The following is a 115343-nucleotide window of genomic DNA, read 5'->3' as shown; positions in this document are numbered from 1 at the left end:
GGATGATCGCGGATTACACGACCCTCGCGGTGCTGATGTCGCTGGATGCGCAGTCGCTCGCGCCGCTCTACGTGATCATCCTGTGGGTCACGATCGGCAACGGTTTGCGGTTTGGCCCGGCCTACCTGTACACGGCCTCGGCGCTAGCGGCGACCGCGTTTGCCATCGTCATCGGGGGCAACGCGTACTGGGGGCAGCAACCGTACCTTTCGATCGGTTTGTGGATCGGGTTGATCGCGATCCCGGCGTACCTGACGTCACTGCTTCGCAGCCTCCAGCGCGCCACCGACGAAGCGCGCCGCGCGAACGCGGCGAAGAGCCGGTTCCTGGCCAACATGAGCCACGAGCTGCGCTCGCCGCTCAACGGCATCATCGGCATGGCCGAGCTTCTGCATCAGACGCGGCTCGAAGCGGAGCAACGCGAGTTCGCAGACGTGATCCACACCTCTGCGCAGTCGCTGCTGTTGCTCGTCAACGACGTGCTCGACATCTCGGCGATCGAGGCCGGCAAGCTCCAGCGGCGCGATGCAGATTTCAACCTGCAGGATCTGGTGCAGCGCCTGAGGAAGATGCTCCAGCCGATTGCGACGCAGAAAGGCCTCGATCTGCGCATCGAGATCGCAGCGGATGTGCCGTTGCGCCTGCACGGCGACAGCGCCCACCTCACGCAGATCCTGCTCAACCTCGCGCATAACGCGATCAAGTTCACGGAGGAGGGCAGCGTGTCGCTGACGGTCGCGGCGGCCGAGCGCACCGACGACACGGTCCGGCTTCGCTTCTCCGTGCGCGACACGGGCATCGGCATCCCCGAGTCCGACCACGACCGCATCTTCGACGCGTTCGAGCAGGTGGATAACGGACCGACTCGACGGTTCGGCGGCACCGGTCTCGGCACCACGATCGCCAAGACCCTGTGCCAGTTGCTCGGCGGCTCGATCGGGCTGGAGGAGAACCCCGGCGGCGGCAGTCACTTTTGGGTCGAACTGCCGATGCGCGTGCAGCTGGGCCCGGCCGTCGTAGAGGCGCCTGCGCGCGCCGGTAACGTCATCTCCTTCGACGATCCGTTTGTCCGGCACCGCTCGCGCGTGCGCGGCCTGCAGGTGTTGATCGCCGACGACCTGGCAGCCAACCGCACGGTGCTGACCCGGATCCTCGAGCGCGCCGGGCACCGCGTCGTCGCGGTCGACGACGGCGAAGCCGCGCTCGATGCACTCGAGGACGGGCACTTCGATCTCGCGATCCTGGACATGCACATGCCGGGGCTGACCGGCTGCGACGTGATCCGGCAGCTGCGCTTCATGGAGGCCGGGCGTTCCCGGCTGACCCCGAGCATCATCCTCAGCGCCGATGCGACCGTCCAGGCGGCGGCAACCGCCGAGGATGCAGGCGCGAAGGCATTCCTGACGAAGCCCCTCGTTATCGCGCGCCTGCTGGAAACGGTCGCCGACATCATGAGCCCCCAGCCGCTGCCTGCGGTGCGGCCCGTCACCGATGTCGTCCGGCCGGCCACGAATCCGGCGGTGCTCGAGGAGCTGGCCGAGATGGGGCTGGGCGAGGCGTTCCTGCGCGACTTCGTCGAGCAATGCCTTCGCGACGCAACCGCGTGCCAGGCGGACCTCGCCAAGTGCGGCGAGGCGCGGGACTGGCACGAGTTCCGCGAAGTCGCCCATGCGTACAAGGGCATCGTCGAGAACCTCGGCGCGCACGCAATGGCCGATCGCTGCGCGCAGGCGATGCAGTCAGACGACGCCACGCTTGCTCGCGAGCAGTCGAGGCTAATCCGCGAGCTCGGCGGACAACTGGTGTCGGTGGCCGACGCCAGTCGCCAGGAAGTCACCCGGCTCAGCCGCCCCAGGCGCGACGACGCGGCGAACGTTCCGGACGTTTCGTGACGTTTGCGCCGGGCCGTCGACCCGGCGGCGATGCGTCGGGCCGATCGGTCGTCAGACAACCCTCAACGGGCCATCGCGACGGGCGGCGCGTGCTCGGCGCGTCGCTGCTGGGCGCGGATGAGGCGCTCCATTGTGCGCAGCCCGCGCTCGTTGAGGCGCATGGCGGCGTCCACCCATTCCGTCGTCACGGCGAGCAACTCGTCGAGCGTCACCGGGTTGCACGCGTGGCGCACGGTGTTCATCGCGCGCAACGCGTTGCCCATGCGCTGGTGGCGTTTCACCGTGTCGCGAGCGGCCCTCAGGCCTTCGCCCTTCGGGACCACAATGTCCACGATGCCCATCCGGTGCAGTTCCTCGACCGGATAGACGCGCGCGTCGAGCATCATGCGTTCCGCCTGGGCAGGCGTCACGCGTCGGGTCAGGAACGTGTAGGCGCCCATGCCGGGAAACAGGTCGAACAGCACCTCGGGAAAGCCCATCCCGCTGCCTTCCTCGGCAATGATCGTGTGGCAGCACAGCGCGGCTTCGAACCCGCCGCCCAGCGCTTCGCCCTGGATCACGGCAATGCTGTGGACGCGGTCGTCGATCAGCCGGTGGAAGTTGTAGGCCACCTCCACGCAGAGCCTCGCGTACTCGAGCAGTCGACCACGGTTTCCGGTGCGAATCAGCTGTGCGAACAGCGCGAGGTCACCGCCCAGGTTGAACACGTCCGCGTCGGACGCTAGCACGAGGTGGTGGATGCCGGCTTGAGGGTCGGAATCCGAAGCCAGTCGGCGACGCAACGCATCCTGTGCGCGCCGCGTCTCCTGCAGCAACCGCTCGGAGAAACAGGGGTGGTAACCCGGTCCGGCATTCGCGTGCATGTACAGCCAATCGCTGACGCCGGCGGCGTCGGTAACGTGGCGGACCAGCGCAGGCGCATTGTCGAGCGGAAGGCGTACGGGGAGGGACATGGGCGTTCTGCTCCGTGGCGGAAGCAGTCATCTGACTGCGTGCCGATCCTACACACGAGCATGAGCTACCGATGACAATGGACGTCGCGTCTTGCACGCGACGAAACGCACGGATTGCAGTAGACGTTCGCCGCGGTACGGCGCGTCCGGGAACGCCTGCGCAGGCGCCGGTTGTGCCGGCGCCTGCAGCGGTGGATCAGGCCGCTGTCGTGTCGCGAAGCTCGCGACGGAGGATCTTGCCGACGTTCGTCTTGGGCAGTTCCTTACGGAACTCGACGACGCGCGGCAGCTTGTAGTTCGTCAGGTGCTCCTTCGCATGCGCCTTGACCTGCTCCTCGGTGAGCGACGGGTCCTTACGCACGATGACGACCTTCACCGCCTCGCCCGACTTGTCATCCGGCACGCCGACAGCGGCGACTTCAAGCACGCCCGGCATCATCGCGATGACGTCCTCGACCTCGTTCGGGTACACGTTGAATCCGGACACCAAGATCATGTCCTTCTTACGATCGACGATGAAGAAGTACCCCTTCTCGTCCATGCGCGCCATGTCGCCGGTGTGGAGCCAGCCGTCCGAGTCGATGACGTCCGCCGTGTCCTGCGGACGCTGCCAGTAGCCCTTCATCACCTGCGGGCCGCGGATGCACAGCTCGCCAATCTCGCCCTGCGGCAGGACGTTGCCGTCGTCGTCCTTGATGCATGCGTCGGTCGACGGAATCGGGAGCCCGATCGCACCGTTGTAGTCAGGCAGATCCATCGGGTTAATGCACGCGGCCGGCGATGTCTCGGTGAGCCCGTACGCCTCGATCAGCGTGCAGCCGGTCGCCTGCTTCCAGCGATCGGCGACCGAGCGCTGCACCGCCATGCCACCGCCGAGCGTGAGGTGCAGCGACGAGAAATCGATTTTGTCGAAGCCCGGCGTGTTGAGCAGCCCATTGAACAGCGTGTTGACACCGGTGATCGCCGTGAACTTGATCTTGCTGAGCTCTTTGACGAAGTTCGGCATGTCACGCGGGTTCGTGATCATGTAGTTGTGGCCGCCGAACTTCATGAAGACCAGCCCGTTCGCCGTCAACGCGAAGATGTGGTACAGCGGCAGCGCGGTGACGATGAGCTCTTCGCCGTAACGCACGTTCTTGCCAATCCACGCCGACGCCTGCTGCATGTTCGCAACGAGGTTGCGGTGGGTGAGCATCGCGCCCTTCGCGACGCCGGTCGTGCCGCCCGTGTACTGAAGGAACGCGATCTCGTCCGCTGAGATGTCGATCTTCGGCAGCGTGTGGCGCGCGCCGCGTGCAAGCGCGTCGCTGAAGCGGACCGCGCCGGGAATCGAATACTCGGGCACCATCTTCTTGACGTGCTTGAGTACGAAATTGACGATCTTGCCCTTCGGGAACGCAAGCATGTCGCCGAGGCCGGTCGTGATGACCTGGCGGATCTTGGTGTCGGCGAGCACCTGCTGGACGGTCTGGCCGAAGTTGTCGAGCACGAGGATCGCCGTCGCGCCCGAGTCGACCAGCTGGTGACGCAGCTCGCGCGGCGTGTACATCGGGTTCGTGTTGACCACGGTCAGGCCCGCGCGCAGCACCCCGAATGTGGCGATCGGGTACTGCAGACAGTTCGGCATCATGACCGCGACGCGGTCGCCTTTCTTGAGCTTGAGCTCGCCCAGCAGGTATGCGGCGAACTGCGCGCTCAGGCGATCGATCTCGGCGTACGTCAGCGTCTTGCCGAGGTTCGTGAAGGCTGGCCGATCGCGATACTTCTCGATCGCGTTCTCGAGCACAGACACGACGGACGGGTATTCGTCGACGTCGATCTGCGCCGGAACTCCCGCCGGATACTGGTCAAGCCACGGGCGTTCAAGACTCATCACGATTTCCCCTGCGTCTGCGCTGCGCATCCGATACGCCGCGAATGCGCGGCCGTACGGTCCCGCCCGGATTGGAGCACAGGGTCTGCAAAGCTGACAAGGCAAACGCATCGCTGCGCCCGGTCCCGTCTTTCTTTTGTGCGCTGCGGCAGCATGCGAGCCCCGTGCGCTCGACCGCAGGGGCTCGCGACGCGCTGGTTACATCGCAAGCGCCGCGATCGCGGCAATCAGGACGACGGCAGCGGCAGCGGCGGCAGTCAGCGGGCGCGCATGCTTTGAGAGCCACTGCTGCCGGCTCGAGGCTTCGGCTCGGTCATCGAAGCGGCCGTGAGCCGCGAACGGGGCGTCGACGGTAGCGAAGAGATTGTCCGGGCGGCCGGCGCGCGCGGGCTCGTCAGTGTGCTGGCCTTCGAACGCCTGCTTCGCAACGACCCGGTCTGCGATCCACGGCGCGAGACGGTTGAAGAAGATCGTCTTGACCGCGGGCCAGCCGACCCAAAGCTCGCGATGCCGCTCGTGGGACGCCCGCACGATCGCGCGCGCGGCGATCTCGGGCTGGAAGATTGGCGGCACGGGCTGGAGGCGCTGCGAGGTGCGGTTGCGCGCCCAGTCGAACTGCGGCGTGTTGAACGCAGACAGATGCACCATCGTGACTCGGATCTTCGAGTCATCGTGGATGAGCTCGGCGCGCAGCGAATCGGTGAACCCGCGCGCGGCCGCTTTAGCCGCGCAATACGGCGCCTGCAGCGGGATCGATCGATAGGCGAGGGCGGAGCCAACCTGCACGATCGTGCCGCGGTTGCGTACGCGCATGCGGCGCAGTGCCGCGAGCGTCCCGTGCACGGTGCCGTGGTAGGTCACGTCGGTGACGCGGCGCACTTCGTCGGGCTTGAGGTCGTCGATGCGCGCGACGATGGTGACCATCGCGTTGTTGACCCAGACGTCGATCGGCCCGAGCTCGCGCTCGACGCGCTCGGCCGCCGCTTCCACGGCGTCCGCATCCGCCACGTCGGCGACGATGCCGATCGCCGTTCCGCCGGCCGCCCGGATCTCGTCGCAGGCCGCGTCGAGGCGGCCGCGATGTCGCGCAAGCAGGGCGACTGCCGCGCCGTCGTCGGCGAAGGCGCGGGCCGCCGCGCGGCCGACGCCGGCCGATGCGCCGGTGACGACGACGACACGCTTGCCACGTGGCGCACTCACGATGCGGGCCTTGGCGCAGGGCTCTGGGTGGCATGACGGTGCATGCAGGGGCTCCCGGTTGGACCGCGCACTACGTTCGGCGGGCCGCCGTGAACACGACGCGATCAGGACCGCGTTGACTGCACGCACTGTATTTCCCGGGGGCGAGCGGCACCGTGGGACAGCGCACTCCACTGCGTCCCGCTTTACAGGTGTCTCGTAGATAGACGGGTTAAAGGCGCCGTCCGCGCGTGCGCGTTCGTGCTGGTCCGGCTCGAGATAGATCGCACCCCGAAAAACGAATCAGGGGCACCCGAAGGCGCCCCTGATTTCCGACTCGACCCGCCTCGCGAAAGCTTCGCGAAGCGGGGCTAGGCGACCTGCTTACGCCGCCTGCTTGGATGCGAGCTGGCGGAGCACGTAGTGCAGGATGCCGCCGTGGCGGAAGTACTCGACTTCCTTCGGCGTCAGCAGCAGCACGCGGACTTCGAAGCGCTTGTCGCTGCCGTCGGCCTTGCGTGCGATGACGGTCGCGATCTTCGACGCGCCGTCCTCGAGACCCACGATATCGATCGCTTCCGAGCCGTCCAGGCCCAGCGAAGCGACGCTGTCGCCGTTCTGGAACTGCAGCGGCAGCACGCCCATGCCGACGAGGTTGGAGCGGTGGATACGCTCGAAGCTCTCCGCGACGACAGCCTTCACGCCGAGCAGGTTCGTGCCCTTGGCTGCCCAGTCGCGCGACGAGCCCGTGCCGTACTCCTTGCCCGCGAACACGACCAGCGGCACGCCGTCGGCCTTGTACTTCACGGCGGCGTCGTAGATCGCCATCTTCTGCGGCTCGGCGCCGTCCTGACCGTAGTACAGCGTGTTGCCGCCTTCCTCACCGCCGAGCATCAGGTTCTTGATGCGGATGTTCGCGAACGTGCCGCGCACCATCACGTCGTCGTTGCCACGGCGCGAGCCGTAGCTGTTGAAGTCCGCCGGCTGCACGCCGCGCTCCTGCAGGAAACGCCCGGCCGGCGAGTCCTTCTTGATGTTGCCGGCAGGCGAGATGTGGTCGGTCGTGATCGAATCACCGAACAGGCCCATAACGCGTGCACCGGTCACGTCGCGGATGTCGCCGACCGCCATCGTCATGCCGTCGAAGTACGGCGGGTTCTTGATGTACGTCGACTCGCCGCTCCACTCGAACGACTCGCCCTCGGGCGAATCGATCTGGGCCCAGCGCGTGTCGCCCTTGAACACGTCCGCGTAGTTCTTCGCGAACATCTCCGGGCCGATCGTCGCGGCGATCATGTCGCCGATTTCCTTGTTGCTCGGCCAGATGTCGCGCAGGTAGACCGGCTTGCCCTCATCGGTGTGCCCGAGCGGCTCGTTCGTCAGGTCGATGTCGACCGTACCCGCCAGCGCGTAGGCGACGACCAGCGGCGGCGACGCGAGGTAGTTCATCTTCACTTCGGAGTGCACGCGGCCTTCGAAGTTGCGGTTGCCCGACAGCACGGAGGCGACGACGAGGTCGTTCTCGGCGATGCCGCGCGAGACTTCCTCGGGAAGCGGACCCGAGTTGCCGATGCAGGTCGTGCAGCCGTAACCGACGACGAAGAAGCCTAGCTTCTCGAGGTCGTCCAGCACGCCGGCCTTCTTCAGGTAGTCGGTCACCACGAGCGAGCCCGGCCCGAGCGACGTCTTCACCCACGGCTTGGCCTTCAGGCCCAGCTTGGCCGCGTTGCGGGCCAGCAGGCCGGCGCCGAGCATGACGGCGGGGTTGGACGTGTTCGTGCACGAGGTGATCGCGGCAATCACGAGCGAGCCGTCGGTGATCTGACAGTCCTGCTCCTGCACCCGGATCTTCGAGACGGGCTTCGCTGCCAGCGTGTCTGCCTGCTCCTGCGCGCCGCCTTCCTGGTTGAAACGGTCAACGTCGCCGCGCGGCTTGCGATTGGTCGTCAGGCCACCGAGGTTCGATTCGAAGTTGCCTTTGACGTCCTCGAGCAGCACGCGGTCCTGCGGACGCTTCGGGCCGGCAAGCGACGGACGCACGTCCGCGAGGTTGAGCTCGAGCGTGGCCGAGTACGTCGCTTCCGGCTGGCCGGCCTCGTGCCACATGCCCTGGGCTTTCGCGTAAGCCTCGACCAGCGCGATCTGCTCTTCCGAGCGGCCCGAGAGGCGCAGGTAGTTCACCGCTTCGGCATCGATCGGGAAGATGCCGCAGGTCGCGCCGTACTCCGGCGCCATGTTGGCGATCGTCGCGCGGTCGGCGAGCGGCAGGGTCTGCAGGCCCTCGCCGAAGAACTCGACGAACTTGCCGACGACGCCGTGCTTGCGCAGCGTCTGGGTGACGGTCAGCACGAGGTCGGTTGCGGTCGTGCCTTCCGGCAGGCGGCCGGTGAGCTTGAAGCCGACGACCTGCGGAATCAGCATCGACGAGGGCTGGCCCAGCATCGCGGCCTCGGCCTCGATGCCGCCCACGCCCCAACCGAGCACGCCGATGCCGTTGATCATCGTCGTGTGCGAGTCGGTGCCGAACACGGTGTCCGGGAACGCCAGGAGCTCGCCGTCGACTTCGCGCTCGAACACCACGCGCGCGAGGTTCTCGAGATTGACCTGATGGACGATGCCGGTGTTCGGCGGGACGACCTTGAAGTTCTCGAACGCCTTCTGGCCCCAGCGCAGGAAGCTGTAACGCTCCATGTTGCGCTCGAACTCGATCTTGCCGTTGAGATCGAGCGCGTCGGCACGGCCGAACACGTCGACCTGCACCGAGTGGTCGATCACCAGTTCGGACGGGATCAGCGGGTTGATCTGCTTCGGCGAGCCGCCGAGCTTCGACACCGCATCGCGCATCGCCGCGAGGTCGACCACGCAGGGAACGCCGGTGAAGTCCTGCAGCACGACGCGCGCCGGCATGAACGCGATTTCCGTTTCCGGCTCGGCCTTCGCATCCCACTTCGCGACGGCTTCGATGTGGTCCTTGCCGACGGTGATGCCGCCGTCTTCGTGGCGGAGCAGGTTCTCGAGAAGGATCTTCATCGAGAACGGCAGCTTCGAGATATCGAACTGCTGGCCCAGCTTCGGCAGGCTGAAGTAGGTGTACGACTTCCCGTTGACGGAAAGTTGCGCGCGGGTGGCGAAGGAGTCGGCCATGTGGGCTCCGTGGCTGCAGCAAAGGGGATTCGCGGGCGGGCCGGCGTCAGGCGCGGGCGCACAGCACTGCGATAAAACAGCGCGATTATGCCGGATTCGGCTTGCCCGCGCCCGTGCGCAGGTCGTCCTTTCGGACGATGCCTACGCGCCCAGATGTGTGCGGATGGCCTCGGCCATCTCGCGCCGACGCAGCACGAAGTCCCACAGGCTGCCGCCGAGCTGTCGCCACAGCACTGCAGAACGCATCGCCGCGAGCAGTACGGCACGCACTTCAGCGACGACCGCAGGCTGGCCCAGATAGTGCGGGTTGCCTTGGACGAGCACGCGCGGACGCAGGTGACTGAGCGTGTCCGCATACAACCCGCCGAGGGCGGCGAGCACGTCCGGGTGCATGGTGCCAAGGCGTTCGGCTGTATCTGCGTGGCGCTCGATGCCCGTCCGCACACGCTCGACCATCGGGCCGTCGCCCGTGAATCGACGCTCCAGCTGGACGACGGCGAGCGCCAGTCGCGGCAGCTGGTCGTCGCGCGCGGAGCCGGAAAAATAATCCCGAAGGATCGACAGCCCGGGTCGCAGCCCGCCGGCCCCGCCGTACACGGCCTGCGTCGACGGTGCGTCCACCTTGAACACTGAGTCGAGGGCGACGGTCAGGACACGGCCGTCCGCCTCGCCGGTCTCGGCGATGCGACGAACCTGCGCCAGCGCCTGCATGAGCCCCGCCAGCGCCAGCACGCGATCGGACATCGCATTTCCCATTGTCGTGCTCATGCGGCGCGCTCCCGCAGCCGATGCTCGAGCGCCGCATCGGTGCCGTCGATGACCGCACCGCCCAGGCAGACGTCGCCGTCATAAAACACCACGGACTGGCCGGGGGTCACCGCGCGCTGCGGTCGGGCGAACCGCACGCTCAGGCGGCCGTCGTCGCCGACGTCGACCTCGCAGGGTTCGTCCTGTTGGCGGTACCGCGTCTGCGCCGAGCACGCGAAGCGACGGGCGGGCGGCGCGCCTTCGATCCAGTGGGCAATGCCCGACCGGAGTGTCTGCGATTGCAGCCAGGGCGAGTCGACGCCCTGATCGACGTACAGCACGTTCGTCGCGACGTCCTTGCCGACGACATACCACGGCGCCGCGTCGAAGCCGCGCACGCCGCCGATCTGCAGGCCTTCGCGCTGGCCGAGCGTGAAGAAATACACGCCGGGGTGTGTGCCCACGGCGCGGCCGTCGGGCGTGCGGATCTCGCCGGGTTGCGCGGGCAGGTAACGGCCCAGGAACTCGCGGAAGTCACGCTCGCCGATGAAACAGATGCCGGTCGAGTCTTTCTTCGCCGCTGTCGGCAGCGCTGCGTTCGCGGCGATGCGGCGCACGTCCACCTTCAGGGTGTGGCCCAGCGGAAAGACAGTCGCGGCCAGCTGTGCCTGGCCGAGCTGATGAAGGAAGTAGCTCTGGTCCTTGCTGCGGTCCGCGGCACGCAGCAGCCGGTGGCGGCCGCCGACGTGTGAGATGCGTGCGTAATGACCGGTCGCGATGCGCTCGGCTCCCAGATCCCGTGCGGCGTCGAGAAAGTGCTTGAACTTGATTTCGCGATTGCACAGCACGTCCGGATTCGGCGTGCGTCCGGCGGCGTATTCGTCCACGAAATGCTGGAACACGCCGTTCCAGTACTCGCCCGAAAAATCCCGGAAGTGGATCGGCACGCCGAGCCGGCCACAGACCGCGACCGCATCGCGCCGATCGTCCTCGGCGCGGCAATCACCGCTGCCGTCGTCAGCCCAGTTCTGCATGAACAGGCCCGCGAGCGGCTCGCCCGCGTCCCGCAGCAGCAGGGCTGCCACCGAGGAGTCGACACCGCCCGACACTCCGACAATCGTGCGCGGCGCCGTCATGCGACCTGCAGCATCAGTTCGAGCGGATGACGGCGCCCGGCGAGGTAATCCGAGGCTGCGCGCCACACGAGGGGACTGCGGTGGCGCGCATGGGCCGCCTGCAGCTCCGACGGCGTCATCCAGACCGCGCGCTCGATGCCGACGTCGAGTGGGCGGGCAGGGTCGTGCGAAACCGGTTCGGCAGCGAATGCGAAGCGCAGATAGTGCCGCCCCTCGCGCCCGTCCGGGTCGTCGGGGGCCTTCCACTGGTACGCGCCGACGAACGCCGTCAGGCGCACGTCCCAGCCGGTCTCTTCGCGCGTCTCACGCAGCGCGGCCTCGGTGAGGCTCTCGTCAGGCTCGAGGTGCCCGGCCGGCTGGTTGAGCACGAGCCGACCGCGCACGGTCTCCTCGACCATGAGCAGGCGGCCGCCGTCGACGACGATCGTCGCGACGGTGACATCGGGTTGCCAGAAACGTCCTTCGCGGTAACTCACGGGCTGAAGCCTCCTCATTCACCGCTAGAACGCAAAGCGCGGCATTTTGCAGCCGTCGGCTCGTGCGGTCCATCGCGTCTGCTCAGGGTGGGCCGCCTATAATCGGCGGATGGCCCGACAGACTGATCACGAACATCATCACGGCGCACTCGTCGAGACCGGCAAGCCGGAAATCGCGCGGCCGCCTCTGTATTCCGTACTGCTGCTGAACGACGACTACACCCCGATGGATTTCGTCATCGAGGTTTTAACGCGGTTTTTCCCGATGACAGCCGAAAAAGCGACGCAGGTCATGCTCCATGTGCACACGCGCGGTCGCGGCGTATGCGGTGTCTTCACCCGCGAAGTAGCCGAATCGAAGGTGGCGCAGGTCAACGAGTTTTCTAGGCTTAATCAGCATCCATTGCTTTGCACGATGGAGCGGGCCTGAAGCACGGAGTAACGCGTCCGGGACAGGAAGCCGGGGAGGGCGGGGAACTGCGTCCGTCCTGGCGGATCGAACGTATCGAGTGATGGGGCACGGCATGGAAAAGCACGCGCCCGACCCCATCTAGGACGCATCAGCTTTCGGAGGCTTCTGCCCCATGTTCAGTAAGGATCTCGAGTTCAGCATCGGCCAGTGCTACAAGCGCGCCCGCGAGGCCCGCCACGAGTACATGACGGTCGAACACCTGCTGCTCGCACTGCTCGACAACCCCTCCGCGGAGAGCGTGCTCAAGGCGTGTGGTGCGGATTTCCTCCGCCTGCGCACGGATCTTGAGCAGGCCATCCAGACCTCCGTTTCGGTGCTGCCCGACGATCTCGATCGGGACACGCAGCCCACGCTGGGTTTCCAGCGCGTGCTGCAGCGCGCCGTCTACCACGTGCAGTCCTCCGGCAAGAAGGAAGTCACGGGCGCGAACGTGCTCGTTGCGATCTTCGGTGAGAAGGACTCCCATGCCGTGTATTTCCTGAACCAGCAGGACATCGCGCGGCTCGACGTCGTCAACTACCTCTCGCACGGGATCGCCAAGCGCGGTTCAGACGAGCCGGGCCAGGGTCCGCAGGACGAAGAAGCCCGCCAGGGCGAGTCCGAGGGCGAAGGCAAGGGCGACGCGCTCGCGGAATTCGCCGTTAACCTCAATCATCTCGCACGTGAGGGGCGGATCGATCCGCTCGTCGGGCGTACTGATGAGGTGGAGCGCACGATCCAGGTGCTCTGCCGTCGTCGCAAGAACAACCCGCTGTATGTCGGTGAGGCCGGTGTCGGCAAGACCGCGATCGCCGAAGGCCTTGCGAAGCGCATTGTCGATGGCGACGTTCCCGAAGTGCTCTCGGGCGCGACGATCTTCTCGCTTGACCTCGGCGCGCTGGTCGCCGGAACGAAGTACCGAGGCGATTTCGAAAAGCGTCTCAAGTCGGTTCTGACGCAGTTGAAGAAGATTCCGGAGGCTGTGCTGTTCATTGACGAGATCCACACCATCATCGGTGCGGGCTCGGCGAGCGGCGGCACGATGGACGCCAGCAACCTCATCAAGCCGGCGCTGTCGTCGGGCGAGCTGCGCTGCATTGGCTCGACCACGTTCCAGGAGTACCGCGGCATCTTCGAGAAGGACCGTGCACTTGCACGGCGCTTCCAGAAGATTGACGTCGTCGAGCCGACAGTGGGCGAGGCGTTCGAAATCCTGCGCGGCCTGAAGGCAAAGTACGAAGCGCACCACGGCGTCACGTATGCCGACGACGCGCTTCAGGCGGCCGTCGACCTGTCGGTGAAGCACATCGGCGACCGTCTGCTGCCCGACAAGGCAATCGATGTCATCGACGAGGCCGGTGCACGCCAGCGCCTGCTACCGGTGGAGGAGCGCAAGGCGACGATCGACATCGAGGAGATCGAGACGATCGTCTCCAAGATGGCGCGTATCCCGACCAAGCAGGTCTCGGCGACCGACAAGGACGTGCTGAAGAACCTCGAGCGCAACCTCAAGATGGTGATCTTCGGGCAGGACCCGGCGATCGACTCGCTGACGGCGGCGATCAAGCTCGCGCGCTCGGGCCTCGGGAACCCCGACAAGCCGATCGGCAACTTCCTGTTCGCCGGCCCGACCGGCGTCGGTAAAACCGAGGTGACGAAGCAGCTTGCGTTGCAGCTCGGCATCGAGCTGGTCCGCTTCGACATGTCCGAGTACATGGAGCCGCATTCGGTGAGCCGCCTCATCGGCGCGCCTCCGGGTTACGTGGGCTTCGACCAGGGCGGTCTGCTGACGGAGAAAATCGTCAAGACGCCGCACTGCGTGCTGCTGCTCGACGAGGTCGAGAAGGCGCATCCGGACATCTTCAACATCCTGTTGCAGGTCATGGATCGCGGCATGCTCACCGACACGAACGGACGCGAGGCCAACTTCCGCAACGTCGTGCTCGTGATGACGACGAACGCGGGTGCCGCCCAGGCGTCACGCCGGTCGATCGGCTTCACCAAGCAGGACCACGCGTCGGATGCGATGGAAGTGATCCGCAAGAGCTTCACGCCGGAGTTCCGCAACCGCCTCGACGCGGTGGTGCAGTTCCAGCCGTTGGGCTTCGAGCACATCCTGCGCGTCGTGGACAAGTTCATGATCGAGCTGGAGTCGCAGCTGCACGAGAAGAACGTGGCGCTGTCGGCAACCCCGACCGCCCGCGACTGGCTCGCGCAGCACGGCTTCGACCCGCTGATGGGCGCCCGCCCGATGGCACGCGTGATCCAGGAGAAGATCAAGCGTCCGCTTGCCGACGAGCTGCTGTTCGGCAAGCTCGTCAACGGCGGCCGCGTTACGGTCGACGTTCGCGACAATGAACTCGTGGTCGAGGCCTATCCGGAGCCGGAGAAGCTGCTGCCCGCGACGGTGTAACACGCGTGCGGACCGGCTAGCCCGGCCCGCGCGCCCGAGGCGGAAACGAAAAAGGCGGCCAATGGCCGCCTTTCTCTTTCGTCGCAGCTGAAGCCGCCGCGCCGGGGGGACTTACTTCGCCCCTTACTTCATGCGGTAGGTGATGCGGCCCTTCGTCAGGTCATAAGGCGTCATCTCAACCTTGACCTTGTCGCCCGTCAGGATGCGGATGTAGTTCTTGCGCATCCGACCGGAGATATGGGCAATGATCTCGTGGCCGTTTTCGAGGCGCACACGGAACATGGTGTTAGGAAGCGTTTCCGCCACCGTTCCCTCGAATTCGATCACATCGTCTTTGGCCATGGGTGTCCTATGTCACAAAAATACGGACGTGTCCCGCCCGATAAGCCCAGCATTCTGCCACGTCCGCATCCGTGAACGCAAAATTCACGTTTCGAGCGCCGGTCGGGAGGCCGCGAGTTGGGCCGTATCGATCTCTCCGAACAGCGCGCTCCAGTTACCTGTGTTGCCGCTTTGCCGGACGAGCTCGCTGACCGTCTGGGAGAAATCCGTGCGCGGCATGCGTCGCGCGCCGAGTTGCATCAGATGCGGATTTTCGACCTGCGCGTCGAGCAGGGGCCAGCCCCACTCGCGCATCCGACTCATCAGCGCTCCAAGCGCCGCCTTCGACGCACCGGATTCAAGGCTGAACATGCTTTCGCCATAGAACATGCGCCCGATCGCGACGCCGTAGAGCCCACCCACAAGGCGGTCGCCGGACCACACTTCGATCGAGTGCGCGTGTCCGGCCTCGTGGAATTGCCGGTAGGCCTCGAGCATTTCCGGGACGATCCAGGTGCCGTCCTGGTGACGGCGCGGGACGCTCGCGCACGCGTTGATGACGGCGTCGAATGCCTGATCGGCTGTGACACGCCAGGGGAGCTGGCGCAAGGACCTGCGGAATCGCGAGGGCAGGGCGAAGCACCGCGTCTCGAACACCGCCCGCGGGTCGGGCGACCACCACAGGATCGGCTGGCCTTCGGAATACCACGGGAAAATCCCGTGCCGGTACGCGTTAAGCAGCCGCTCGATGGAAAGGTCGCCGCCGATCGCGAGCAGCCCGCAGGGCTCGCGCAGCGCCCACTCCACGGGCGGGAACGGTGTCTGGGGGTCAGCCGGCAGCAGGATCGGGCGCAGCGGCATCGTCGGCTCGCTTGAAAGGGGAGCGCTGCGCCAGCATTTGCGCGTGCTGCAGAACATGACGGCGTTCCTGTGCGCACCAGCCGCGGAGCGCGTCGCGAAAGGCCGGCTCCGCCAACCAGTGGCGACTGCGCACAATCGCCGGCAGGAAGCCGCGCGCGAGCTTGTGTTCGCCCTGGGCCCCAGGCTCGAACCGTGAAAGGCCGTGGGCGAGGGCGTATTCGATTCCCTGGTAGTAGCACGCCTCGAAATGCAGGCCGGGCACCCGCTCGCTCGCGCCCCAGTAGCGGCCGTAGAGCGTGTCATTCCCGCGCAGGCACAACGCGCCGGCGACGGGTGTTCCCGCGCGTTCCGCAAGGACGATCACGAGCGACTCGGGCATTTGAGACGCGAGATGCCGCAGAAACCCGAGCGTCAGCGCCGGGTGGTTGCCGTATTCCGCGAACGTACCGACGTAGAACTCGTGCATCGCGGCGAGCTCGGCCTCGGTCGCGTCCCGGCCCTCGACCACGCGCAGAACGACGCCCTCACGCGCGACTCGGGCCCGCTCCTGCCGGATGTTCTTGCGATGCTTGTGGTCGAGCGCCGTGAGGAAGTCGTCGAAGTCGCGCCAATCGCCGGCGTTGGTCCAGTGGTACTGCACGTCGAGTCTTTCGAGCCACTGCTCGTCGAACGCATCGCACTCCACGTCCGCATGGAAGTTCACGTGGGCCGACGAGTTGCCGGCGTCCTCGGCGGTCTGAACCAGTGCCCCGGCAAGCGCCGCGCGACCTGCGGCGTCCCGGGCGAGCAGCCTCGGCCCCGTTACGGGCGAATACGGCACTGCGCACAGCGTCTTGGGGAAGTAATCGAGGCCGTGCTGCGCGTAGGCCCGGGCCCACGCGTGATCAAAGACGAACTCCCCGTGTGAATTTTCCTTTTCGTATGCCGGTGCCGCGGCCACGAGGCGGTCCGCGTCCCACAGGGTGCAGTGGCGCGGCGTCCAGCCCCATTCGGGCCGGATGCAGCCGTGCCGCTCGAGACCGGCAAGGAACGCATGGTGCACGAACGGGTTCGCGCCGTCGTGCAGCGCGTCCCACTGCGCTGCCGGGATGTCGTCGAGGCGTTCGAACGTGCGCAGCTCCATGGCGGCGGCGTCAGTCCAGCACGTCGACGTGCGGATCCCGGCTGCGCACGGACGCCTCAGGCGTGCAGGTCGAGGAACTTCTCGGCATCGAGCGCCGCCATGCAGCCGAAGCCGGACGAGGTGATCGCCTGGCGGTACACCTGGTCGGCGACGTCGCCTGCCGCGAACACACCGGGCACCGAGGTTTGCGTCGCGTTGCCCTGCAGGCCGGTCTGGATCGTAATGTAGCCGTTGCGCATCTCGAGTTGGCCGTCGAACAGGGTCGTGTTCGGCGTGTGGCCGATGGCGACGAAGAGGCCGTGGATCGGGATCTCGCGCGTCGAGTCGTCCTGCACCGAGCGCACGCGCATCGCGGTCACGCCCGCGTCGTTGCCGAGCACTTCGTCGACGACGTTGTGCCATACCGGCTCGATCTTGCCGGCTGCTACCTTCGCAAACAGCTTGTCCTGCATGATCTTTTCGGCGCGCAGCGTGTCGCGACGGTGCACGAGGTAGACCTTGCGCGCGATGTTCGACAGGTACAGCGCTTCTTCGACCGCGGTGTTGCCACCGCCGATGACCGCCACGTCCTGGTCCTTGTAGAAGAAGCCGTCGCAGGTCGCGCAGGCCGACACGCCGCGACCCTTGTAGACCTCTTCCGACGGTAGCCCGAGATACTTGGCGGTCGCGCCGGTCGCGATGATGAGCGCGTCGCAGGTGTACTCGCCGCTGTCGCCGATCATCCGGAACGGGCGGCGTGCGAGATCAACGGTGTGGATATGGTCGAACACGACTTCGGTATCGAAGCGCTCGGCGTGCGCCTGCATGCGCGCCATCAGGTCCGGGCCCATAAGGCCGTGCGGGTCGCCCGGCCAGTTGTCGACCTCGGTCGTCGTCATGAGCTGGCCGCCCATCTGCAATCCCGTGATGACCACCGGCTTGAGGTTCGCGCGCGCGGCGTAGACCGCGGCGGTCCAGCCGGCCGGACCGGAGCCGAGGATGACGAGACGGGAGTGCTTCGGTGGGGTCATGGATATAATCGGCCGTTATGGAATGCGCCAGAAATGGCGCGGACGGAGCGCGCGGAAGCGGGCATGATGACCGCCCGCCGAGCTCCTGAGAGCCACATAGAGTGGCGGCGGCATTCCGGCAACACAAGGCGCATCGCGGGCGACAGCGTTCCACCCTCGCGATGCAATAGGCACAACCCGACCGGCCCGCCGCGATTGCGGCGTTTTTTCTGGCCGGCAACTGGAGGTAGCAATGCGCATCGGTGTACCCAAGGAAACCAAGACCCTCGAAGGCCGCGTCGCGCTCGTTCCTGAAGCGGCAGGCGACCTGGTCAGCCGCGGCCACGAGGTTTGGCTCGAAAAGGACGCCGGCATCAAGAGCGGCTTCAAGGACGAGGCGTACACGCGTCTCGGCGTGAAGATCGCCCCCGACGCCGTCGCCCTGTACGAGAAGGGCGAGCTCATCGTGAAGGTCAAGGAGCCGATCGCCGGCGACCTGCAGCACCTGCGCAAGGACCACCTGCTGTTCTGCTACCTGCATCTGGCCGCCGAGCCGGCGCTGACCCGTCAGTTGCTCGACATCGGCCTGACCGGCGTCGCGTTCGAGACCGTCGAGCTGCCGAACGGCGACCTGCCGCTGCTCGCGCCGATGTCGGTGATTGCGGGCAAGATCGCGGTCCAGGTCGGCACGACGCTGCTGCACATGCCGCAGAGCGGCAAGGGCAAGCTGCTCGGCGGCCTGCCGTCGACGCAGCGTGGCAAGGTGGTCGTGTTCGGCGCGGGTAAGGCCGGCGGTGCATCGGCGGCGCTCGCCGCGGCCGGCGGTGCGAACGTGACCGTGTTCGAGATGCGCCAGGACCGCATGGACGAGATGATGGCGCTCGGTCCCAACGTGACGACGCTGTACCCGTACCGTGACGTTGTGGCCCGCGAAGTGGCCTCGGCCGACCTCGTGATCGGAGCCGTGCTCGTGACCGGTGCGAAGGCGCCGCATGTGCTGACACGCGACATGCTGCAGGGAATGGAGGACGGCAGCGTCGTTGTCGACATTTCGATCGACCAGGGCGGCTGCTTCGAGACCTCGCGTCCGACCACCTGGAAGGAGCCGACGTACGTGGAAGAGGGCGTGACCCACTTCTGCGTGACGAACATGCCGGGCTCGGTCCCGCAGACGAGCTCGCAGGCGATCTGCGCGGCCATCCTGCCGTGGGTCAACAAGCTGGCCTCCGGGCAGTGGCGTGACAACGAGCCGCTCGTGCGCGGCATCAACGTCGACGGCGGGAAGCTGGTTCACCCGGCGCTGCAGGGCATGCAGCTCTGACGGTTTAAGCTTTGGTGGTGTGGCACTGGATCGCCGGCCCTGCGCCGGCGATTCGCTTTCACGGCTTTCGCACGGCTGGCCGATGACGTCGCGTCCGGTGAGACCGCGCTGCCCGCCCCCATGCGTCGGAGTCGGGGTCCGGCCTTTTCACGTATATTCAACGACTAACGTCGATCAGCTCAGGCAGCACATCACGGTGGCGCAGTCCCCTACCGCCCCTCGCAGGAAGTCCGCGCCCGCGGCCGCACGCACGCCGTCGCCCAAGCGGCAGCGGATCGTGCGCGACCTCGCGTTGATCGCGATTGCGCCTCTGCTTCTGTATCTGATGGCGAGCCTCGTGACGTACTCGCCGACGGACCCCGGCTGGTCGCACGCCGGCAGCGTGGCCGCGCCGCTCAATAACGTGGGCGGGGAAATAGGCGCATGGATCGCCGACGTGTTGCTGTACCTGTGCGGATACGTGGCGTTCTTATTGCCGGTGATGCTAGGCGCGATCGCGTGGATCGCGCTGTTCGGCATGGACAACGATCTTTCGCCCGGGGAAGGGCGCGCCGATCTGGGTCCCGCGCTGCGGCTGATCGGGATCGTCGGCTTCCTGGTCTCCGCGGCCGGCCTTCTCGAGCTGCGGCTCGGCGTCGCCGAGCATTTTTCGGCGGGCAGCGGCGGAATCCTGGGCCGACTGGTCGGTGAGTCGCTCTACCGCGGCTTCGGGCCGGTGGGCGGGAACCTGTTCCTGCTCGCGCTCCTGCTCGCCTCGGTCACGCTGGCGACGGGCCTCTCGTGGCTGGCCGTGATGGACAAGCTGGGGCAGTGGACGCTCTCGCTGGGGCCGACGCTGTCGAAGACGTTCCAGCGCTCGAGTAAGCAGGCCAGCGACTGGCAGCGCCAGCGGGCGATGCGCGAAGAACGCGAGGAAGTCCGCAAGGCCGACACCGAGAAACGTGAGAAGCGTGCGCCGGTCAGGATCGAACCGCCGCCCGCGCCGATGGTTGAAAAAAGCGAGCGCGCCAAGCGCGAGACGCAGATTCCGCTGTTCCACACGGACAACGGCACGGGCGTCCCGCCGCTTGCGCTGCTCGACGATCCCAAGCCGCAGGCGAAGGGCTACAGCGAGGAGACGCTCGAGACGCTGTCGCGGCAGATCGAGTTCAAACTCAAGGACTTCCGCATCGATGCTCAGGTCGTCGGTGCATACCCGGGACCGGTGATCACGCGGTTCGAGATCGAACCTGCGCCCGGAGTGAAGGTCAGCCAGATTTCAAGTCTGGACAAGGACATCGCACGCGGACTTTCGGTGAAGTCGGTGCGCGTCGTCGACGTGATTCCGGGCAAGTCGGTCATTGGCCTGGAGATCCCGAACGTCACGCGCGAGATGATCTTCCTGTCCGAGCTGCTGCGCTCGCGCGAGTACGACAAGTCGTCGAGCCCGCTGACGCTTGCGCTCGGCAAGGACATTGCGGGGCGGCCGACCGTCGCCGACCTGGCTCGCATGCCGCACCTACTCGTGGCCGGTACCACGGGCTCGGGCAAGTCCGTCGCCGTCAACGCGATGGTCCTGTCGCTGCTCTACAAGGCATCCGCGAAGGAACTGCGGATGCTCATGATTGACCCGAAGATGCTCGAGCTGAGCGTCTACCAGGGCATCCCGCATCTGCTCGCGCCCGTCGTGACTGACATGAAGGAGGCCGCCAACGGCCTGCGCTGGTGCGTGGCGGAGATGGAGCGCCGCTACAAGCTCATGAGCGCGGTCGGCGTGCGCAACCTCGCGGGCTTTAACAAGAAGGTGAAGGACGCAATCGACGCGGGTCAGCCGCTGATGGACCCGCTGTTCAAGCCGAACGCCGAGGCGGGCGAGGTGCCGCGCGAGCTGGAGACGCTGCCGTTCATCGTCATCTTCATCGACGAATTCGCCGACATGATGATGATCGTCGGCAAGAAGGTCGAAGAACTCATTGCGCGGCTTGCGCAAAAGGCCCGTGCGGCGGGCATCCACCTGATCTTGGCAACCCAGCGCCCATCGGTGGACGTGATCACCGGCCTGATCAAGGCGAACATCCCGACGCGTATCGCGTTCCAGGTCTCGAGCAAGATCGACTCGCGGACGATCCTCGACCAGTCCGGTGCGGAGACGCTGCTCGGCCACGGCGACATGCTCTACCTGCCGCCGGGGACGGCAATGCCGGAGCGCGTGCACGGCGCGTTCGTCTCGGACGAAGAGGTGCATCGCGTCGTCGAGCACCTCAAGCAGATCGGCGGCGGGCCGGACTACATCGAAGGTGTGCTCGAGGAAGTGCAGACGCTGGGCGACGGCACCGTCGTCGGCCCGACGGGGCTGCCGGAGTCGGGCGGTGGGGGCGGGGACGAGTCCGATCCGTTGTACGACGAAGCAGTGCGCATCGTCACCGAGACGCGGCGCGCGTCGATCTCGGGCGTGCAGCGCCGGCTGAAAATCGGCTACAACCGCGCCGCGCGCCTCATCGAGGCGATGGAAGCGGCCGGCATCGTGACGCCGCCCGAGCACAACGGCGATCGCAGCGTGCTGGCACCGCCGCCTCCGAAGTAGCCAGCGATCCGCGAGCGCTGAACGGCGTCCCGCGGCGCTTCGCAGCTACCAGCATTGTCGACCGCCTGTTCAGCTTCGTCGGACGACACTCCACCCATCTGTCCGGGAGACGTTCGATGCAGGCAATTCGTTCTTATGCGCTGGCCGCCGGCCTCGCCACCATGGCGTTCGCGGTGGATGTGTCCGCCGGCGCCCGCGACGACCTGAACACGTTCGCGAAGGGCCTGAAGGGGTTGGACGGCCGGTTCACCCAGCAGGTGTTCGACCCGAACGGCAAGCTGAAAGAGACCGCGACAGGCACGGTCGCACTGTCCACGCCTCGGCTGTTCCGATGGCAGTACGCAAAGCCCTATCCGCAGACGATCGTGGCCGATGGCCGCACCGTTTGGGTGTACGAGCCTGACCTCGAGCAGGTCACGCGCCGCCCGCAGGGCGTCGAGGAACAGAACAGCCCGCTGGCCGCCCTGATCGACCCCGCCAAGCTCGATGCACAGTTCAATGTGCAGGATGCCGGCAGTAAGGACGGCCTGAGCTGGCTGGCGCTGGCGCCAAAGAAGGAGGGTGACTCCGGCTTCCGGTCGGCAAAGCTCGGATTCGGCCCGACCGGACTCGTGCGAATGCACGTTGTCGATGCGCTGGGCCAGCGCACCGAGATCCGCTTTGACAACTGGCGCAAGAACCCCAAGTTCAAGCCGGCGACATTCCAGTTCAAACCGCCGGCGGGCGTCGACGTGATCGGCGGCTGACCCTGAGCAGGGACGTTGCATTAATGAGTCAGCGAAACGGCGGAGAAATCCGCCGTTTCGCATTTCATCGACAGGAAAATCACAGGTTATCCACACCCTCCGGTCGAGAGTGAATTTCCCACGTGAAGTGGGCTGTGGAGTCCTGTCATGCGTCGATCCGTTCTGACCATCGCCCTTGCATCCTTGTGCGGCCTTGCCGTGGCCTCGGCCGTAAGCCAGGTGCCTGACATCGGGCCGTCGCTGGTTGCGAAAGCGACTGAGGGCGCGCCGTCGACGCGGATGGAAGGCGATCAGGCGATGGACGACGCGGTCGCGACCGCGGTGATCGCGGCAATCGATCGGCAGTTCGGCGAGGACCGCGTGGCGGTGCGCCTTGACCGCCTGGCAGTGAAGCCCGCGAGCATCCGCGATCGCACGGTGGACGGCTTCGGGCGGATCCAGCTGGGCACCGACGCGGCGTGGATCCCGTTCCGCTTCGAGGCCCTATACGACACCGAGAACACGGCGGTGAGTTATCCGCGCCTGGTTCTCGGCGAGACGCAGCCGGGCAATGAACTGGGGACGGACTCCGACATCGCCCGCGCGCTCGCGACGCGCGTCGACCGGGCGCTCGGGGAGGAATTCGAGCAGCAGCCGTTCGAGCTGGTCATCGATCGTGTCGCCACGTCGCCGGCCGGCCAGCGCCTGGTCCAGGTGCGCGGCACTGGCACGGTCGACTTCGGTGCAGACGGCGCGACGGCCGCGCACATCGATGCGCTGTATGACCCGGTCGAAGCGCGCTGGCTGCGCGTCGAGTACGAACTCGGCCCGACGGCGAACTGGGACACGGCACCGCGCGCCACATTCGCAGGTCGCTGATCGCGTCACGCACCGCTTGTTATCGTGCGGGCCCGCTAGCGATTCCGAGCTCCGGTGTCCCGACGCACGACTGCACAACCTCCTGATACCGGCGACCTCCTGGGCGATTACGCGCCTTCGCGGCCGCTCGCCGAGCGCATGCGGCCCCGCGAGCTGGACGACATGGTTGGGCAGCGGCGCCTGCTCGCGCCCGGCAGCGCGCTGCGGCGCGCGGTCGAAGCCGGGCGCATCCACTCGATGGTGTTGTGGGGCCCGCCCGGCTGCGGCAAGACGACGCTCGCGCTGCTGTTCGCGAGGTATGCCGATGCGGAGTTCCGCTCGGTGTCCGCGGTCCTGTCCGGACTGCCCGACGTCCGACGCGAGCTGGCCGACGCGGCCGCGCGCTTCGCAAACGGGCGCCGCACTGTTCTGTTCGTCGATGAGGTCCACCGATTCAACAAGACGCAGCAGGATGCATTCCTGCCGCACATCGAGCGCGGGACGATCATTTTTGTCGGCGCCACGACGGAGAACCCTTCGTTCGAGCTGAACTCGGCGCTGCTCTCGCGCTGCCGCGTGCATGTGCTCGACGCGGTCTCGCCCGAAGACATCGCGGAAGCTCTGCGGCGTGCGCTTGCTGACGGGGAGCGCGGGCTCGGGGACATGGGGCTGGACGTGTCGGATGAGGCGCTGCATGAGATCGCGACCGCCGCAGACGGCGACGTGCGGCGCGGGCTCACCTTGCTCGAGATCGCTGCCGAACTCGCCCAGGACGAAGGCGGGGTGATCACCACGACGACGCTTGCGCAGGTGCTGGCCGACCGCTCGCGCCGGTTCGACAAGGGCGGCGAGCAGTTCTATGACCAGATCTCGGCGCTGCACAAATCGGTGCGAAGCTCGAACCCCGATGCCGCGCTGTACTGGCTCGCGCGCATGCTCGACGGCGGCTGCGACCGCAGCTATCTCGCGCGCCGCATGACGCGCATGGCCGTCGAGGACATCGGCCTGGCGGATCCGCGCGCGCTGCCGATGGCGCTGGACGCCTGGGACACGTTCGAGCGCCTTGGGAGCCCCGAAGGCGAGCTGGCACTCGCGCAGCTTGTGCTGTACCTAGCCAGCACCGCGAAATCGAATGCAGCGTACGTGGCATACAAAAAGGCGCAGGCGGACGTGCGCGAGCACGGCACGCAGGAGGTGCCTCTGCACCTGCGCAATGCCCCGACGAAGCTCATGAAGGATCTGGGCTACGCCCGCGGCTACCAGTACGACCACGACGCCGACGCGGGCATCGCGCTGGACCAGACCGCGTTCCCGGATGCGATGGGCGAGCGGGTGTACTACGAGCCGGTGCCGCGCGGCCTCGAGCTCAAGCTCAAGGACAAGCTCGATTCACTGCGCGCGGCACGTGCTGCCGCGCGCGACGACGGGCGAGCCGAGACCTAACGGGCCCCTGCTCGCCGCCAGCGCAATCCGTCTCAGCCGCCGTAATGCGCCGGCTCCTGCGGCCGGCCAAAAAGAAACCCCTGGCCGTACACGCAGCCCATTGCGACAAGCGCCTGGCGCTGCATCTCGGTTTCGATGCCTTCGGCAACAACTTCGATGCCCAGCGAATGCGCAAGTGCGAGGATCGCGCCGACGACCGCCGAGCTTCGCTGGGAGCGGTCGCCGCCCAGCGAGTCGACAAACGAGCGGTCGATCTTGATCATCTTCAGCGGGAAGCGGTGCACGTATCCCAGTGACGAATAACCGGTGCCGAAGTCGTCGAGCGCCGCCTCGACGCAGGCCACGCGCAGGCGATCGAGAATCCTCGCCACGGCCTCGGGGTCGCCGAGCAGCGTGCCCTCGGTGACCTCGATGCGCAGGTTCTTCGGGTCGAAGCCGGTCTCGGTCGTGACCTTCAACAAACGCTCGTCGAAGTCGTCGTGCTGGAAATGCAGCGGCGAGATGTTGAGCGTGATGAAGCCGCCGTCCTTGACCAGCGGGATGGCGGCCGCGCACGCGGCGCGGTACATCTGCCAGTCGATCGCCTCGATCAGGCCGCATTCCTCGGCCACCGAGAGGAACTTGTCCGGCGTGAGGATGCCGCGCTCCGGATGGCGCCAGCGGATCAGCGCCTCGTAACCGATCGCCCGCGTGTCGCCCAGCCGGACCAGCGGCTGGAAGTACGGCTCGAACTCCTCGTTCGCGAGCGCCGCGCGCAGCTCGTGCTCCAGAGCGAGCACGTCCGTAGCCTGCCGCTGCAGAGAGTCGTCGAACAAGACATGGCGCGCGCGGCCGGCGCCCTTGGCGCGATAGAGCGCGACGTCCGCGTCGTGGAGGATCGCATCGGTACTGCGGTAGCGCGTGTCGCCGAACGCGATGCCGATGCTGGCCGAGGTCTGCAGCTCACGGCCCGCGATCGACATCGGCCGCTGCATCGCCTGCTGCACGCGCTCGGCGACGCCGCACGCATCCTCGGGTTTCTCGATGTCGACCAGCAGGATCGCGAACTCGTCGCCGGACAGCCGCGCCACGACGTCGGGCTCGCGCACGCACTGCGACAGACGCTGCGACACCTCCTTCAGCACGTCGTCGCCCGCCAGATGGCCGAGGCTGTCGTTGAACAGCTTGAAGCGGTCGACGTCGAGATAGAGCAGGGCGAAGCGGCGGTCCGGTCGGCGACGCAGCAGCGCGATCTCGCGATCCAGGCGGTCCTGCAGGTAGAGCCGGTTCGGCAGGCGGGTGAGCGCGTCGTGCATCACCTGGTGCTTGAGCTGCGCCTCAATGCGCTCGCGCACGGCGATCTGTTCGCGCAGCTCCTGCGTGCGCTCGTGCACGCGTTGTTCGAGTTCGGCGTTCAAGCGCTTGAGCGCCTCAGCGGCCTTGCGACGCTGCAGCGAGCTTGCGATCTGGTACGACACGAACGTCATCAGTTCGCAGTCGGCCTGGTCGTAGTGGAAGTCCGCGCGGTAGCTCTGCATCGCGATCATGCCCATGACGCCGTTCTGGCCGCCGAGGGGCACTCCGAGCCAGGACACCGCGGGCACGCCAGCGCCCTTGCTCCACGCGAACTCGCCGCCGGCCTCCATGCGCAGCGCTTCGGGCTCGTCGAGCAAAAGCGGGCGGCCCGTGCGGATCACGTATTCGGTGAGGCCGTTGCCGAGTGGGCGTTGCGGCTGCGGGCTTTCGACGGTGTCGGCGAAGTAGGGGAATTCGAGGTGCCGGCGATCGTCGGTGAGCAGCGCGATGTAGAAATTTTCCGCGTTAAGCAGTTCGCCGACCACCTCGTGGATCTGCGCATAGAAGCGTTCACTGCTCTCGTCGACGTTCGCGAGCGCGGCGATGCGGTAGAGGGCGGCCTGTAGGTGCTCGGCGCGAAGGCGTTCGGTGATCTGCTTCTGGAGGTCCTCGTTCGCTTCGGCAAGCTGCCGGGTGCGTTCGGCGACGCGCTGCTCGAGGCTCTCCTTCGATCGCTTGCGTTCGACGGCGGTCAGGATGTGATCGGCGACGAAGCTGAGCAACGCGCGCTCGCGCTCTCCGAAGCGATTCGCCTGGTCGTAGCTCTGCACCACCACGCCGCCGAGCACTTCGCCGTTGCGGCGCATCGGCACGCCGAGCCAGTCGAGCGAGTCGGCGCCGTGGAAGCGGATCGGGCCCGACACCTGCGTCGCAAGGCTTTCCTGGCTGCCCATCAGCGGGCGGCCGCCGGTCACAAGGTGCCAGGTCAGGCCGCGCTCGATGTCGGCCAGCGCCATTTCCGAGCCCAGTTCCGGCCCGCTGGAGTCGATCGCGTCGACGAAGTACAGGAACTGCAGGGCCGCGCGCTCGCGATCAAACATGACGATGTAGAAGTTTTCGGCATACATCAGCCCCGCAACGATGCCGTGCAGCTCCCAGAGCATCTCGGACATGTCGAGATCGGAGCCGGCCATGTCGGCGATCGCGAACAGCGCGTGCTGCACCTGCTCGGCCTGCGAGAACTGCGCGACGGAGCGGCCGAGGCGCTCGAGGCTGAGCAGTTCGGTCATCCGCTGACGCGCTGCGTCGAGCACGGCGCGGTGTCTGGCGCCGTCCGGTAGCGCCGGCATGAGGAGAGCGACCGCGCCTTCCTCATCGTCGGCGAGCAGCGTGGCGCGCCCGTCGGGGCTGCCGCTGCGGAGCGCTAGAAGGGCGCCGTCGGCGTCGAAGACGTCGGTCGGCCCGCCTGTCTCGGGGACGGTGCGCACGGCCTGGGGCCAATCGCACGCGAACACGATGCGCAGCCCGTCGCCCCCGTCGCCGAGCGCGGCGAGCAGCGCGGCGGCCACGTTCTCCGGCGAGGTCGCCGTGAGGATCGATAGCACCTCGGGCGCTGCTGGGTCGGCTTCACGAATCGCGGGAGAGAGCGCCAGGTTCATTGTTCTGCTTCCAGCATGTCTGGCCGCGTCCGACGGCCGGCGGGACCGGCGGAAACCGCCGGATCGACACCGCGCAGTTGGATGAGCGGCGGCCCAGGACGACGCGGGGGCGGGTCGGGCAGAGGTGTTAACGGCCCCACGCCCGAGACCTGTAGCTGAGCGAGGCTGCAATTCCTCGTCGTCGGCTACCCGACCCTCTCCACCAATGCGCCCGCAGGGACCCGCGCGCGGGACACCCTGTCCCCGCAGAACGCATGCCCGAACGCGAGTAGGGCACCCACGTCGCGCGATTTCGAGCCTGTTTTTCGCATGGTTACCCGCTGGCGCCTGCGGCCTGCACGGCATTGACGGGCGCTGTGATACCTCTGGCCTGCCGCGCAAGTCACTGGCGTAAAGACAAATCCCGTAAAAACAGACGCTTGCGTACGGATGCGGAAGCTCGAACGCAAGACAAACCGCCGCCGCCCATGCAAGCTACGCCCCCCGCCACGTCCGGATCCCCGATGACCCGCCCCCAATCGTTCGACTACGAACAGCTGCTGGCCTGTGCCCGCGGCGAGATGTTTGGCCCCGGCAATGCACGCCTGCCGCTGCCGCCGATGCTGATGTTCGATCGCATCACGCACATCTCCGACGAGGGCGGGCACTACGGCAAGGGGCGCATCGAAGCCGAGCTCGACGTGCGGCCTGACCTTTGGTTCTTCGGGTGCCACTTCGAGAGCGATCCCGTCATGCCGGGCTGCCTCGGCGTGGACGCCATGTGGCAGCTCACCGGCTTCTTCATGCCGTGGCTCGGCGAGCCGGGCCGGGGCCGCGCGCTCGGCGTCGGGCAGGTGAAATTCACCGGCCAGGTGCTGCCGGAGGCAAAGCTCGTGCGCTACGAGATCGACATCCGCCGCGTGCTGCGCGGCAAGCTCGCGCTGGCGATCGCGGACGGCAAGACCTTCGTCGACGGCCGCGAGATCTACACCGCGAGTGATTTGCGCGTGGGCCTGTTCACCTCGACGGAGGGCTTCTGATGCGTCGCGTCGTCGTCACCGGTTTCGGCATCACCTCCTGCCTCGGCAACGACGCCGAGACCGTCACGCGCTCGCTGCGCGAACTGACGCCGGGCATCCGCCCGTGCCCCGAGTACGCCGAGCTCGGCATGCGCAGCCACGTTGCGGGCTGGCCGGAGATGGATCTCGAGGCGTTGATCGACCGCAAGCTCAAGCGGTTCATGGGCGACGCGGCGGCCTACGCGTACATCGCGATGCGCGATGCGATCGAGCACTCGGGCCTGACCGACGAGCAGGTGCGCAACGACCGCACCGGCTGCATCGCAGGCTCCGGCGGCGGCTCACCGCAGTGGCAGATCGAGACCGGCACGCTGCTCAAGGAAAAAGGCGTGCGCCGCATCGGCCCGTACATGGTGCCGCGCACGATGTGCTCGACGGTCTCGGCCGCGCTCGCCACGTCGTTCGGCATCCGCGGCCTCAGCTACTCGATCGGCGCCGCCTGCGCGACGAGCGCGCACTGCATCGGCGCCGCGGCCGACCTGATCCGCCACGGAGCACAGGACGTCGTGTTCGCCGGCGGCGGCGAGGAGCTGCACTGGGGCATGTCCTCGCAGTTCGACGCAATGGGCGCCCTGTCGACCAAGTACAACGACACGCCGGCCAAGGCCTCGCGTCCGTACGACGCGGACCGCGACGGCTTCGTCATCGCCTCCGGTGGCGGCATGCTCGTGCTGGAGTCGCTCGAACACGCGCAGACGCGCGGCGCGAACATCGTCGCCGAACTCGTCGGCTACGGCGTCACCAGCGACGGCGCCGACATGGTCGCGCCGTCGGGCGAGGGCGCGGTGCGCTGCATGAAGATGGCACTCGAGCGCGTCGACAAGAAGATCGACTACCTCAACACGCACGGCACCTCGACGCCGCTCGGCGACGTGACCGAACTCGGCGCCGTGCGCGAGGTGTTCGGCAACGACGTGCCGCCGCTGTCGTCGACGAAGGCGCTGTCGGGCCACTCGCTCGGCGCGGCCAGCGTGCACGAGGCGATCTACTCGCTGCTCATGCTGCGCGGCGGTTTCCTGTCGGGCTCGGCGAACATCGAGACGCTCGACCCGCGCTGCGAAGGCTTCCCGATCCTGCGCGAGACGCAGGAGGTGAAGGTCGACACCGTGATGTCGAACAGCTTCGGCTTCGGCGGCACGAACGCTACGCTCGTGTTCGCCCGCTTCAACGGCTGAGGCAACCGCCCGGGCCGCCGCGCTGCGGCGGCCGGCTGCGCGACATTGAGTCACCTCTTCTTCTGAGCGTCGGCCGCGGCGGTAGCCTGTCCGGTCGCACACCGGCAGGCCTGATCCGCAGGGCCTGCGCGCGCCAGCTGCCTATACTGTCGATGTCGGCACGGCCTCACTCGGCCTGCCGACACTCCGAAGTCGCAACGCCTTCGCCCCTCGTGGCATGGCGCGGCGACCGTGGCCCGCGACCCCGCGCGGCCACCCGGTCGCGGTGGAAACGCCGCGGCCTCCCGTGCTTGGAAAGGAGTCAATCGATGACGCCGCTCACCGACCGTTTCGGTCGGACGTTTCCCTATTTGCGCCTGTCGGTCATCGACGCGTGCAACTTCCGCTGCAGCTATTGCCTGCCCGACGGCTATCGCGCCGCGCATGGCCGCGCGAAGCACCTGGAGCTCGACGAGATCGCGCGCCTGCTGCGCGCGTTCGCGCGGGCCGGCATGCGCAAGGTCCGCATCACCGGCGGCGAGCCCTCGCTGCGCCGCGATCTCACCGCGATCATCGGCGTGGGGGCGACCACGCCAGGCGTCGAGACGGTGGCACTGACGACGAACGGCAGCGTGTTGCCGCAGCGGATCGACGAATGGATCGACGCCGGGCTGCGTGCGCTCAACGTCAGCGTCGATACGCTCGACGCGCACGCGTTTGCACGCATCACGGGGCATGACCGGCTTGGCGAGATCCTCCAGGGCGTCGAGCGCGCACGCGCACGCCGACTCCCGTCGATCAAGCTCAACGCCGTGCTGCTGCGCGGCCTCAACGACGACCAGCTGCCCACGTGGCTCGACTACCTGCGTGATCGCGACGTTGGCGTTCGCTTCATCGAGCTCATGCAGACAGGCGACAACCGGGCGTATTTCGAGAAGCACCACCTGCGCGCTGAAACGCTCGAAGCGCAGTTGGTCGACGCCGGCTGGTCGCTGCGTCCGCGCGCGCCCGATGCCGGTCCCGCACGCGAATACGTGCACCCCGAGTACGCCGGACGCATCGGCATCATTGCCCCGTACTCGCGTGATTTCTGCGCCGGTTGCAACCGCTTGCGGGTGACGTCGACGGGCGATCTGCGCCTGTGCCTGTTTGGGGACTTCGGCATTGCGCTGCGTCCGCTGCTGCAGCGCGACGACCAGGCCGAAGAGTTGCTGGCGGTGCTGGTCAGCCAGTTGGGTCTGAAGAAGGCCACGCACGGCTTGCACGAGGGCAACACCGGCATCACGCCACATCTTGCGTCGATCGGAGGTTGAAGAATGGATGCAGCTGACACCCCCGGCGCCGGGTTCCACATGGCCGATGTGCGCCGCAAGCGGCCCACGGCGCGCCGGGCCGTCGCGGTCGGCGAGCTGTACGCCGGGCCTGACGCGTTCGCGGCCATCGTCGAGCGCCGCCTTCCGAAGGGCGATGCGCTCTCGATGGCCGAGATCGCGGGGCTGCAGGGCGCAAAGCAGGCATCGAACCTCATGCCGCTGTGCCATCCGCTGCCGCTCGAGTTCGTCGAGCTGCGCTGCGTGCCGGTGCCCGAGCGCAATGCGATCCGCGTGTATTGCGAAGTCGCGACCGAGGCGCGCACCGGCGTCGAGATGGAGGCACTCGCCGGAGCAAATGCAGCGCTGCTCACAATCTATGACCTGACCAAGCCCGTCGACCCCGCGCTATCGATCGGCAATATCCGCCTGCTGTTCAAGGAAGGCGGCAAGAAGGGGCTGTGGCTGCACCCGGGCGGCATGACCGACGAGGAGCGCACGCGGTATCGCCCGCGTGCGACGCCGACGCTCGACGGCTGGCGCGCCTCGGTCGTGGTGCTCAGCGATCGCGCGAGTGCGGGCGACTACGAGGACCGGTCCGGTCCTGTCATCGTCGACGCGCTGCGCACCCTAGGTGCCGACGTCGGGACTGCGACCGTGCTGCCTGACGATCCGTTCGCGCTGGCCAGGCACCTCGAATCGCTGGCGGCCGACGGCACCGGCCTCGTGATCACCAGCGGCGGCACCGGTCTCGGCCCCCGTGATCTCACGCCCGAAGCGCTCGCGGGGATCGCCACTCGTCAGGTGCCGGGCCTGGCCGAAATGATCCGCAGCGAGAGCCGGCACCACACCTCGATGGCGTGGCTCAGTCGCGCCGAGGCGGTGCTCGTCGAATCGATGCTCGTCGTCGCACTGCCGGGCAGCCCGAAGGCCGCCGCGCAGGGCATGGCGATTCTCGCGCCGCTGCTCGCACATGCGCGCTCGATGATCGAAGGCGGGTCGCACGCGTGATCGCGTTCGAAGATGCGCTTGAGCACGTGCTTGTCGCCTGTACGCCGCTGCCGGCCGAGCGGGTCACTCTCGCTGAGGCGCTTGGCCGCGTGACGGCGGCGGAGATTCGCAGCCCCGTCGACCTTCCTGCATTCGACAACTCCGCGATGGACGGTTTCGCACTGTGCACGCAGGGCAGGCGCATCGATGCTGGCCGCGAGTTCGACGTGCACGGCGAGCAGGCCGCAGGCGACGGTCTGCAGCGCGCGGCGGGCGAGGGCGCGTGGTCGATCATGACGGGCGCGCGGCTGCCCGACGGGCTCGACGCCATCATCCCTGTCGAGCAGGTCGAAGTGCTCGATCGCGCCGACGATGGCCGCGTGACTCGCATGCGCCTCGCCGCGGCCGTCGAGCCCGGGCAGCACCGGCGTCGCGCAGGCGAGGACGTCGCCTGCGGCGCGCTCGCGTTGCCGGCCGGCCATTGGATCGGCGCGAACGAAGTCATGTTGCTTGCGGGGCTGGGCCTCGCCCAGGTCGACGTCGCCCGCCGGCCACGTGCGGCATTGCTGTCGACCGGTCGCGAGCTCGTCGACGACCCTGCAGTGCCCCTGCAGCCCGGTCAGATCCGTAACTCCAGCTCCCCATTCCTCGCGACGCGCATCCCCGCGGCCGGCGGCGAAATCGTGCTGCGCGAGACCGTGCCCGACGAGCCCGCGCAGTTCTCAGCCGCGCTCGAGCGCGCGATCGACGCGGGCGCGGAACTCGTGCTCAGCACGGGCGCCGTGTCGATGGGTCGTTTCGACTTCATTCCCGATGTGCTGCGCGAGCGCGGCGGCGAGATCGTGTTTCACAAGGTCGCGATGCGACCTGGGAAACCGCTGCTGTTCGCGCGGCTGCCCAGCGGTGCGCTGTGTTTCGGACTGCCCGGTAACCCGGTCTCGACGGCCGTGGGCCTGCGTCTGTTCGTCGAGCCCGCGATGCGCGTGATGCTCGGCCTGCCGCGCGAGCAGGCGTGGCGCATTCCGCTTGCGCACGATGTCGGCAAGAAGGCTGGCTTCCGCCTGCATCAAAAGGCGCGCCTGAAGCTCGACGCGCGCGCCGCGCTGTCGGTCGAACTGCTCGCCGGGCAGGAGTCGTTCCGCACGCGGCCGCTCGTCGAGTCGACGGTGTGGGCGGCGCTGCCGGCCGAGGTGGATGCGCTGCGCGCGGGCGATCCGGTCGACGTCTTTCCGCTCGCACACGAGGCCGGGGTGATGCTCGGTGCGCAGTCGAAGTGAACATGCCGCGTTGAACACACTGTCTTGATCCCGGAGCCCGTTGCATGAAGATCGACCTCGCCCTGTTCGGCGCATTCCGCGAATTCGAGCCGGCCGGCCGCGTGAGCTTTGACGTGCCCGAGGAGTCGGACATCGCGCGGCTTCGCGCCGCATTCGACGCCTATGCGCGGGCGCACTGGCCCACCTACGAGCCAAAGCTGCTGGCGGTCTCTGCGTTCGCAAGCGAGACGACCGTGCTGCGCGATGCCGACCCGGTGCCCGCGGACGGCCGCGTCGCGGTGCTGCCGCCGGTCAGCGGGGGCTGAGATGGACGACGCGAATGTCCACTGCGCGATCGTCGACGCCGCCCACGGCCGCATCGATGCCGCGGCGGCGCTGGAGTTCGTCAGCGATCCCGCATTCGGCGGCACCGCGCTGTTCCTCGGCCGCATCCGCGACTTCAATCGCGGGCGCGACGTGACCGGCATCAGCTACGACTTGTTCGACCCGCTCGCGCTCACGCTGTTCCGCGAGGCGGCACAAACGGCCGCTGCCGAAGTGGATGCACCGCTTAAGGTCTACGTGGCGCACGCAAAAGGAAGACTCGCCGTCGGCGACATCGCGGTCGTCGTCGCCGCCGGCACGCCGCACCGCGACGAAGCGTTCCGCGCCTGCCGATCGGTCATCGAAGCGGTCAAGCACCGCGCGCCCATCTGGAAGCAGGAACACTACGTCGACGGCGACAGCGTCTGGAGCGAAGGCTGCTCGCTGTGCACGCACGAGCACGACGGGGCTGCATGAAAGTGCAGCTTCAACCGGGGCGGTTGCGCCTGCGCATCGACGAGGCCGAGCTGGCCACGCTGCTCGGCGGCGAGTCCATCAGGCTCACCCTCGTGCACGGCCCCGGCATCCACTGGACATACACCCTCGCGCTCGCGGCTGCGCTCGACGCGGTCGATCTGGCGGCGCCCGCGCCTGCGCGCGTTTCGATCCGTCTTCCGCACGGCGCCGTGCAGGCCTACGCCGCGACGCTGCCGCGACGCGATGCGCTGACGTTTGAAATCGGCCGCGAAGGGCAGGGCGGCGACGCGCTCACGCGCATCGACTTCGAGGTCGACGTACGCGACAGCATCCGCACGCGCGGCGCGGCTCGTTCTTCCTGACGCCGACGTCCGCCGTGATGGGGTGGCTGGGCCGGGCGCGTCGCTCTCAGGTCCTGGTCTGCGTAGTGTGCGGCGTCGCGGCGTCGGTCACCCACCCGCTGCGGGGTCCGCAGCGTGCGTGAGTAAAGCGCAACCGGTATCGAGTCCTGTCGTCGCTTCCCCAGCAGTCTCGTCGAGGTCGGGCACGCCCGATCGCCTCAGCGCTCCTGCAACTCGAGCGCCGCCTCGACAATCGGCATGGCCCACGGCGGCGTCGCCGCCAAGTCGTCATGGCGCGTCGGAAAGCGCACGCGTCCCTGTTCGAGGTGCAGCACGAGCACCGGATCGGGGATCGTCCCGTCCATCGCATCCGCGCTGTTGTCGAACACCTTGAGTTCGGCGAGTTCCGGCATCAGCGAGATGAGATTCACCACCGCGCTCTCGTAGCGCGCGCGGATCTTCGCCTCGGGAATATCGTGTCCGCCGCGGGCCACGCGCTCCCGCACGCGTCGCAGGTGCCGCTCGGGCTTATCGAGGCCGCAAAACCACATGCGCACCGCATGCGTCCGGCAGGCCGCACGGACCAGCGCAGGAATCGTGTTGCCGCCGAGCGTCGTCTCGAATGCGTGCGGACGGCGGTCCGCGATCGCCGCCTCGATCAGGTCCTTGCCAATGTGCCAGGCCTCGGCGTTCGCTTCAGCGGGCGGCAGCCCGGCGTCAACGAGCATCCGCGCCGCCGCGTCCGGGTTGAACCACTCGTCCGGTCCGATGCCATGCCGCTCGAGGTGGAACCCGCCCAGTGAGCTCTTGCCTGCGCCGTTGACACCCGCAAGCACGAACAGGCGCGGCCGCTGCGGGCTCAATAGCGGTCGCCGGTCTTCAGCTCCCCGCCGAGGCGCACGGGCGCGGCCATTGCGGCATCCAGTCGGTCATCGAACGTGGCGGCGTCACGCGAGCGCAGGCGGTCCAGAAACCGCGCACGCAGCTCGTCGACCGGGTTACGCGTGGCGCTGCCCGCCTTGAGCGTCGCCAGCTCCCGCTCGGCCTGTTGCATCCGTTCGAACTCCTCGCGCGAGACGAGCACCGCCTCGGTGTCCGAGTGGTGGGTCACCGCGACCCGCCCGTGCTTCTGGACGAGCTTGAGCACGCCTTTCCAGGAGCGCTGCACCTGGGAGGAGGACGCCTTGATCGGCACGAGGTCGTGGTCGGACGCGGGCAGGGCGGTCATCGGGGCGCTCCAGTGGGACTGCGAATCTGAAATTACATCTTTTCCTGACATTGCGCATGAATGCGAAGCCGTCGCTTGCGTCCGGGAGAGGGCGAGTGCCGCTAAGCGACTGGAAAAGCCCCGCCGCGTAGGTGTCGCGTGAAATCAGTGCCCGGACGGGCTCGGAATATTTCTCGGTCAAGTCATCGAAGGACCGCCGTCCCAGTTCGACCGACTAGACTCCGCACCGCGCACACGGGGAGTGGTGCGTGCCGCCCGGGCGCCGTCGTGAGACGCGCCGGCCAATGAAATGCTGCGTTACCCGTTGGGATCCAAGTTGTCTACCTATCGTTCCTGCGCCGCGCTTGCGGCCGCTTTGCTGTTGTCTGCGTGTGCGAGCCGCGGCCCTGCCGTCGCGCCGGCGATCCTGCCGGACGCCGACCCCGCCACCGCGTTCGCCGACCGTGCCGAGTACCGCATCGGCCCGAGCGACCTGCTGTCGGTCACCGTCTTCCAGATCAAGGACCTCGACCGCGAGGTGCGCGTCGCCAACAACGGCCAGGTCACGCTGCCGCTGATCGGCGCCGTCGACGCCGGCGGCCGAACGGTCGCCGAGTTTGAATCCGACATCGCCAAGCGCTACGAAGCGCGCTACCTGCAGGACCCGCAGGTCACAGTCTCGGTGAAAGAATTCGCGAGCCAGCGCGTCACCGTGGGCGGCGCGGTCGAGAAGCCAGGCATCTATCCGATGACCTCGCGGCTCACGCTCCTGCAGGCCGTCGCACTGGCCGAAGGCGTCACCGAACGCGCGGCGCTCCGCAACGTCATCGTGTTCCGCAACGCCGGCGGTGAACGCCACTTCGCGCGCTTCGACCTGCTCGCGATCGAATCGGGCGAGCAGCCCGACCCCGAGCTGCTCGGCGAGGACGTCATCGTCGTCGACGAGTCCATGGGCAAGGTCGCCTGGCAGAACCTGATCAAGCTGGCACCGTTCATCGGCGTCTGGAGGTCTTACCGATGAGCGCAGTACTCACCCCGCCGCCCGCGCTCACTGCGCCGGCGCGCGACGACGACGAAATCAATTTGCTCGAGTACTGGCAGATTCTGCGCGAGCGCAAATGGCTCGTGGCGAGCATCGCGGGCGCGGTCTTCATGCTCGCACTTGTGTTCACGCTGCTCGCCACGCCGATCTTCCGCGCCTCGTCGACGCTGCAGATCGAGCGCGACACCATGAAGATCATGGACGTCGAAGGTCTTACGCCCGCCGAGTCGCCGATGGACCGCGACTTCTACCAGACGCAGTACGAGCTGCTTAAAAGCCGCTCGCTCGCGCTGCGCGTGATCCAGGACCAGCGCCTTGTCGAGCACGGGCAGTACAAGAAGACGATCGAAGCCGTCGACGAATCACTCGCTGAGAAGCCCAAGTCCGGCGCGGCGGTCCCGGCGGAGCCGAAGCAAGCGGTGCGCGAGCGCGCGCTCGTCGAGACCGTGCTCAAGGCGCTGACGATCGAGCCGATTCGCAACTCGCGGCTCGTGCGCATCAACTTCGACTCGGCCGACCCGCTGCTCGCCGCGCGCGTCGCCAATGCCTTTGCCGATGCGTTCATCGCCAGCAACCTCGAACGCAAGTTCGACGCGTCCGCCTATGCGCGCAAGTTCCTGGAAGAGCGCCTCGCCCAGCTCAAGGCGCGCCTCGAGGACTCCGAGACCGCGCTCGTGCAGTTCGCGACCACCGAGCAGATCGTCTCGATCGGCGAGAACATGCCGTCGCTCGATGCGCAGAACCTCGCCGAGCTCAATGCGTCGCTCGCGCAGGCGCAGGGCGACCGCATCCGCGCCGAAGCGAAGTGGGCGCAGGCCAGCCGCGGCGACGGCCTCGGCCTGCCCCAGGTCGTCGCCAGCCCGCTGATCCAGAAGCTGCGCGAAGCGCGTTCGCTGCTGGCCGGCGAGTACCAGGAGAAGCTGCGCACGTTCAAGCCGGACTACCCGGACATGCAGCGCCTCGCGGGCGAGATCGCCGAGATCGACCGGCAGGTCGCCGGCGAAGTGGCGCACATCCGCAACTCCGTGCGCGCCGAGTACGAGTCCGCGAGCAACCAGGAAGCGCTGCTCGAAGCGCGCCTGTCGGGCCTGAAGGCCGACGTGCTCGACCTGCAGTCGCGCAGCATCCAGTACAACATCCTCAAGCGCGAAGCCGAGACCAACCGCCAGCTCTACGACGGCCTGCTGCAGCGCTACAAGGAGATCGGCGTCGTCGGCAACGTAGGCGCGAACAACGTGTCGGTGATCGACCGTGCTGAAGTGCCCAATGGCCGCCACTCGCCGCGCGTGCCGCTGAATCTCGCAGTCGGCCTGCTGCTCGGCGTGTTCGCCGGCGTGCTCGGCGCGTTCGTGCTGCACCACCTCGACCGCTCGATCGCCACGCCGAAGGCGCTGTCCGAGGCCGCGCCGCTGCCCGTGCTCGGCGCTATCCCGAAGCTCGCCGACGGCATCACGCCGGAGCAGGCCTCGGCCGACGTGCGCTCCGCATTCGCGGAAAGCTATCGCTCCGTGCGCACGGCGCTGCAGTTCGCTACGCCAAACGGCATCCCGCGCTCGCTGTTGTTTACCAGCCCGTCCGCGGCCGAAGGCAAGAGCACCAGCGCGCTCGAACTCGCGCGCAACATCGCGCAGCTCGGCCGCCGCGTCGTGCTCGTCGATGCCGACCTGCGCAAGCCCACGCTGCATCGCATCGGTGGCGTGACAAACGGGCAGGGCCTGTCAAACGTGCTTGCCGGCGCGGCCGGTGTGCTCGAGGTCGTGCAGTCCACGAGCGATGCGCGCCTCAGCATCATCACCTCAGGCCCGCTGCCGCCGAGCCCGCCCGAGTTGTTCGCGGGCGAGCGCCTGCCGGCGCTGCTGCACGAGCTGTCGCAGCACTTCGAGGTGATCGTGCTCGACGGCCCGCCGGTACTCGGCCTGGCCGACGCGCCGCTGCTTGCCACACAGGCCGACGCGACGATCCTCGTGGCCGCGGCCGACGCAACGCGCACCGACTCGCTGCAGGCGGCACTGCATCGTCTGACATCCGTACGTGCCCGCGTGGTCGGCACGCTGCTCACGCAGTTCGACGTGCGTCGCAAGGGCGGAGCCCAGGGCTATGGCGGTTACAGCTATTACGAGTACGGCGGCGAACGCGGCTGACGCGTCGCGCGTGCGCAGCGGCATCACGCCGCTGCGCATCGCGCTCGCCACGCTGGGCACCGCGGCGTTCGCAGGGGCCGCGTGGCAGGTCGCACGGCACGACACCGCACTCGGCACGCCGCACGGCGCCGACCGCCTGATCGCACAGATCGACGCGGACCCGGCGCTCGCGCCCGATGAGCCCGCGCTCGCGCGCGAGATGCTGCGCACGCGTCCCATCGACGGGCGCGCGTATCGCGTGCTGGCACAACACGCGGATACCCCCGCACAGCGCGACGCACTGCTTGCAGCCGCCGTCGCCACCGCACCGCGCGACGCCCTTGCGCGCGGTCTCGCCGCCGAGCGTGCGCTGCTCCTCGAGGACTTCGACGCGGCACTCGAGCACGTCGATGCGCTCATGCGCACGGCGCCCGAGTCGCGTACTGCAGTGCTGGCCACGTTGCTGCCGCATCTTGCGGTGCCCGCCATCCGCGACGCCTTCCTCAAGCGGCTTGCATTCGACCCGCCGTGGCGCGACGCGCTGGCCCGCGCGCTACCGGACGCCGCCGTGCCCGCCGATGGCGCACTCGCATTGCTCGATGCGCAAGCCAAGCAACTCACCCCGAGCGACGCCGAGCTCCGGGCTCGCATCGCGGTGCTCGAACGCAGCGGCGATTACGCCGCCGCGCGCGCCGCATGGGTGGCCGCGCAGTCCACAAACCCGCAGGGATCGACCACCACCGCGCACGTCTACGACGGCGGTTTCGAAGCGCCGCACACCGAAGGCGGCTACGGCTGGCGACTCAACCCGCCGCCGGGCATCGGCGTTGCCATCACCGCACACGACGCACATGCAGGGCAGGGCGCGCTTGCGATCCGCTTCGACGGCCGGCCCGTCGCGCTTGGCGGTATCCAGCAAACGCTCGCATTGCCCGCAGGGCGCTACACGTTTGAAGCCGTCAGCACGAACAACGTCGACACCGCACGCCCATTCGAATGGCAGCTCGCGTGCTCGGCAGCCGACGGCGCCGCTGTTGCGGTCATGCGCGCAGCGCTGCCCGCGCAGGCCGAGTGGCAACGCTCGCAGGCCACGTTCGACATCGCGCCTGCATGCCCGCAGCAGACGCTTCGACTCGTGCACCGCACGCGCAACATCGCCGAGCGAGCAGTGCGTGGCACGCTCGTTGTGGACGGCATCAGAATTATTCCGATGCCCTGATCACAAACTCATCCATACTCTGCGCCCGCAGGCGTCATGTGAACGCCACGTCAAGGAAGTCTCGAATGAAGAACACCATCGTCGCCGCAGGCCTGGGCCTCTCGCTCGCATCGATCGGCGCTGTGTCCGCGCAGGCCGTGGACGCGGCTGGCCAGGTCTTCCAGCAGGGCGTGACCGCCTCGGCTGCGCAGGCGACCACGGGCCAGGCCGCAGGCGCCGAGGCCGCTGCTGCAGAGGGTGCAGCTGCTGCCGAAGGTACGGCCGCACAAGCCACCACCGCGCAGGCCGCAGGCGCTGAAGCCGCTGCCGCTGCAGAAGGCGCAGCCGCGGCCGAAGGTGCTGCTGCTGCCACCACGGCCACCGAAGCCGCTGCCGCGGGTGCAGCGGCAACGGGCACCACGGGTGTGGTCGGTGCAATCCCGGCCGTCGTCGCGAAGGCCGCGCTCAGCAAGGCCGCTATCGCCGGCATGGCCGCTGCCGCCGCCGGCGCTGCCGCCGCGGCTGCCGCGGCAGGTGGCGGTGATGACGACGCGTCCAGCCCGTAAGGCTGTAGCGCGGTTGCTGTAGATACCTCGGGGGAGGGACGCTCGGGCCGCCATGTGCGGCCCGATGCGTGTTTGGGGCTTTGTAATGTCTGAAGTCACGTCGCGCGCATCCGATCGCGCTGCGCAGTTCGCGCTTGTTGCGTTGATCGCGGTGGCGCTTGCCGCAGGCGGCGGCCCGCGCGGCACGGGCGATGCCATCGTGCAACTCGCCGCACTGCCCGTGCTCGCACTCGCATTGCTGCGCGCGCCGCTCGCACTGCACAGACGCTGGCATCGCGCATTCGCAACGCTGCTGATCGCCGCACTCGCGGTCACGCTGCTGCAGCTCGTGCCGCTGCCGTTCGAGCTGTGGCGCGCGCTCGGCCCGCGCGAGGCCATTGCGCAGCACCTCGCGCTCGCAGGCGAAGGCAGTGCGTGGCGCGCGCTCTCGCTCGATACCGCCGCCACGCTGCGCGCTGCCGTGTCGCTCACGGTGTCCGCCGCTGCATGGACGCTGGCCGCATCGCTGTCGCGCGATGCCATCGCCCGCGTGGTGCAACTCACGCTGCTCATCGCGTTGCCCATGGCGCTGCTGGGCTTCGCGCAGGCCGCGGCCGCCGCGCATGCCTGGCGCCCGTACGACTTCCATCACCCCATCGGCGCAATCGGCACGTTCGCCAACCGCAATCACTTCGCCGCGTTGATGGCCATGCTCGGCCCGCTCGCGTTCGCGTTCGGCGCGCAGAGCCAGCTCAGGCGTGACACGCCACGCGCATTGGCCTGGCACGCACTCGGCGCCATCTTCGTGCTCGCCTGCGCGCTGTCGTTCTCGCGCGCGGGCAGCGCACTCGCACTGCTCGCATTGCTATGCACCGGCATCGTGCTCATGCGCGGCGCGCGCATCGGCGCGGGCATCCGCACGGCCGTCGTCATCGCGCTCGGCCTCGGCGCAGCCACCGCCGTGTATGCGTGGGACGGCCTCGCGCAGCGCCTCACCCAGGACCCGGCTGACGACCTGCGCTGGCAATACCTGCGTAACGGGCTCGAAACAGCACAGGCCTACATGCCGTTCGGCAGCGGCGCAGGCAGCTTCCGTTGGGCGTATGTACCGTTCGAACCAGTGACCGACATGGTCAGTGTGCATGCCGATCGCGCACATAACGACGCATTGCAGACACTCATCGAGTTCGGCATCGCGGGCGCACTTTTGCTCGTTGCAGCACTCGCGCTGCTCGCATGGCAGAGCCTCAGAAGAATTCCAATAGGTGAAATCCATCACACCGATCACGATTCGCCCGCTCGCGTGATCGGGGTCATTGTTTGGGTGCCGGTGTTGCACTCGCTCGTTGACTATCCGCTTCGCACCCTGGGGATCGCCGTCGTGTTTGCCGTGCTGCTTGCATGGCCGCTCGCCGACGGCGCAAGGGCACGCGAGCACAGGGGCAGCGCAACGCGCTGAAGCGGTCGCAGGTCGAGGAGGGGACCCAATGCTATTGGCACCGATGCCGCAGACGCGGCCCGTCGGCACGGGCGCGTCTTCGAGTTCGTTTGGCGCGCTGTTCGGCTGGAGCCTTCGCATCGGCGACGTCGTCGCCGTCACCGTCGCCGGCGTGCTGGCGTACTACGTGCGCTTCGGCTCGCTCGACATCGCGCTCGAATACCAGCGCCACCTAGGCCGCGGGCTGCTGTTCGCCATCCTCGTGTTCACGCTTGCGCCGCTGTATCGCAGCTGGCGCGGTCGTGGTCTTGCCGGTGAGCTGTGGACCATGCTCGGCGCCTACAGCGTGATGTTCGGCCTGGCCATCATCTACGCGGCGGCACTCAAGCTCACGTCCGACATCTCGCGTCTGTGGTGGGCGTGGTGGTTCATCGGCGCCGTCGCATTCGGCACTTGCACGCGCGTCGGCGTGCGCGGCGCGGCCAAGTGGGCGCGCGTGCGCGGCATCGACGTGCGCACCGCCGTCGTCGTCGGCAGCCGCCGCGATGCCATGCGCGTGGTCGACCATCTAAAGCGCCAGCCGTGGGCGGGCATACACCTGCTCGGCTGGTTCGACACCGGCAACGAGTTCGACACCGGCCCCGTGCCCGAGGGCGCGCACCTCGGCAGCCTGCTGCGCCTGCGCGATTACGTCGAGCAGGTGCCTGTGCACCAGGTGTGGCTGGCCATGCCGATGGGCGCGCAGGACCACATCTGCCTCGCGCTCGAGCAGCTCGAACACAGCACCGCCGAAGTGAAGTTCGTGCCGGACCTCGTGGGCCTGCAACTGCTCAACCACTCGGTGGAGCACGTGGCCGGCCTGTCCGTCATCAACCTGCGCGGCACGCCGCTCACGGCCGATGCGCGCCTGCTCAAGGCGCTGGCGGACCGCGCCTTTGCTGCCCTCGCGCTCATCGCCCTCGCGCCGCTGCTCGCGCTGCTCGCACTCGGCGTCAAGCTGAGCTCGCCCGGCCCGGTGCTGTTCCGCCAGCCGCGCCACGGCCTGGACGGCAAGATCATCGAGGTCTGGAAGTTCCGCTCCATGCGCGTGCACCAGGAGCACGCGGGGCAGGTGACGCAGGCGAAGAAAGGCGACTCGCGCGTCACGCCGTTCGGCGCGTTCCTGCGCAGCACCAGCCTCGACGAGTTGCCGCAGTTCATCAACGTGCTGCAGGGCACGATGTCCGTGGTGGGCCCGCGGCCGCACGCCGTCGCGCACAACCACCATTACAAGGCCCAGGTGCAGCACTACATGCAGCGCCACCGGGTCAAGCCGGGCATCACCGGCTGGGCGCAGGTCAACGGCCTGCGCGGCGAAACCGACACGCTCGACAAGATGGCCGCACGCGTCGAGTACGACCTGTTCTACATGCAGAACTGGTCCCCGTTCCTCGACATGAAAATCATCGCGATGACCGTGCTCAAGGGCTTCATCGGTCGCAACGCGTACTAAGGGATTGCAATGAAAGTCACCATCTTCGGCACCGGCTACGTCGGTCTTGTCACCGGCACGTGTCTGGCCGACGTGGGGCATGACGTCGTCTGCGTCGACATCGACCCGTCCAAGGTCGATGGCCTCAACAACGGCATCGTGCCGATCTTCGAGCCGGGCCTCGCGCCGCTCGTGAAGGCGAACCACGAGGCCAAGCGCCTCGCGTTCACCACCGACGCCGCCAGCGCGATCGCACACGGCGAGGTCATCTTCATCGCCGTCGGCACGCCGTCGGACGAGGACGGTAGCGCCGACCTCACCCACGTGCTCAAGGTGGCGGCGACGATCGGCACGCACCTCGCGCGGCCCACGGTCATCGTCAACAAGTCCACCGTGCCCGTGGGCACGGCCGACCGTGTGCACGCCGCCGTTGCTGAGCAGCTCGTGCAGCGCGGTGTGGACGTGGAGTTCGTCGTCGCGTCCAACCCCGAGTTCCTCAAGGAAGGCGACGCCGTCAACGACTGCATGCGTCCGGACCGCATCGTGATCGGCACCGGCAGCGACTACGCCGTGCAGCAGCTGCGCCGCCTGTACGCACCGTTCAACCGCAACCACGAGCGCATCGTGGTGATGGACGTGCGCTCGGCCGAGCTCACCAAGTACGCGGCCAACGCGATGCTCGCCACCAAGATCTCCTTCATGAACGAGATCGCGCAGATCGCCGAGCGCGTGGGCGCCGACGTGGAGATGGTGCGCCAGGGCATCGGCTCGGATCCGCGCATCGGCTGGCACTTCATCTACCCCGGCGCCGGCTACGGCGGCTCGTGCTTTCCGAAGGATGTGCGCGCGCTTGCAAACACCGCCAAGCAGAACGGCTACCGTGCCGAGCTGCTCGAGTCGGTCGAAGCCGTGAACGAGCGCCAGAAGAGCCACCTGTTCGACCTGATCGTCCGCCACTACGGCAGCGCCGACGCGCTGCGCGGCAAGGCGTTCGCGGTGTGGGGGCTTGCGTTCAAGCCGAACACCGACGACATGCGCGAAGCGTCGAGCCGTCGCCTCCTGCAGCAATTGTGGGACGCAGGCGCCAAGGTGCGCGCGTACGACCCGGAAGCCATGGAAGAAGCCCGCCGCATCTTCGGCGACCGGTCGGACCTGATGCTGTGCGGCGATGCCTTGACGGCCGTGCGCGGTGCAGACGCCTTAATCGTGGTGACCGAGTGGAAGACCTTCCGCAGCCCGGACTTCCAAAAACTGAGCCTGACCCTAGGCGATGCGACGGTTTTTGATGGCCGAAACCTTTATTCTCCTAAGGACCTGGCCGTGCACGGTCTGGGCTACTACTCGATCGGGAGGCTCTCGCATTCTCCATCCGGCGCGCGTCCTTGCGGAAGCAGCTCGCACTCTCTGCACCTCGGACCGCAGGACGCAGACAAAGCGCACGCTTAAGGTGGAACAGGACGCAGGGACAGCGCCAGACAGAGTGTCTCACCCCCGAGATCTGGCCATGCATTGGCAGACTGCTATGCGGGCGCGAATGTAGCCCGACTTTGCCTGGCCTAGCCTCGCTTGCTCCTAGCATGAAGCGCTCAGTCACCTATGAGCTATCAAAAGCGAGCATGCGAGTTAGCAAATTTCTGCTGCAACTCGCGCCCTTGAAAGAATTATGACCGCTTCTCTGCTGTACGGCGCGATTGCGCGAAGCATGGCCAGCCGTTACGCAGTATACGCGGCGAATCTGCTGTCAATGATGATACTCGCGAGGACGTTTACGCCCGAAACGTTCGGTCTTGTCGCGTCTGTGTCCGTTATCTACCTGTTCTTCCAAGTGGTAGCCGAAGGGGGCTTTGGCCCTGCGATAATTAATTTGGGTTCGCTGTCCCACTCGGCGCGGGACGGAATCTTTGGATTTACTCTTGCCCTCGGGCTGCTGTTAGCGCTTACAGTGCAGCTTCTCTCCGGACCGGTCGCAGATTTTTACCAGACGGCCGAGGTCACGGCCATCTTCCCCTACGTAGCGCTTGCGGTTCTGCTGGTGTCTGCGAGTGTAATTCCCACTTCTTTTCTGTTACGCGATCAGCGATTTCGAAGTCTCGCTAAAGCCGGCGTTTCCGCAGAAATAGTCTCCACCGCGGCAGTCCTAGCTTCCAGTGCTTGGCTCGCGCCATTGCATGCCCTCGCGCTTAAACTCCCTGTGAGCGCTGCTGTCAATTTCGTACTGGCATACAAATTTAGCGCGGCCACTGAGTTTGGCAGGCCTAACGTTGGGTTTAATTTTTCTGCGGTCCGGCCTCTCTTCTCCTTTGCTTCCTACCAGCTAGGTGCAAACACCGTTAGTTTTGTCGGTCGAAATCTCGACAACGTACTGGTGGCACGAACGCTGGGGGCATCCGCGCTGGGGATCTACGACAAGGCGTACCAGCTGATGCGGTATCCATTACTGCTTTTGACGTTCGCAATGACCCCTGCCATCCAGCCGGTTGTTCGTCAACTGGCGCACGACCCGCGAAAGGTTGAGCAGATTCACCGTGAGTTCGCGTTCCGACTGTCGGTGGCTGGGGGCGCTGCGGCTCTCGGTGTCTTCTTATTAGCGCCGATAGGCGTGCAATTCGTACTTGGTGCTCAGTGGGGAGGCGCAGTGCCGATCTTGCAGATCCTAGCAATCGGCATACCAGCGCAGGTTGTCCACTCGACAAATGGGAGTTTCTTCCAAGCGATGAGCCGTCCACGCCTGCTCCTGGGGACGGGCGTTGCGTCGGGATTTGTAACAACCTTCGCGATTGTCCTGGGGCTGCGTCAGTCCGATCTGCCCGCGCTGTGCTGGGCCCTTGTAGCAGCCTTTCACGTCAACTTCCTTGTCGTATACACGTCAATGTACCTTGCGGTCTTCAAATGCTCCCCAGGCCGATTCTTTCTGCAAATGGTTCCTGCAGTTGTTATCGTCGTGGGGATGACTAGCGCGCTGTTGACCGGCTGGGCGGGCGAACTATGAGAATTCTCCTGGTTAACACGCTCTACTACCCGTGGAAAGTCGGTGGCGCGGAGGTGTCCACCCAGCTCCTGGCTGAATATTTCGCCAATAATGGCCATTCGGTGTGGATCCTATGCCTGCATAACGGATCTGGCGTTCAAACGGACGTTATTAATGGTGTCACGGTGGTGCGTCTGCCGGACCCAAACATCTATTGGCCGTTTGATAAGGGCACGCCGTCTTTGGTGCGTCGGCTTTTATGGCACGTCATCGATATGTTTAACCTGAGCGTCCTATGGGGTGCCCGCCGCCTCGTTAAGCGAATCGCCCCTGATGTAGTCCATACGAACAACCTAAGCGGCCTCTCGGTCAGTGTCTGGTTCGCAGCCAAGTTGGCTGGAGTTCCAATCGCACACACCTCGCGGGACTACTACCTGCTGCATCCTAATTGTCGCTTGTTTGCTGATGGCAAAATGCAGAACCCCCGAGACATTTCAGCGCGACTATGGTCATGGCCTAAGCGGATCTGCTCAGGGTGGGTGACAGAATATATCGGTATCAGCCGTTATATCGCCGATCTTCACGCTTCGGAGAATTTTTTCCCCAACGCCCAGCGCCGGGTAATCTATAACTCGGTAGCCCTACCGTCGATCGCCGGGCCGGTGAGTGGAAACGGAGTGCGCAGGTACGGGTTTATTGGAAGATTAGAGCCGGCGAAAGGTCTTGAAGAGCTCATCAAAGCGTTTGGCTCGATTGCTGATTTAGCGGAACTCTATATTGCGGGGGATGGAGACCCGTTATATGTGGAGGCGCTTAAGAAGCAGGCACGTGATCTGCCAATCGTCTTCGTGGGCCGAACTGACCCAAAGAGCTTTTATCCAAACCTCGACTGGCTGGTCGTTCCATCTCTATGGGCCGAACCGCTTGGGAGGGTAGTTCTCGAGGCGTACAGCTACGGTGCTCCAGTTATATGCTCGGCCATGGGCGGGTTGCCCGAGGTCGTAATGGAAGGCGAAACGGGTTTTATCTACCAGCCGCGCCATGATGGAAAGGATCTGGCGTTGGCCTTAACGAAAAGCCTCTCCGCTGATCGAGACCTGTTCTCAGCCCGGGCTCTCGAGTTTGTACGGTCTTTCGACGCCGCCTCCATTGGGGACGCGTATCTCGCGGCGTACCGCGATGCTGTTGGGGTGGCCCGTGCATAGCACGATCAGCACAGAGCCAACGGTTCCGCTGCGTTGGGTAGAAGCCGCCGTTATGGCGCTGTTCTTCCTCATGTCGCCATTCGAAGATCTGCCCTTCCAAACCGGACCGCTAGGGTACGCAGCGGCTAATCTGGCGATCATTCCGCTTATTGCCCTAGCCTTAACGTCGATTTGCCGGAACAGGTTGCCTCTCGAGTTTGTCGTACTACTCAGTTGGGGTGTCGCGGCTTCATTGATCGGATTCTTTCTCTATTATGAGTTGGCAACTAAGACGTTAGTGGTTCAAGCATTAAAGGCGTTTATTTTGTATTTTATGTGCGTCTTTGCATTCTTTTATTTCCGTTTCGCACGCAACGTGCCCCAGTTTGCCCTGTTGGCAGGGGCTGGCATTGTGGTGGCTGCGGTGATCGCCAATACACTGTGGCCGGACGCGTTTTCCTCATCTTCTTGGATGCACCCGTTCGACAACCGCAATGCGAGGCCACGAGGCCTGAGTCAGGAATCGAGCAATTTCGGCCTGATTGCCGGCTGCGCGGTCCTGTTGATTTGCTGGAAGAAAAAGGTGCGTCCGGGGATCAGTATCGCGCTCGTGGCAGTTGTGGCGCTTGCGATTGAGTCAAAGGGCACGATTTTCGCAATCTTTGGCGCCACTATTTTTACGGTTCTGTTAAGTCGCGGAGTCGGCAGTGCTAAGCGATTTATTCTAGTATTCGTTGCACTCGCCGGCGCAAGCATTCTGCTTCCCTTAGCGTCTGCCCTGCTACTGTCGGACATCGAAAACTACACCTCCGTGGCGACCCGGGCAACGATGTCGACGGTAGCAGCACTCTCAGTCGCGCAGTGGCCTTTAGGGCATGGGTTTTATGGTTATCTTCCTTTCGTAGTTCAAGCCGGTCCAGAGGCGGTACTGCTGATGCGAGAGTTGCTGCCTATGACGCTCGATTACTCTGAAGTTAACTCCTACTTTTATCACGGTGCTTATGAGAACGTGGGGGCGAAGAGCTTTCTTCTTGACACCACGATCTTTCTTGGTCTGCCAGGTATCTACCTGATTCTCAAACAAGGATTAAGCGGGTTTGCCTATGTTTCTACTGCAGCAGACATGAATAGGATGCTACTTGCAGGCTTCGCGGTAATCGGTTTCATGTTTTACGTGTCTGGGGTTGGGGCCTATTTCGCTGCCGCCTCGCTTGGGCTCGCTTTCAATAGGTATGAGCAGTGAAGGTATTAGTCGTTAGTCCCGACTTTCCCTTTCCGGCCGATCATGGCGGGAGAGTTGACGTCCTTTCGCGGATTGAGGCTCTCGTGTCGCTGGGGGTGTCGGTGGACCTATTGGCAACAGTCAGTGCCGATGTTCACCCGAGCCATTTGCAGCTTGCCCGCGCGAAGCTCGGCCGCGTGCGGTTGGTGCGCCGAAGGGCATCTCTGTTTTTTTGGATCACCGGGATGCCGTATCAGGCGGCGTCGCGCTCCGGTCTCGCGAAAGAGTACCTCGCAGATGATTATGATCTCGTTATTCTCGAGTCCGAAGCTGTTGCTCCGGTCCTAAAAGGATTGAGTGCCCGAGACAAGGTCGCGCTACGCGTGCACAACAATGAATCCGCATACTTTCACGCCCTCGCGCGAAGTGAAAAGCGGTTCGCGAAGAAAGCATACTATTTTCTGGAGAGCTTACTCTTCCGGCATTGGAGCCGGCGGGTCAAGAACCGATGCGACTATGTACTGCATATCTCGCATAGAGAGTTTTCGCGGGAAGGAGTAGGCGAGCCCTCTTCGCGCGTTCGATTTCTACCTCCTCACGTTGATGCAGCGGCAATGCAGGCGCCTAGGCCCAAGACGCGGGGCTCGGTTTTGTGTGTTGGAAATCTGTTCATGCCGAATAACCTCCAGGGCCTGCTGTGGTATTTGGAGAATGTGCACGAGCTCCTTCGCGCGCGGGTTCCTTTCTATAAGCTTGTTGTTGCGGGAAACACGAGGGGCGCTGGTGCTGGATTCCTTGATCGGTATCAATCAGTGGAGTTCCACGACTCGCCGACATGTTTGGCGAGCCTGTATGCGGATGCTTCTGTTTTCATCAACCCCATTCTTGAGGGCGCTGGCGTCAAAATGCGGAGCATTAACGCTATGCAACAGGGGGTGCCGCTTGTTTCAACGTCGGTGGGAGTTGAGGGCACCGGGCTGGCGCCAGGCGTGCACTATCTTGGTGGCGACACCCCCGAGGAGTTTGCATCTGCCGTGGAACGCTTATTGTCTGAAGCAGGGCTTCAGGAGTCCATCGCGTCAGAGGCACAGCGGTATCTGGCTGAGGTCTTCGACTCCCGAGCCCTTCTCTCGGAGTTGCTCGCATCATGAACAGGGTGTTGCATGTAGCGGAGACGGCACAAGGAGGTGTCGCCACGGTAATGCGTCAGTTGCTGAGGTGGCAGCTGAGTTCTGGGGTTGACGCGCGCGCACTGGTTCCTGAGGGACATCTCTTTGAGTTCGAAGGTCTATCCGATATCGAGACCTTTCGACGGAGTGGAAGGAATATAGCGTCCATCTGGTGTTTCGCTCTGGAGTTAGCTCTTGCTGTTTGGCGTCTCGAGCCGCAGGTGGTTCACCTCCACAGCTCGTTCGCTGGTGGGGTTGGCCGAATAGTCCTGATCTTGATGCGGCCGTTTCGTAGGCCGGCGGTCATATATTGCCCGCATGGCTGGGGCTTTCTAATGGACGTCAAACCATGGAAGAAAGCCGCGTTTGCCGCGGTCGAACGGCTTCTATCGAGGTGGTGCAATGGAATTGTGTGCGTCAGCGAGCACGAAAAATCGGAAGCAATGAGGTGGCGGTTGCCTGCTCACATCCTGCATGTTATTCGGAACTGCGTTGAAGCCCCGCTGCCGATCGAGAGACTTGCTGGACTGGATGACGGGAAAGTTAATCTCGTTTATGTCGGTCGTTTCGATCGAGCGAAGGGGCTGGATATCCTAATTGAGGCTATGGGGCAGCTCCAAGACGCGGATGTAGCGCTTACTGTTATTGGTGCTGGCGTCCACGAGGATCGCCAGGTCCGGCCATGTCGAAATATTGCGTATGTTGGATGGCGAGGTCGAGAAGACGTCGCAGGATATCTTGCTCGGGCGGACGTGCTCGTTATGCCGAGCCGCTGGGAGGCTTTCGGCCTAGCGGCGGTAGAGGCATTCAGCTATGGCCTCCCAGTTCTCGGTAGCGACATTGCGCCGCTTAGGGAAATTATAACGGCTGAGCTTGACGGCGCATTTTTCGCGGCAGGTCGATCCGATGACCTTGCGTCGCAATTGCGGCAGCGAAAGAGGTCCCATTGGAGGCGGATGCGGGAGCAAGCTTATTCCACGTATGTCGCGCGCTTTCGGTCGGAGCGAATGTGTGTAGAGATAGACGATTTGTATCGGGAAACTCAGCAACGTATTGAGCAACGCGGCTGTAAACCTACCGCATGATGTAAGTTCATTGCTTTGAATAAGGGGTCAGGTTCCTTTTTTTGGCAGGTTTCTGGACGCTCCGTTGCGTAGATGTGGGTCACCACGACGAAGCGCATCAAGTGGGCTTAGCGAACCTGCAGCGCTGATCAGCCTGCCGGGCTTTGCGTTTCGAATCGGCGCAGCGTTCGCACCGCGACGGGCGTGCTGGCGATAGCGCGGCCGTTGCGTAGCGATCACACCGGCCACGGCATACAGATCGCGAGCCCATCGATTCCCCCACCGATGCTGACCGCCTACCTCACGTTCTCCGGCTTCGTCTGCGCATTCGCGGTGACGCGCGGCCTGCTCATCGCCCGTCGACGGGCGGCGCGCCGCCGCATGCGGCTGAGCGCGTCTGAGCGTGTGCTCGCCTGAGCCGGGGTCGGCGCTAGACGGCCGGGGGCAGTTTTATTTCTGTCTGCAAACGGTGCCGTCGAACGAGCGTCCGGCTAGGAAGGCGCACAGGGATGCGCCGCAGAGACCCCGTGCTAGGCTCGATCGAGAAGGGGAGTAGCTCCCAGATGCTGGCGTCGTCACTACGAGCCTTGGCTCCGGCCCAGCAGCAGGCATCACGCCTGTGAGCGAGACCTTCGCCGATCTGCGGCGAAGGCGTGTCCTGGCGGCATGCGGTTGCATCGGCGTGTCACTGGGACGCGCGGCATGGTGCCGCGGGCCCGGGCTGTGACCGGAGAAACGCGCATGTTGTGCCCCGTCTGCAAGACCGTGAACCTGGCGATGATGGATCGACAGGGGATCGAGGTTGATTACTGCCCCAACTGCCGCGGCATTTGGCTCGATCGCGGCGAGCTCGACCGGCTCATCGAACGCGCCGAGCAGGCAATGCCTGCACGCGCACCGGCAGCGCCGCCGCCGCAGCCACCGCCGCATCCGGGGCACGCGTACCCGCCGGCCCACGAGCACCACGACGCGTACAAGCACGGCAAGAACCGCCATAAGTCGATGCTCGGCGAGCTGTTCGATTTCTGACCGTGCGGCTGTGTCCGCGTAGGTTCGCCTCGCGTGCGCCGTGGCCGGGATATGCGCAGCGCACCGGGGCCCATGCGCGTTCCATCTCGCGGGGCAGTGCGTCCTCGCACACCCCGGCCTTTGCAGGCCCGTGCAGGGGATGGAGGCGGTTAACTACGGGATTGCAGTCGACTGAACCGTCCGCGTAGTGCGCATGCGAAACGAGTGACGCGGCAGTAAAAAATCATCCCGCTACGCTGTGTGCGGCGCCATCTAGGAAGAATTCGCAGCCGTGGGCCCTCACGCCTAAGCGCTTGGTTTATCGGTGAAACACCGCGTGGAACATTGTCCACGCGACCTGTGGATAAGCGCAGGGATAACCGTTGTGCACAGCAGATCAAGGCCAGCGGTCATGCGGCGCTTCATCGGCCTGGCGAAAATTTGGTCAACGGCTCCACCGGTGACTGCAAAGGACCCCGCAGTGCGGGGCCTTGTGTCTGGGGTGAAGCCGCGCGTGCGTTGACCGCACGTCGGCGCGCGCCACGGTCGCGTGTCCGAACACGCTGTGCGCGCGCGTTGCGTCGGGGGTGAGCTGCCGGTGCAGCCACGCTCGACAGTGCCCCGGACATGCGGCATTGCCGTCCTTCCTCGTGCGGGGGCAGGGTCCGGCGCGCCTCCGCCTGCGGAGATCATCGACATGATCCGTTCCTGGCTCAGGCACTCAGCACTGGCTGTCGGCACTGCAGGGCTTTTGATCGCAACGGCCGCGGCTCCGGTCTACGCGCAGGGCGCGCCGCGCCTGCGACCGGAGCTGCGGCTGTGCGCACCGACCGGGCCGTGCTGGCTGTACCCGAAGCGTCTCGTGCTCCCGGCCAATGCGCTCGGCCGCACACCGAACCTCACGCCGACGATGCGCGGCCTCGACTGGCCGACCGCCAACGGCTACGCGCAGTTCGCGGTGCCGCGCCCGCTGGATTACACCGGCGGCAGGGTGCGTGTCGGGGTGTTCTATTACATCGGCGCAGGCGGCGACGGCACCGTGGGCGTGGGCATGACCCCGGTCGGTCTGCGTGCGGGCGGCCCGTTCGAAACCTACGGCGGCGGCGCCTCGTCACTGGCGGCCGTGCAGTCGGACACGCACTACGAGCAATGGGTGGTCCTGCCGACGGTCAACACCGGCTTCAGCGGCTCGGCGCCGTGGTGGCATGTCGAGATCAACCGGCTCGGCACCTACGACGCGCGCATCACCCTGCTGACGGTGGTGGTGGAGTACCGCTGAGGGCTGTCGCGTTGAGTCGCTGACGCGCCGCCGGTGCGAGAAGAGGTCCCGGGGCGGGCGAGGGTGGCCTGCCCGGGACGCTTCGCGGCTGATCCAGCGTAGGCGATCGAGCCGTCGCCGCCGTGTCGCGGTGCGGGGCTTCCGACCGCTTCCGGCGCGGAGATGCGCGGAAACGGGGTCAGGTTGATCTTTGTCTGACGCTAGGCGCGGTTTTCTGCCTCGGTGTGCGTAGATAGGTCATCCCAAACTCCTCGCGCTACGTGTTCGAGCCAAGCGGCTGCGCTGAGTCGACGGTGCCGTACGCGCGATTGCGCCCGTCGTGCTTGGCTCGGTAGAGCGCCGTATCGGCGCGGCGCAGCAGCGACGCGATCGATTCGCCGGGCTCGTACTGAGCCACGCCGGCCGAGAAGCTCGTGCCGAGCGGGCCGGCACTGGTCGCGATCGCGTGGGAGGCAACGCTTGCCCGCAGCCTCTCCACGCAGGCCAAGGCGCTCTCGTGCTCGGTGTGGGGCAGGATGAGTAGGAACTCCTCGCCCCCGTAGCGGCCAACGGTCGGTTCGTCCGCCAATATGCCCACCCGATCGAGTGCGCGGAGCTGGCCTTGGGCGAATGTGCTGAACCCCTGGAGAAGCTCATCGCCAACCTGGTGCCCATGGCGGTCGTTCACCTGTTTGAAGAAGTCCAGGTCGATCAGGGCCACCGAAAACGGCGCCTCGCATCGCGCAGCCCTGGCGAGCTCATTGCCGAGCAGCGACATCAGGTGCCGGCGGTTGTGCAGCCCTGTGAGCTCATCCCGCGCAGCGGACTCTTCCAGACGCGCCAGCGCGAGCTTCAGCTCCCACTTGCGACGGGCGAGCGCTCGTCGCATGCCCACGATCTGGCTGCAGACGAACGCCATCCACACCGTGATCATCGCGAGCGCCAGCAGCCGCAGCATCTCCTCGCGAAGCGCGCCTTCGCGCGGCCGAAGCCACCAGAACTCCAGGGCGACCAGGCCCGCGTAGCCGCTGATGATTGCCAACGCCAGCACTTTGAACTGGCGACGGCTCAATCCGAACAACCCGAACAGCTGCAGGGACACGAACAGCATCAGCATGACGCCACGCGCTTCGTCGGTTGCGTGGATCACGGCCAATGCCATGACGAGCGCGGTGTAGATCTGTGGCTGGAGCAGCGCCGGATCCTTGAGGCGCCGGGTCATGCCTGTCCGGATCAGCAGGAAGTACGTGACGTTGATCACGATGCCGACCGTGAACAGCGCAGCCACGCCTATTGCATCGGTGTGCAACCAGCCCCACCACAGCGCCGGCAGTACCGGGACCAGAAACATGAGGTACGTCAGGTGGCCCAGCAGCTGCCTGCGCAGCAGCATTCCCCGGACCGGGTCATCAGCGGGAATCAGGTGGGACAGCATCCACGGCTCGCTCGAAATGGGACGGCTTGGCACCGCCAGCGTCCGGGCAAGACCATTCGCCGCCGTACGTTAACGACCAGCGCCAACGGCTCTTGAGCGCGGGCCTGTGCCGACAGTCGCGGTTTTGCTGCGTATTCGCCACGCGGGCGGGCCGCTGGCACTTCAGGTGCAACCTCCACGGCCGTAAACGCTCCACGTGAGCAGCCGATCCGGGCGGGTGTGTCCCTTCGGGAACCATCGATCCGGCTTGCACGTTACGGACGCGTTGCCGCGTCCATCGCCCCGATGCACTGAACGTACGCGGTAATCGCCAAGATGCTGGATGACGCTGACCCCGCCGCCGCGCCCGTAGACGCCGACGAAGCCGCACGCCTGACCGCGCTCGAGCAGCTCGACGTGCTCGACACCGATCCCGAACCGGTCTTCGACGATCTGGCGTGGACGGCGGCCCGCCTGTGCGACACACCGATTGCGCTCGTGACGCTGGTGGATGCCGGTCGGCAGTGGTTCAAGGCGCGTTGCGGCGTAGACGTGAGCGAGACACCGCGCGAGGTGGCGTTCTGCGCCCAGGCGATCCTCGGGTGCGAACTCATGGAGGTTCCGGACACGCTTGAAGATCCGCGTTTCGCGAACAACCCGTTCGTGCTGGACGCGCCGGGGATCCGGTTCTACGCCGGGATGCCGTTGCTCAGCCCGGACGGGCACCGCTACGGCACGCTCTGCGTGATCGACACCCGGCCGCGCCGTCTGGACCAGCGCCAGCGCGAAGGCCTGATGCGCCTGGCCGCCCAGGTCTCGCTCCAGTTGCAGCAACGCCAGCAGCTTCTGCATTCGCTCAATCGCGAGCGGGCACTGACGCACATGCTGGAGACGATGCCCGACGGCGTCGTCTGTTGCGATGCGACCGGCGTCATCACCCGGTTCAACGAAGTCGCGCGCGATTGGTTTGGCATCGAGCCGGAAACGACGCCATTGAGCGAGTGGGGCCAGAACGTGGGCTGCTACGCGCCGGGCTCCGACACGCCGATGCGCGCCGACGAGCTGCCGCTGATCCGCGCCCTGCGGGGTGAGCGCATCCGCGAGGTGGAGGTCATCCTGAAGGCACCGCACCGTGCGCCACGGATCCTGTCGTGCAACGCACAGCCGCTGCTGACATACGGCGGCGAGCCCGGTGGGGCCGTCGTGGTGATGCACGACGTGACCGGGCTGAAGGAAGCGAACGCGCTGCTCGCGCAGTCGGGCGAGCGCTGGCGCGCGACGGTCGATTCGATCGGCGACGCGGTACTCACCACCGACACGCACGGCATCGTGACGTTTGCGAACCGGGCCGCGGCCCGCCTGCTGGGCTGCGACCTTGCGACTGCGACGGGGCGGCACGTCGACGCGCTGTTCCACAGCCCGGACGAAGGTCGCGTGCGTCTGGCCGATCTGGTGAGCCTGGTGCTGAGCGGCCGGCTGCCGCGGGTGGCAGCCGTCGGCAACGAGATCCATCGCGAGGACGGCTCACGCGTGCTGTTCGAAAGCAGCGGCGCCGTGATCCACGGTCCGGACGGCGTGGTGTCGGGCGCGGTGCTGGTGCTGCGCGATGTCACGCAGACGCACGAGTTGGCCGAACGCATTTCATGGCAGGAGTCGCGCGACCCGCTGACCGGGGTCGACAACCGCGCAGGATTCGAGCGAGGCCTCGTGCATGCGCTCGCCACGCGCGAAAGCCAGAAGGGCTGTGCACTCCTGCACGTCGATCTCGACCAGTTCAAGATCGTCAACGACACCTGCGGGCTCGCCGCAGGCGATGCGTTACTGAAGGACGTGGCCCAGGCGCTGAGAGCGCAGCTGCGCGAAAGCGATCTGGTCGGACGCTTCGGCAGCGACGAATTCGTGTGCCTGCTCATCGACTGCCCGTTCGATGCCGCCATGCGCATTGCGGAGCAGATGCGGCAGGCCATCACGCAGATCAGGCTGCGCTGGCAGGACCGCACGTTCGCGATCACCGCCAGCGTCGGGCTCGTGGCCGTCAACCCGCAGGACGCGATCGCGGACCTCCTGAGTTCGGCGGACTCGGCCTGCCAACTGGCCAAGGAGAAAGGCGGGAACCGCGTCCACAGCCACAATTCGACGAGCGTGGACGTCATCCAGCGCCGCACCGAGCTGGACTGGGTGCCGCGTCTGCAGGACGCGTTGGCGAACGACCGTTTCGAGTTGTACGGGCAGGAGATCGTACCTACGTCCCGCGACGCGCCGACGGAAAGGCATTTCGAGGTGTTGCTGCGTCTGCGTGGCGACAACGGTGAGCTCGTGCCGCCGATGACGTTTATCCCCGTTGCCGAGCGATACGGACTGATGCCGGCCGTCGATCGCTGGGTAGTCTGTAGGGCGCTCGCGGCGCTGAAGCGAGTGGACGCCAGCCGGGCCATCCGCCTGTCAATCAACCTGTCAGGTGGAACGCTCGGAGACGATGCATTCGCGCGCTACGTCGAAGACACCTTCAACGAACTGGCAGGCGACTACTCGAAGGTCTGTTTCGAGATCACTGAAACCGCTGTCATCGCGAACGTGGCGAATGCCGAAGCATTCATCAACTGGTTTCGCAGCCAGGGCGGGGAGTTCTCGCTCGACGACTTCGGGAGCGGCATGTCCTCGTTCGGCTATCTCAAGCGGCTCAAGGTCGACTATCTGAAAATCGACGGGGCGTTCGTCAAGAACCTCGTCCACGACAGCGTCGACGAAGCGATGGTCAAGGCAATCCACGGCGTCGGCCGTTTCATGGGCCTCCGAACGGTGGCCGAGTTCGTGGACAACGAGACGACCCTGCATCGTCTGCGCGAGATTGGCGTGGACTACGCACAGGGCTATGGGATCCACATGCCCCAGCCACTTGATGAGCTGCTCTGATTGGTGACGCGGCTGGCGGACAAACGTGCCCGGTGATGCAAGCTCGGTGTCGCGGACGAGTGTTCTTGTCCGTGCAAGCTCTTTGAGTTGAAGCTCGTTACCGGTTCGTGCGGCACGGGGTCAGCGGCGCTTGCCGTCGGTTACGAGCCGGCGTGGTCTGGCAACAGAAAGACTTGATTGGAAGCGCCTTCCAAGGCTACGGAGCGGTTGCTTGAACAAGGGATGCAGCAGGTGTGGGCTGGCGCTCTGTGGACGCGTGCCGTTTCAGGGTGGTGCGGAGCTCGACAGCCGACGCTTTGACGCCGGGGCGCGCTCGACCTGACGGGCGAGCCCGCAGCTTCGCGCCGCAGGCAACGGGTCAGTCGCGCACCGCGCCCGCCGCCATCGATCTCTGGCCGCCGCGTGCCGATGGCGCGCCACCGCGAGCTCCAACGCGCCATCGGCACGAGTCGGGCTCAGCAGGCTCGGTTCAACGCTGCGGCACCGCCATAAGCACCTCATGGAGCGCCTCGACGCTCGTAGGCTTGACCAGGTGGCGGTCAAACCCGGCCTCGAACGCACGCCGGCGGTCTTCCTCCTGTCCGTACCCGGTGAGCGCCACGAGGTAAGGCCGATAGCCCGGGATCGCGCGGATGTGGCGCGCGACGTGGTAGCCGTCCATGCCCGGCATCGCGATGTCCACGAATGCGACGTCCGGACGGAAGTCCTCGGCCATGCTCAAGGCCGAGGCCCCGTCGTACACGGCGCGCGATTCCTGGCCAAGGCTCGTGAGCATCAGGGCGAGCGTGTTCGCGGACGGCTCGACGTCGTCGACGACGAGCACGCGGTGGGCCGGCGCCGCAGGCATCGCGTGCAGCGGTGTCGATGGCGCGTCGATCGACGCGCCGTCTCCGACTGAGACGGGCAGGCGGACCGCAAACTCGCTGCCGCGTCCCCGTCCTTCGCTCCGGGCTTCGATCGTGCCGTCATGCAACTCGACGAGGCTTTTGACGAGCGTGAGCCCGATGCCGAGGCCCCCGTGCGTGCGGCCCAGCGACTGGTCCACTTGGGCAAACATCTCGAACACGTCCGTGAGCATCTCGGGCGGGATGCCGGCGCCGTTGTCGCGCACGGTGACCAGCGCGCAGTCGCCGTCGCGCATCGCGGTCAGCTGGATGCGGCCGCCGGGCGGCGTGTACTTCGCCGCGTTGTTGAGCAGGTTGCCGAACACCTGCACGAGCCGGCCCAGGTCGCCTTCGACGCACAGCGGGTCAGCGGGCAGGGCGACGGCGAGTTCATGCCCGTGGGCATCGACGAAGGGCTGCAGCGCTTCGATGGCGGCCTCGACGGCCAGTCGCAGGTCGAGCCGCTCTTTCCTCAGATCGATCTTGCCGCGGGTGATGCGCGAGACGTCCAACAGGTCATCAATCAGCCGGACCATCTGCGTCATCTGCCGCCGCATCATCTCGCGCAGCCGCTTGGCCTCCTCAGGCTTGTCCTCCACGAGCGGCCACACCTGCAGCGCATTCGAGATCGGGGCGAGAGGGTTTCTCAACTCATGGGCGAGGGTGGCGAGGAACTCATCCTTGCGCCGGCCGGCTTGCTCGAGCGCGTCCTTCGCGCGGTGCTGCTCGGTCACGTCCGCAACGGTGCCGACGAAGCTGGAGACCGTGCGCGTTGGGCCGTGCCCGTCAAATGAGGCGATCCCGCGGGCTTCGAGCCAGCGCGTCTCACCGTCCGGACGGTTGATGCGGTATTCGATCGCGTAGGGCTGCGGCTCGATTGGCTGGGTCGCGGCTTCGACCGCCGCCCACAGGCGCGGCATGTCCTCCGGGTGCAGGAGGCGACTGATCTCTTCGACGTGGCACGACCCGCGGCCCTTGAGGCCGTAGATCTCGGCGTAGCGTTCGTCGTGGGTGACGAATCCCGTCGCCGGGTCGTACTGCCACCAGCCGAGGCGGGCGGCGTCGAGCGCGAGTTGACGCTGGGCCGCGAGCGCCGTTTGTGTTTCGCGCGCGTCGCGCAGCGCGGTGATGTCCGCGACCATTGCTGTGATGTAGCGGACGCGGCCGCCGGGGCCGCGGATGCCGGACACCGCGTTCTGCACCCAGACCGCGGAGCCGTCGGGTCGGAGGTAGCGCTTCTCGATCGTGAAGTTCGGAATCAGGCCCTGCGACAGCTGCGCGAACAGCGACAGGTTGCCTGTCACGTCGTGTGAGTGCGTCAGGTCCTGCATGCGCAGCGTCAGCAGTTCCTCGCGGGAGCGCCCGACGATCTCGCAGTAGCGGTCGTTGACGAGTACGAACCGGCCGTTGAGATCCACCTGTGCGATGCCGCCGGTCGATTGCTCGAACAGCGCGCGGAAACGCTGCTCGCTCTCCATCAGCGCTTCGCGCGCTTTGCGGGACTCCGTGATGTCACGCCCGAGGCCGAGCCATTCGAGGATCTCGCCGCGGTCGTCGAGAATCGGCACCGCACGGGAGTGCACCCAGGCCGCGTCCCCGCCGGGCATCAGGACGCGGTGCTCGAGTTCGAAGAGCCCCTTCGTCGCGATGGCCCGGGCAATGGCTGCCCGGACGCGCGCGTGCTCGTCGGGCGGCAGGTTCCGCTCGATCCAGTCGCGGAGCGGCGCCTCGTTGCTCGCGACGAGGCCGCGGCCGTCCAGCGGCTGCATCTCGCTCCAGTCGGCGCTCATGCGGTAGACGACGTCTGAAGTCGCGGCGACGAGGGCGTCCAGCCTCGCCCGGGCGTGGGCGTGTTCGCCCTGGTTCGTGCCGGTGCCGTCCCCCGTGGGATCTTCTTGCCGGTACGAATCGCCGTTCATTACGTCAGTCTCTGCGCGGCCAGGCGTCTGTCGCCGGGCGGACGGGAACTATAACGAGCAGCGGGTGAGTGCGGTCGAGGTGCCGCGGCGCGGAGCCGGAATCACGACAGTCGTGCCCGCGCGGCGCAGGCCGCAGTGGCCGTGCCCGGAGACCTTCCGGAACGCGGGCGGCCTCACGAGGCCGCACCCTCCGCAGCGAGCAGTCGCCTAGGGCCGGGCCCCTCGGCCGCGTCGGCATCGTGCGGGTTGTACAGCCGGCATCGATCGATCGACAAACAGCCGCAGCCGATGCAGCCGTCGAGGGTGTCGCGCAGGCGCGTGAGCTGCGTGATTCTTTCTGTCAGGTCCGCGTGCCACCGCGTCGAGAGTTTCTTCCAGTCCGACCTTGTGGGCGTGCGGCTCGAAGGCAAGGTGCTCAGTGCATCGCCAATCGCTCTGAGCGGCACGCCCACTTGCTGGGCAACCTGGATCACGGCAAGCCGCCGCAGCGTGTCACGCTTGTATCGACGCTGGTTGCCGGCGGTGCGCTCGCTCGTGATCAGCCCTTGTGTCTCGTAGAAATGCAGCGCCGAGACCGCGATGCCGCTGCGTCGCGAAAGCTCGCCGACGCTCATCATCGGATTCGCCACGGCGCTTGACCTCAAGTTAGCTTGAGGTTCGATACTGGCCGCATGAGCGACGGATCTCAACCACTTCCAGCCGACGGACGAGTCGATGCGGCGGCGCACGCGTTCACGGGTCCGAGCACGCACGCAGACGCGGTGCCAGGGCCGGAACCCGGTCTCCTTTCGACTGAGCATCGCGCGGCAACGGTGGGCGTGGTCGGACTTGTCTCGGTTGTGGCACTGGAGGCGATGGGCAGCGCAGCGATCATGCCAGTCGCCGCCACTGCGCTCGACGGGCTGTTCTTGTACGGCTTCCTGTTCGGTGGACCGCTTGCTATTTCCCTGCTGGGGATGGTCGCGGCCGGGCAGTGGAGTGATCAACGCGGTCCGATGCGAGCGGTGTGGGTCGGCACGACCTGCTTTGTCGGCGGCCTGCTGGTCGCGTCAATCGCGGGCTCCGTGTGGTGGCTCCTGCTGGGTCGCCTTGCGACCGGCCTTGGCTCCGGGATGATCGGCGTGGCCCTGTACGCAACGGTCGGCCGCGTGTATCCGGCTTCGCTGCACTCGAGGGTGTTTGCAGCGTTTGCGGCCGCGTGGATGCTGCCTGCTCTTGTAGGGCCCGCGGTTGCTGGCCTCGTTTCCGGACTGCTCGGCTGGCGCTGGGCGATCCTCGTGCCCGCGGCGCTGGCGTTGCCCGCGTGCGCTGCGTTGGTGCGGGTTCCCTCTGCCGCAGTGGCCCTGCGGGAGACGGGCCGCAGCAAGCCGCCGTCGCGCCGCATGCTTTGGGCGCTTGGCGCCTCGGTTGGCGCGGTTGTGCTGCACTTGGTCGGGCAGGCAGGGCTGGGGGACGCGGCGGCAGCAGGTGTGTCGATCGGCCTGGCGTTGTGTGCGGCCGCCGCGATGGGCCTGCTGTACGTGTCCGCGCGTCGCTTGCTCCCTACCGGAAGCCTTGTGGCTAAGCGCGGCCTCCCGGCGGCCATTGCACTGAGCGGGCTCTCCCAGGGCGCGTTCTTCGCTGCGGAAGCGTTTCTGCCGCTGCTGCTGCACCGCGAGAAGGCTGCATCGGTCGGGGTGGCAGGCGTGCTTTTGTCAGCGGGCGCCGTCACGTGGTCAGCGGGCGCATTCGTCCGGGCGCGCATGCATTCGAAGGTGAGCGTGCCGCAGATGCTGCGGTGCGGATTCGCGCTGCTCGGTGCAGGGATCGCGCTGTCGTCGCTGGTGCTGATCCCGTCTGCTCCCGTCATGATCGCAGTGTTGGGATGGGCCATCGCGGGGGCAGGCATGGGCCTCGTTTCGCCAACGCTTTCAGTCGTCACCTTGGCACTGGCTCCGACGGGCACACAGGGGCACGTGGGCGCGTCGCTGAGGCTCAGCGCGGCACTTGCAACGACCTCGACCCTCGCATTCAGTGGCGCGACGTTCGCGTTGCTGCTGCACGTCAATGTGGCCGGTGCGTACGCGACAAGCCTTGGCCTCGCGGCGCTGCTAGCGTTAACGGGCGGCGTAGTTGCAGGTCGGGTGGAAGGCGCTGCTCGATGTTAGGTTGACCACGGGGCGTATTGCGCCAGCATCACGCGTCGAGAGCGGTCCCCGGTGCAGCGCCGTTCCGCGGCGAGGTGAGCGTCGGAAGCTCGGGCGAGACCCTGCGAACCAGTGGTTCGCGGGATTCAGAGCCAAGGCCGTCGCGTCACGCAGCTTGTTCGTGAGAGCCGGCGTTCCTCGCGACAAGCGCGCAGTCACCCGCGCAGTGCCCGAGCAAGTTGGCGCGCTGGCGGTCGGTACGGACGGACGGACGCAAGGTCACCACAGGGCTCGGTTGAGGCGGCGCCGCCCGGGGCTGCAAGCCACACTGACTTTTGGCACTACGAGCGATTTCATCCGCGGCTAGGCTAATCGGTCAAGCCAACCGGCGGACTGAAAGGACTCGTGACCATGCGACGCATTGCCTTGACCATTGCTCTAGCCGCAGCACTTGCGCCCGTTATCACGTCGGCCGGGGCGCCTCCCGCGCCGGCCGACTTCGCGCGGTTTGCGGACTCGGTACTCGCCGACGCCGTGCAACCGGATGCCCCGGGCGTCGCTGTACTGGTCATGCGCGGCGACGAGGTGCTGTATCGCGGCGCCCGGGGAGAGGCGGACGTGGATGCCAACGTCCCGCTCAAGCCGGGCGACCGATTCCGCATCGGTTCGGTCACTAAGCAGATCGCCGCGGCGGGGCTGCTGAAGCTCGTCGAGGCCGGCAAGGTCTCGCTCAACGATCCCTTGTCGAAGTATCTGCCGGACTATCCGGATGGTGCACGCATCACGATTGAGCAATTGCTCAACCACACGTCGGGCGTAAAGAGCTACACCGACATGCCGGGCGTGATGGAGGGCCCGATCCAGCGCGATCTCACCACCGCGCAGCTCGTCGATTACTTCAAGGGCGAAACTCCCGAGTTCGCGCCGGGCGAGGGGTGGAAGTACAACAATTCCGGGTACGTGCTCGTCGGCGCCGTCATCGAGGCGGCCAGCGGACGCCCGTGGCACGAGTATCTCGAGGAAGCGCTGTTCAAGCCCCTTGGCATGAACGACACCGGCTACGGGCATGACCCGGCGGTCGTCGCGCGTCAGGTCAAGGGGTATTCCACGGATGGAAAGGGCCCCGCGCCTGCGAAGCCGCTTAGCATGACCCAGCCCCACGCGGCCGGCGCGCTTGTGTCGAGCGTCGATGATCTTGCGCGTTGGAACCGTGCGCTGCATGAGGGCGAAGTACTCAAGAGCGATACCTACACCCGCATGATCACCCCGACGGGGAAGGCCACCGAGCCCGGCTATGGCTACGGCATCACGGCCGCTAAGGTGCGTGGCGCGCGGGTGCTCGAGCACGGCGGCGGCATCTTCGGCTTTACGTCGCACCTCGCGTACGTGCCGGGGCCAGACATCAGCGTCGCCGTGCTTCATAACAGCAATTCGCCAACGCCCGGGAAAGACCCGGGTTCGCTCGCGCGCCGCCTCACCGCGGCCGCGCTCGGAGAGCCTTATCCGGAGATCAAGCCAGTCGCGGTCGATGCAGCGCTGCTCAAGCAGTACGAAGGGGTGTATCAGGTCGACAAGGACGCGACGCGCACGCTGCGCCTCGTCAATGGAAAGCTGACCGGCCAACGCACTGGCGGGGCGCGTTCCGACCTCGTCCCGATCTCGGAGGACACCTTCGTGTACCCGGACGGGTTCAACCGGTTCCAGATCCAGCGGGACGCCGCGGGCAAGGTCACCGGCATGCGGTTTTGGGCGAACGGCGAAGGCGAGGGGGCTGTCGCGACGCGGACCGACGAGCCGCTCCCTGTTGAGCCCACCGCAATGCAGTTGCCGCGGGAAGCGCTCCAGCGGCTCACCGGGGTTTACGCAACGAAGGGCATGGAGTTCGACATCACGCTCGACGGCGAGACGCTCAAGGGCCAGATCAAAGGCCAGCCCTACGGCGTGCCGCTGGTCGCGACGTCGCCGACGCGTTTCACCGCCGAGTCCGTCGGGGCCGAACTGACGTTTGCACCGGAGTCGGGCCCGGCGCAGACGGTAACGTTGCGGCAGGGCGGCAACACGCTGGAGTTCGAGCGCGTTCCGGCTGCTAAGTAGCTCGTGGCTGTCCAGCTAACCGTGCGCCTCCAGGATCAGCACGAACTGACGGACCGCTTCGCATCGCGATCGCAGAGGCGGCCTTGGGCCCGCCGGCTGGGAGGTGCCGGCTTCCAGCTCGTGCGCGGTTGATCAGACACCGACAGGCCAGTCGGGTGGGGTTCCGCACCCACCCGCGATGCCTTCAGTGCGGGCCGTCAGCGGTACCGCGCGTGCGCCTGTTGGCGAAACGGAATGCCGCGTACGCCGCGACCAGCGCCAGGACCACCGAGCACGCCAACACTGCAGGGAGCAGCCACTCCGGCGCGTGCGGGAACGCCGCCACGATCCGCGGCCCTACGAGCACGCCTGTGATCGAGCCCGAAAGCGCTCCGAGAAAGAAGAGCAGCGCTCGCCCGAGCGAGAGGGGAAGTGCGTCTGGCCGCCGAGGCGCCCTCATGCCGCGCGCCGGTGCCGGCGCCAGAGCACGACCAACCAGCCAACGGCGGTAGCCGCAAGGCCGCCCCAGATCACGCCCTCGGTGAATCGCACGCCGGTCAGATACGCCGCGGCCGCCCCGACCGCGCAGCCGACGAGGGTCCACTTCGCGACAACGCGGCGCTCCGCGATGCTTTTGTCGTACGCGGCGCGTCTGCGGGCGATCGCCTCTTGATGAGCACGATCGGGTTTGAGGATGGCCTCGGCAACCGCATCGGCCTGGTGCTTGTCCATTTGAGTACCTTCTGTTTCCTGCGTCCGACTTCGACGGCTCCCAGCGCGCGAATGCGTGGAGGAGCGTTCGCCTTGCTCAGCCAGCGCGGCGCGACGACAGCGCCACCGGCCGTCCTTGTTCGCGTGACCAGGGCTCGTCCAGCGGACGCTCTACGCCGCTCCAATCTCCGGGAGGTCTTTTTCAGATTACCCGTAGTGCGCCCAGCCTATGCGTCCGGCCTTGTCGATCATGAACATCTGCGGCACTGACGTGACGTGGTACGCGGCCGAGATTGCGCGGTCTCGGTTGTGCGTGAGCATCAGCGTTGCGCCCTTAAGCGTGCGTGTGATCTCGCGATGCGTTCGCGCCGGCCCCTTGAAGTTGAGCGGCACCACTTCGAGTTGGTCACAGCCCGCTGCCTTCTGTATCGCCTCCAGAAGCGGAAGCTGATTACGGCGGCGACCGTTCCACGACCACCCGAACGCCACGACCAGGAGCTTCCCGCGCCAATCGCTGATGCGGGCCTCGTCCCCCTGCGGCGTCCTGCCGAGCCTGTCTGGCGGCGTGTCGCCCACCGCGGGCGCCGCGTGCGCGGTGAGGGTCCCGAGCCCGAGTGCCAGCATCACACACCACCTCCCGACGGCACTCAGCCTGAGTGTTGCTCCCTCGAACAGTTTGCAAGGCAATCCCACAGTGCTCCGACAATCGCCGCCCGCGGGCCTGGTGGACGACCTGACTCGATGACGAGCTTGCAACCGCTCCGGCGCCGATCCGCGCATGCGAGAAGAAAATGCGCCGTAATCGGCCGGTTGCGCGCATTTCGCGAAATCTTTAGTTGCCCAGGACAGGAGTTTCGCCGCGGTCGCATCGCTTACGACAAGCCGCGCGACGACGCCGAGCGCCGACTGTCGCCCGCTGTTCAACACGCGGCGGAGCTTGGCAGCGGGCCAAGTGGTCCTCCGCTTTGCCGCGAGGAACGGCGACCCGGCGTCCCTCGCTCCGACACGAGCTACAACGCGCGAGTATCGGCGACCAGGCTCAACCGCTACCCTCTGCACCCCCTTCGCGCCGCGACCGTTACCGTGTCGCGCCGATGCGCGCCTTCGGACGCGCCCGCTATTCGATGCACTTGACCCAAGGAGCTCCAATGTCCCGCAACGCCTTTAAGGCCTACGACATCCGCGGCCGGGTCCCGGATGAACTCGACGAAGCGCTCGCGCGCCGCATTGCGGCGGCGATGAGCGACCTGCTGCAGCCCGGCCCGGTCGTGCTCGGCCGCGACGTGCGCCTCAGCAGCCCCGACCTGCAGATCGCGCTGAGCGAAGGCTTCCGCGGCGCGGGCCGTGACGTGATCGACATCGGCCTGTGCGGCACCGAGGAGGTCTACTTCCAGACCGACCACCTCGGCGCGGCCGGCGGCGTCATGGTCACCGCGAGCCACAATCCGATGGACTACAACGGCATGAAGCCGGTGCGCGAAGGCGCGAAGCCGATCAGCGGCGACACGGGCTTGCTGACGATCCGCGATCGGGCGACGTCTGACGAGGCGCTGCCGTCCGGCGGGCAGGGCAGCGAGCGCGCGCAGCACGACAAGAGCGCGTACTTCGAGCGTCTGCTCGGCTACGTCGAGGGTCGCGACCTCAAGCCGCTGAAGATCGTGACCAACGCAGGCAACGGCGGCGCGGGACTGGTTATCGACGGTCTTGCGCCGAACCTGCCGTTCGAGTTCATCCGCCTGCAGCACGAGCCCGACGGCACCTTCCCGAACGGCATCCCGAATCCGATCCTGCCCGAGAACCGGGCAGCCACCGCCGAGGCGGTGCGCGCACGCGGCGCGGACATGGGCATCGCGTGGGACGGCGATTTCGATCGTTGCTTCTTCTTCGACGCCGACGGCCGCTTCATCGAGGGTTACTACCTCGTCGGCCTGCTCGCGAAGGCGCTGCTCGCGCGCAGTCCGGGCGGCAAAATCATTCACGACCCGCGCCTGGTCTGGAACACGATCGAGATGGTGCAGGACGCAGGCGGCACGCCGATCCAGAGCAAGACGGGTCACGCCTTCATCAAGGAGCGCATGCGCGCCGAGAACGCGATCTACGGCGGCGAGATGAGTGCGCACCACTACTTCCGCGACTTTGCGTTCTGCGACACCGGCATGGTGCCGTGGCTGCTCATCGCGGCGCTTGTCAGCGAGAGCGGCCAGTCGCTGGCCGAACTCGTTGAGGACCGCATGTCGCGTTTCCCGTGCAGCGGCGAGATCAACTTCAAGGTGGCCGATGCGAAGGCCGCGATCGAAGCGGTGACGGCAAAGTACGCGCCGTTGAATCCGGAGATCGACCGCACCGACGGCCTGTCCGCCGACTTCGGCGAGTGGCGCCTCAACCTGCGCAGTTCGAACACGGAGCCGCTCGTGCGCCTCAATGTCGAGTCGCGCGGAAACGCGGCGCTGGTTGACGAGAAGGTGGCCGAGATCCGCGAGGTCATGTCGCAGGCGGGCTGACGGAGGGCGGCGTCGCGGTCCGGTCGCGACCGCTTCAGGCGATGCAAGAACGGGCGGGGCTTCGGCACCCGCCCGTTTTCGTTTGCGCCGTGCGCTCAGTCCGTCGGATGCAAAGGGCACGGCACGTGCGCCCGCAGCGTGCGCGCCTGCGGTCGAACGTGCGGACTGGCCGCGATCGGAATCGCGCGACGCAGCGCCGCGACGAACCACGCTGAAGCTCGAACGCTCGCGCCTCAAAACGTGTCGCAAATGCAGCGGCTGTGGAGGGCGTGGACAGGAGGATAGTCGGACTGCGTCACCCCTCCGGTGCTTCTGCGCACCCGAGGCCCGGGACGCACGCAGGCGCGGACACTCGGTCCGCCGCCACGCCCCGTGAGGAGAAGTCGCATGAGCCTGCCCACCCGTCGTTCCCTCGCAGCCGCGGGGGCGCTCGTCGCCGTCCTGTTCGCGATCCCCGTGTCAGCGGAACCGATCGAGCGGCTGTCTTTCGTGTCCGAGCCTGGCGACCCGGTGGGTCTAGGGCAGCAGATGACTCTGTCGCCGCTGTATGAGAGGGGCGGGGAGTCCTCGATGTCCATCAGTGGACGCGGCACCGACGGGGATTACTGGCTTTCCATCCAGGCGCCGGCGGACGGGCGGCTCGAGCCTGGCGTGTACGAGAACGCCCACGGCGGCGACGTCGAGTACGACCCGTCGCGTCCGCGCTTGGAGTTCCAGCACGAGTCGCAGCGCTGCGCCGTCGTCAGTGGCCGGTACGAGATCACCGAACTCAAGTTCGAGCAGTCGGGCTACGTCGAGCGGTTCCGCGCCACCTTCGAGCAGCGCTGCGCAGGTTCCGATGCAACGCTGTGGGGGCAGGTGGACATCGTCAAGCCCGCGCTGGATCCGATCACGACGATGGACATCAGGATCCTGCCCGTGGTCGAGCTCGTGCGCAGCACGTGGCGTCAGGGCTATGAGGACGCCTTGGCGCGGTTCGTGGCCGTCTGCAACAACGCGACCGGCGGCGACTTCGACGCCACCCTCGTGCAGCGCGGCCCGGGGGGCACCGTCACCCGCTCCATCGTCGGCGACCGTATGGGCTGCACGCCGGGAGGCAGCCACCAAATCGCGATATTCCAGACCGCCGGCTTCCGCCCCGGTCGGGCGATGCTGAAGATCCATGCGTTTGTCGAGGATCCCGTTCTGGGCGATCAAGCGGCGTTCGTGTCCAAGGTCGTGACGCAGGAGGTGATCCTGCGCCCCAGTCGACCCGAACGTCGCACTCGGTCAATGAATCGGCCGGCCCGCTGACTCAAGGGCCGCGAACACCGCGGATGCGCAGCCGGGTCCGCTTGCGACGCGCTGCTGCATGTGGGGCGCTTCGCCCCGCGTGCCTACCTCTGCTCAGGGAAGCGCCGGAAGCAAGACACCGGCGCACGCTCGACAGCGGGGCGAGGCGTGTTGTCGGGGGCGCAGCGCATGTCGCCACCAGGATGAGAGTGAACGCAACGGACGGGACCTTCGCTCCGTCCGTTTTTGTTCGACGTTGGCAGCATCGGTCCAGCACACCGCAGCAGCGTACAGAGCGCGCCAGCGCTCGCATCCGGCGCGTTGCACCTACGTATCGTTTGCGGCGCAAACGCGATGCCGCCTGCCTCGACGATTGCGGGCTAGCCCGTTGATTGTTCGACGGAATGTCGCGCGTGTGGTCACGACGCCCGGACGGTGCGTGTCATGGCAACGCGTGAAGGCGCCCGATGAGCTCGCTCGCAACCTGTCCGAAGGATCGATCACCAGGCGTTCACACCAACGAGCCAGCCCACGCGGGGCCGCGTGGGCGGCGTCATCGCTGTTCGGGAGATTCCCATGAAGACCTCGTCGTCCCTTCGCCGCATCGCCATCAGCGCCGCTATCGTCGCAGGGCTCACCGCTGGCATTGGTTTCGCCACGGAGCCCACGAGCTGCAACCTGAAGGTCGTCAAGTTCTATGACAAGAACGCCAACGGCCTCTACGACGCGGGCGACAGGGTCATCGTGGGTTGGCCGATGACGCTCGGGCGCGCGGGCAGCGAGGCCAGGTCGACGCAGCTCACCAACTCGTCCGGTCAGGCGCGCTGGAGTTTGCTCCCCGCCGGCGGCGGCTACTGGGTCGGTGAGGCCATGCCGGTCGAGTCGAACTGGGTGCAGTCCGCGCCGGTCGACGCCGATGGCAACCCCGTCAATCCGGTCACCGACGTCACGCTCATCGCCGGCCGGTCGAAGGTCATCAAGTTTGGCAACTACTGCCTGGCACCGAGCGGTGGCCGGACCCCGGGCTTTTGGAGCAACAAGAACGGCCGCGCTCGCCTGCTCGACGAGCTCGACGGTGCCGAGGAAGAGCTCGCGCTTCTGCGCGACCTGAATCTCGTCGACGGCAACGGACTGCCGTTCGACCCGACGACGGCCGAAGAGGTGCAGGCGTGGATCAACAAAACCAACGCAACCAACATGGCCGCCAAGTTGTCGTCGCACCTCGCTGCGATGGTCCTCAATCGAGAAGCCGGCTTCGTCAACGGCACGCGCACGTACCTTCCGTTCGGCGGGACCATCAACGAACTCATTGCGCTCGCGAACGAGTCACTTGCGCGCGATCAGTTCACGCCGACGGGCGATGAGGAGCGTGCGATCCAGGAGCAACTGAAGGACCATCTGGACGCGCTCAACAACGGCGCCAATGCCGTCGCGGCGAAGCCGTGCAAGCGCACGTTCTAAACCAGCCACCGTCCGCGAGCCTTTCTGTTCCTCGTGCCTGGGCCGCCACGCGGCCCGGGCGCGTCCGTGCTCCACACCGTCGCGCGGCGTTGGTGTGGCGCGGGCGCTGGGCTGCTGACGTGCTCGGCCGACTGCGCATCGCGGACCGCGAGCTCCTAGGCGCGGCGATCGACGCTCGCGAGGTGATCGTGCAACCCGGGCGCTCTGAGCGTTCCGGCCGGCGAGTGGTGCGCGACTGTCGTTGAGCGCTAGCGGCGAAATCCTCGGCAGTTCGCGCGCACACCGCGAGGCCGCCATAACTGCCTGTTTTTAAACATTGCAGCCGCTGGCGGTACTCGCAAGCGCACCGCCGGGCGGTCCCGTGGCGGCCGGCCAGTGGCAGACATCGGCCGGCACCCGTGCCGCGTGCCTTTTACCTGAGGAGTGACAGCGAACGTGATGTTAGCCTCGCGCGCGCAGCGCTACTTCGTAGGCTTCGTGCAGTTCGCGGGTCCGGAAGCGGGCGAGGGCACGTTTTTCGGCCGTCAGCGATGCCACGTCTTCAGGGCTGTGCCGGAGCAGCGCCGCCTCGTAGGCCTCGCGGATATCCGTGCGCCCGGCGTCGGGCGCTACGCCGAGCACCTCGTGCCACGCACGCGTGGGCAGTGGCGGCGGATCGATCGGTGCCGGGACGGGCGGTGGCTCCGCCGGCGGCGCCAGCACCGGCGGCGCGCTGTCGCGCTGCTGCGCAGCATGGCGGTCGGCGTCAGTCCGCTCACGCTTCGCATTCGGAACGAAGACGGAAATGAACCAGTAGCCGATGACCAGCCCGCTGACGATCACGGCGCCTTCGGTGAATGTCATGGCTGGGGTCCCGGCTCGGACTGGGAGGCGGCAGCGGCTTCGCCGCCGCCGTGGAGTCGCGTCCTTATAACCCTTGCGACTTGCACGCGCTCCTCAGGCCTCAGGTGTGAGGCAAGAAACGCCTGGACCTCGGTCTGCAAACCCCGTGCGAGGCACGCCTTGCGCGCAGCGTTGATCGCGAAGGGCGGGCACGCCAGCACGTCCGTTGCGAACGTCAGCAACGCGCGCTTTGTCAGTCCGAGCCGATCCCGCTGGCCGACCGCGAATGCCACGGCCGCGCCCGATGTCGCATAGACCGCGATAGCAAGCACCAGCAGCGTCTCGATCGGCGCGCGCAGAAACAGCACAGCGGGCAGCGCTGCAAACAGCCAGACGAACTGCAGGGCGCTGGCCCACTGGAGTGGGCGCAGCGCGCTGTAGAACGCTGCATCGTCACGCGGTGCCTCAGCAACCGCCGTGCGATCCCAGCGCTCCCGAAACTGTGGTCGCCACGGCGCCCAAGGCTGACCCAGCACCGGGAATCGCCGATCGAGCGTGTAGCCCGAGCCCGACGACACGCACCACCCGCGGCGACCCCGCGTGAGCACGATCTCGTCGGCGTACAGAAGCATCGCGCTGTCGTAGAGATACAGCGCGAGTGCGCCGATCACGAGTGCTGCGTCGGCGGCGTCGAAGGTCACGCGGCGCCGTCGGTCTTCTTCTTGCCGAACAACGAACGCGCACCCATGCCGACCGCCACCATCCCGGCGAGCGCGAGCTTCCAGAATTTGAGGAAGAAAACGCCGAGCATCGCAAAGAAGCCCTTCTTCGAAGCCACCGCGGCTGCGCCACCGGTCACCAGCGCGGCAAGCCCGTACTCGGCAATGCGATCGCCCTCGCGGAATTCGGCGTACGTCTGTCCCGCGTTGAACGCGTAGCCGGGCAGGGTGCGCTTGAAGTCGGCGACGGATGCCTGAAGCTCTTCGTCGCCCGTCACGAGCAGCACGTTCATGACGCCGCTGCGACCGAGCAGCCGGGTGTTGTAGTTGATCGTGTCGCTGTTGGAGCCTTCGCCGCGCAGCCGGAAAGCCCATTCGAGCGAATTGATCGTCTTGTCGTACTGCGGCTCGAACGCCCAGCCCTTGACGTGCAACGCTGGCCAGCCGTTTGCGCGCCGTTCTTCATTGGACGCCTCGGTGCCTTCGGTCGTCGTCGCGAGCAGGTCGGCGCTGTCGAGCTTTTCGTCATCCTTTACGTAGCCGACGTCTTCATACGAGAAGTAGGCGACCCACGACAGGTCGTCTTTTGCGAGGACGTATTCGTCGACACCCGGGTCCGGGTTCTGCGTGAGGCGATTGAGCTCGCGGGCGCCGTCGGGTGCGAGGAACACATAGCCCTCGGGCACTTTGACGGTCGCCTGGGCGCCGAGCGTGCCCACGGCGGGCCCGTGCTGCCACGCGAGGTCGTCGATCGTCTGTGCCTGTGCCGCCGTGTCGCTGGCTGCGAACGAAAAAACGCCGGCGAGCAGCGCCGTTGCAAAAAGCTTCATCCATTTCCCCTGTAGAACGCCCCCCTGGCGTTCGGCCATGGTAAGCGCTGTCATCGACTCGCACAGGAGCCACGGCCTAGGGGTTTTTCTCGTCTCGGACGACTGCGCTTACCCCTCCCGTTTGCGCGTCTGTAGGCGCCGCCGCGGGGGGGAACGTCCGCGCAGGTGCGGCCACACCGAGTGCCGGCGTGACTCAATGGTTTCTCGACTGGCGCGCGCGGCGCGCGGCGGGACGCGCACAGTTTCCTGCACGCGGCGCGATGCCCCCAGGTCATACGGGGTTCCTTTGCCTCAGATGCTACGCCCCGGAGCCTGCGCTACAGAGGAAGGTGAGCCCAACCCGACGAGGCAGTTTCGTGATGGTCGGAGGCGCACTCTGCAACCTCGATCGGCGCGCGCAGCCCCTGCTTCGGTTCGCGCGTGTTCGCCAGCACGCGACGAGTCTCAGGCCTCGCTCGGGGTGCTCGGTTCGGATCAGAGGGGCTAGGCGACGGGATCAGTCGACCCGCACCGGCTCCGCCCCGGTCGCATCCAGCTTAGGTGCCCTTCGGACCCCTAGGACTGAGCGACGGCGCGTCCCCGAACGGTGACGCAAGAATGTTTCTCTTGTGTCCCCCGTCCTAATGGTTGAGCATGACGCTCCCGAGCCGTGCCGGCTGTCGGAGACACAGGGGAAATTAATGATTTCCGGCGCGGCCGCCCGACGGGACGGGATTGGCACAGTTCCGTGCGTGTCGCACTGCAGGTGGCGGGCGAGGAGCGTTCTCGGCCGTGTCGCTCAGCGGTTGGACTGCGCCGGTGGCACCCGTAGTACGACTACTACCGGTACAAAAGGTGGAACTCGCCTTGCGCGACGCGAACGGCGTCTTGCGCGACACGGACGGCCACGTCGGTCATGGCGAGTCACCGCGACGCCCAGGTTCGTCGGCACTGCTGCGACGCGAAGACCAACTTGTTTTGAGCCCAGGCGGCCGTGCCTTAGTCCTCAGTCATCGCAGCCGCCGAGGCAGCGAAGCCGGGACCTTCACAGGCCGCGCCCACACATCCGTAGGCCAGCGCTCGAGTTCTGGCGCGGACGTGCGGCATGCGTTGCGCTCGCACGGGTCCCGCGCTGCGTGTCGGCCGGCGCACAACCCACTTTCAACAAACGTTTCAATCCGTAGAGATCAGAAAATGATGCGAAAAACATGGACGGCTTTGATCGGCATCGGGTGTGCCGCAGTGGCATCTGCGCACTTGTATGGATCGACGACTGACAACGCGGGACCCTCCGAGTTGACAGCGAACGTAGAAGACGGCGTGTTTCGCGCCAGGGCGTCGTCCGCGCTGCGGGCCGGGTTCGCGACGACCGAACCTGCATCGGCGAGTACCACGAATGCGTTCACATTCTCGCCCGCGCAGTCGCATGCATTGGGGGCCGAGGTCAACGCTGTGGCTGTTGGCGACGTCACCGGCGACGGTCGGGACGATGTGGTCGCGGTGACGAGCTATTCCTGGAGCGCCAACGAAAACACCAGTCGGGTGTTCGTACTCGAGCAGCAGCCCGACGGCAGCTTGCTGATCAATGGGAAGTATCCATTCGGTAACAGCACCGCGTACCGGGTCGGTATCACGCTGGGAGACATGAACCGCGACGGTGTGCGCGACATCGTCGTCGGGCACTCGACGGGCATTAGCGTTCTAACTGTTAACTCGGCGGGCGGGTTTACTACGGCCGTCTACTCGGCGCCGCAGGCATCAGACGTCGTCGGCGTGCTCGACATTGACCTCGACGGGAACATGGACGTCATCGGTCAGAGCTGGAGTTCCGGCGCGTACTTATTCTTCGGTAACGGCGCGGGTGGGATCGCAAGGTCGCAGTCGTTTCCAACCAACGCGGTCGGCTACAACGATCTGAAGGTCGGCGACGTTACGGGCGATGGTTTTCCTGACGTATTGATCAGCTCCGGCCAAGGGTCCCGGAATTTTTGGGTATACCCCCATGACCGGAAGGGGGGACTGGGTCTGGCGCGGACGTACACCACTTCTTCCACTGGCTGGTCCCCCTACGCAGTGGCAATTGGAGACCTCAACCACGACGGCTTGAACGACGTGGCCCTTCCAGAGCCAAAGAATAGCCCCGCACAAATTTGGACCTATTATCAATCCGGGGCCGGCGAACTTCACCAGGGAGCGTCGTTGCAGAGCTACGACATTCCGTCGGCATCAATCTCTACCGATTTGAATCGCGACGGCCGTGACGATCTAGTCGTTTTGCACGGCGGCTGGTCCAACGTCGGTTTTTATATGCAGGGCCCCAATGGCCTGCAGCCTGAGCGTCTCTTCGCCGCGCCGGTCTCAAGCCATCCGAATCCGCAGGGGTTGGGCGCAGGCGATGTTAACGGGGACGGCTGCAGCGACGTCGCGTATGCCAATAGCAACCAAGGCGTGGTCCTTCTCTACGGCAAAAACTGCGGGCTTCCTAAGCCACGCGACGACGTCGACGGCGACGGCAAGAGTGACTTGCTGTGGCGCGATGACGCCAAGCAAAACTTCGCGCTGTGGAACATGGTTGGGGCTAACGTCGTCGGAAGCGCGGGATATTCAGTGGGCGCGGCCTGGAATGTCGTGGCGAAGGGCGATTTCAACGGTGACCGACGACTCGACATCGTGTGGAGCGACGGCGCGTCCATGCAGATGTGGAAGACGAGTAGCAGCGGTTACGTTGGCGCGAGCATGGGCCCTTTCCCGTCCGGTTACCGCGTGGTCGCTACCGGCGATGTCGACGGCGATGGCCGTGACGACATGGTCTGGCGTGACAACGCGAACACAGTGCTCGCGTTGTGGGGAATGAATGGCGAGCGGATCGTCAGCTCTAGTGCTTATGGCCTCCCGTCGTCCTGGCGAGTTATCGGGGCGGGCGACCTAACCGGTGAGCGCCGCCTCGATTTGGTCGTGGCAAGCGACCGCGTACTGGAGCTCTGGAGCGGATCGGCGGGCCTGTCGTTCACACGTTCTGAGATGGGTGGGTATCCAGTTGGTTGGGTGCTAGCCGGGGCCGGCGACGTCAGCGGTGACGGATACGCGGACCTGTTGTGGCGCCACGCCGATGGCGGGCATTTCGTCGTGTGGTCGATGGCGGGACCGCTACGCATGGCGGGCACGGGGTACAGTGTGGGCAGCGCTTGGCGCGTCGCGCATGTGGGTGACCAGACCGGCGACGGCCTCACTGACGTAGTCTGGACCGATGGGACTGCAATGCAGCTGTGGACATCGAACGGCGCGTCGTTCAGTGGTGCGAACATGCCGCGTTATCCCGCGGGCTGGGCTCTGTTGCGTGAGTGACGGGCCTGTCCCGAGTCGGCACGACCGCGACGCTAGGTAACGGTCGCGAGTACAGCTCGGGTGTCGAGAAGGGGACGGCGTGCAGACGCGCCGTCCCTTTTTTGTGCGCCTAAGGGACGATATGAGCGCGCGGCGCTGGGCTCCTTTGGGATCTGCAATGCTTTGCCTGGGCGGCGGAGCCCGGGCCAGCTCGACTGCCCCACGCAAAACCGGCGCCGGACTAGCGGATCGCCGTCAGTTCCCAAGAGGTCGACGTGCGAGCGGCCTGAGGCCAGCTAGCGCGGCCTGTGAGGCTCAAGGTGCTTATAGACACTTGTTCCGCGTCTAATGAAAAGAACCAGGTCCTTGGAAGCCATCACCAGTGCTTGATTCCCGCAGCACTACAGAGCGCAGGAAGGGGCCGGGCGCCCTCGGTATAGCAACGTCAGGCTTAGTGTGCCTTCCGGTCGCAAAGGCTCCATGCATGCCTCGACGAGCATGGACACGGGTGCGCAATCGTCGTCCCTGCCGCGGGGGCGCAAGCGAAGCGCGGGTGCCCGACAAGTCGTCAGTCGTGTGCGTTCCAGGGCCGGGAAAGCAGATCGGCGACCACAACGCACGCTCTTTGCGGGCAGCGGCTACGGCGCATCAGGAAAAACGCGGCCCGGGCTTCGGTCAACGACGGGAGCCACCGCCCTCCGCATGCGCGTGACGGCGCAACGGGTGTGGGCGCGGTGCCCGGTAGAAACGCGACACATCGAGCAACGCAGGCGCGTTCAAGTCGCCCGCGTTCGCGCCGATAGCGGGGTATCGACCGCCTCCGCTTCAGCGCCATGCCGCTCGCCCGCTTCTTCAGCACATTCGCATTGCTTGTCGCACTGGGCACCGCCCACGCGTCTGGATCGGTGTCTCCAGATGCTGCACGTGATCGCAAGCCCCTGCTGTGGCGGTTGAGCAACGGTGGCGCGACGGTTTACGTGCTGGGGTCCTTCCACTTGCTCCGCGAGCAGGACTATCCGCTCCCCCGCGAAGTGGACGAAGCGTTCTGGGACGCTGAATCCGTGGTCTTCGAGGTGGCGCCTTCCGAACTCGAGCGCCCCGACAACCCGGCGACCGTGCGACGCCTCGCTCGGGCCGCCGACGGCGTTCGCCTTTCCGAGCGCCTCGACCCCGCCCGCGCGTCGGCGCTCGAAGCGGCGCTCGCCAAGCGTGGACTCAGGCTCGGGCAGTACGAGGAGTTCGCGCCGTGGCTCGTCAACGGGCAGCTCGTGGCGGGGATCTCACACGGCGCTGGGTATCGGCACGAATTCGGCGTCGACAAACACCTGATGCGTCGCGCTCGCGAGGCGGGCAAGCCGGTGAGCGGACTGGAAACGTTCGAGGACCAGATGCGGACCTCCGCGGCGGCCCCGGTGAGCGAACAACTGGCAACGCTGAAGGCCCTGCTCGCGGCTCCGGATGCGGTCGCTAGCGCGTTCGATGCGCTGCGGAGCGCATGGACCGCGGGCGACGTCGAAACGCTCGACCGCCTCACGAGACAGGGGATGAAGCAGTCGTCCCCGGTGAGCTACCGACTCGTCAACACCGATCGCAATAACGGGTGGCTCCCGAAGCTCGTCGAGCTTCTGCAGCGACCGGCGGGCAGCGACACGCTCGTGGTGGTCGGCTCGATGCACCTGCTGGGCGACGACGGAGTGCTCGCACTGCTCGCGTCCCGCGGCTACGTGGCCCAACAATTGGGCGGGAATCGTAAGGGCTCCCTGTACGCGCTGCAGGGCGGTGCTGCTCCTGGGCCCGGAGCCGCTGCGGCCCCCTGAGTCATATGCAGCCCGGACGCTGCGCTTCGGGTGGTACAGCCGCAGCACTGAGGCGGGCGCGGCAACCGGTTGCCGGCCGTGCCCGGTGGTCCCTTGCCGATGTCGCAAGCAGCTGGACGTGTAACGCGACGCTCCTGAGGTATCCCACGTAAAGGCGCGGCACACGAGGAGCACGTGCTGTCGATCGAACGGATGGGATCCACAGCGCCGTTCGCGACGGTGAGAGGCGTGTGGCGCTCCTCGCGGAGGCAGCCGCCTTACCGTCGCCCGCGGACACAGCGCGGACGACGGGAGCATCAGCGCGCGTTGGCCACTGTCCATCGGTTCCAACACGACAAGCACCGGTGCCGAACCGGTGGCTGCGACGCCGGCGGCGACTGAAGCTGCCTCCGAGTGCGACGGCACTGCTGATGCACGGCCCGCGACTGGGGCCGGGTACTCGGGCTGCTCGATAGCTAGAACACGCTTCGGCCCAGCGGCGCGCAGCCATGACCTTCGGGGGGCTCGCCGACGTCCTCCCGCCGTTAGGCTGGCGGCCTCAACCGGAAGAGGAACTCCGATGCGTCGTCAAATTCTGGCTGCCCTCGTGGGCGGCCTGCTGTCGCTTTCCGCGCACGCCGCGCAAACCGATCGCTGGCAGGTGCCGGTCGCGGTCAAGAAACTCGACAACGGGCTCACCGTCGTGGTTTCCGAAGACCGCAGTTCGCCCACCGTCGGCGTGAGCGTGGTCTACGGCGTCGGCATGCGGCTCGAGCCGCGCAACCGCACCGGCTTCGCCCACCTGTTCGAGCACCTGATGTTCGAAGGCACGCCGAATGCGAAGGAGGGCGTGTTCGATCAGGTGATCACCGGCGGCGGCGGCCGCAACAACGGCTCCACGCGCCCGGACTTCACGAACTACATCGAAGTGGCGCCGTCTACCGCACTCGAGCCGATCCTCTGGCTCGAGGCGGACCGGATGAAGACGCTCGACTTCAACCCGACGACGCTCAAGAACCAGCAGGACGTGGTGAAGGAGGAGATCCGCGTCAACGTGAAGAACCAGCCGTACGGCGGCTTCATGTGGATCGACATCGGCCAGCATGCGTTCCAGAAGTGGGAGAACAACCACGACGGCTACGGCAGCTTCAAGGACCTCGAAGGAGCGAGCCTGAAGGACGTGGCCGCGTTCCACCGCGACTATTACGGCCCGAACAATGCCGTGCTCGGCATCGCCGGTGACATTGCACCCGCAGAGGCGTTCAAGCTCGCCGAGAAATATTTCGGCGGCATCGAGGCGCGCCCGACCCCGAAGGCCCCCGACTTCTCGGAAGGGCTCAACACGAAGGAAAAGCGCGTCACGCAGTCCGACGCGCTGGCGCAGGTGCCCGCGATCGCAGCGGCTTGGAAGATGCCCGAGCGCGGCAGCAAGGACCAGGCGCCGATGGCGGTGCTCGGAAAGGTGCTGGCGGGCGGCGATGCTTCGCGCTTCTATCAGGGGGTGGTGAAGGGGCGCGAACTGGCGCTCAACGTCGAATCCTTGTACGGCCTGACGAGCCCCTGGGAGTACGACGGCCCGACGCTGTTCACCGTGTTCACGCTGTACAAGCCGACCACGGACGCGGACGCCGTGCTCGCTGCATTCGACGAAGAAATCGCGAAGATCGCGCGTGAGGGCGTGACCGACGCCGAGTTGGAGCGGGTCAAGACCCGAATGCTGGCGGACTGGTACAACAACCTCGAGTCGTTCATCAATCGCGCCGACACGCTCGCGAAACTCGAGACGCTTTGGGGCGACGCGAACGTGGTTAACAAGATTCCGACCTGGATCGAGGGCGTGACCAGCGCGGACCTGCAGCGGGTCGCGAAGACCTACCTCACGCGCGAAAACCGCACGGTTATCGACCGCAAGCCCGAAGCGATGCTGCAGGGCGCCGCGCCTGCAGCCGGCGCCTCGAAGTAAGGAGATTGCGATGAAGAAGATCACCACACTCGCGTTCGCTGTTGCGGCATTGCTTGCCGGTGGCGCCGTGGCCGGCCCGGCGACTGAGCTCCCGAAGGAACTGCCGCCGTTCGCCCCCGACAAGCCATTGCCCGTCCCCCAGATCGAGAAGAAGGTGCTCGCGAACGGCTTGGAGGTCTGGGTCGTTCCGCGTGACGGGCTGCCACGCGTCGACGCCGTGCTGGCTGTACGCGGCGCCGGGCTTGCCGCGGATGACGCGAATGCGTCGGGCTTCGCGGGGTTGCTCGCGGGCCTGCTCAGCGAGGGCACCGCCAAGCGCAGCTCCCGCGAGATCGCCGAAGCCGCGCAAGGGCTTGGCGGATCGGTCGGCGCGGGCGCCAGCGCGGACGGCATCAGCGTGTTCGGCAATGCGCTTGCGTCCCGTGCGCCCGAAATGCTGGCTCTGCTCGGCGAGATCGCACGCACTCCGAGCTTTCCGGAAGGTGAGGTTCGCCTCGCCCAGGCGAACGCGGCTCAGGGGCTGAAGGCGCAGGAAGCACAGCCCGGCTTCAAGGCCGAGCGCGCGCTGCAGCAGGCGGTGTACGGCGACCATGCGTATGCCAACACCACGCTGTCGGAAGGCGCGATCGCCGCGCTGTCGCCCCAAGCACTGAAGGCCGCGCACGCCGCCCGCTTCCGCCCCGATCGCGCGCTGCTCGTCATTGCAGGCCGGATCGCGCCTGCGGATGCCTTCGAAGCCGCTGAGACCGCGTTCGGTGACTGGCACGCGACCGGAGCGGCGCCGCCGCTCGCCGCCGGCGCACCTCGCGATGCCAAGCCCTCGTACGTGCTAATCGACCGTCCTGGCAGCGTGCAGTCCGCGATCCGGCTGGGCCGTCCCGCCGTCGCCGCGACCGACGCCGACTACGTCCCGCTGCAGCTCGCCGGCACGGTGCTCGGCGGCAGTTTCAGCTCACGCTTGATGCAGAACTTGCGAGAGGACAAGGGCTACACGTACGGCGCCCGCGGCGGCCTCAACGCAATGCGGGCCGGCGGCCGCGTCTCGGCCTCGGCTGACGTGCGCAACGAGGTCACGGGCGCGGCCATCCAGGAGTTCGCGTCCGAGCTTCGCCGCATGGGTGTGGAGCCGGTGCCGGCCCGCGAGCTCGACGACACCAAGCGCTACGTCGCCGGCGGATACCTGATCAACAACCAGATGCAGGGTGCGGTGGCCGCGACGCTCGCCAATAACTGGCTTGTCGGGCTGCCTGCGGAGTTCCTGGGCGAATACGTGCCGAAGATCCGGGCCGTCGACGCCGCGCAAGTTCAGGCGATGGGGCAGAAGTACTTCGACCCGAAGTCGATGTCGATCGTCGTGGTCGGCGACCCGAAGGCTGTGGCCGAGCAGTTGAAGCCGCACGGCACGTTCGAAACGCGGACGAAATGACTGCGTAAATGCGAAGCGCCGTCGACCGAAGTGGTCGGCGGGGCGGCCTGCTGTGCCGGGGCCCGCCCGGGCAGGGCCGGCGGCGGGCGGTCCGGAGCGCCGCGTCGGGAAGGCGAGATGCGGCGCTCTGACCGAGTACCGCGGTTGATTCAACGCGGTACTGGTCGCGTCGCGCTCAACGTGACCCTCGCCGGCGACGAAAGGCGACGACGCGCTGGCTGGGTCGCGTCTCACGGCGGGCGCACCTCCCCGGCGTAGTCGGTGAGCACTGGGTCCGTCGAACCGCCACTAGGCCGACGCGGCGCTCGCTAGTGGCGGCGGCAGGGCCGACCTGAGCCGTGGAACACTGTCCACGAGGTGTGTGGATAACCCTTGGGGCAATCACTGGGCGAGCAGGCTCATCCGTTGAAGCGGCAGGCGCCGGCGCCGCGCTGGCGATTTCTTGACCACCTCCGAGGTTCCACGGCCTGCCAAGTGCAAGGACCGGAGCTGGACGGCCCGCCGCGCTTGAGTCTCGGCCACGTCGTTGCCGCAGCCGCGCCGACAGCTCAGTCGCGCCATCCGTAAGCGGGTTGCGCCGCGCTTGAGGCGACGGCTCGCCAGTCTTCACGCCGCCGGCGGGCCAACTCAATCGCGTGTCCCGGCGCTGAGCTCGTGTCTCTCAGTGGCGGTGGCGCGACTCCGGCACGGCCGCGCCACCGCAATCACCCGAAAGCTCACGCGGGCGGCGCCGGCGCGCGCGAACGTCAGCGTGGCTGGCACTCGCGCACCTTCCAGCTGCTGCTGCGTGGGAGCGAGGAACATCAGGTGCATGCCACCGGTGACATCGTCATCGTGGCCCCGGACGGAACGACCAGCGTGTCAGACATGAGTCGCATGCGCGAGACGCTGCCTTCGCGGCGCACGTCGTGCAGCTGAACATCCGCGGCGCGGGGGGGGCTGCGAGCGGGGAGCAGGCGGTCCTGCGCGTTGCCCTCGTTTCGAAGGGTCACCTAACCGCCGGCGACGCGGGCACCCGGCGGCGGCGCGCATCCACGCGTCTTCCACGACGATACTGGCAGCAGGCACGGGCGCACCGGGACCCCGAGTGCAGGCGAGAACCGAGAGTACGAGAGAGCGCAGCAGCACCCCCCCCTGCCGGCCGACGTCCACCGCAAGCTCCCAGTCTGCCGAGATCGTTTCCCGTCGGGTGTCGACCGGGCTGCGACGTCAAAGTCGCGCCACCGGCCCGGAATCGTCCTCGCGCCGCGCTGATGCAGCGGAGCAGGGTGGGGGCATGCCGGCGCGCGGCCTCAGCGCGTCTGTTGCCGCGTCCGGCGTCGAGGCCTTCGCGTGCGCTCGCAGACGACTTTCTATGAGGCGCGCACCCGTGTCCGTGAGCGAAAGCTCAAGCGGGGACAGCGCCGTGTACTGATCCAGGTAGGCTGCCGGCGTCGTGAACCAGGCTAGGGCGCGGTGGTCATCCGACAGCACGAGCTGAGCGAGCGCGTAGGTCCGGGCAATCCGCAGCACGGCTTCGCTTTCGAGCGGCGATAGGCGCAATCCCCCTCCGCGTCGCTGCCGGTGAAGCACTGAACGAAGCAGCCGTTTTGGCAGCGGCAGTCGACGTGCGAACTCGTTGAATGCCCGCGCCGACACGCCGGACGCGGCAAGGCGCCGGAGGTCGTCACCGCTATGCAGGTCTAGATCGAGCAGCTGCCCGACCCGCGCGAGCAAATCGGCATCGTCAACTGCGTACGAGTGGTCGAGGGTCGTCATGCCGCACCCGTTTGAACAGGCCTCGAGGGATGGTACGCCCAAGCCCGCGGCGCGCGTATCCACTCTCCAATCGCGGCCACTGAGCGGCCGAACGGCTTGGCGGTGCACTCCGACCGACTCCGTTCAACGCGCGACGTGTCGCGTCAATGCTCGCCCGGACGCGTGCGGCGACCCGTGGGAAGGCGCTCGCTGTCGTAGACGCGCGCATCCGCGGGCGACGCCTCAAGGCGCGCCTGCGGATCGGATTGGATAGCGTCGTGAGGTTTTCGCGCGGCCAGGAAGGCGGGCAGGTCTGCAAAGCCGGGCTCGACTGCGCCGATGGGATCCTGCAGCGGCGACTGGGGGCGTGTCATGGCGTCCTCGTGCTGGTCGGGGCTGGAACGCCGACTGTGCCGCGAGCCACGTAGAAAAACGTGAGCGCGACGTTGCAACGGCGTGACCCGGCTTCCTGTGCTGCACCCCGGGACACGGATGAATCAGCGTGGCGGAAGGCGCCTCGCCGGTGAGGCGGCGCAGAGGGGCTCCGCGGAGTCGACGGGGCCCGCAAGCGCGTCTTGTACCAAGCCGCCACGAATTATTCCGATGGCTGTCACGATTCACGGCATTACTCTGAGCGCGCTAAAGGGGAGCGCAATGATTCCAGTAATTCTGTCGGGCGGGTCGGGGACCCGCCTGTGGCCGTTGTCGCGCGAAGCATATCCAAAGCAGTTTCTTGCGCTCGCGGGCGACGACACCATGCTTCAGGCGACGTGGCGGCGCGTCGAAGCGATCGCGTCACGGCCGCCCATCGTCGTGGCCAACGAAGAACATCGCTTCATGGTCGCGGAGCAGCTGCGGGAGGCGGGCTGCAAGCCGACCTCGATCGTGCTCGAGCCCGTAGGCCGTAACACGGCGCCGGCCATCGCCGTTGCCGCGCTCGCCGCGATGCGCGACGGCGCCGACCCACTGTTGCTCGTGCTGCCGTCGGACCACGTCATCCCGGATGGAGAGGCGTTCCGCTCGGCCGTCGAGCAGGCACGGCGGGCCGCGGATGCGGGCCGTCTCGTGACGTTCGGCATCGTCCCCACAGGGCCCGAGACCGGCTACGGCTACATTCGCGCCGCAGCGGGCGAGGGCGTCCGCGCGGTGGAGCGCTTCGTCGAGAAGCCAACCGCCGCACTCGCGCAGGAGTACGTCGCGTCCGGCGACTACTTCTGGAACAGCGGCATGTTCCTGTTTCGCGCAGGGGCCTACCTTGCCGAGCTCGAGCGGCACTGCCCGGCGATGCTCGCGGCCTGCCGCAACGCGCTGGCCATGGCTCGCCGGGACGACGACTTCGTTCGGCTGGATCGCCACTCGTTTACGCAGTGCCCGGCCGACTCGATCGACTACGCGGTCATGGAAAAGACCGCCGATGCCGCCGTCCTGCCGATTGCGGTCGGCTGGAACGACGTCGGAAGCTGGTCAGCGCTGTGGCAGGTCGCCCAGCAGGACGGAGACGGCAACGCGCACCACGGCGATGTGATTGCGCGCGACTGCCGCAACACGCTGGCGTGGGGCAACGGCCGCCTGGTCGCGTTGCTTGGGCTCAAGGACGTCGTGGTCGTCGATACCACCGACGCGGTGCTCGTCGCCCACAAGGACCACGTGCAGGACGTCAAATCGATCGTGACGGCACTGAAGGCGCAGGGACGACCGGAGCCCGTCTCGCATCGAAAGGTGTACCGGCCGTGGGGAAGTTACGACTCGATCGATACCGGCGAGCGTTTCCAGGTGAAACGGATCACGGTCAAGCCCGGCGCGAAGCTGAGCTTGCAGATGCATCACCACCGCGCCGAGCACTGGATCGTGGTGCGCGGAACGGGTCGCATCACGCGCGGCGATGAAACGGTGATCCTCTCTGAAAACCAGAGCACCTACATCCCCCTGGGCGTCACGCACCGCCTCGAAAACCCGGGGCGCGTTCCGTTGGAGCTCATTGAAGTCCAGTCGGGCAGCTACCTCGGAGAGGACGACATCGTCCGCTTCGAGGACGCATACGGCCGCGGCTGACCGTGCTGCGCGTGGCGCCCGCGGTGGTGGTGGCGATCCTGCTTGCAGTGTTTGCATGGCACCCAGCGGGACTGCCTCGGGCGATCGCCGAGCACGACAAGATCGCGCACCTCGTCGGCTTTGCCGCACTCGCGCTGACACTGAGAGCGGGGCTGCCGCAGCTGTCTCGCGCCGAGTACGCCGGCGCGCTGCTGCTTGCGGCGAGTGCTGTCGAACTCGGGCAGACGTTCATTGCGAGTCGAACCGGCTCCCTCGCCGACATCGCTGCCGGCGCCGTGGGCGCAATTTTTGGTTTGATGCTGGCGGATGCCTGGGGAAGGCGGCGATCCATCGCCGCCCTTTTTGATCCCGCCTCGGCCGTGCACGCCGCCGTCGTGGGTGCGCGGGAGCCGTCCCCGGGCGCCTTATGGATCGGCGCCGTGACGAAGGGTAGGCGGCGGTCCGGTCTACCGGGCGCGGTCGAGGAGAGACAAGGCTGATGAGCACGGAGGCCCCGATGATCGACCTGCATTCCCACCTGCTGCCGTGGATCGACGACGGCGCCGAGCATCTCGATATGGCGCTCGAGATGGCCCGCGTTGCGGCGGCGGACGGGATCGGCACCGTCGTGTGCACGCCGCATATCTACCCCGGCCTCTATAACAATTCGGCCAGCGGCATCTCGATCGCAGTCACGCGCATGCAGCGCGAATTGGACGAGGCCGGGATTGCTCTACGGCTCGAGGTCGGTGCGGACGTTCACCTTGCGCGGGACCTCGTCCGCAGCGTCGCGGAGGGTCGGGTGCCGACGCTCGCGGGCTCCCGGTACCTGCTGCTGGAGCCGCCGCACCACTCGGCGCCGCCCGGCTTCGAGGACGCCGTATTCGAGCTGATGACGGCTGGCCTGGTCCCCGTGATCACGCATCCCGAGCGCCTCAGCTGGGTGCACGAGCATTACGACGTGTTCGAGCGCCTCACGGACCGGGGCGCGTGGATGCAGGTGACCGCCGGCGCGTTGACAGGGCGCTTCGGGCGACGCGTCCGCTACTGGGGTGAGCGCTTCGTCGGCGAGGGAAGGTGTCACATCCTCGCGACCGACGCGCACCATCCCGAACGCCGCCCCCCGTTGCTTGCCGAGGCACGTGAGGCAGCCGAGCGGCTGGTCGGTCGGATCGAAGCCGAGAACATGGTCCGCGGGCGTCCGCAGTCGGTGCTCGACAACGGGCCTCCGGACAGCGTGCCCCTGACTCGGAAAGGGACAGGGCAGCTGCAGCCGGCAGTGCCGCATGCGTCGGCGCTGAGCCGCTTCCTGCGGGGGCTTCGTGGCGCGCGCGCGCACTGACGCTAGGCGGCAGATCCCGACGAACGGTGACGGTGACGTGAAGCAGCTGGGGTAGGGTGGCGGTGCGGAATCCCACGCAAACGACCGGAGGTCGCCATGTGGTTGAACGTATACGCTCGACTGGACGGTGTGCTCATCGTCGTTCCCGCCTTGTTCCAGATGCCGGTTGCGCTTGAACGCTCCGGGCCGCTGCAGCCGGTCGGGCGGGCAGACCTCGACTTGGGTCTCATGCCGGACGCGTTTGTGGAGGCCATGGGCGCGTCGGGCTACGCCGAAGCCTTGGGCGAGCACGATGCTCTGATACGTCGGGCTGTCGGCACGCGGGCACTCAGCGCTTAGGTACGCGGGTACGCGTCGACCAATCGACGCGCTTGCTACGACAAACGCGCGATGGTTGCGGGAAGCGTAGCGACGCAGTCCGCATCGAGCTTCAGGGCGGCCAGCGAATCGGCACGCGTGGTTCCCTGCGTGAGGATTGCAACAGAGCACCCGCGCTCGTGCGCCAAGCGCGCGAATCGGAACCCGGAATACACCATCAGCGACGAGCCCACGACCAGCAACCCGTCGCTCTGCTCGAGAGCCGCATACGCGCGCCGCACGCGCTCGCCCGGGACGTTCTCACCGAAGAACACAACGTCGGGCTTGAGCATCCCGCCGCAGTTGCGGCAGTCAGGTACGTTGAACCCCGACGTGTCAGCGTCTTCAAGTTCCGCATCGCCGTCGGGAGCGACCTGCGCCGCGACGGCACGCCAGCTGGGATTCGCCTCGAGAAGGCGCAGCTGAAGGTCAGGCCGCCGCTCGATGCGCGCGCAGACCAGGCAACGGACCGTGTCGATGCGTCCATGTAGATCAAGCACGTCCCCGCTACCGGCTTTGTCGTGCAGCCCGTCCACGTTCTGGGTGAGCAGCAGCGAAACGAGGGACCGGCGCTGGAGTTCGACGATGGCCAGGTGAGCCGCATTGGGTTGTGCCGACCCAACGCGCGGCCAGCCAACCGTCGAACGCGCCCAATACCGCTGCCGCACGCGCGGATCCTCGATGAAGGCCTGATACGTCACCGGCGGTCGGCGCTTCCACGATCCGTCCGGGGCTCGATAGTCGGGAATGCCTGACGCGGTGCTGCAACCAGCGCCCGTGAGCAGGAAGACATTGCGCCGGCTTCGAAGCCACTCTTCAAGGGACGCCGCCGCCGCGTCGGTCGCGCTCGGCGGAGCGATGCTCGGGTCAGGATTCATCATGTTGGACGAGAGTAAGGGATCTAGACCTGGCGCACGCGCCTGCGTGATTCATGTCGAGATCCTTCACCTGGCGTCGCATGTCGCCTCCGCCTGCGAGGCCCGTCGGCTGCATCGACGGCACACAGCCTGATCGAAGACACACGCCGCTCGGTCGGCGACTTACGCTTCAGTCGGACCGTCTAGGTAGTGCACCGGAACCGTCGCGGTCAACCAGACGCCGTTTGCAGACCTGTAGAAGTGATAACCGTGGGCGTGCATCTGCTCGGAGGCCACCCGAAGCACGACCGGCCTGCCGTGACGCGCGCCGACAGTGGCAGCCGTAGCTTCAGAATCCGACAGGTGGACGTGCCGGCGCGACCGGGGCATGAGCCCATGATCACGAATCGCAGCTAGAAAGCGACTCGCGGTGCCATGGAAGAGGAGCGGGGGAGGGCGGACGGGTGCAAGCTGGAGGTCGACCTCCACGGAGTGACCTTGGTTTGCACGGATGCGTTTCCTGTCGGGAGTCAGCGCGAAGCGTTGCTTGTCACTGGTTGCGACGATTTCTTCGACAAGCTCCCGGCTGAGCGGTGTTCCATGGGCCGTGGCGAGCTCGACGAGACGGTTCACGTCGGCCCAGCCGTGCGGATCGAGTTCGAGGCCGATCACCCCCGGCTTATGGCGGAGTACGAGGCTCAGGAACTTGCTCTTCGCTTCCAAGTGTTTCGACATGATTTCGTGCGGATCCCGAGCTTACGCTTTGAATCGCGCCGGCTCTGATGCGCGCCGGGTTCGGGTCACTCGGGTTGCAGCCAAATGGTCTCTCGCAGCTCGCCCACGGGGACACCGAAGAACTTGATGCGGCCGCGATTCGCCACCGTGCGTCCGTCGTCGGCGAGCTTGAGCCTTTGGTGCATCGAGAGACCCCATCGGGTGAGCGGATAACGCAGAGTCATGGTGGCGCCGTCGACCCGCGCTTCCACAGGGCCTGCCGCGTCGCTTAGCGTCGCCGAGTACTTGCTGGGTCCCGTCTGCCGCATGCGCCACGTCCGTGCCTCGGTCGGGCGGCCCGCGATGTCGATCGTCTGCTCAAGCACGAACACGCCGTCGGGTCGGAGGCGGCCCATGCTTTCGACCGTGAGTGGCCGAGGCTTGCCGAAGAGGAGGTCGAGCGTGCCTTCACCCGTGGTACGCCCGGAAAACACCTGCTCGGGGACGAAATCGTTGGCGAGCGCGGGCAGATGGACAGCTGCGAGCGCCAACGCGGTAACCACAGCCACTCGGAAGGACGCCGTCATTACTCTCATACCATTTCCAACAACTGAGTTGATTTGAACTTGACCATCGTTGCCGCGGGGGGGGGGAGGAGTCGGGCGTACGTTAGCTGTGCGCGCGAAAAACGGCGAAAACAGCACAGGCTGGACCCGGTGTGGCCTTTGTGCCGCCGCCAAGTCCGGCCGGAGATTGGGCCGCCGCGGCCCCGTATGGCACCGAGCATCCGTCAATGCCGGTCTTTGTGAGCTTCCATGCACCATATCGCGGCCCTAGCGACGAGCACGTGTCAGCAACGGGTTCAGACGGATGATCGGAGCACGGCAGAGCTAGGCGGCCGGGGCTTTGCACCAATCGCTGCGTCGCGCCGCAATCGCCAGCGGCGCCCGCGGCGGGCGTGAGCCACCGCGACCCGAAGCGGGCTTGAGGAAGAGCCACAACGCGCGCAATTCGGGGCTAACGGGTCGTGCCACCACGTCGACGCGCCAGCCGCGACGACGCCGCGACGTTAGGGTGTCGAATCAGTGACGCGTGTTGATCCGAGCGGACAGCTACCATGCGGGCGGGATCCGGCCTCTGGGGAACGGCCAGAGCAAGCCGAGCAGCGTGGAAGTCCGGACTTCCGTGGCGTGCCGAAGATCCACTTGCAACTTCGCATAATGTATATTATGTAAGTAAAGCATCCTTAGGCGGTGGCGGCGGTCGTGCCCATCGCCTCTGTTACCCCAAGCCTGACCGAGCCAATCTTCTTGCCGGCACTCGGCGGCCCGAACTACCGCAGCGGGCTGCCCGCGCCTGCTCGTTGCACAGCGCCGGATGAAAGCCCTGCCGCCGCAACCTCTTTGTGACGGACGAACGGACGCAGGTACGAGACGCGAACTGGGTCGATGCGCTGCGCGCTGTCAGCGACACGCATACCAGACCGCGTCGTTCCAGCGGCGTAGCTCGTCGTAGGTACGGCCCAGGCCGACTTGCCGCTCCCAGGCGTCTCGCTGCGACCGGACGTCTGAACACGGTCCCGACTGCGCCGCGACGTTTGTACTTCTACCGCGCGCGCGTGCTGCCGGGCTGCGTCCGTTACGGCGTCTGCCGGCGGAACGTCCAGTGGCCGACGGCGCATCGACGAGCACGGGTACGGAGTGCGGCTCCGGTACGTACTCAAGCTCACCAGCCGACCTCATCGCGCCGGTGCACGGGCGCTGTTGATACTGGACCTCGCCGGACTTTGCGCGGCAGCGGTAAATGATGTCAGCCGCGCTTGATGCCGGCGTAGACAGTGCAGAAATCATCAGCAGTGCCATCCATCGCGTCATTTCGTTCGTCTCAGAAGTCCAGCATCGGAGCTTCAGCGACAGCGGGCGGCGGTCAAATCCGAACGGCACGTAAAAACCCGTCAGAAACCTCCGCGGTGATGCGTTCAGTGGCCGCGCATACACCGACGGAGTCAGTGGGCTTGTCGTGACTCGATGATCTGCGCCAGCGACTTCGGTTTCGCGAAGAAGTACCCCTGCCCCAGCTCGCAGCCCAGGTCCAGCAGCAGGCGCCGCTGCTCGTCCGTCTCGACACCCTCGGCCACGACTTCTAGCGACTGCGACCGCGAAAGCGCAAGAATGGCACGCACGACCGCGGTGCTGCCGCCCGACTCGCCCGGCGCGAGATCGATGATGAAAGACCGGTCGATCTTGACCGTCTGCAGCGGGAAACGATGCAGGTAGCTCAGCGAGGAGTAGCCCGTGCCGAAGTCGTCCAGCGCGGCGAAGATGCCGTTCGCGCGCAATCGCTCGAACACCCGCGCGACGCGTTCGGAATTCTCCATGAGCGTGCCTTCGGTGACTTCGATGCGGACCTGCTCGGGTCGAACGCCGTGACGTGCGAGTAGACCGAGCAGGCGGGTGTCGAGGTCGGCATTGCGGAAATGGCGCGGCGAGAAGTTGAGGTTTACGTACTGCCCCGGCTCCAACAATTCCGGGACGACGTTAAACGTGCTTTCGAACATCTGCCAGTCGATGGCCTCAAGGCTTCCGCTCGCCTCGGCAACTTGGAGGAACGCACCGGGCGCGAGCACGCCGCGCTCCGGATGGTTCCAGCGCAGCAGCGCTTCATAGCCGACGACATGACCGTCGCGCAGGCACACAATCGGTTGGAAATACGGCTCGAATTCCTTACGCGGAATCGCGCGTCGCAGCTCGCTTTCCAGATCGAGTAGCCGCAGCGCCTCCTGATGCAGCTTCTCGTCGAACACCTCGACGTGCGTCAGATCCGCCGCCTTCGCGCGATACATCGCGATGTCAGCGTCCCGCAGCAGCTCCTCAGGCGTCTGGTAGTGCGGCGAACTCAGTGCAATGCCGACGCTGGCGCCTGTGAACAGCTCCTTGTCGTCGATTCGGATGGGTTCGCGCAGCGCGTTGATGACGCGCGACGCCATACGCAATGCGTCGTCGTGGCCGGAAATGCCCTCGATGAGGATCGCGAACTCGTCTCCACCCAAGCGTGCAACGATGTCCTCCCCTGCCCGCACACAGCGGCCGAAGCGGCGCGCGACCTCGCGCAGCAACTCGTCACCGACGAGGTGCCCCGCGCTGTCATTGATGACCTTGAACCGATCGAGGTCCATGAAAAGCACGGCAAAGCGATAGTTTGGATCGCGCTGCATCCGGGCAAGGCACCGAAGCAGGTGATCGCGCAGGTAGGCGCGATTCGGTAAGCCGGTCAGCGAGTCGTGCAGCGCCTCGTGCTTGAGACGCTCCTCAATGCGCTGTCGCACCGCGATCTGCTCGCTGAGCTCCCGCGTGCGCTCGTCGACGCGATGCTCAAGCTCCGCGTACGCACGCTTGAGCGAGGCCGCGCCGCGCTGCCGATCGAGCCCGTTTGCAATCTGGTACGAGATGAACGTCAACAGTTCCTGATCGCGTGTCGAGTAGCCGACCCCCGGCGTGTAGCTCTGCACCGCCAGCGCGCCGAGCGTGCGCCCCTGCGATACCAGGGGCACGCCGAGCCACGCAAGTGAGAGTGCACCCATGACGGCGAGTTCGCCGCGGGCCGTCAATTCCGCGATCCGCTGCCGCGTCTCGGTCTGCGTCATGTCGACGAGCATCGGCTTGCCGTAGCGCAGCACGTACTCGGTGATGCCCGCCCCGAGCCGGCGCGGCGCCGGCGTCCCGTTGTGCTCGTCAACGAAGTAGGGAAAGTGCAGCGACTCGCCGCTTTCGTCGAGCAGCGCGATATAAAAATTCTTGGCGTCCATGAACTCGCCGACCACGCGATGCACCGACGCGTAAAACGCGTCCAGGTCCGTTGCGGTGTTGGAAAGTTCGGCGATTCGATACAGCGTGTCCTGAAGCCGCTGGGTCTGTTGCCGCTCCTGGATTTCGAGCTGCAACTCGAGCGTGCGCTCTTCGACCCGGCGCTCCAGGTCTTCCTGGGCACGCTTGCGGTCGAGCGCAGTAAGGATGTGGCTTCCCACGTAGGACAGCAGCGCCTGGTCGGCGTGCGTGTAGCGCGGCCGCTCGATGTAGCTTTGCACCACGAGCACGCCGCGGACCCGCGCGCCGGACGAGATCGGAACGCCGAGCCAGTCGTAGCACTGCGTGCCGATGTCGCGCATCGGACCGGAAATCTGCGCGCGGATCTGATCGATCGAGCCCATCAACGGCTGGCCGTCGCGAACGAGGTACCAGGTGAGGCCGTGCTCCATCTCCGCCATCGGGACCGGCCGGTCCGCGTCGCGCCGGATCGGGTCTACCGTGTCGATCAGGTACAGGAACCGGAGCGCGTCCAACTCCGGTTCGTGGAGCGCGATGTAGAAATTCTCGGCATACATGAAGCGGCCGACGATGGCGTGCATGCCGCGCAACATGTCGGGCATGTCCATGTCGGAGCCCGCCATGTCGGCAATCGTAAAGAGCGCTGATTGCAGCTGCTCCGAACGCTCGAGCTGGCGAACGGACTCCGCGAGCCGCTCTCGGGACGCGACGCTGCGAACGATGGCGGGCAGCATCGACTCAACCACCGACCACGCTTCGGCCCCCCCGACCTCGCCGACAACGAGCGTGAAACCGTGGTGGCGTTCGCCGCTGCGCACGTGGATGGCCGTGCGGCTCCCGTCGCGGCTGCGGGCTGCGCCGTCGAGTCCCCTCGCCTCGCGCGCGATGCCGCGCTCGGAAACGTCGAGTTCGCGTGTCTGACCGCCGGCGCCGGACGTTCGCCAGGCGGCTGCGGCGGCCGTCCAGCCGAGGAGCGGCGCACACGCGACGAGGCGATGGGCAAGTTCTTCAAGGCCGCTGGCGTCGAGCAGCGTCGACAAGGTTTCGGCCGCCGTCGCTGCGCGCCGACGCGTGTCGACGGCCACCAACGGACGCGTAATCGAATTCATGGCGGCAATATCGGCGCGATCACGGAGTCCTGTAGTGGCCGGAGCGTGCGAAACACACGCTGCGGTACTGAAGTTTGGCCCCGCTCCGGCTGACAAGGCGTGATGCAGGTCGCAGGCAGCTACACCCGCTGCGTCAATGCCGCCTAATTTGTTCTCGAGTGACCGCGATCAGCCGCGGGTCATTGCCTCACAACTCTCCGCACACTTGAGGCATGCATCGATGCAATGCTGCAGCGCGGGGTCGTCCCCGAACTCGGCGCATTCGTCCGCGCACTCGCGGCAGACCTCGACACAGGCGCCGCAGATGACGATATGCAGCGCGGTGCCCCGAAGCATGGCGTTCGCGCTCGTCGCACACATGTCCGCGCACGTCGACATCAGTGCGAGGCAGTCGGGATCCGCGAGCACCCCGCCGCGGTTGAGGCAGTGTTGGATCGTCTCCAAGCACACGGCATGCGTCTGCGTGCACTGGTCAATGCACTCGTTGAGTGCGAGGTCACGGTGTTCCGCATGATGCAGGTCCATGTGAGCTCCCGAGGTAGGACAGGCAGAGCGGCATCGATCACGCCGCTTAAGACCCATGGTCGGGATTCGCGTGTGAATGTCACGCGGCCCGCGGCTTTTCCGTTCAGCTGCCCGTAGGGCGCGGTACGGCCGCGGTTCAGTCGCGGAGGCGACGCGAGTCGCCTCGCCTATTCATCCCAGTCGGAAGCACACGCGTGGGGCGCTTAGACAGCCATCCACGTAGCCTGCCCTGCTTACCTCGCGGCTGCCGTCGACAGAGGCGTCGGGCGGTAAAGACAGGCGCTAGACGGCCGATAAAAGGTTGACCTTCGTCCACACGAACACCGGATCAGCCCCACCTCATGCGGACGCTATACGACTGCCTTTCGGTGTCGCGCGATGCTCCTCCCGAGGTGCTACGCGCTGCTTACCGGGTGCTGTCCCAGCGCCATCACCCAGATCGAAATCCGGGAGACGCGGCGGCTGCGCGTGCCATGCAGGGCCTTAACGATGCGTACGCGGTTCTGTCGGACCCGCAGCGGCGCGCCGCTTACGACGCGTCGCTGCTGCGCGAACTTCCGATAGGAAGTGGAGCGCGGCGTGGAGCGCATGCCTCCGTTTCGCGACAGGCCAGCCATGTGGCGCCGTCGAAGCCACGCGCGCACCGGCCCCGCCGTCGCGTCGTCGCGTTGGCCGTGCTCGCGCTGGTTCCGATTCTGGGCGCCGGCGCCGGTTATTGGCAGGCACGGCAGAAGACCCCTGCCCCGCGCCGCCCACCTGCAGCGCTGGCGGCCGAATGGCGGATTCATGGCCTCGACTCCGGGTCTTCCGGCCTGCAAGCCGAGCGGCCCTCCGAGCGGCCGTCAGCCGCGCGCGCGGCCGATCGCGCGCCGGCTCCACGCTCGGCTCCGGCCCCCCCGCAGGTTGCAGTCCCAACTCCCGCGCGCTCACCACTCCCCTCGAATCCATCCCTGCCCATCGTCGCGGACCCCAACGGTCGTGCCTGGCCCCTGGGAGCCGCCTACGTCGCCGGGTTGCCTCAGACGCACCTCGACGGTCTCTCGGCAGTCGTACTGGACAACGCGATGAACCCGGCGCCCGTGTTCGTCACGCTGGTCTCGATCGACGCGGCGGGCGCGCAGCCCGTGCGTCACGTGCATGTGCCAGCCATGGGCTCGTTCCGGATGGAAAGCCTGCGGCCGGGCCGCTACGAGGTGCAGCATCGCAATCTCGTCACCGGCGATCTGACGCGGAGCGAGCTCTTCGAGTTGCGGGAGGTCGCCGGGCGCTACGGCACGAAGGCCACCGAACGTACGGTCGCGCTAGACCCGTGGGCCGCCATTCGCAGCGCGGGTCCGACGGCGGCGTTCTAACGTTTCACTCACGACGATCGCACGCGATTCGCGTTAGAAATGGGGCATCCCCCACCCTGGAGACCACCATGAACAGTGATCGTAACGATCGCCGACTTTCGCGCAGCGAAGAACTCGAACGCCTCGACCGTGAGGTCACCGGCAACGCGGTGAATGCGCGCACCGACGACACCAAGCGCGTCACGCACAACGATGCAGAACGGCTCGACCGCAAGTACGCTGCGGACGATGCGGACCGCTCAGACTCCTAAGTTTTCCATCCTGCCGGCACTGTCGGTGCCGGCTCCAGTGCGGCGACGGGCCTTCGGGCTCGTCGCCGCATTTGCGTTGTTGGCGGCGTGTGATCGAGGGCCCGAGCCGCCCACGCCGGCCGAGGTTCGTGCCCGCATCTCGCATCTGCTGCCCGCCACGCTCGCCGACCGCGGCGACTGGGCATACGACATCGAGCGCGCGTTCTCTTCGCTCGAGATCGAACCGAGCGACTCGAACGTCTGCTCGGTCCTGGCGATTACGGCCCAGGAGTCGAGCTTCGCGCCGGACCCCGTGGTGCCGGGCCTTGCGAAAATCGCTCGCAAGGAAATCGACCGTCGCGCCGAGCGGATGCGCGTGCCGGCGTTCGTTGTGCGCGCGGCGCTGCAGCTTGAGTCGCCTGACGGGCGCACCTGGGAGCAGCGCATCGCAGCCGTGCGGACCGAAAAACAGCTCAACACGCTGTTTGAAGAACTCATCGACGCACTTCCGATGGGACGCCGCCTTTTCTCGGGCGTGAACCCGGTTCGGACCGGCGGCCCCATGCAGGTCAGCATTTCGTTCGCTGAAGCCCACGCGCGCCAGCATCGATATCCATATTCGAGCGAGCGTTCGATCCGGCGCGAGGTGTTCACCCGTCGGGGCGGCCTCTATTTCGGCATCGCGCACCTGCTGGCCTATCCCGCGTCCTATCCCTCACCGCTGTACCGCTTCGCGGACTTCAACGCAGGCCGCTATGCAAGCCGGAACGCAGGCTTTCAGAACGCGGTGTCGAAGATCTCGGGCGTAGCGCTGGCGCTCGACGGCGACCTGCTGCATCACAACGAGGGCAGCGATGCCGTGAGCCGCACCGAAGCCGCGGTGCGCTCGATCGCTCGCATGCACTGGGACATGACGGACGCGGATATCCGGCGCGCGTTGAACAAGTCGGGCTCGCACGCGTTCGAGGACACCGACCTCTACCAGCACGTGTTCTCCCTTGCCGAACGGAAGCGCGGGAAGCCGTTGCCGCGCCAGTCGATTCCGCGCATCACGCTCGAAAGTCCGAAGATCACCCGCAAGCTGACGACGGAGTGGTTTGCCACGCGTGTGGACGCCCGCTACCGGCGCTGCATGGCAAAAGCACGGCGGTCCTGATCCGGCAGCCCTGCCATCAGTCATAGACCAAACAGTCTAGACAAAATGATCTAGCCGGCGCAGCATCGGTCTCACAGCCTGAGACCGGATGCGTCGATGACCCGCAAGCCCACTCGTCCCCCCAAGCCCACGGCGGCAGAGCTCGACCTGCTGCGCGTGGTCTGGCAGCTCGGCCCGTCCACGGTCAAGGACGTGCATCTCGCCCGGCAGGCCGAGCGGCCGGAAGCCACGTACGCGACCGTGCTCCGACTCATGCAGGTCATGCACGGCAAGGGCCTGCTGCTTCGAGATGAAAGCCAGCGTTCGCACGTCTACGCGGCGGCACACGCTCCCGATGCGCTGCGCACCGGGCTGCTCGGAGACCTGATCCAGAAGGCGTTCGCCGGCTCGGCGAAGGACCTCGTGCTGGCCGCACTGAACACTCACGTGAGCGCGAAGGAGCGCGACGAGATCCGCCGCCTGCTTCGCGACGATAACGCCGTGGAGGCCCACGATGAATGAGCTGATCATTGCCTCGGTGCCGGTCATCGGGCGCGCGCTCGTGCATTTCGTCTGGCAGGGCGGCGTCATCGGGCTGCTTGCCTCGATCGCGCTGTTCTCGCTGCGCCACGCGCGTCCGCAGACGCGCTACGCCGTGGCTTGCGCTGCACTCCTGACCTGCCTGCTCGCGCCTCTTCTCGATGTCGCCCTGCAGCTTGCGTCGTGGCGCGGCTCGGCGGCTCCGGTGTTCGAAACCGGAGGCGACGGCTTCCTGATCGCGACCGCGACCGCTGCGGCCGTGTCCGCCCCCGATGCCTGGGTCGCGCCGCTCGAGGGCTGGCTTCCGACGCTCGTGGCGATGTGGGCCGCGGGCGCCACGGTGTTCTGCCTGCGCATGGCGCTGGGCGTGGCCTGGATCGAGCGGCTGCGGAGCACGGCGCAGCCGGGCTCGCACGCAGCGTGGCAGGCGCGGCTCGACGGCCTCTCGACGCGGCTCGGCATTCGCGCCCCGGTGGCGCTGCGCATCGTCGATGCCCTCCCCTCGCCCGCTGCCGTTGGCTGGCTGCGGCCGGCGGTGCTGCTGCCCGCATCGCTGATTGCGCGCATGCCGGTCGACTACCTCGAAGCGCTGCTTGCGCATGAGCTCGCCCACATTCGCCGGCACGACTATCTGGTGAACCTGCTGCAGGGCGTCGTCGAAGCGCTGCTGTTCTTTCACCCGGTCGTCTGGTGGCTCTCGCGCCAGGTGCGCGTCGAACGCGAACTGATCGCCGACGCGCTCGCCGTCGAGGCGATCGGCAACCCGCATCGGCTTGCACGTGCCCTCGCCGCGCTCTCCGACCTTCAAACCTCGCCCGGTGCGACGCCGCACCTCGCGCAAGCCGCCCACGGAGGCTCCCTCGTGTCCCGCATCGAACATCTGCTTCGTCCGAACCGCCGCATCGCCGGCCGTGTCGCCTTCCCCGTGCTCGGCATTGCAGCCGCGTGCATCGCGTTCATCGCCCACGCGCAGATGACCGGCGACGTCCGCAAGCCTGTCGCGCAGACGTCCCCCGCATCGCTTCAGCCCGAGCCCGCACGGGCAACCCCGCTGCCTGGCCCCACCGCAAACGCCACGAAAGGCGTGCTAGGTCTCGCGCCGCCGTCGGTGCCGCGCGACGCGACGGCCGATGTCGACTGGGACCCCGAGGTCGAGGTGGCTGTCGACATGGATCTCGACCCGATGTTCAACGCCGCAGCGCTGGCCGAGAGTGCCGCGGTCGCCAGTGCCTCGGCGATCGCACAGGCAGTTGCTCCGCTGCGCGCGGCCGGCCATGCGTCGACAAACGGCTGGGGTCGTCGCAACTATGCGCTGGTGCGCTCCGGACGCGAAGGCACGGTGGTGACCGGGCACGGCACCGACAGCGAACGGTTCGACGCCATGCGCGCCAAAGTGGGCCGGGACTTCGTCTGGTTCAGTCACGAAGGCCGCGACTATGCAGTCACGGACCCGGCGCTCGTCAGCCGTGCGCAAAGCGCATGGCGCGAGAGCGAGGCCATTGGCAAGCAGATGAGCGGGCTCGGCCGTGAAATGGAGGCCCATGGCCAGCGCATGAGCGAGATCGGTCAACGCATGGGCCGTGTCCAGGTCAACGTCCAGCCCTCGCCCGAGATGCAGCGTGCGCAGCAGCGCCTGTCTTCACTCGCAGCCCGGCAAGGCCAACTTGCCGCCGAGCAGGCACGCCACGCCGTAAACCAAACCCGTCAGGCCGCGCGCATGGCGGCGAATGCCCACCTCGATGAAGACCGCCTGGAACTCGAGATCGAACAGCAGGTGGAGCGCCAGATGGCCGCCATGGAAGCCCGCATGGAAGCGCTCGAGCCCGAAATCGAACGGCAGGCCGCGATCATCGAAGCCGAAGCCGAACGCATGGCGCGTGCGAGCGTTCCGATGGAAGCGTTCGAACGCGAAATGGAAGCCGCCGCGAAGCCGATGGAGGCGCTCGGTGAGCGGATGGGTGAGCTCGGTGAACGTCAAGGCCGCGCGTCGCGCGAGGCGGACCGCGAAATGCGGGACGTGATCCGGGATGCGCTCGACCGCGGGCTGGCTCGCCCCGTCGAGCGTGCCGCCACTCCGTAAACCGGCCTGCTTCCCGCCCTTACCCATCAGCCGGCCCTCCCGCCGCGCGCCGAGCGCGACGCCGGGGGCGCGCGCCCAAACCCAGGACTTGCCCCATGTCTGCCCCACTCCGTCGCCTCGCGCTCACTGCCGCGTTACTCGCAGCGCCGCCGCTCGCACTTGCCCAGACCGCGGCGCCCGCGGTCACCGTCGAAGGGGCGCGCAGCTACACGCCGTCCGATTTCGCCCGCTACTCACCGCGCAGCGCGCTAGAAATGTTGCAGCAGGTCCCCGGCTTCGTGATCCGCGATGCCGTACAGGAGCGCGGTCTCGGACAGGCGACCGGGAACGTGCTGCTCAACGGGCAACGCATGTCCGGAAAATCGAACGACGTGCTTGCGCAGCTCGGCAAGATCCCGGCCAACACCGTCGTGCGGATCGAAATCCGCGATGGCGCGACGCTCGGCATTCCGGGCCTTTCCGGCCCGGTCGCGAACGTGGTCGCGAAAGCCGGCGGCGTAAGCGGCTCGTGGGCGTGGCGGCCGGACGTCCGCAGGCACTTCACCGATCCACAGCTCACGCGCGGCGAGGTGTCGATCAGTGGCGCGCGGGAAAATCTCGAATACACGCTCGGTTTCGACAACTCGGCCAATCACAGCGGCGCCGGCGGCGGCACGACGATCTTCGAACCCGACGGCCGCGTGCGTGAGTGGCGCGACGAGATCTGGACCGGCGAGAGCGAGCGCCCCCGGTTGACCGGCACGCTCGGCTGGACGGGAGCCGGTGGCGACGAGGTCAACCTCAACGCCTCTTATCAGCGCGTGTACTTCGACTACGAGGAAGACGGGGTCCGCACCGGACCGGCGCTCGTCGAACGCCTCCGTACCGTTCGTCAGACGCAGCGGGGCTATAACCGCGAGATCGGAGGTGACTGGGAGACCGCCCTGGCCGGCGGTCGCCTGAAGCTCATCGGCCTTGACCGCTACGTGCACAACCCCGTGGTGACTGCGGTCGAAGTGACCCCGACGGACGCAAGCGCCCGGACCGGCAGCCGTTTCTCGCGTGATGCCGAAGAGACCGAGCGCATCGCGCGCGCCGAGTACAGCTGGCAGGCCGGCGGTGACTGGCAGGTGTCCGGAGAGTACGCGTTCAACCGGCTCGACAGTGCGTCGGCGCTCGTCGTGCTCGATCCAAACGGCACGTACGTGCCCGTGCCTCTTCCGGGCGGCACCGCCGTCGTCGAAGAAGATCGATACGAAGCCATGGGCACGTACGGGCGCACGCTCTCGCCGACGTTGTCCATGCAGCTGAGCCTCGGCGGCGAGTATTCGCGCCTGGAGCAGGTAGGTGCCGGGGGCCTGACACGTGCGTTCCGTAGACCGAAAGGCCTGCTGTCGTTCGCCTGGCAGCCGGCGCCGGGCTTCGACGTCAACGCAAAACTGCAAAGGCGTGTCGGCCAGCTCAACTTCTACGACTTCCTCGCCTCCGTGGATCTAAACGACGATCAGTCCTTTGCCGGCAATCCCGATCTCGTGCCGCCGCAGACGTGGGAACTCGAGCTCGAAGCGTCGCGCACGCTCGGCGACTGGGGCAACACGGCACTGCGCCTGTACACGCAGCGCATCGACGACATCGTCGACGTGGTGCCGATTGGCGTCGACGGCGAGAGCACGGGGAACATCGACCGCGCCACGCGGCACGGCGTCGAGTGGAAGCACACGTTGCTGTTCGACCCGATCGGCTGGCGCGGTGCCAAGCTCGATGCACGCGTGCAGGTCGAACGCAGCCGCGTGCGCGATCCGCTTACCGGGGAGCAGCGGCCGATCAGCAACAACCTCCAAGAGCTCGTCGAACTGGGTTTACGCCATGACGTGCCCGACACCGACTGGGCGTGGGGCGCGAACGCGAGCTACGGCTATTACGCGCGCGATTACCGCCTCACCGAAGTCGGACGCGTGTGGGAAGGTCCCATCTGGGGCAGCCTGTTCCTGGAGCGCAAGAACTTGAAAGGACTGACCGTGCGCGTGACGGCGAGCAACATCACGGATGCGATGAGCATGTGGGATCGCACCGTGTACCTCGATCGCCGCACCGGGCCGATCGACTACATCGAAGTCCGCGACCGCCGCATTGGACCGATCTTGTCGTTCGCGATTTCGGGCACGTTCTGAGGCAGAGGAGACCGGTCGTGCAGTTCTTGGTTCGCTCATGCGAGAGCCGGCGGTGATGCCGGCGGAAACTCCAGCCGGCGCCCGCCCCGCACCGGTTTCGACGCACAGCCGATCTTTAGAACAGCGCAAGGCGCGCACCGTGGACTCGGGCGCGCCCGGTCCAAGTTTTCGCCTCATGGCCGCGCTTGCACGCGAGTCGCGCTAGACTCGCGCGACTTTGGCAAGGCGACCAAGATGACCACACTCGGCAATGTACTGAAGAACGAGATCACCCGGCTGGCCCGCAAGGAAATGCGCGCCCACATCGAGCCATTGCGGAAGGCCAATGCGAACCAGCGTCGTGAGATCGCGGAGCTCAAGCGCCGAATCGAGCAGCTGAGCCGCGAAACGAAGCGCCGCGAAAAGGCACCCGCAGCTGCGCCGACCGAAGAGAATGACGGGCCCAAGACGCGTTTCGTCGCGAAGGGACTGCGTTCGCTGCGTTCCCGCCTTGGGCTCTCCGCAAGCGACTTCGGCCGGCTTGCCGGCGCGAGCGGCCAGTCGATCTACAACTGGGAGACCGGCAAGGCCGTGCCTCGTCGTGCGCAACAGGCGCGGCTGGTCGAGCTGCGTTCGCTTGGCAAGCGCGAGGCGCTCGAACGTCTCGAAGCGCTCGGGAGCGATGGCGGCGCCGTCTCCGAAGAGTCGACAGCGCCCAAGAAGCGCGCCCGTCGCGCCAAAAAAACGGCCGCCTGAGAGGCGGCCGTCGTACTGCATTGAAGCGCCCGCCTTGGCGGGCGTTTCGCTTTACTGGCTTACCGCGCGCGCCGCGTTCACACGGCCTGCGCCGTAGTGGCTGTCGTTGCCCGGCTTACCGAGATCGTCAGCCGACTGACGCAGCACTCGCTCCACGGCCGCCGGCGACATCTCACCGCCGTTCTTGCCGACGATCAGCGCAGCCACGCCCGAGACGTGCGGCGCCGCCATGCTAGTACCGGCCGTCCAGTTGTAGGACGGCGTGACCGGCCCGTCCGGCGTCACCTGCCGATAGCCGCCGACGCTGAAGACGAGATCAAAGACCCAGCACGGGTTCGTGATGCCTGCGACCGTGCAGCTCTCGTTCCCCGGGTACTCGGCGTCACCGCCCGGCCCCGCGAAGTCGATCGCCGACTGCCCGTAGTTCGAATAGCTCGCGAGATAGTCGAGATTGCCGTTCGGATCTTTCGCCCAACCGATCGGCGCCGTCGCGGCGATGGTCAGCACGGCCGGAAGTTCGCCCGGGAACGCGCGCAGGTTCGCATTGAAGCACTCGTTGTTCGAGTCGCAAATCTGGGTGCTGCTGTCCTTGTCGAGGTCACGGCCGTCATTGCCCGCCGAGACCACGATGAGTGCGTTCTGCTTGCGCGCGTACCGGGTGGCGCGGGCGGTCGCGTTGATGAGCTCATGCACTTCGTTCGCGCCCGGGCCGTTGACCGGAAGGCCGCCGCGCACGCCGAGGCTCATGTTGATCACGTCCGCACCCTGGTCGGCCGCGTGCACGATGCCCTGGATGATGCCGGCAAAGCTGCCGCTGCCCGTGACTTCCGACAGCACCTTCACCGCGATGAGCTTCGCCTCAGGCGCGACACCGATCGTGCCGATGCCGTTGTCGGGCGACGCGATCGTGCCGGCGACGTGCGAGCCGTGGTTGAACGCGTTGATGCGCTGCAGGCAGTAGGTCTCACCCGCTACGAACGACGCGGATTGCGCGGCGAGCAGGTTCGGGGCGATGTCCGGGTGCGCGCAGGCGATGCCCGAATCCAACACGGCCACGGTCGCACCCTTGCCGCGGAAGCCGCGGTTCCACGCGCCCGCTGCATCGATCGCCGCATGACCCCACTGCAGGTCGAAGAAGCGGTCGTCGTCGCCCGAGTTCGGCGGGTTTGCCGCGTTCGCGTCTACCGCCTCGTTCTCCGGCACTTCGAACTGCAGGGTGATGTCCTTCACGACCGATCGGATGCCGGTAACCGTGCTCGCACGGGACGCAAACGACGCGTTGTCTGATTCGACAATGGCGACGCCGATCTGAGGCAGGCGCGCGGTGACGACACCGCCGGCGGCTTCGACTTCGCGCTCGAGTTTCTGGTTGAAGCCGTTTGCCTTGGCGGTCACGACATAGGTGGCCGCTTGCGCGGATGCGACGAAACCGATGGTGCCGAGGGCCACGGTGATGGCCCGACCGAGAAGATTCATGCTTGCCCCTGCAGAGAAATAGGTGACGAACGGACATGTGAAGCGTCCGTCAACGACCGTAACCGTGACAGGGGTCACGCTCAAGCGCGAGCGGGATGTCGCTCGCGCTCGTGTTGGCATTGGCTTCAGACAGGCGACTTCATCGCCAAGCGCCGCTTCGAGTGCCGCAGACCGCGCAACTCCCATTGGCGCGATCGCCGTCAGAGCGAAGCGCGGCTTGGCGGTACGCCTTACTGCAGCGCGCTGATGACCGCGTTCGTAAACGCCGGGATGTCGTCGGGCTTACGGCTTGTGATCAGGTGCCCGTCCGTGACGACCTCTTCGTCTTTCCAGGTCGCGCCTGCGTTCTCGAGATCGGTGCGCACCGACGGCCACGAGGTCACGGTCCGGTTCTTCGCAACCCCCGACTCGACCAGCAACCACGGCCCATGGCAGATCGCCGCAAGTGGTTTGCGGGCGCTGTCGAACGAACGCACGAACTCGATCGCATTCGATTCCATGCGCAGCTTGTCCGGATTGATCACGCCGCCCGGCAGCACCAACGCGTCGTAGTCGTCCGGGGATGCATTGGAGAGCTCCACGTCGACCGGCACGCTGTCGCCCCAGTCCTTATCGTTCCAGCCGCGGATCTCGCCACCCTTCGGTGCGATCACATCGACGGCGAACCCCGCAGACTTCAGCTGCTCACGGGGTTTCATCAGTTCGGACTGCTCAAAGCCGTCGGTGGCGAGGATGGCGATGCGCTTGGTCGGCATGGTGTTCTCCCGATCGAATGAACTCCTCATGCTGGGACGGCGCGCATGGGTCCGGCGTGAACTGAGGCTCATGCCCGGTCCCCGCATTGCATAGGCGTGAACCGCGTCCGCGGAACGCGGGTGACGGACGCAGCGTCGTGAGCCTCCCCCGGACATGCACGGAAACTCGCGCTAATCGCGCCCAGGCCCCGCTCTCTGCTCGGGCTGAATTAACCCCAGCGTTGATGCGTGCATCGCATCCGTTCGGCGATGCTGCCGCGTCCTCGTACCGCCCGTGTCCATGCTGCCCAGCCCGTTGCTCGAACTGCCCAGTCCGTTGCTCGAAGCCGCATTCAACCAGTCGCCGGCGCCGATGCTCATGCTCGGCCCGACGAGCGAGGCAGTGATCGTGGCCGTCAGCGATGCGTTATTGGCCCGCGTGGGCCGCAGTCGCGAGCAACTGGTCGGGCGGACCCTTTTTGAAGCGTTTCCGGCCAACCCCGAGGACGAGGACGACAACGGCGTCGCGGCGCTTCATGACTCGCTTGCGCGGGTGCGCGAGTCAGGCCGTGCGCACGCCCTCGTCGCCCAGCGGTATCCGGTCGAGGTGCGCACGGATGACGGGCAGATGCGATACGAGGAACGCTTCTGGGATGCCGTCAACGCTCCGGTTTTCGACGAGACCGGAAAGCTGCTGTGCATTCTGCATTCATCGACCGACGTCACCGCGCGGGTGAGCGCAGAGCGCGCGCTGCAGGGGTGCGCGATCGAGGCGCGCGTTGCTGCGGAGCGTGCGGAATCGCAGCGTCGCCGTTTGGACGCAGTGCTCAACGCCGCGCCGGTGGGCATCGTCGTCAGCGACGCTCGGGGCGGCGTGCGCCGGACCAACCGGGCGCATCATCGGCTCTGGGGCCACCCGCAACCGGCCGTGCGGTCGGTCGATGACTTCGCGGACTGGACCGGTCACTGGGCCGACGGCGGCCCCCGCAGCGGCCAGCGGCTTGAAGCCCAGGAGTGGCCAACGGCCCGCGTGCTGCGTGGCGAGGACGCCAGCCACGACATCATCCGTATCCGTCGGTTCGACGACCCGGAGACCAGCCGCGTCTGCCTGATGAGCGCCGCCCCGGTGACCGACGACCAGGGGAGGCGCGTCGGCGCGGTGCTCGCGGAGATGGACATCACCGAACAGGTGCGCGCCGAGAACGAACTGAGGGAGGCGGATCGCCGAAAGGACGAGTTTCTCGCGATGCTCGCGCACGAGCTGCGCAATCCGCTGGCGCCGATCGGTGCAGCCGCCGACCTGCTTGCGCTCGGTAGTGCCGACCCCGAGCACGTCCGGCAGACCAGCGCGATCATTGCGCGGCAGGTGCGGCACATGACCGGCCTCGTGGACGACCTGCTCGACGTCTCGCGCGTCACGCGCGGCCTCGTTCGGCTCGAGAAGTCGCGGCTGGACGCGAAGCGCATCATCGCGGAAGCCGTCGAGCAGGTGCGGCCGTTGATCGAGCAGCGCGGGCATCGGATGACGATTCGGCTGCTCGCTGATCCGGCGATCGTGTTCGGCGACAGCAAGCGCCTGGTGCAGGTGGTCGCCAACCTGCTCACGAATGCGGCCAAGTACACCCCGGAGCGCGGCGAGATCGGCATCGAGCTCAGCTCCGAGGACGACCGACTGCAGATCGCGGTCACCGACACGGGCATCGGCATGGCGCCGGAACTCGTCGACCGCGTGTTCGACCTGTTCTCGCAAGCCGAGCGCACGTCAGATCGTTCTCAAGGCGGGCTCGGCATCGGCCTCGCGCTCGTGCGCCGTTTGCTCGAGCTGCATGACGGCACGATCAGTGCGTCGAGCCCGGGACCGGGGCACGGCAGCCGCTTCACGATCTGCCTCCCGCGGCTGGACCCGGCAGGTGCCGAGCTGGCGGACGGCGCGGCCCCCCTCCTCCCGCCCGAGACGGGGCAAGGGCTGTCGGTGCTCGTCGTCGACGACAACGACGACGCTGCGCAGGTCCTTGCGATGTTCGTCGAGATGATCGGCCATCACGCGACGGTCGAGCACAACTCCCGCGACGCGCTCGCCCGGGCGAAGCGCGAACGGCCGCAGGTCTGCCTCCTCGACATCGGGCTGCCGGACATCGACGGGATCGAGCTTGCACGACGGTTGCGGGCGTCGCCCGAGACGGCCGACGCGACGCTGATCGCCATCACCGGGTACGGGCGGGACCAGGACCGCGCGGATGCGCTCGAGGCCGGGTTCGACCACCACTTCGTCAAGCCGGTCGACACGGCGCGCCTCGCCGACGTGCTGCAGCGCGCGTCGCATTGACGGCGCCGCAGACGGCAGACGCGATCAGCCCTTGACGCACACCACCTGGCGCAGCGTGTGCTCCACGCTCACGAGATCCGACTGGGCCGCCATGACGGCCTCGATGTCCTTGTAGGCACGCGGCGACTCGTCGATGACGCCGGCGTCCTTGCGGCACTCCACGCCCCGCGTCGCGGCCACGTGCTCGTCGAGGCTGATCGTCGCCTTCGCCTTGGTGCGGCTCATCACGCGGCCCGCGCCGTGCGAGCACGAGCAGAACGACTCCGCATTGCCCTTGCCGCGCACGATGAAGCTGCGCGCACCCATTGAGCCCGGAATGATGCCGAGTTCGCCCTCGCGCGCACTCACGGCGCCTTTCCGCGTCACTAGAACGTCTTCGCCGAAATGCCGTTCGCGCGAAACGTAATTGTGGTGGCAGTTCACCGCGTGCTTGTCGAGCGTGAACGTCGGCAGTTGGCGACGGATCGCCGCGAGCACGGTGTCCATCATCTGGCGACGGTTCTCCGCCGCATACACTTGGGCGAACTCCAGCGCATCGCAGTAGTCGTCGAAGGACGCGCTGCCCTCGCGAAGGTAGGCAAGGTCCCGGTCCGGCAGATGCACGTTCTGGCGCAGCATCTCTTCGCGCGCACGCTCGATGAAGTACGTGCCGATGCGGTTGCCGACGCCGCGCGAGCCCGAGTGCAGCATCACCCACACGCGCTGCGACTCGTCCAGGCAAAGCTCGATGAAGTGATTGCCGCCACCGAGCGAGCCCAGTTGCTTGGCGGGCGAATGCTTCATCCGGATCTGCGGATGGCGCTTTTCGATCGCATCGAAGCGCGCCTGCAACGACTTCCATCGGCGCCCCGCCGAGTCCGGCACTTTTGCCCAGCTCCCGCGGTCGTGGCGACCGGGCGTGTTGACGATGCCGTGCGGCACCGCGCGCTCGATATCGCTACGCAGTGGCGCCAAGCTGTCGGGCAGGTCGTCCGCCGTCAGCGAGGTACGCACCGCCATCATTCCGCAGCCGATGTCGACGCCAACGGCTGCCGGCACGATCGCGCCCTTGGTCGCGATCACGGAGCCCACGGTCGCGCCGAGTCCGAAGTGCACGTCCGGCATCGCCGCGACGTGCGAATGGATGAACGGCAGCGAGGCGATGTTGCGAAGCTGCTGCAGGGCCTCGGGCTCGACGGGCACCCCGTCTACCCAGGCCTTGATCGGCGCATGGCCCTGTTCGTCGATGAGTTGCATGTCGGCGCCACTGGCTGCGAATGACCGCATCTAAGCGCGCGGCCGCTTTATGAGGCATGAGCCGCCGGCCGCGAAACCAGGCGCGTGCGTCGCGACCGACCGACCGCCTCGTAACTCACAAAAAAGAACGGCCGACCCGAAGGCCGGCCCCGCTCCGTCCGTCTCCGGCGCTGCTTACCAGATGCGCACGCGGTTCTCCGGCGCGACCCACAACGGATCGGCCTTCGTGATGCCGAACGCGTCGTACCACGCGTCGACGTTGCGCAGCGGCGCAAATGCGCGGATCTGACCCGGCGAATGCGTGCCGTTCACGAGCTGCTGGCGCAGCGCGTCATCGCGCCACAGCGTGCGCCACACCTGCGCCCAACCCATGAAGAAGCGCTGGTCGCCGGTGAAGCCGTCGAGCACCGGTGCCCGCTTGCCGTCGAGCGAGCGGCGATAGGCCTCCAGCGCGATGGTGATGCCACCCAGGTCGCCGATGTTCTCGCCCATCGCCACCTTGCTGTTGATGCGCATGTCCGGCAGCTGCGGGAACTCGTACGCCTCGTACTGCGCCCCAAGCTTGGACGCCTGCGCCTCGAACTTCGCCGCGTCTTCGGGCTTCCACCAGTCGCGCAGCAGGCCGGCACCGTCGGACTTGCGGCCCTGGTCGTCGAAGCCGTGGATGATCTCGTGCCCGATCACGCCGCCGATCGCGCCGTAATTCACGGCGGGGTCGGCGTCGGGGTCGAAGAACGGCGGCTGCAGGATCGCGGCCGGGAACACGATCTCGTTCTTGACCGACGAGTAGTACGCGTTGACGGTCTGCGGGGTCATGCCCCACTCGCCCTTGTCGACCTGTTGGCCGATGCGCGCGCGGTCGTAATCCCACTCGAACTTCGCGGCGCGCTCGGCGTTGCCAAACACATCGCCGGCGTTGACCTGCAGCCCGCTGTAGTCGCGCCACTTGTCGGGGTAGCCGATCTTGAGACCGAAGCCGTTGAGCTTGGCGTGCGCTTCCTTACGGGTCTCCGGGCTCATCCACTCGAGCGTATCCAGGCGTGCACGCATCGCTTCTTTCACGTTCGCGACGAGCGCATCCATCTTCGCTTTGGAATCAGCCGGGAAATACAGCTGCACGTAGTCACGGCCGATCGCTTCGCCCATCGCACCTTCGGCGAACGCCACGCCGCGCTTCCATCGCTCACGCTGCTCGGGCTGCCCCGACAGGAACTTCGAACGGAACTCGAACTCGGCGTCGGAGAACGCCTTCGACAGGAGCGGCGCAGCCTGGTCAGTGGTGTGGAACGCCTGCCAGGCCTTGAGGGTGTCGAGGTCGGCGTTTGCGAAGATGGAGGCCATCTTCGGGACTGCGCTGTCCTGGCGGACGACGACGCGCGGCGTGTTCTCGACGCCTGCGGCCTTGAAGAACGTCGCCCACGGGAATCCGGGCGCCTTCGAAGCGAGTTCGGCGGTCTCGACCGGGTTGTAGGTCTTGTCGCGGTCACGGCTCTCGGCACGCGTCCAGTGCGCCTCGGCGAGCTTCGTCTCGAGCGCAAGGATCGCAGCGGCGTTTTCGGCCGGCTTGTCCCATCCGGCCAGGCCCAGCATCTGCGCGATGTACGCCTGGTAGCGCTCGCGCTGCGGCGCGAACTTCTCGTCGAGGTACATCTGCCGGTCGCCGAGCCCCAGGCCCGACTGGCTCATGTAGAGCGTGTAGCGGTCCGGGTCTTTCTGGTCGTCGGACACGCCGATGCCGAAGAAGCTCCGACCGAAGCCGGCGTTCGAGCGGCCCATCAGCGCGGCGATGTCCTCCTTCGACTTGGCGTTGCGCACGTCCTTCAGCGCCGGCTGCAGTGGCTTTGCACCGGCCTTCTCGATCGCCGCCTCGTCCATGAAGCCGCGATACAGCGCGGCGACTTTCGCCTGGTCGTCGCCGCTTGCGGGGTCAGCGGCCGGGTAGCTCTCGACGAGGCGGCGGACGCGGGCCTCCGACAGGTCACGCAACACGGCAAAACCGCCGTAGCTCGAGCGGTCGGCCGGGATTGGGGTGTTCTTCGCCCAGTTGCCGTTGACGTAGCCGAAGAAGTCGGCGCCCGGCTTCACGGTCGGGTCCATGCCCGCGGTGTCGATACCCCAGCGGCCGAGCTTCTGCGCGGCGATCGGCGCGTTGTCCGACGCGCCGGAGGGCGCGGCGTCGGTCTGGTACAGCGCGCGGAGGTCGCACGACGCGTCGAGGCAGCGGTCGGCGTCTGTCGCCGCGGCGGGAAAGGCGAGCGAGAGCGCGAGGGCGGTCGCGGTGGCAAGCAGGGTCGTCTTCAAGTCTGGATCTCCGACGGGAACGGGCGCACGCGGCGCAGTGGCCGGAGCATAGGCGCAATCCCAGGCCCGGCGTTGTCCGGATGTGGCCGGCCGTGACGCGGCGCAACGTGGCCGGTCCACCGGACCCAGCGCGCATTCAGAATGCGCGACGGTCTGCGCGCGCAGGCAGCGCTGTGCCGGTATTGAGCCCCCGTCGGCCCACGGTGGGCTGCTACTGCATCCAGCTGCTGCGCACTGCCGTAACTCCGAATGCAGTGGCCGCCCTGCGGTCGTACGACCACGGCGGTTCCCATCGGCGTCACGCGGTCCACCGGAGCCTGAGGCGTCGACCCACGCTGCGTTGTTCGCACCCCCGCCTGGCCGATCTGGAGGTCCACGGTTTGAAAGCGTGTCGCGCCAGGCAGCCGATTGCTCGCGCATACATCGCGATCGTTGCGGCGGCGTGCGTAGTGGTCGCGCTGGTCGTTGCGCAGGGCTGGTGGCGCCATGTCGAACCCCTCCGCCCAACCGCTCATTTTCATGTGGACGCGCCGGTAACGGCGGTCGCGGCCGGAACTAAGGCCATGCTCCACGTGTGTGCCGTAACGGCGCCGTGCGAGGCGCCTCCAGCCCATCAGCATTGGGCGGCGCATTCGTCGCTGACGGGTTTCGAGGCGGCAGCTAACGCGTCCGCGCCGTCCAAGGCGATGAATCGGGTCGAACGCCAGCTTTCCGCAGCGAACGCCAGTACGCATACACGGCGGCCTGTGCCGGACGCGCGAGCTCATCGCCACGCGCATGGGCGCGACCATTCGCTCGACCCGCATCAGGCGCATGTGCCACCGTCGGCTGACTCAGGGGCAGACTCGATGGCAACGGTCGATAGGGTTGCGCATGAAGCAGCGCCGAGCTTTGTGCTCGCGAACGCCGCGCCTGACGCCACCCTTGCCGCCCCGGAGCCGAGAACAGCGCATCGCCACGACGTGACGCGCGATCACCGCCACGCGGTCGAAGCAGCGGGCGTCGTGCTCCTTCCCAGCGAAGTGAATGTCGCGGCCCTCGAGACGCTCGCCAGCGCATTCGAACCCGGCTGGTCGCTCGCGGCCCCGTGGCTCACGCCAATCGACGTCCACCATGCGACCGCGCTCCACTGCGCCGTGCGCAGTGGTTCGGCGCGTTGGCACGGCGAAGCGCCAGAGCGTCCCCCCTCCCCGCACGCATCGGTCTGACGCAGGCCGCGTCGGCACGCGCCCCTCGCGGGGTGCGCGGCCAGGCGCGCCCGTGCCGCCGTTGTGTCGCGATGCGTTGCATCGGCGGTGTCATTCCATGGCGCATCGCGCCGGAGACACCCATGTCCCATTTCTTACGTCCACCGGGCCGACACGCCCGAGTGGCGATGCGTCGCGTGTCCTGCGCCGCGCTAATGCTGCCGTTTCATCTTGCCGCTGCGCAGAACGTCGCCACCGACAACGCCGCCGCCCCGTTGGCGCCCACAACGGCCGCCGCTGCTGCAAACGCGAATGCGGCCGACCTCGACCGCGTGGTCGTCGTCGGGCGACGCCTGAGCCTCGTCGGTGACGCCGTGAGCGCGTCCGAAGGCACGATAGGCCCTGCCGAGATCGAAGCCCGTCCGTTGCTTCGGACAGGCGATCTCCTCGAGTTCGTACCCGGTTTGGTCGCCACCCAGCACTCGGGCAGCGGCAAGGCGAACCAGTATTTCCTGCGCGGCTTCAATCTCGATCACGGCACGGACTTCGCGACGTTCGTCGACGGCATGCCGGTCAACATGCGCACGCACGGCCACGGCCACGGCTGGACGGATCTGAACTTCGTCATTCCAGAGGCGGTGGCCGAGATCACCTACCGCAAGGGCCCGTACTACGCGGACGTCGGCGACTTCGCCTCCGCAGGCAGCGCACGGTTCCGCATCGCCGATCGCGTCGACGACGGCAACGTCGAGGTCGGCGTCGGTGACGATGGCTACGCGCGCGGCGTCGTGGTCGACTCGTTCGACGCGGCCGGCGGCAGCGTGCTGTACGCCGCGGAGCTGCAGCGCTATGACGGACCTTGGGACGACATTGATGAAGACGTGCGCAAGCGAAGCGCCCTTCTGCGCTACAGCGCGCCGACGGCGAACGGCCGGTGGCACATCATGGGCATGGCGTACCGCAACCGGTGGAACTCGGCCGATCAGATCCCCGCACGCGCGGTCGAACAGGGCCTGATCTCCGAGTTCGGGTCGCTCGACACAACGGTGGGAGGCGACGCGTCCCGTGAAAGCATCTCTGCGGGCTGGAACGGCGTTGCTCTGAGCGGCCGCCTGCAGGCGCACGTCTACGCGGTGCGCAGTTCGCTCGATCTGTGGTCGAACTTCACCTACCTGCTCGACGACCCCGACAACGGCGATCAGTTCCAGCAGGTGGACGATCGCACGCTCTACGGATTCGGCGCGTCGCAGCAATGGAGCCGTGGCGCGGACCGCTGGCGCGTCGGCGTCGAGGGCCGTTATGACGACATCGACCGCGTCGCGCTGCTGCGCACCGCCGGGCGTCAATTCGTATCCGCGGTGCGGGACGACGCAGTGCACGAAGGCAGCCTCGGCGTGTTCGCAGCGCACGAGGCGCATTTCGGAACGCGCTGGCGCACGTATCTCGGCGTGCGGCGTGACGAGTACGACTTTGACGTCGAAAGCGCCCTGCTGCTCAACTCGGGTGACGCCCGGGCGGGCATCACCTCGTACAAGGCGAGCGTCGCGTTCGCGCCGTCGGCGCGCACAGAGTGGTACGCGAGCGGAGGCACCGGATTCCACTCCAACGATGCGCGCGGCACCACGATCCGCGTCGACCCCGTAACGGGAGAGCCAGCTTCACGCGTGGATCCGCTCGTCGAGTCGATCGGCGCCGAGCTCGGCGCGCGCCTGTTCTCTTCGCAGCGTTTCCAGGCGACGGTTGCGCTGTGGGCGCTTCGCCTCGACTCCGAACTCGTGTTCGTCGGCGACGCAGGAAACACGGAAGCGAGCCGTCCGAGTGCCCGGCGCGGCGTGGAGCTGGGCGGGCATTGGTTCGGCGGCGAGCGCTACACGGGCCACTTCGAAGTCTCGTACTCGCACGCGCGCTTCCGCGACGACGACCCGGCCGGCCCGGAGGTCCCCGGCGCGATTCCGCTCGTCATCTCAGCGGGCATCGCAGGCCGGTACGCTCACGGCTGGACCGCGAACGCTCAGCTGCGTCACTTCGGCCGCTACCCGCTGATCGAGGATGGCAGCGTCGAGTCTGACGGCGCCACGATCGTGAACCTGCGCGTCGGGCGCGAGTGGAGCCGCTTCGGCCTGTTCGTCGACGTGCTCAACGCGCTCGACAGCCGCGATCACGATGTCGACTACTTCTATGCCTCGCGCCTGCCTGGAGAAAGCGCGAGCGGTGTCGACGACGTCCACTACCACGTGTTTCCGCGAAGGAGCATCCGCATGAGCTTCGCTTACCGCTTTTGACTGGTCGAAGTTGCGACACAGGACCGATAACAAACGGCCACACGGTCCTGTTACTCAGACGTTCAGCGAGAAAAACTGATCTGACGAGGCCGCTGGCAATGCTTTGTTCAGCACCGTCAATGACAGCCGCGCGGCGCAGACGCGAGCGGTGAAGCTTCGGCGCTGCTTAGCTGACAGCGGCTGCGCTTGCGACGAAGTCGTCGCGACGAGCGACCGTGGCGCGGCGACCCCGCATCGGCCGGCTCATGCACTCACATGTGCATGGGCTTGAACGCGTGTGCAAATTCGTCGCATCCGACCGCGTCTCTCGCCCGTAGATTCAGACGAACGGAAACGATCGCACCGGTGCAGATCGGAACGAGGCAGCGACTTTTCCGTCGGTTGGCGCGACTTGCGCGCCACTCCCTCCCCCAGAAAGGACACTTCGATGAAACGCACGCTCCTAGCCGTCGCGCTTACCGGTCTCGTTATCGGCGGCGCCGCGATCGGCTCAAGCCATCGCGAAGCTCCGCAAATCACGGAGATGCCGAAGGTCGACAACACCGACTTCTACATGTTCCGCAGCTATGAACCGGGCCGCGAAGGCTATGTCACGCTGATCGCGAACTACCAGCCGTTCCAGGACCCGTTCGGCGGCCCCAACTACTTCACGATGGACGAAGACGCGTTGTATGCGATCCACGTTGATGCGAACGGCGACGCCTACTCCGACACGTCGTTCTACTTCCGCTTTGAAAACCGCATCAAGGGACTGACAGTTCCGGTGGGCGGCCAGGACGTCGCGGTGCCGCTGATCAACATCGGCCCGTTTGGCGGCGACCCGGAACCTGAGCCGGTACAAAATCGCATCGAGTCCTACGCTTTCGCATCGGTGCACAAGGGCAAGGTCAAGCTCGCGCAGAACCTCGACACCAACAAGCCGTTCTTCTACAAGCCGATCGACAACATCGGCAACAAGTCGATCCCCGATTACGAGAGCTACGCGAACAGTCACATCTATCGCGTCGGTCTGGACAACTGTGCCGGTGAGTCGCGCGTGTTTGTCGGCCAGCGTCGCGAGGGCTTCGTCGTCAATGTCGGCGAGATCTTCGATCTCGTGAACCTCAACCCGGTCGGCGAGCGGGATCTCGGCAAGAACGCGCTCGAGAACAAGAACGTCACCACCATCGCGCTCGAAGTGCCAATCTCCTGCCTCACGACCGCGAGCAGTCCGATCATCGGTGCCTGGGCCACCGCGGCGCTGCCGAATAAGCACGGCCGTTTCACACAGGTGTCGCGCCTGTCCGCGCCGCTTGTGAACGAAGTCGTGATCGGCCTGCCCGACAAGGACAAGTTCAACCGCACCTCGCCGCGCGGTGACGCCGCGTTCGCGAAGTACGTCCAGTATCCGACGTTGCCCGTGCTGCTGCAGACCCTGTTCCCCGAAGTGCAGGCGCCGAGCCAGTACCCGCGACAGGATCTGGTGCAGGCGTTCCTGACCGGCGTGCCGGGCCTCAACCAGCCGGCGAACGTTCGCCCTGCCGAGATGATGCGGCTGAACACGTCGATCGCTCCGGTGCCGGCTGCGCAGCAGGATTCGCTCGCCGTTCTGGCCGGCGATGTCGCGGGCTTCCCGAACGGTCGCCGTCCTGGCGATGACGTGGTGGATATCGAACTGCGCGTCGCGATGGGTGCGCTGCTGCCACAGGACGTCGCGCCTTCCGGGCAGCTGCCTTACACGGACGGTGCACTCGTCACTGCAGCCC

The 115343-nt window shown here is 66.7% G+C and carries 89 protein-coding genes, 2 pseudogenes and 1 riboswitch (2 of these 92 only partly in view); of the genes and pseudogenes, 57 read left to right on the top strand and 34 right to left on the bottom strand.

Annotated features, from left to right (window positions below; translation table 11 throughout):
- Nucleotides 1-1892, top strand: partial view of an ATP-binding response regulator gene (locus IE075_RS03715; protein ID WP_189453416.1) — the 3' portion only. 244 nt of this gene lie to the left of the window's left edge; the window shows 1892 of its 2136 coding nt (coding positions 245-2136); the start codon falls outside the window, past its left edge; the stop codon is at nt 1890-1892.
- A 62-nt stretch (nt 1893-1954) separates the two neighbouring features.
- Here the strand turns inward: IE075_RS03715 and IE075_RS03710 are convergent, their stop codons facing one another.
- From IE075_RS03710 to IE075_RS03680, 7 genes and pseudogenes are all read right to left on the bottom strand, one after another.
- Entirely contained in the window at nt 1955-2845 is an 891-nt protein-coding gene (locus tag IE075_RS03710; protein WP_189453415.1) for a crotonase/enoyl-CoA hydratase family protein, read from the bottom strand.
- A 196-nt stretch (nt 2846-3041) separates the two neighbouring features.
- A complete protein-coding gene (locus tag IE075_RS03705; protein ID WP_189453412.1) occupies nt 3042-4718 on the bottom strand; it encodes a long-chain fatty acid--CoA ligase in 1677 nt (558 codons plus the stop codon).
- A gap of 198 nt (nt 4719-4916) precedes the next feature.
- Nucleotides 4917-5918 (bottom strand): SDR family oxidoreductase, encoded by a 1002-nt coding sequence (locus IE075_RS03700; protein WP_189453411.1) that lies wholly within the window; start codon nt 5916-5918, stop codon nt 4917-4919.
- A gap of 435 nt (nt 5919-6353) precedes the next feature.
- Nucleotides 6354-9041 (bottom strand): annotated as a pseudogene (acnA, locus tag IE075_RS03695) (aconitate hydratase AcnA); the annotation flags it as partial.
- 141 nt (nt 9042-9182) lie between these two features.
- Nucleotides 9183-9797, bottom strand: coding sequence for a high frequency lysogenization protein HflD (gene hflD, locus IE075_RS03690; RefSeq protein ID WP_189454772.1), 615 nt, complete (start codon nt 9795-9797; stop codon nt 9183-9185).
- An 8-nt stretch (nt 9798-9805) separates the two neighbouring features.
- A complete protein-coding gene (gene mnmA, locus IE075_RS03685) occupies nt 9806-10924 on the bottom strand; it encodes a tRNA 2-thiouridine(34) synthase MnmA (protein WP_189453406.1) in 1119 nt (372 codons plus the stop codon).
- The gene (locus tag IE075_RS03680) at nt 10921-11418 is read right to left on the bottom strand and encodes an NUDIX hydrolase (RefSeq protein WP_189453404.1); all 498 of its coding nucleotides are present in this window, start codon (nt 11416-11418) and stop codon (nt 10921-10923) included. The genes mnmA and IE075_RS03680 overlap by 4 nt, the downstream gene beginning before the upstream one ends.
- Before the next feature lie 91 nt (nt 11419-11509).
- On the opposite strand from IE075_RS03680, the gene clpS reads away from it, so the two are divergent.
- Nucleotides 11510-11830: an ATP-dependent Clp protease adapter ClpS gene (gene clpS, locus IE075_RS03675; RefSeq protein ID WP_189453402.1), complete on the top strand. Its 321-nt coding sequence runs from the start codon at nt 11510-11512 to the stop codon at nt 11828-11830.
- A gap of 154 nt (nt 11831-11984) precedes the next feature.
- Nucleotides 11985-14264: an ATP-dependent Clp protease ATP-binding subunit ClpA gene (clpA, locus tag IE075_RS03670; protein WP_189453401.1), complete on the top strand. Its 2280-nt coding sequence runs from the start codon at nt 11985-11987 to the stop codon at nt 14262-14264.
- Nucleotides 14265-14387: 123 nt separating this feature from the next.
- On the opposite strand, the gene infA is transcribed toward clpA, so the two are convergent.
- From infA to trxB, 4 genes are all read right to left on the bottom strand, one after another.
- Entirely contained in the window at nt 14388-14606 is a 219-nt protein-coding gene (infA, locus tag IE075_RS03665) for a translation initiation factor IF-1 (protein WP_031372296.1), read from the bottom strand.
- A gap of 84 nt (nt 14607-14690) precedes the next feature.
- On the bottom strand, nt 14691-15446 hold the full coding sequence (gene aat, locus IE075_RS03660; RefSeq protein ID WP_189453399.1) for a leucyl/phenylalanyl-tRNA--protein transferase: 756 nt from the start codon (nt 15444-15446) through the stop codon (nt 14691-14693).
- Nucleotides 15415-16569 carry a GNAT family N-acetyltransferase gene (locus IE075_RS03655; protein WP_189453396.1) on the bottom strand — a complete coding sequence of 385 codons (1155 nt, stop codon included), beginning with the start codon at nt 16567-16569 and terminating at the stop codon, nt 15415-15417. The genes aat and IE075_RS03655 overlap by 32 nt, the downstream gene beginning before the upstream one ends.
- A 56-nt stretch (nt 16570-16625) precedes the next feature.
- A complete protein-coding gene (trxB, locus tag IE075_RS03650) occupies nt 16626-17579 on the bottom strand; it encodes a thioredoxin-disulfide reductase (RefSeq protein WP_189453395.1) in 954 nt (317 codons plus the stop codon).
- 232 nt (nt 17580-17811) lie between these two features.
- Between trxB and IE075_RS03645 the strand changes: the two genes are divergently transcribed.
- From IE075_RS03645 to IE075_RS03625, 5 genes are all read left to right on the top strand, one after another.
- A complete protein-coding gene (locus IE075_RS03645; RefSeq protein WP_189453393.1) occupies nt 17812-18879 on the top strand; it encodes an alanine dehydrogenase in 1068 nt (355 codons plus the stop codon).
- Between the two features lie 196 nt (nt 18880-19075).
- Nucleotides 19076-21442, top strand: a complete 2367-nt coding sequence (locus IE075_RS03640; RefSeq protein WP_229792298.1) for a DNA translocase FtsK — start codon at nt 19076-19078, stop codon at nt 21440-21442.
- 116 nt (nt 21443-21558) lie between these two features.
- A complete protein-coding gene (lolA, locus tag IE075_RS03635) occupies nt 21559-22188 on the top strand; it encodes an outer membrane lipoprotein periplasmic chaperone LolA (RefSeq protein ID WP_189453387.1) in 630 nt (209 codons plus the stop codon).
- 147 nt (nt 22189-22335) lie between these two features.
- Complete coding sequence (locus IE075_RS03630; RefSeq protein ID WP_189453385.1) at nt 22336-23046, top strand: hypothetical protein; 711 nt, start codon at nt 22336-22338, stop codon at nt 23044-23046.
- A 138-nt stretch (nt 23047-23184) separates the two neighbouring features.
- Nucleotides 23185-24468, top strand: a complete 1284-nt coding sequence (locus IE075_RS03625; protein WP_189454770.1) for a replication-associated recombination protein A — start codon at nt 23185-23187, stop codon at nt 24466-24468.
- A gap of 32 nt (nt 24469-24500) precedes the next feature.
- On the opposite strand, the gene IE075_RS03620 is transcribed toward IE075_RS03625, so the two are convergent.
- Nucleotides 24501-27401 carry a sensor domain-containing phosphodiesterase gene (locus IE075_RS03620; RefSeq protein ID WP_189453383.1) on the bottom strand — a complete coding sequence of 967 codons (2901 nt, stop codon included), beginning with the start codon at nt 27399-27401 and terminating at the stop codon, nt 24501-24503.
- A 503-nt stretch (nt 27402-27904) separates the two neighbouring features.
- On the opposite strand from IE075_RS03620, the gene fabA reads away from it, so the two are divergent.
- The 8 genes from fabA to IE075_RS03580 all read left to right on the top strand — a co-directional run bounded on the left by fabA (nt 27905) and on the right by IE075_RS03580 (nt 34332).
- On the top strand, nt 27905-28420 hold the full coding sequence (gene fabA, locus IE075_RS03615) for a 3-hydroxyacyl-[acyl-carrier-protein] dehydratase FabA (RefSeq protein ID WP_189453381.1): 516 nt from the start codon (nt 27905-27907) through the stop codon (nt 28418-28420).
- A complete protein-coding gene (gene fabB, locus IE075_RS03610; protein ID WP_189453379.1) occupies nt 28420-29634 on the top strand; it encodes a beta-ketoacyl-ACP synthase I in 1215 nt (404 codons plus the stop codon). The genes fabA and fabB overlap by 1 nt, the downstream gene beginning before the upstream one ends.
- A gap of 172 nt (nt 29635-29806) precedes the next feature.
- Nucleotides 29807-29951: riboswitch (molybdenum cofactor riboswitch) on the top strand.
- Complete coding sequence (gene moaA / locus IE075_RS03605) at nt 29943-30926, top strand: GTP 3',8-cyclase MoaA (protein WP_189453377.1); 984 nt, start codon at nt 29943-29945, stop codon at nt 30924-30926. Its footprint overlaps the riboswitch before it by 9 nt.
- A gap of 3 nt (nt 30927-30929) precedes the next feature.
- Nucleotides 30930-31934: a bifunctional molybdenum cofactor biosynthesis protein MoaC/MoaB gene (moaCB, locus tag IE075_RS03600; RefSeq protein ID WP_229792297.1), complete on the top strand. Its 1005-nt coding sequence runs from the start codon at nt 30930-30932 to the stop codon at nt 31932-31934.
- Entirely contained in the window at nt 31931-33190 is a 1260-nt protein-coding gene (locus IE075_RS03595) for a molybdopterin molybdotransferase MoeA (protein ID WP_189453375.1), read from the top strand. The genes moaCB and IE075_RS03595 overlap by 4 nt, the downstream gene beginning before the upstream one ends.
- 44 nt (nt 33191-33234) lie before the next feature.
- Entirely contained in the window at nt 33235-33495 is a 261-nt protein-coding gene (locus IE075_RS03590; RefSeq protein WP_189453373.1) for a MoaD/ThiS family protein, read from the top strand.
- A gap of 1 nt (nt 33496) precedes the next feature.
- A complete protein-coding gene (locus tag IE075_RS03585; protein WP_189453371.1) occupies nt 33497-33970 on the top strand; it encodes a molybdopterin synthase catalytic subunit in 474 nt (157 codons plus the stop codon).
- Nucleotides 33967-34332: a hypothetical protein gene (locus IE075_RS03580; RefSeq protein ID WP_189453369.1), complete on the top strand. Its 366-nt coding sequence runs from the start codon at nt 33967-33969 to the stop codon at nt 34330-34332. The genes IE075_RS03585 and IE075_RS03580 overlap by 4 nt, the downstream gene beginning before the upstream one ends.
- A 197-nt stretch (nt 34333-34529) precedes the next feature.
- Here the strand turns inward: IE075_RS03580 and IE075_RS03575 are convergent, their stop codons facing one another.
- Together IE075_RS03575 and IE075_RS03570 are read right to left on the bottom strand one after the other, a co-directional pair.
- A complete protein-coding gene (locus IE075_RS03575; protein ID WP_189453367.1) occupies nt 34530-35174 on the bottom strand; it encodes an ATPase in 645 nt (214 codons plus the stop codon).
- Nucleotides 35171-35539 (bottom strand): type II toxin-antitoxin system prevent-host-death family antitoxin, encoded by a 369-nt coding sequence (locus IE075_RS03570; RefSeq protein WP_189453365.1) that lies wholly within the window; start codon nt 35537-35539, stop codon nt 35171-35173. The genes IE075_RS03575 and IE075_RS03570 overlap by 4 nt, the downstream gene beginning before the upstream one ends.
- A gap of 289 nt (nt 35540-35828) precedes the next feature.
- On the opposite strand from IE075_RS03570, the gene IE075_RS03565 reads away from it, so the two are divergent.
- The 15 genes from IE075_RS03565 to IE075_RS03500 all read left to right on the top strand — a co-directional run bounded on the left by IE075_RS03565 (nt 35829) and on the right by IE075_RS03500 (nt 53226).
- Nucleotides 35829-36539 (top strand): polysaccharide biosynthesis/export family protein, encoded by a 711-nt coding sequence (locus IE075_RS03565; RefSeq protein ID WP_189453364.1) that lies wholly within the window; start codon nt 35829-35831, stop codon nt 36537-36539.
- Entirely contained in the window at nt 36536-38701 is a 2166-nt protein-coding gene (locus tag IE075_RS03560; RefSeq protein WP_189453362.1) for a GumC family protein, read from the top strand. The genes IE075_RS03565 and IE075_RS03560 overlap by 4 nt, the downstream gene beginning before the upstream one ends.
- Complete coding sequence (locus tag IE075_RS03555; RefSeq protein WP_189453361.1) at nt 38658-39899, top strand: hypothetical protein; 1242 nt, start codon at nt 38658-38660, stop codon at nt 39897-39899. Before IE075_RS03560 ends, IE075_RS03555 begins: the two co-directional genes overlap by 44 nt.
- Nucleotides 39900-39964: 65 nt before the next feature.
- A complete protein-coding gene (locus tag IE075_RS03550) occupies nt 39965-40444 on the top strand; it encodes a hypothetical protein (RefSeq protein ID WP_189453359.1) in 480 nt (159 codons plus the stop codon).
- A gap of 85 nt (nt 40445-40529) precedes the next feature.
- The gene (locus tag IE075_RS03545) at nt 40530-41882 is read left to right on the top strand and encodes an O-antigen ligase family protein (protein WP_189453357.1); all 1353 of its coding nucleotides are present in this window, start codon (nt 40530-40532) and stop codon (nt 41880-41882) included.
- A 28-nt stretch (nt 41883-41910) separates the two neighbouring features.
- Nucleotides 41911-43353 carry an undecaprenyl-phosphate glucose phosphotransferase gene (locus IE075_RS03540; protein ID WP_189453355.1) on the top strand — a complete coding sequence of 481 codons (1443 nt, stop codon included), beginning with the start codon at nt 41911-41913 and terminating at the stop codon, nt 43351-43353.
- 9 nt (nt 43354-43362) lie between these two features.
- Complete coding sequence (locus tag IE075_RS03535; protein ID WP_189453352.1) at nt 43363-44778, top strand: UDP-glucose dehydrogenase family protein; 1416 nt, start codon at nt 43363-43365, stop codon at nt 44776-44778.
- 217 nt (nt 44779-44995) lie between these two features.
- Nucleotides 44996-46321 carry an oligosaccharide flippase family protein gene (locus IE075_RS03530; protein ID WP_189453351.1) on the top strand — a complete coding sequence of 442 codons (1326 nt, stop codon included), beginning with the start codon at nt 44996-44998 and terminating at the stop codon, nt 46319-46321.
- Complete coding sequence (locus IE075_RS03525; RefSeq protein WP_229792296.1) at nt 46318-47505, top strand: glycosyltransferase family 4 protein; 1188 nt, start codon at nt 46318-46320, stop codon at nt 47503-47505. The genes IE075_RS03530 and IE075_RS03525 overlap by 4 nt, the downstream gene beginning before the upstream one ends.
- Nucleotides 47498-48727 (top strand): hypothetical protein, encoded by a 1230-nt coding sequence (locus tag IE075_RS03520; protein ID WP_189453347.1) that lies wholly within the window; start codon nt 47498-47500, stop codon nt 48725-48727. The genes IE075_RS03525 and IE075_RS03520 overlap by 8 nt, the downstream gene beginning before the upstream one ends.
- An 83-nt stretch (nt 48728-48810) precedes the next feature.
- Nucleotides 48811-49857 carry a glycosyltransferase family 4 protein gene (locus IE075_RS03515; protein WP_229792295.1) on the top strand — a complete coding sequence of 349 codons (1047 nt, stop codon included), beginning with the start codon at nt 48811-48813 and terminating at the stop codon, nt 49855-49857.
- Nucleotides 49854-50960: a glycosyltransferase gene (locus IE075_RS15925; protein WP_189453343.1), complete on the top strand. Its 1107-nt coding sequence runs from the start codon at nt 49854-49856 to the stop codon at nt 50958-50960. Before IE075_RS03515 ends, IE075_RS15925 begins: the two co-directional genes overlap by 4 nt.
- A 264-nt stretch (nt 50961-51224) precedes the next feature.
- Nucleotides 51225-51356: a hypothetical protein gene (locus tag IE075_RS15775; protein ID WP_268244907.1), complete on the top strand. Its 132-nt coding sequence runs from the start codon at nt 51225-51227 to the stop codon at nt 51354-51356.
- 324 nt (nt 51357-51680) lie between these two features.
- The gene (locus tag IE075_RS03505) at nt 51681-51968 is read left to right on the top strand and encodes a TFIIB-type zinc ribbon-containing protein (protein WP_189453340.1); all 288 of its coding nucleotides are present in this window, start codon (nt 51681-51683) and stop codon (nt 51966-51968) included.
- Between the two features lie 676 nt (nt 51969-52644).
- On the top strand, nt 52645-53226 hold the full coding sequence (locus IE075_RS03500) for a hypothetical protein (RefSeq protein ID WP_189453338.1): 582 nt from the start codon (nt 52645-52647) through the stop codon (nt 53224-53226).
- Between the two features lie 256 nt (nt 53227-53482).
- Here the strand turns inward: IE075_RS03500 and IE075_RS03495 are convergent, their stop codons facing one another.
- The gene (locus IE075_RS03495) at nt 53483-54493 is read right to left on the bottom strand and encodes a GGDEF domain-containing protein (protein ID WP_189453336.1); all 1011 of its coding nucleotides are present in this window, start codon (nt 54491-54493) and stop codon (nt 53483-53485) included.
- 462 nt (nt 54494-54955) lie between these two features.
- Here IE075_RS03495 and IE075_RS03490 point away from each other — a divergent pair, with 462 nt between their 5' ends.
- Nucleotides 54956-57532 carry an EAL domain-containing protein gene (locus tag IE075_RS03490; protein WP_189453335.1) on the top strand — a complete coding sequence of 859 codons (2577 nt, stop codon included), beginning with the start codon at nt 54956-54958 and terminating at the stop codon, nt 57530-57532.
- Between the two features lie 469 nt (nt 57533-58001).
- On the opposite strand, the gene IE075_RS03485 is transcribed toward IE075_RS03490, so the two are convergent.
- Together IE075_RS03485 and soxR are read right to left on the bottom strand one after the other, a co-directional pair.
- On the bottom strand, nt 58002-60335 hold the full coding sequence (locus IE075_RS03485) for a PAS domain S-box protein (RefSeq protein WP_189453333.1): 2334 nt from the start codon (nt 60333-60335) through the stop codon (nt 58002-58004).
- Nucleotides 60336-60508: 173 nt separating this feature from the next.
- A complete protein-coding gene (gene soxR, locus IE075_RS03480; RefSeq protein WP_189454766.1) occupies nt 60509-60952 on the bottom strand; it encodes a redox-sensitive transcriptional activator SoxR in 444 nt (147 codons plus the stop codon).
- 201 nt (nt 60953-61153) lie between these two features.
- Here soxR and IE075_RS03475 point away from each other — a divergent pair, with 201 nt between their 5' ends.
- Both IE075_RS03475 and IE075_RS03470 read left to right on the top strand, forming a co-directional pair.
- A complete protein-coding gene (locus tag IE075_RS03475) occupies nt 61154-62482 on the top strand; it encodes an MFS transporter (protein WP_229792294.1) in 1329 nt (442 codons plus the stop codon).
- Between the two features lie 390 nt (nt 62483-62872).
- Nucleotides 62873-64555 carry a serine hydrolase domain-containing protein gene (locus tag IE075_RS03470; RefSeq protein ID WP_189453329.1) on the top strand — a complete coding sequence of 561 codons (1683 nt, stop codon included), beginning with the start codon at nt 62873-62875 and terminating at the stop codon, nt 64553-64555.
- A 435-nt stretch (nt 64556-64990) separates the two neighbouring features.
- Here the strand turns inward: IE075_RS03470 and IE075_RS03465 are convergent, their stop codons facing one another.
- Nucleotides 64991-65266: a hypothetical protein gene (locus tag IE075_RS03465; protein ID WP_189453327.1), complete on the bottom strand. Its 276-nt coding sequence runs from the start codon at nt 65264-65266 to the stop codon at nt 64991-64993.
- A 186-nt stretch (nt 65267-65452) separates the two neighbouring features.
- Nucleotides 65453-65869: a TlpA family protein disulfide reductase gene (locus tag IE075_RS03460; RefSeq protein WP_189453325.1), complete on the bottom strand. Its 417-nt coding sequence runs from the start codon at nt 65867-65869 to the stop codon at nt 65453-65455.
- A gap of 524 nt (nt 65870-66393) precedes the next feature.
- Here IE075_RS03460 and IE075_RS03455 point away from each other — a divergent pair.
- The 3 genes from IE075_RS03455 (at nt 66394) to IE075_RS03445 (ending at nt 70479) form a co-directional block, all read left to right on the top strand.
- Nucleotides 66394-67746 carry a phosphohexomutase domain-containing protein gene (locus tag IE075_RS03455; RefSeq protein ID WP_189453323.1) on the top strand — a complete coding sequence of 451 codons (1353 nt, stop codon included), beginning with the start codon at nt 66394-66396 and terminating at the stop codon, nt 67744-67746.
- A 387-nt stretch (nt 67747-68133) separates the two neighbouring features.
- Entirely contained in the window at nt 68134-69039 is a 906-nt protein-coding gene (locus IE075_RS03450; RefSeq protein ID WP_189453320.1) for a hypothetical protein, read from the top strand.
- 555 nt (nt 69040-69594) lie between these two features.
- A complete protein-coding gene (locus IE075_RS03445; protein ID WP_189453318.1) occupies nt 69595-70479 on the top strand; it encodes a hypothetical protein in 885 nt (294 codons plus the stop codon).
- 441 nt (nt 70480-70920) lie between these two features.
- Here the strand turns inward: IE075_RS03445 and IE075_RS03440 are convergent, their stop codons facing one another.
- From IE075_RS03440 to IE075_RS03430, 3 genes are read right to left on the bottom strand one after another with little or no spacing between them, the layout of a single operon-like run.
- Nucleotides 70921-71301, bottom strand: coding sequence for a J domain-containing protein (locus IE075_RS03440; protein ID WP_189453316.1), 381 nt, complete (start codon nt 71299-71301; stop codon nt 70921-70923).
- Nucleotides 71302-71318: 17 nt separating this feature from the next.
- Nucleotides 71319-72002 (bottom strand): hypothetical protein, encoded by a 684-nt coding sequence (locus IE075_RS03435; protein WP_189453314.1) that lies wholly within the window; start codon nt 72000-72002, stop codon nt 71319-71321.
- The gene (locus tag IE075_RS03430) at nt 71999-72850 is read right to left on the bottom strand and encodes a DUF2167 domain-containing protein (RefSeq protein WP_189453312.1); all 852 of its coding nucleotides are present in this window, start codon (nt 72848-72850) and stop codon (nt 71999-72001) included. The genes IE075_RS03435 and IE075_RS03430 overlap by 4 nt, the downstream gene beginning before the upstream one ends.
- Before the next feature lie 1275 nt (nt 72851-74125).
- Here IE075_RS03430 and IE075_RS03425 point away from each other — a divergent pair.
- The 4 genes from IE075_RS03425 to IE075_RS03410 all read left to right on the top strand — a co-directional run bounded on the left by IE075_RS03425 (nt 74126) and on the right by IE075_RS03410 (nt 81338).
- Entirely contained in the window at nt 74126-76174 is a 2049-nt protein-coding gene (locus tag IE075_RS03425) for an FG-GAP repeat domain-containing protein (protein ID WP_189453310.1), read from the top strand.
- An 812-nt stretch (nt 76175-76986) separates the two neighbouring features.
- Nucleotides 76987-77970 (top strand): TraB/GumN family protein, encoded by a 984-nt coding sequence (locus IE075_RS03420; RefSeq protein ID WP_189453308.1) that lies wholly within the window; start codon nt 76987-76989, stop codon nt 77968-77970.
- Between the two features lie 559 nt (nt 77971-78529).
- Complete coding sequence (locus IE075_RS03415) at nt 78530-79912, top strand: M16 family metallopeptidase (RefSeq protein WP_189453306.1); 1383 nt, start codon at nt 78530-78532, stop codon at nt 79910-79912.
- Nucleotides 79913-79922: 10 nt separating this feature from the next.
- Nucleotides 79923-81338: a M16 family metallopeptidase gene (locus IE075_RS03410; protein WP_189453304.1), complete on the top strand. Its 1416-nt coding sequence runs from the start codon at nt 79923-79925 to the stop codon at nt 81336-81338.
- Between the two features lie 803 nt (nt 81339-82141).
- Here the strand turns inward: IE075_RS03410 and IE075_RS15920 are convergent.
- The 3 genes from IE075_RS15920 to IE075_RS03390 form a co-directional block, all read right to left on the bottom strand.
- Nucleotides 82142-82330 carry a copper chaperone PCu(A)C domain-containing protein gene (locus IE075_RS15920; protein ID WP_189453300.1) on the bottom strand — a complete coding sequence of 63 codons (189 nt, stop codon included), beginning with the start codon at nt 82328-82330 and terminating at the stop codon, nt 82142-82144.
- Nucleotides 82331-82547: 217 nt separating this feature from the next.
- Complete coding sequence (locus IE075_RS03395; protein ID WP_189453298.1) at nt 82548-83096, bottom strand: antitoxin Xre/MbcA/ParS toxin-binding domain-containing protein; 549 nt, start codon at nt 83094-83096, stop codon at nt 82548-82550.
- Nucleotides 83097-83239: 143 nt separating this feature from the next.
- A complete protein-coding gene (locus tag IE075_RS03390; RefSeq protein WP_189453295.1) occupies nt 83240-83449 on the bottom strand; it encodes a hypothetical protein in 210 nt (69 codons plus the stop codon).
- A gap of 229 nt (nt 83450-83678) precedes the next feature.
- Here IE075_RS03390 and IE075_RS03385 point away from each other — a divergent pair, with 229 nt between their 5' ends.
- The 4 genes from IE075_RS03385 to IE075_RS03370 all read left to right on the top strand — a co-directional run bounded on the left by IE075_RS03385 (nt 83679) and on the right by IE075_RS03370 (nt 86787).
- On the top strand, nt 83679-85127 hold the full coding sequence (locus tag IE075_RS03385; RefSeq protein WP_189453293.1) for a mannose-1-phosphate guanylyltransferase/mannose-6-phosphate isomerase: 1449 nt from the start codon (nt 83679-83681) through the stop codon (nt 85125-85127).
- Nucleotides 85128-85138: 11 nt separating this feature from the next.
- On the top strand, nt 85139-85606 hold the full coding sequence (locus IE075_RS03380) for a VanZ family protein (protein ID WP_189453291.1): 468 nt from the start codon (nt 85139-85141) through the stop codon (nt 85604-85606).
- Complete coding sequence (locus tag IE075_RS03375) at nt 85606-86448, top strand: tyrosine-protein phosphatase (RefSeq protein WP_189453290.1); 843 nt, start codon at nt 85606-85608, stop codon at nt 86446-86448. Before IE075_RS03380 ends, IE075_RS03375 begins: the two co-directional genes overlap by 1 nt.
- Before the next feature lie 96 nt (nt 86449-86544).
- A complete protein-coding gene (locus tag IE075_RS03370) occupies nt 86545-86787 on the top strand; it encodes a hypothetical protein (protein ID WP_189453288.1) in 243 nt (80 codons plus the stop codon).
- A gap of 35 nt (nt 86788-86822) precedes the next feature.
- Here the strand turns inward: IE075_RS03370 and IE075_RS03365 are convergent, their stop codons facing one another.
- From IE075_RS03365 to IE075_RS03345, 5 genes are all read right to left on the bottom strand, one after another.
- Nucleotides 86823-87683 (bottom strand): NAD-dependent protein deacetylase, encoded by an 861-nt coding sequence (locus IE075_RS03365; protein WP_189454764.1) that lies wholly within the window; start codon nt 87681-87683, stop codon nt 86823-86825.
- 162 nt (nt 87684-87845) lie between these two features.
- Nucleotides 87846-88400, bottom strand: a complete 555-nt coding sequence (locus IE075_RS03360; protein WP_425489350.1) for an RNA 2'-phosphotransferase — start codon at nt 88398-88400, stop codon at nt 87846-87848.
- 62 nt (nt 88401-88462) lie between these two features.
- Nucleotides 88463-88963, bottom strand: coding sequence for a DUF3833 family protein (locus IE075_RS03355; RefSeq protein ID WP_189453284.1), 501 nt, complete (start codon nt 88961-88963; stop codon nt 88463-88465).
- A gap of 1418 nt (nt 88964-90381) precedes the next feature.
- A complete protein-coding gene (locus tag IE075_RS03350; RefSeq protein WP_189453283.1) occupies nt 90382-93309 on the bottom strand; it encodes a GGDEF domain-containing protein in 2928 nt (975 codons plus the stop codon).
- A gap of 168 nt (nt 93310-93477) precedes the next feature.
- Nucleotides 93478-93834 (bottom strand): four-helix bundle copper-binding protein, encoded by a 357-nt coding sequence (locus tag IE075_RS03345; RefSeq protein ID WP_189453281.1) that lies wholly within the window; start codon nt 93832-93834, stop codon nt 93478-93480.
- Between the two features lie 341 nt (nt 93835-94175).
- On the opposite strand from IE075_RS03345, the pseudogene IE075_RS15915 reads away from it, so the two are divergent.
- The 8 genes and pseudogenes from IE075_RS15915 to IE075_RS03310 form a co-directional block, all read left to right on the top strand.
- Nucleotides 94176-94358, top strand: a pseudogene (locus tag IE075_RS15915) (J domain-containing protein); the annotation flags it as partial.
- 540 nt (nt 94359-94898) lie between these two features.
- Nucleotides 94899-95186 carry a hypothetical protein gene (locus IE075_RS15560; RefSeq protein WP_229792293.1) on the top strand — a complete coding sequence of 96 codons (288 nt, stop codon included), beginning with the start codon at nt 94899-94901 and terminating at the stop codon, nt 95184-95186.
- A 68-nt stretch (nt 95187-95254) separates the two neighbouring features.
- A complete protein-coding gene (locus tag IE075_RS03335) occupies nt 95255-95437 on the top strand; it encodes a hypothetical protein (protein WP_189453277.1) in 183 nt (60 codons plus the stop codon).
- A gap of 79 nt (nt 95438-95516) precedes the next feature.
- A complete protein-coding gene (locus IE075_RS03330; protein ID WP_229792292.1) occupies nt 95517-96572 on the top strand; it encodes a DUF1615 domain-containing protein in 1056 nt (351 codons plus the stop codon).
- A gap of 96 nt (nt 96573-96668) precedes the next feature.
- A complete protein-coding gene (locus IE075_RS03325) occupies nt 96669-97073 on the top strand; it encodes a BlaI/MecI/CopY family transcriptional regulator (RefSeq protein ID WP_189453273.1) in 405 nt (134 codons plus the stop codon).
- Nucleotides 97066-99171: a M56 family metallopeptidase gene (locus IE075_RS03320; protein WP_189453271.1), complete on the top strand. Its 2106-nt coding sequence runs from the start codon at nt 97066-97068 to the stop codon at nt 99169-99171. Before IE075_RS03325 ends, IE075_RS03320 begins: the two co-directional genes overlap by 8 nt.
- 95 nt (nt 99172-99266) lie before the next feature.
- Nucleotides 99267-101321: a TonB-dependent receptor plug domain-containing protein gene (locus IE075_RS03315; RefSeq protein WP_189453269.1), complete on the top strand. Its 2055-nt coding sequence runs from the start codon at nt 99267-99269 to the stop codon at nt 101319-101321.
- A 234-nt stretch (nt 101322-101555) separates the two neighbouring features.
- Nucleotides 101556-102056: a helix-turn-helix domain-containing protein gene (locus IE075_RS03310; protein ID WP_189453267.1), complete on the top strand. Its 501-nt coding sequence runs from the start codon at nt 101556-101558 to the stop codon at nt 102054-102056.
- 51 nt (nt 102057-102107) lie between these two features.
- Here the strand turns inward: IE075_RS03310 and IE075_RS03305 are convergent, their stop codons facing one another.
- Both IE075_RS03305 and IE075_RS03300 read right to left on the bottom strand, forming a co-directional pair.
- Entirely contained in the window at nt 102108-103532 is a 1425-nt protein-coding gene (locus IE075_RS03305) for a S8 family peptidase (RefSeq protein ID WP_189453264.1), read from the bottom strand.
- A gap of 230 nt (nt 103533-103762) precedes the next feature.
- On the bottom strand, nt 103763-104287 hold the full coding sequence (locus IE075_RS03300; RefSeq protein ID WP_425489332.1) for a type 1 glutamine amidotransferase domain-containing protein: 525 nt from the start codon (nt 104285-104287) through the stop codon (nt 103763-103765).
- Nucleotides 104288-104567: 280 nt separating this feature from the next.
- On the opposite strand from IE075_RS03300, the gene IE075_RS03295 reads away from it, so the two are divergent.
- Nucleotides 104568-106592, top strand: coding sequence for a hybrid sensor histidine kinase/response regulator (locus IE075_RS03295; RefSeq protein WP_229792364.1), 2025 nt, complete (start codon nt 104568-104570; stop codon nt 106590-106592).
- A 24-nt stretch (nt 106593-106616) separates the two neighbouring features.
- Here the strand turns inward: IE075_RS03295 and IE075_RS03290 are convergent, their stop codons facing one another.
- Both IE075_RS03290 and IE075_RS03285 read right to left on the bottom strand, forming a co-directional pair.
- Nucleotides 106617-107828, bottom strand: coding sequence for an RtcB family protein (locus tag IE075_RS03290; protein WP_229792291.1), 1212 nt, complete (start codon nt 107826-107828; stop codon nt 106617-106619).
- A gap of 174 nt (nt 107829-108002) precedes the next feature.
- Nucleotides 108003-110129 carry a M13 family metallopeptidase gene (locus IE075_RS03285; RefSeq protein ID WP_229792290.1) on the bottom strand — a complete coding sequence of 709 codons (2127 nt, stop codon included), beginning with the start codon at nt 110127-110129 and terminating at the stop codon, nt 108003-108005.
- A 449-nt stretch (nt 110130-110578) separates the two neighbouring features.
- On the opposite strand from IE075_RS03285, the gene IE075_RS03280 reads away from it, so the two are divergent.
- From IE075_RS03280 to IE075_RS03270, 3 genes are all read left to right on the top strand, one after another.
- Complete coding sequence (locus IE075_RS03280) at nt 110579-111337, top strand: hypothetical protein (protein WP_189453255.1); 759 nt, start codon at nt 110579-110581, stop codon at nt 111335-111337.
- Nucleotides 111338-111459: 122 nt separating this feature from the next.
- Nucleotides 111460-113598, top strand: a complete 2139-nt coding sequence (locus IE075_RS03275; protein ID WP_229792289.1) for a TonB-dependent receptor — start codon at nt 111460-111462, stop codon at nt 113596-113598.
- 427 nt (nt 113599-114025) lie between these two features.
- Nucleotides 114026-115343 carry the 5' portion of a DUF4331 family protein gene (locus IE075_RS03270; protein WP_189453252.1) on the top strand. The gene runs 89 nt beyond the window's last position, so only the first 1318 of its 1407 coding nucleotides appear in the window; the start codon lies at nt 114026-114028; the stop codon falls past the right edge of the window.

The organism is Cognatilysobacter bugurensis (assembly GCF_014652095.1).
GTDB classification, from domain to species: Bacteria; Pseudomonadota; Gammaproteobacteria; order Xanthomonadales; family Xanthomonadaceae; genus Cognatilysobacter; species Cognatilysobacter bugurensis.
The sequence above is the reverse complement of the archived record's forward strand: the minus strand, read 5'-3'. Positions and strand labels throughout refer to the sequence as shown.

Excerpts from the sequence above, each read along its gene's own strand:
- moaCB (WP_229792297.1), top strand. The coding sequence starts at position 30,930 with ATGGATGCAGCTGACACCCCCGGCGCCGGGTTCCACATGGCCGATGTG.
- IE075_RS03325 (WP_189453273.1), top strand. The coding sequence starts at position 96,669 with ATGACCCGCAAGCCCACTCGTCCCCCCAAGCCCACGGCGGCAGAGCTC.
- IE075_RS15560 (WP_229792293.1), top strand. The coding sequence starts at position 94,899 with ATGAACCCGGCGCCCGTGTTCGTCACGCTGGTCTCGATCGACGCGGCG.
- IE075_RS03505 (WP_189453340.1), top strand. The coding sequence starts at position 51,681 with ATGTTGTGCCCCGTCTGCAAGACCGTGAACCTGGCGATGATGGATCGA.
- IE075_RS03350 (WP_189453283.1), bottom strand. The coding sequence starts at position 93,309 with ATGAATTCGATTACGCGTCCGTTGGTGGCCGTCGACACGCGTCGGCGC.
- hflD (WP_189454772.1), bottom strand. The coding sequence starts at position 9,797 with ATGGGAAATGCGATGTCCGATCGCGTGCTGGCGCTGGCGGGGCTCATG.
- IE075_RS03580 (WP_189453369.1), top strand. The coding sequence starts at position 33,967 with ATGAAAGTGCAGCTTCAACCGGGGCGGTTGCGCCTGCGCATCGACGAG.
- IE075_RS03300 (WP_425489332.1), bottom strand. The coding sequence starts at position 104,287 with ATGCCGACCAAGCGCATCGCCATCCTCGCCACCGACGGCTTTGAGCAG.
- mnmA (WP_189453406.1), bottom strand. The coding sequence starts at position 10,924 with ATGACGGCGCCGCGCACGATTGTCGGAGTGTCGGGCGGTGTCGACTCC.
- IE075_RS03560 (WP_189453362.1), top strand. The coding sequence starts at position 36,536 with ATGAGCGCAGTACTCACCCCGCCGCCCGCGCTCACTGCGCCGGCGCGC.
- IE075_RS03655 (WP_189453396.1), bottom strand. The coding sequence starts at position 16,569 with ATGGAGCTGCGCACGTTCGAACGCCTCGACGACATCCCGGCAGCGCAG.
- fabB (WP_189453379.1), top strand. The coding sequence starts at position 28,420 with ATGCGTCGCGTCGTCGTCACCGGTTTCGGCATCACCTCCTGCCTCGGC.
- IE075_RS03530 (WP_189453351.1), top strand. The coding sequence starts at position 44,996 with ATGACCGCTTCTCTGCTGTACGGCGCGATTGCGCGAAGCATGGCCAGC.
- IE075_RS03305 (WP_189453264.1), bottom strand. The coding sequence starts at position 103,532 with ATGAATCTTCTCGGTCGGGCCATCACCGTGGCCCTCGGCACCATCGGT.
- IE075_RS03590 (WP_189453373.1), top strand. The coding sequence starts at position 33,235 with ATGAAGATCGACCTCGCCCTGTTCGGCGCATTCCGCGAATTCGAGCCG.
- IE075_RS03445 (WP_189453318.1), top strand. The coding sequence starts at position 69,595 with ATGAAGACCTCGTCGTCCCTTCGCCGCATCGCCATCAGCGCCGCTATC.
- clpA (WP_189453401.1), top strand. The coding sequence starts at position 11,985 with ATGTTCAGTAAGGATCTCGAGTTCAGCATCGGCCAGTGCTACAAGCGC.
- IE075_RS03355 (WP_189453284.1), bottom strand. The coding sequence starts at position 88,963 with ATGACGGCGTCCTTCCGAGTGGCTGTGGTTACCGCGTTGGCGCTCGCA.
- IE075_RS03470 (WP_189453329.1), top strand. The coding sequence starts at position 62,873 with ATGCGACGCATTGCCTTGACCATTGCTCTAGCCGCAGCACTTGCGCCC.
- IE075_RS03525 (WP_229792296.1), top strand. The coding sequence starts at position 46,318 with ATGAGAATTCTCCTGGTTAACACGCTCTACTACCCGTGGAAAGTCGGT.
- IE075_RS03370 (WP_189453288.1), top strand. The coding sequence starts at position 86,545 with ATGTGGTTGAACGTATACGCTCGACTGGACGGTGTGCTCATCGTCGTT.
- clpS (WP_189453402.1), top strand. The coding sequence starts at position 11,510 with ATGGCCCGACAGACTGATCACGAACATCATCACGGCGCACTCGTCGAG.
- IE075_RS03535 (WP_189453352.1), top strand. The coding sequence starts at position 43,363 with ATGAAAGTCACCATCTTCGGCACCGGCTACGTCGGTCTTGTCACCGGC.
- IE075_RS03385 (WP_189453293.1), top strand. The coding sequence starts at position 83,679 with ATGGCTGTCACGATTCACGGCATTACTCTGAGCGCGCTAAAGGGGAGC.
- IE075_RS03680 (WP_189453404.1), bottom strand. The coding sequence starts at position 11,418 with ATGAGGAGGCTTCAGCCCGTGAGTTACCGCGAAGGACGTTTCTGGCAA.
- IE075_RS15925 (WP_189453343.1), top strand. The coding sequence starts at position 49,854 with ATGAACAGGGTGTTGCATGTAGCGGAGACGGCACAAGGAGGTGTCGCC.
- IE075_RS03710 (WP_189453415.1), bottom strand. The coding sequence starts at position 2,845 with ATGTCCCTCCCCGTACGCCTTCCGCTCGACAATGCGCCTGCGCTGGTC.
- IE075_RS03540 (WP_189453355.1), top strand. The coding sequence starts at position 41,911 with ATGCTATTGGCACCGATGCCGCAGACGCGGCCCGTCGGCACGGGCGCG.
- IE075_RS15775 (WP_268244907.1), top strand. The coding sequence starts at position 51,225 with ATGCTGACCGCCTACCTCACGTTCTCCGGCTTCGTCTGCGCATTCGCG.
- IE075_RS03375 (WP_189453290.1), top strand. The coding sequence starts at position 85,606 with ATGAGCACGGAGGCCCCGATGATCGACCTGCATTCCCACCTGCTGCCG.
- IE075_RS03630 (WP_189453385.1), top strand. The coding sequence starts at position 22,336 with ATGCGTCGATCCGTTCTGACCATCGCCCTTGCATCCTTGTGCGGCCTT.
- IE075_RS03555 (WP_189453361.1), top strand. The coding sequence starts at position 38,658 with ATGGCGGTTACAGCTATTACGAGTACGGCGGCGAACGCGGCTGACGCG.
- IE075_RS03550 (WP_189453359.1), top strand. The coding sequence starts at position 39,965 with ATGAAGAACACCATCGTCGCCGCAGGCCTGGGCCTCTCGCTCGCATCG.
- IE075_RS03320 (WP_189453271.1), top strand. The coding sequence starts at position 97,066 with ATGAATGAGCTGATCATTGCCTCGGTGCCGGTCATCGGGCGCGCGCTC.
- IE075_RS03500 (WP_189453338.1), top strand. The coding sequence starts at position 52,645 with ATGATCCGTTCCTGGCTCAGGCACTCAGCACTGGCTGTCGGCACTGCA.
- IE075_RS03430 (WP_189453312.1), bottom strand. The coding sequence starts at position 72,850 with ATGAAGCTTTTTGCAACGGCGCTGCTCGCCGGCGTTTTTTCGTTCGCA.
- moaA (WP_189453377.1), top strand. The coding sequence starts at position 29,943 with ATGACGCCGCTCACCGACCGTTTCGGTCGGACGTTTCCCTATTTGCGC.
- IE075_RS03410 (WP_189453304.1), top strand. The coding sequence starts at position 79,923 with ATGAAGAAGATCACCACACTCGCGTTCGCTGTTGCGGCATTGCTTGCC.
- IE075_RS03275 (WP_229792289.1), top strand. The coding sequence starts at position 111,460 with ATGTCCCATTTCTTACGTCCACCGGGCCGACACGCCCGAGTGGCGATG.
- IE075_RS03645 (WP_189453393.1), top strand. The coding sequence starts at position 17,812 with ATGCGCATCGGTGTACCCAAGGAAACCAAGACCCTCGAAGGCCGCGTC.
- soxR (WP_189454766.1), bottom strand. The coding sequence starts at position 60,952 with ATGATGAGCGTCGGCGAGCTTTCGCGACGCAGCGGCATCGCGGTCTCG.
- fabA (WP_189453381.1), top strand. The coding sequence starts at position 27,905 with ATGACCCGCCCCCAATCGTTCGACTACGAACAGCTGCTGGCCTGTGCC.
- IE075_RS03620 (WP_189453383.1), bottom strand. The coding sequence starts at position 27,401 with ATGAACCTGGCGCTCTCTCCCGCGATTCGTGAAGCCGACCCAGCAGCG.
- lolA (WP_189453387.1), top strand. The coding sequence starts at position 21,559 with ATGCAGGCAATTCGTTCTTATGCGCTGGCCGCCGGCCTCGCCACCATG.
- IE075_RS03460 (WP_189453325.1), bottom strand. The coding sequence starts at position 65,869 with ATGCTGGCACTCGGGCTCGGGACCCTCACCGCGCACGCGGCGCCCGCG.
- IE075_RS03490 (WP_189453335.1), top strand. The coding sequence starts at position 54,956 with ATGCTGGATGACGCTGACCCCGCCGCCGCGCCCGTAGACGCCGACGAA.
- IE075_RS03455 (WP_189453323.1), top strand. The coding sequence starts at position 66,394 with ATGTCCCGCAACGCCTTTAAGGCCTACGACATCCGCGGCCGGGTCCCG.
- IE075_RS03705 (WP_189453412.1), bottom strand. The coding sequence starts at position 4,718 with ATGAGTCTTGAACGCCCGTGGCTTGACCAGTATCCGGCGGGAGTTCCG.
- IE075_RS03365 (WP_189454764.1), bottom strand. The coding sequence starts at position 87,683 with ATGAATCCTGACCCGAGCATCGCTCCGCCGAGCGCGACCGACGCGGCG.
- IE075_RS03315 (WP_189453269.1), top strand. The coding sequence starts at position 99,267 with ATGTCTGCCCCACTCCGTCGCCTCGCGCTCACTGCCGCGTTACTCGCA.
- IE075_RS03295 (WP_229792364.1), top strand. The coding sequence starts at position 104,568 with ATGCTGCCCAGCCCGTTGCTCGAACTGCCCAGTCCGTTGCTCGAAGCC.
- IE075_RS03335 (WP_189453277.1), top strand. The coding sequence starts at position 95,255 with ATGAACAGTGATCGTAACGATCGCCGACTTTCGCGCAGCGAAGAACTC.
- IE075_RS03570 (WP_189453365.1), bottom strand. The coding sequence starts at position 35,539 with ATGACCGCCCTGCCCGCGTCCGACCACGACCTCGTGCCGATCAAGGCG.
- trxB (WP_189453395.1), bottom strand. The coding sequence starts at position 17,579 with ATGACCCCACCGAAGCACTCCCGTCTCGTCATCCTCGGCTCCGGTCCG.
- IE075_RS03345 (WP_189453281.1), bottom strand. The coding sequence starts at position 93,834 with ATGGACCTGCATCATGCGGAACACCGTGACCTCGCACTCAACGAGTGC.
- IE075_RS03545 (WP_189453357.1), top strand. The coding sequence starts at position 40,530 with ATGTCTGAAGTCACGTCGCGCGCATCCGATCGCGCTGCGCAGTTCGCG.
- aat (WP_189453399.1), bottom strand. The coding sequence starts at position 15,446 with ATGCCGCTGCGCCCGATCCTGCTGCCGGCTGACCCCCAGACACCGTTC.
- IE075_RS03290 (WP_229792291.1), bottom strand. The coding sequence starts at position 107,828 with ATGCAACTCATCGACGAACAGGGCCATGCGCCGATCAAGGCCTGGGTA.
- IE075_RS03420 (WP_189453308.1), top strand. The coding sequence starts at position 76,987 with ATGCCGCTCGCCCGCTTCTTCAGCACATTCGCATTGCTTGTCGCACTG.
- IE075_RS03395 (WP_189453298.1), bottom strand. The coding sequence starts at position 83,096 with ATGACGACCCTCGACCACTCGTACGCAGTTGACGATGCCGATTTGCTC.
- IE075_RS03415 (WP_189453306.1), top strand. The coding sequence starts at position 78,530 with ATGCGTCGTCAAATTCTGGCTGCCCTCGTGGGCGGCCTGCTGTCGCTT.
- IE075_RS03585 (WP_189453371.1), top strand. The coding sequence starts at position 33,497 with ATGGACGACGCGAATGTCCACTGCGCGATCGTCGACGCCGCCCACGGC.
- IE075_RS03450 (WP_189453320.1), top strand. The coding sequence starts at position 68,134 with ATGAGCCTGCCCACCCGTCGTTCCCTCGCAGCCGCGGGGGCGCTCGTC.
- IE075_RS03310 (WP_189453267.1), top strand. The coding sequence starts at position 101,556 with ATGACCACACTCGGCAATGTACTGAAGAACGAGATCACCCGGCTGGCC.
- IE075_RS03485 (WP_189453333.1), bottom strand. The coding sequence starts at position 60,335 with ATGAACGGCGATTCGTACCGGCAAGAAGATCCCACGGGGGACGGCACC.
- IE075_RS03625 (WP_189454770.1), top strand. The coding sequence starts at position 23,185 with ATGCGGCCCCGCGAGCTGGACGACATGGTTGGGCAGCGGCGCCTGCTC.
- infA (WP_031372296.1), bottom strand. The coding sequence starts at position 14,606 with ATGGCCAAAGACGATGTGATCGAATTCGAGGGAACGGTGGCGGAAACG.
- IE075_RS03565 (WP_189453364.1), top strand. The coding sequence starts at position 35,829 with ATGCTGCGTTACCCGTTGGGATCCAAGTTGTCTACCTATCGTTCCTGC.
- IE075_RS03390 (WP_189453295.1), bottom strand. The coding sequence starts at position 83,449 with ATGACACGCCCCCAGTCGCCGCTGCAGGATCCCATCGGCGCAGTCGAG.
- IE075_RS03465 (WP_189453327.1), bottom strand. The coding sequence starts at position 65,266 with ATGGACAAGCACCAGGCCGATGCGGTTGCCGAGGCCATCCTCAAACCC.